At 66.7% G+C, this 86133-nt stretch carries 85 protein-coding genes and 1 pseudogene; 43 read left to right on the top strand and 43 right to left on the bottom strand.

The genetic code is table 11. The features are described 5' to 3' along the window. Both IE266_RS21320 and IE266_RS21315 read left to right on the top strand, forming a co-directional pair. On the top strand, positions 1–383 hold a 383-nt coding region (locus IE266_RS21320; RefSeq protein WP_373310598.1), incomplete at its 5' end, for a tetratricopeptide repeat protein. Positions 384–452: 69 nt separating this feature from the next. Beyond that, on the top strand, positions 453–1421 hold the full coding sequence (locus IE266_RS21315) for a type I glyceraldehyde-3-phosphate dehydrogenase (protein ID WP_189682157.1): 969 nt from the start codon (positions 453–455) through the stop codon (positions 1419–1421). A gap of 47 nt (positions 1422–1468) precedes the next feature. On the opposite strand, the gene IE266_RS21310 is transcribed toward IE266_RS21315, so the two are convergent. From IE266_RS21310 to puuE, 5 genes are all read right to left on the bottom strand, one after another. Next, positions 1469–2827 carry a glutamine synthetase family protein gene (locus IE266_RS21310; RefSeq protein ID WP_189682151.1) on the bottom strand — a complete coding sequence of 453 codons (1359 nt, stop codon included), beginning with the start codon at positions 2825–2827 and terminating at the stop codon, positions 1469–1471. Next, positions 2827–3507 (bottom strand): type 1 glutamine amidotransferase, encoded by a 681-nt coding sequence (locus IE266_RS21305; RefSeq protein ID WP_189682150.1) that lies wholly within the window; start codon positions 3505–3507, stop codon positions 2827–2829. The genes IE266_RS21310 and IE266_RS21305 overlap by 1 nt, the downstream gene beginning before the upstream one ends. Before the next feature lie 271 nt (positions 3508–3778). After that, a complete protein-coding gene (locus IE266_RS21300; RefSeq protein WP_189682149.1) occupies positions 3779–5203 on the bottom strand; it encodes a uracil-xanthine permease family protein in 1425 nt (474 codons plus the stop codon). A 60-nt stretch (positions 5204–5263) separates the two neighbouring features. Then, positions 5264–5752, bottom strand: coding sequence for an ureidoglycolate lyase (locus tag IE266_RS21295; RefSeq protein WP_189682148.1), 489 nt, complete (start codon positions 5750–5752; stop codon positions 5264–5266). Beyond that, the gene (gene puuE, locus IE266_RS21290; RefSeq protein ID WP_189682147.1) at positions 5749–7161 is read right to left on the bottom strand and encodes an allantoinase PuuE; all 1413 of its coding nucleotides are present in this window, start codon (positions 7159–7161) and stop codon (positions 5749–5751) included. The genes IE266_RS21295 and puuE overlap by 4 nt, the downstream gene beginning before the upstream one ends. Positions 7162–7300: 139 nt before the next feature. On the opposite strand from puuE, the gene uraH reads away from it, so the two are divergent. Beyond that, on the top strand, positions 7301–7654 hold the full coding sequence (uraH, locus tag IE266_RS21285) for a hydroxyisourate hydrolase (protein WP_189682146.1): 354 nt from the start codon (positions 7301–7303) through the stop codon (positions 7652–7654). 10 nt (positions 7655–7664) lie between these two features. Continuing rightward, positions 7665–8102, top strand: a complete 438-nt coding sequence (locus tag IE266_RS21280; protein ID WP_189682145.1) for an arsenate reductase/protein-tyrosine-phosphatase family protein — start codon at positions 7665–7667, stop codon at positions 8100–8102. A gap of 10 nt (positions 8103–8112) precedes the next feature. On the opposite strand, the gene IE266_RS21275 is transcribed toward IE266_RS21280, so the two are convergent. Next, a complete protein-coding gene (locus IE266_RS21275) occupies positions 8113–9039 on the bottom strand; it encodes a LysR family transcriptional regulator (RefSeq protein WP_189682144.1) in 927 nt (308 codons plus the stop codon). A 241-nt stretch (positions 9040–9280) separates the two neighbouring features. On the opposite strand from IE266_RS21275, the gene IE266_RS21270 reads away from it, so the two are divergent. From IE266_RS21270 to IE266_RS21260, 3 genes are all read left to right on the top strand, one after another. Next, positions 9281–11062, top strand: coding sequence for an autotransporter assembly complex protein TamA (locus IE266_RS21270; protein ID WP_229864367.1), 1782 nt, complete (start codon positions 9281–9283; stop codon positions 11060–11062). Continuing rightward, positions 11062–15024, top strand: coding sequence for a translocation/assembly module TamB domain-containing protein (locus tag IE266_RS21265; protein ID WP_189682143.1), 3963 nt, complete (start codon positions 11062–11064; stop codon positions 15022–15024). Before IE266_RS21270 ends, IE266_RS21265 begins: the two co-directional genes overlap by 1 nt. A gap of 113 nt (positions 15025–15137) precedes the next feature. After that, entirely contained in the window at positions 15138–16919 is a 1782-nt protein-coding gene (locus IE266_RS21260) for a gamma-glutamyltransferase family protein (protein ID WP_189682142.1), read from the top strand. Positions 16920–16998: 79 nt separating this feature from the next. Here IE266_RS21260 and IE266_RS21255 read toward each other — a convergent pair whose 3' ends face one another. The 4 genes from IE266_RS21255 to xylF all read right to left on the bottom strand — a co-directional run bounded on the left by IE266_RS21255 (position 16999) and on the right by xylF (position 21069). Next, complete coding sequence (locus tag IE266_RS21255) at positions 16999–17919, bottom strand: glucokinase (RefSeq protein WP_189682141.1); 921 nt, start codon at positions 17917–17919, stop codon at positions 16999–17001. Between the two features lie 3 nt (positions 17920–17922). Continuing rightward, positions 17923–18672, bottom strand: coding sequence for an ATP-binding cassette domain-containing protein (locus IE266_RS21250; protein ID WP_189682140.1), 750 nt, complete (start codon positions 18670–18672; stop codon positions 17923–17925). After that, positions 18669–19961 carry a sugar ABC transporter permease gene (locus IE266_RS21245; protein WP_189682139.1) on the bottom strand — a complete coding sequence of 431 codons (1293 nt, stop codon included), beginning with the start codon at positions 19959–19961 and terminating at the stop codon, positions 18669–18671. Before IE266_RS21245 ends, IE266_RS21250 begins: the two co-directional genes overlap by 4 nt. Positions 19962–20040: 79 nt before the next feature. Then, complete coding sequence (gene xylF / locus IE266_RS21240; protein WP_189682138.1) at positions 20041–21069, bottom strand: D-xylose ABC transporter substrate-binding protein; 1029 nt, start codon at positions 21067–21069, stop codon at positions 20041–20043. A gap of 158 nt (positions 21070–21227) precedes the next feature. Here xylF and IE266_RS21235 point away from each other — a divergent pair, with 158 nt between their 5' ends. After that, positions 21228–22433 (top strand): ROK family transcriptional regulator, encoded by a 1206-nt coding sequence (locus IE266_RS21235; protein WP_229864365.1) that lies wholly within the window; start codon positions 21228–21230, stop codon positions 22431–22433. Next, complete coding sequence (locus IE266_RS21230) at positions 22423–23922, top strand: CRTAC1 family protein (protein WP_189682137.1); 1500 nt, start codon at positions 22423–22425, stop codon at positions 23920–23922. The genes IE266_RS21235 and IE266_RS21230 overlap by 11 nt, the downstream gene beginning before the upstream one ends. 139 nt (positions 23923–24061) lie before the next feature. Here IE266_RS21230 and arsC read toward each other — a convergent pair whose 3' ends face one another. The 3 genes from arsC to IE266_RS21215 are packed head-to-tail and all read right to left on the bottom strand — an operon-like array spanning position 24062 to position 25793. Beyond that, positions 24062–24403 (bottom strand): arsenate reductase (glutaredoxin), encoded by a 342-nt coding sequence (arsC, locus tag IE266_RS21225; protein ID WP_189682136.1) that lies wholly within the window; start codon positions 24401–24403, stop codon positions 24062–24064. Continuing rightward, positions 24400–25458, bottom strand: coding sequence for a quinone-dependent dihydroorotate dehydrogenase (locus IE266_RS21220; protein WP_189682135.1), 1059 nt, complete (start codon positions 25456–25458; stop codon positions 24400–24402). The genes arsC and IE266_RS21220 overlap by 4 nt, the downstream gene beginning before the upstream one ends. Next, positions 25455–25793, bottom strand: coding sequence for a DUF952 domain-containing protein (locus tag IE266_RS21215; protein ID WP_189682134.1), 339 nt, complete (start codon positions 25791–25793; stop codon positions 25455–25457). The genes IE266_RS21220 and IE266_RS21215 overlap by 4 nt, the downstream gene beginning before the upstream one ends. Positions 25794–25925: 132 nt before the next feature. On the opposite strand from IE266_RS21215, the gene IE266_RS21210 reads away from it, so the two are divergent. Further along, positions 25926–27485, top strand: coding sequence for a bifunctional metallophosphatase/5'-nucleotidase (locus tag IE266_RS21210; RefSeq protein ID WP_189682133.1), 1560 nt, complete (start codon positions 25926–25928; stop codon positions 27483–27485). A 51-nt stretch (positions 27486–27536) separates the two neighbouring features. Here IE266_RS21210 and IE266_RS21205 read toward each other — a convergent pair whose 3' ends face one another. Beyond that, a complete protein-coding gene (locus IE266_RS21205) occupies positions 27537–27758 on the bottom strand; it encodes a hypothetical protein (RefSeq protein ID WP_189682132.1) in 222 nt (73 codons plus the stop codon). Between the two features lie 313 nt (positions 27759–28071). Here IE266_RS21205 and IE266_RS21200 point away from each other — a divergent pair, with 313 nt between their 5' ends. The 4 genes from IE266_RS21200 to IE266_RS21185 all read left to right on the top strand — a co-directional run bounded on the left by IE266_RS21200 (position 28072) and on the right by IE266_RS21185 (position 30372). Then, on the top strand, positions 28072–28458 hold the full coding sequence (locus IE266_RS21200; RefSeq protein WP_189682131.1) for a hypothetical protein: 387 nt from the start codon (positions 28072–28074) through the stop codon (positions 28456–28458). A gap of 57 nt (positions 28459–28515) precedes the next feature. Then, the gene (locus IE266_RS21195) at positions 28516–28980 is read left to right on the top strand and encodes a GFA family protein (protein ID WP_189682130.1); all 465 of its coding nucleotides are present in this window, start codon (positions 28516–28518) and stop codon (positions 28978–28980) included. A gap of 75 nt (positions 28981–29055) precedes the next feature. After that, a complete protein-coding gene (locus tag IE266_RS21190; protein WP_189682129.1) occupies positions 29056–29664 on the top strand; it encodes a glutathione S-transferase family protein in 609 nt (202 codons plus the stop codon). A 42-nt stretch (positions 29665–29706) separates the two neighbouring features. Then, positions 29707–30372, top strand: coding sequence for an SOS response-associated peptidase (locus IE266_RS21185; protein WP_189682128.1), 666 nt, complete (start codon positions 29707–29709; stop codon positions 30370–30372). Positions 30373–30378: 6 nt separating this feature from the next. On the opposite strand, the gene IE266_RS21180 is transcribed toward IE266_RS21185, so the two are convergent. After that, positions 30379–30840, bottom strand: a complete 462-nt coding sequence (locus IE266_RS21180; protein WP_189682127.1) for a MarR family winged helix-turn-helix transcriptional regulator — start codon at positions 30838–30840, stop codon at positions 30379–30381. A gap of 104 nt (positions 30841–30944) precedes the next feature. Here IE266_RS21180 and mnmH point away from each other — a divergent pair, with 104 nt between their 5' ends. After that, entirely contained in the window at positions 30945–32018 is a 1074-nt protein-coding gene (gene mnmH / locus IE266_RS21175) for a tRNA 2-selenouridine(34) synthase MnmH (protein ID WP_189682126.1), read from the top strand. A 66-nt stretch (positions 32019–32084) separates the two neighbouring features. On the opposite strand, the gene IE266_RS21170 is transcribed toward mnmH, so the two are convergent. The 8 genes from IE266_RS21170 to hmgA all read right to left on the bottom strand — a co-directional run bounded on the left by IE266_RS21170 (position 32085) and on the right by hmgA (position 39800). Continuing rightward, positions 32085–33032: a cyclase family protein gene (locus IE266_RS21170; RefSeq protein ID WP_229864363.1), complete on the bottom strand. Its 948-nt coding sequence runs from the start codon at positions 33030–33032 to the stop codon at positions 32085–32087. Between the two features lie 153 nt (positions 33033–33185). After that, complete coding sequence (maiA, locus tag IE266_RS21165) at positions 33186–33827, bottom strand: maleylacetoacetate isomerase (RefSeq protein ID WP_189682124.1); 642 nt, start codon at positions 33825–33827, stop codon at positions 33186–33188. Next, positions 33820–34017, bottom strand: a complete 198-nt coding sequence (locus IE266_RS21160) for a DUF2783 domain-containing protein (RefSeq protein WP_189682123.1) — start codon at positions 34015–34017, stop codon at positions 33820–33822. Before IE266_RS21160 ends, maiA (IE266_RS21165) begins: the two co-directional genes overlap by 8 nt. Continuing rightward, the gene (locus IE266_RS21155) at positions 34014–35636 is read right to left on the bottom strand and encodes an FAD-dependent oxidoreductase (RefSeq protein ID WP_189682122.1); all 1623 of its coding nucleotides are present in this window, start codon (positions 35634–35636) and stop codon (positions 34014–34016) included. Before IE266_RS21155 ends, IE266_RS21160 begins: the two co-directional genes overlap by 4 nt. Before the next feature lie 3 nt (positions 35637–35639). Next, positions 35640–35903, bottom strand: coding sequence for a hypothetical protein (locus IE266_RS21150; protein WP_189682121.1), 264 nt, complete (start codon positions 35901–35903; stop codon positions 35640–35642). Between the two features lie 5 nt (positions 35904–35908). Continuing rightward, complete coding sequence (locus IE266_RS21145; protein ID WP_189682120.1) at positions 35909–36859, bottom strand: MBL fold metallo-hydrolase; 951 nt, start codon at positions 36857–36859, stop codon at positions 35909–35911. 89 nt (positions 36860–36948) lie between these two features. Continuing rightward, positions 36949–38208: a fumarylacetoacetase gene (fahA, locus tag IE266_RS21140; protein WP_189682119.1), complete on the bottom strand. Its 1260-nt coding sequence runs from the start codon at positions 38206–38208 to the stop codon at positions 36949–36951. Positions 38209–38444: 236 nt separating this feature from the next. Continuing rightward, the gene (gene hmgA, locus IE266_RS21135) at positions 38445–39800 is read right to left on the bottom strand and encodes a homogentisate 1,2-dioxygenase (protein ID WP_189682118.1); all 1356 of its coding nucleotides are present in this window, start codon (positions 39798–39800) and stop codon (positions 38445–38447) included. Between the two features lie 71 nt (positions 39801–39871). Here hmgA and IE266_RS21130 point away from each other — a divergent pair, with 71 nt between their 5' ends. Both IE266_RS21130 and IE266_RS21125 read left to right on the top strand, forming a co-directional pair. Beyond that, positions 39872–40303, top strand: a complete 432-nt coding sequence (locus IE266_RS21130; RefSeq protein ID WP_189682117.1) for a MarR family winged helix-turn-helix transcriptional regulator — start codon at positions 39872–39874, stop codon at positions 40301–40303. 125 nt (positions 40304–40428) lie between these two features. Next, positions 40429–43203 carry a protein kinase domain-containing protein gene (locus IE266_RS21125; protein WP_189682116.1) on the top strand — a complete coding sequence of 925 codons (2775 nt, stop codon included), beginning with the start codon at positions 40429–40431 and terminating at the stop codon, positions 43201–43203. 13 nt (positions 43204–43216) lie between these two features. On the opposite strand, the gene IE266_RS21120 is transcribed toward IE266_RS21125, so the two are convergent. From IE266_RS21120 to rplS, 4 genes are all read right to left on the bottom strand, one after another. Continuing rightward, entirely contained in the window at positions 43217–44026 is an 810-nt protein-coding gene (locus tag IE266_RS21120; RefSeq protein WP_189682115.1) for a division plane positioning ATPase MipZ, read from the bottom strand. A 119-nt stretch (positions 44027–44145) separates the two neighbouring features. Further along, positions 44146–45750: a tetratricopeptide repeat-containing sulfotransferase family protein gene (locus IE266_RS21115; RefSeq protein ID WP_189682114.1), complete on the bottom strand. Its 1605-nt coding sequence runs from the start codon at positions 45748–45750 to the stop codon at positions 44146–44148. 138 nt (positions 45751–45888) lie between these two features. Then, a complete protein-coding gene (rpmE, locus tag IE266_RS21110) occupies positions 45889–46110 on the bottom strand; it encodes a 50S ribosomal protein L31 (RefSeq protein ID WP_189682113.1) in 222 nt (73 codons plus the stop codon). Positions 46111–46121: 11 nt separating this feature from the next. Further along, on the bottom strand, positions 46122–46505 hold the full coding sequence (rplS, locus tag IE266_RS21105; protein ID WP_189682112.1) for a 50S ribosomal protein L19: 384 nt from the start codon (positions 46503–46505) through the stop codon (positions 46122–46124). A 339-nt stretch (positions 46506–46844) separates the two neighbouring features. Here rplS and IE266_RS21100 point away from each other — a divergent pair, with 339 nt between their 5' ends. The 8 genes from IE266_RS21100 (at position 46845) to IE266_RS21065 (ending at position 55413) form a co-directional block, all read left to right on the top strand. After that, complete coding sequence (locus tag IE266_RS21100) at positions 46845–47954, top strand: endonuclease/exonuclease/phosphatase family protein (RefSeq protein ID WP_189682111.1); 1110 nt, start codon at positions 46845–46847, stop codon at positions 47952–47954. 92 nt (positions 47955–48046) lie between these two features. Continuing rightward, on the top strand, positions 48047–49129 hold the full coding sequence (gene hisC / locus IE266_RS21095; protein WP_189682110.1) for a histidinol-phosphate transaminase: 1083 nt from the start codon (positions 48047–48049) through the stop codon (positions 49127–49129). After that, positions 49129–50052: a prephenate/arogenate dehydrogenase family protein gene (locus tag IE266_RS21090; RefSeq protein WP_189682109.1), complete on the top strand. Its 924-nt coding sequence runs from the start codon at positions 49129–49131 to the stop codon at positions 50050–50052. Before hisC ends, IE266_RS21090 begins: the two co-directional genes overlap by 1 nt. Before the next feature lie 107 nt (positions 50053–50159). After that, complete coding sequence (locus IE266_RS21085; RefSeq protein WP_229864361.1) at positions 50160–50942, top strand: extensin-like domain-containing protein; 783 nt, start codon at positions 50160–50162, stop codon at positions 50940–50942. A 38-nt stretch (positions 50943–50980) separates the two neighbouring features. Continuing rightward, entirely contained in the window at positions 50981–51511 is a 531-nt protein-coding gene (locus tag IE266_RS21080) for a gamma-glutamylcyclotransferase (protein WP_189682154.1), read from the top strand. A 69-nt stretch (positions 51512–51580) separates the two neighbouring features. Further along, positions 51581–52771: a biopolymer transporter ExbB gene (locus tag IE266_RS21075; RefSeq protein ID WP_189682107.1), complete on the top strand. Its 1191-nt coding sequence runs from the start codon at positions 51581–51583 to the stop codon at positions 52769–52771. A 3-nt stretch (positions 52772–52774) separates the two neighbouring features. Then, positions 52775–54868 (top strand): peptidoglycan -binding protein, encoded by a 2094-nt coding sequence (locus IE266_RS21070; protein ID WP_189682106.1) that lies wholly within the window; start codon positions 52775–52777, stop codon positions 54866–54868. A 119-nt stretch (positions 54869–54987) separates the two neighbouring features. Beyond that, positions 54988–55413, top strand: a complete 426-nt coding sequence (locus IE266_RS21065; RefSeq protein ID WP_189682105.1) for a DoxX family protein — start codon at positions 54988–54990, stop codon at positions 55411–55413. Here the strand turns inward: IE266_RS21065 and IE266_RS21060 are convergent. The 3 genes from IE266_RS21060 to gloB all read right to left on the bottom strand — a co-directional run bounded on the left by IE266_RS21060 (position 55400) and on the right by gloB (position 59619). Beyond that, complete coding sequence (locus IE266_RS21060; protein ID WP_308434616.1) at positions 55400–56353, bottom strand: M23 family metallopeptidase; 954 nt, start codon at positions 56351–56353, stop codon at positions 55400–55402. The two genes, IE266_RS21065 and IE266_RS21060, sit on opposite strands and share 14 nt — an antisense overlap. Further along, positions 56353–58677 (bottom strand): ATP-dependent Clp protease ATP-binding subunit ClpA, encoded by a 2325-nt coding sequence (gene clpA / locus IE266_RS21055; RefSeq protein WP_189682103.1) that lies wholly within the window; start codon positions 58675–58677, stop codon positions 56353–56355. Before clpA ends, IE266_RS21060 begins: the two co-directional genes overlap by 1 nt. 174 nt (positions 58678–58851) lie before the next feature. Further along, positions 58852–59619, bottom strand: coding sequence for a hydroxyacylglutathione hydrolase (gene gloB / locus IE266_RS21050; protein WP_189682102.1), 768 nt, complete (start codon positions 59617–59619; stop codon positions 58852–58854). 68 nt (positions 59620–59687) lie between these two features. On the opposite strand from gloB, the gene IE266_RS21045 reads away from it, so the two are divergent. The 7 genes from IE266_RS21045 (at position 59688) to IE266_RS21015 (ending at position 66096) form a co-directional block, all read left to right on the top strand. Then, positions 59688–60428 (top strand): class I SAM-dependent methyltransferase, encoded by a 741-nt coding sequence (locus IE266_RS21045; RefSeq protein ID WP_189682101.1) that lies wholly within the window; start codon positions 59688–59690, stop codon positions 60426–60428. Positions 60429–60755: 327 nt separating this feature from the next. Then, entirely contained in the window at positions 60756–61316 is a 561-nt protein-coding gene (locus IE266_RS21040; protein WP_189682100.1) for a F0F1 ATP synthase subunit delta, read from the top strand. Then, positions 61317–62855: a F0F1 ATP synthase subunit alpha gene (atpA, locus tag IE266_RS21035; protein WP_189682099.1), complete on the top strand. Its 1539-nt coding sequence runs from the start codon at positions 61317–61319 to the stop codon at positions 62853–62855. Positions 62856–62870: 15 nt separating this feature from the next. Continuing rightward, positions 62871–63746: a F0F1 ATP synthase subunit gamma gene (locus tag IE266_RS21030; RefSeq protein WP_189682098.1), complete on the top strand. Its 876-nt coding sequence runs from the start codon at positions 62871–62873 to the stop codon at positions 63744–63746. Between the two features lie 21 nt (positions 63747–63767). Next, entirely contained in the window at positions 63768–65189 is a 1422-nt protein-coding gene (gene atpD / locus IE266_RS21025; RefSeq protein WP_189682097.1) for a F0F1 ATP synthase subunit beta, read from the top strand. 11 nt (positions 65190–65200) lie between these two features. Beyond that, entirely contained in the window at positions 65201–65617 is a 417-nt protein-coding gene (locus IE266_RS21020) for a F0F1 ATP synthase subunit epsilon (protein WP_189682096.1), read from the top strand. Between the two features lie 128 nt (positions 65618–65745). Continuing rightward, positions 65746–66096, top strand: coding sequence for an H-type lectin domain-containing protein (locus IE266_RS21015; RefSeq protein ID WP_189682095.1), 351 nt, complete (start codon positions 65746–65748; stop codon positions 66094–66096). A 104-nt stretch (positions 66097–66200) separates the two neighbouring features. On the opposite strand, the gene IE266_RS21010 is transcribed toward IE266_RS21015, so the two are convergent. Next, positions 66201–67220: a ribose-phosphate pyrophosphokinase gene (locus tag IE266_RS21010; RefSeq protein WP_189682094.1), complete on the bottom strand. Its 1020-nt coding sequence runs from the start codon at positions 67218–67220 to the stop codon at positions 66201–66203. 106 nt (positions 67221–67326) lie between these two features. On the opposite strand from IE266_RS21010, the gene IE266_RS21005 reads away from it, so the two are divergent. Together IE266_RS21005 and IE266_RS21000 are read left to right on the top strand one after the other, a co-directional pair. After that, positions 67327–67932, top strand: coding sequence for a 2-hydroxychromene-2-carboxylate isomerase (locus IE266_RS21005; protein WP_189682093.1), 606 nt, complete (start codon positions 67327–67329; stop codon positions 67930–67932). Then, on the top strand, positions 67929–68762 hold the full coding sequence (locus tag IE266_RS21000; protein ID WP_229864359.1) for an alpha/beta fold hydrolase: 834 nt from the start codon (positions 67929–67931) through the stop codon (positions 68760–68762). Before IE266_RS21005 ends, IE266_RS21000 begins: the two co-directional genes overlap by 4 nt. Before the next feature lie 18 nt (positions 68763–68780). On the opposite strand, the gene IE266_RS20995 is transcribed toward IE266_RS21000, so the two are convergent. From IE266_RS20995 to IE266_RS20965, 7 genes are all read right to left on the bottom strand, one after another. Beyond that, positions 68781–69821 carry a threonine aldolase family protein gene (locus IE266_RS20995; RefSeq protein ID WP_189682092.1) on the bottom strand — a complete coding sequence of 347 codons (1041 nt, stop codon included), beginning with the start codon at positions 69819–69821 and terminating at the stop codon, positions 68781–68783. Next, positions 69821–70291 (bottom strand): YcgN family cysteine cluster protein, encoded by a 471-nt coding sequence (locus IE266_RS20990; RefSeq protein ID WP_189682091.1) that lies wholly within the window; start codon positions 70289–70291, stop codon positions 69821–69823. Before IE266_RS20990 ends, IE266_RS20995 begins: the two co-directional genes overlap by 1 nt. Before the next feature lie 39 nt (positions 70292–70330). Then, positions 70331–71263, bottom strand: a complete 933-nt coding sequence (locus tag IE266_RS20985) for a bifunctional riboflavin kinase/FAD synthetase (RefSeq protein WP_189682090.1) — start codon at positions 71261–71263, stop codon at positions 70331–70333. 147 nt (positions 71264–71410) lie between these two features. Beyond that, the gene (locus IE266_RS20980; protein ID WP_189682089.1) at positions 71411–71854 is read right to left on the bottom strand and encodes a MaoC family dehydratase; all 444 of its coding nucleotides are present in this window, start codon (positions 71852–71854) and stop codon (positions 71411–71413) included. Positions 71855–71958: 104 nt separating this feature from the next. Continuing rightward, on the bottom strand, positions 71959–72834 hold the full coding sequence (locus IE266_RS20975) for a TIGR01459 family HAD-type hydrolase (RefSeq protein ID WP_189682088.1): 876 nt from the start codon (positions 72832–72834) through the stop codon (positions 71959–71961). 69 nt (positions 72835–72903) lie between these two features. Then, on the bottom strand, positions 72904–73305 hold the full coding sequence (locus tag IE266_RS20970; RefSeq protein WP_189682087.1) for a DUF1294 domain-containing protein: 402 nt from the start codon (positions 73303–73305) through the stop codon (positions 72904–72906). 63 nt (positions 73306–73368) lie between these two features. After that, positions 73369–74289: a manganese-dependent inorganic pyrophosphatase gene (locus IE266_RS20965; protein ID WP_189682086.1), complete on the bottom strand. Its 921-nt coding sequence runs from the start codon at positions 74287–74289 to the stop codon at positions 73369–73371. A 501-nt stretch (positions 74290–74790) separates the two neighbouring features. Between IE266_RS20965 and IE266_RS20960 the strand changes: the two genes are divergently transcribed. From IE266_RS20960 to IE266_RS20920, 9 genes are all read left to right on the top strand, one after another. Next, entirely contained in the window at positions 74791–74997 is a 207-nt protein-coding gene (locus IE266_RS20960) for a cold-shock protein (protein ID WP_189682085.1), read from the top strand. After that, positions 74994–75230: a hypothetical protein gene (locus tag IE266_RS20955; RefSeq protein WP_189682084.1), complete on the top strand. Its 237-nt coding sequence runs from the start codon at positions 74994–74996 to the stop codon at positions 75228–75230. The genes IE266_RS20960 and IE266_RS20955 overlap by 4 nt, the downstream gene beginning before the upstream one ends. 203 nt (positions 75231–75433) lie before the next feature. Then, the gene (locus IE266_RS20950; RefSeq protein WP_189682083.1) at positions 75434–75598 is read left to right on the top strand and encodes a hypothetical protein; all 165 of its coding nucleotides are present in this window, start codon (positions 75434–75436) and stop codon (positions 75596–75598) included. A 233-nt stretch (positions 75599–75831) separates the two neighbouring features. Next, the gene (locus tag IE266_RS20945) at positions 75832–76083 is read left to right on the top strand and encodes a DUF982 domain-containing protein (protein WP_189682082.1); all 252 of its coding nucleotides are present in this window, start codon (positions 75832–75834) and stop codon (positions 76081–76083) included. Positions 76084–76527: 444 nt separating this feature from the next. Beyond that, the gene (locus IE266_RS20940) at positions 76528–77712 is read left to right on the top strand and encodes a 3-hydroxybenzoate 6-monooxygenase (RefSeq protein WP_189682081.1); all 1185 of its coding nucleotides are present in this window, start codon (positions 76528–76530) and stop codon (positions 77710–77712) included. Between the two features lie 31 nt (positions 77713–77743). After that, a complete protein-coding gene (locus IE266_RS20935; RefSeq protein ID WP_189682080.1) occupies positions 77744–78448 on the top strand; it encodes a fumarylacetoacetate hydrolase family protein in 705 nt (234 codons plus the stop codon). Continuing rightward, positions 78445–79095 (top strand): maleylacetoacetate isomerase, encoded by a 651-nt coding sequence (gene maiA, locus IE266_RS20930; RefSeq protein WP_189682079.1) that lies wholly within the window; start codon positions 78445–78447, stop codon positions 79093–79095. The genes IE266_RS20935 and maiA (IE266_RS20930) overlap by 4 nt, the downstream gene beginning before the upstream one ends. A gap of 24 nt (positions 79096–79119) precedes the next feature. Beyond that, the gene (locus tag IE266_RS20925) at positions 79120–80193 is read left to right on the top strand and encodes a cupin domain-containing protein (protein WP_229864355.1); all 1074 of its coding nucleotides are present in this window, start codon (positions 79120–79122) and stop codon (positions 80191–80193) included. Then, complete coding sequence (locus tag IE266_RS20920; RefSeq protein WP_189682078.1) at positions 80190–80750, top strand: maleylpyruvate isomerase N-terminal domain-containing protein; 561 nt, start codon at positions 80190–80192, stop codon at positions 80748–80750. Before IE266_RS20925 ends, IE266_RS20920 begins: the two co-directional genes overlap by 4 nt. Positions 80751–80837: 87 nt before the next feature. On the opposite strand, the gene IE266_RS20915 is transcribed toward IE266_RS20920, so the two are convergent. The 5 genes and pseudogenes from IE266_RS20915 to IE266_RS20895 form a co-directional block, all read right to left on the bottom strand. After that, positions 80838–82229 carry a TRAP transporter large permease gene (locus IE266_RS20915; RefSeq protein WP_189682077.1) on the bottom strand — a complete coding sequence of 464 codons (1392 nt, stop codon included), beginning with the start codon at positions 82227–82229 and terminating at the stop codon, positions 80838–80840. Continuing rightward, complete coding sequence (locus tag IE266_RS20910) at positions 82229–82807, bottom strand: TRAP transporter small permease subunit (protein ID WP_189682076.1); 579 nt, start codon at positions 82805–82807, stop codon at positions 82229–82231. The genes IE266_RS20915 and IE266_RS20910 overlap by 1 nt, the downstream gene beginning before the upstream one ends. A gap of 152 nt (positions 82808–82959) precedes the next feature. After that, complete coding sequence (locus tag IE266_RS20905; RefSeq protein ID WP_189682075.1) at positions 82960–84054, bottom strand: TRAP transporter substrate-binding protein; 1095 nt, start codon at positions 84052–84054, stop codon at positions 82960–82962. 193 nt (positions 84055–84247) lie between these two features. Beyond that, positions 84248–85426 carry an enoyl-CoA hydratase-related protein gene (locus IE266_RS20900; RefSeq protein ID WP_189682074.1) on the bottom strand — a complete coding sequence of 393 codons (1179 nt, stop codon included), beginning with the start codon at positions 85424–85426 and terminating at the stop codon, positions 84248–84250. 21 nt (positions 85427–85447) lie between these two features. Then, a pseudogene (locus tag IE266_RS20895) lies at positions 85448–86133 on the bottom strand (acetyl-CoA C-acyltransferase); the annotation flags it as partial.

The following is an 86133-nucleotide window of genomic DNA, read 5'->3' as shown; positions in this document are numbered from 1 at the left end:
TCCTCCATCTGGCTCGAAAGCCTACTTCAGGGAGGACCACTTTTCAGGGGGCAGGCCAGCAGGCGGTCTACCGCGAGGCCCTGGCGCATTATCCGACGAATTTCGTCCTGCTGAACAACTATGCGCTGTCGCAGGCGCTGTCGGGCCAGGTCGGTGCCGGCCTTGCGATCATGGAGGAACTGTTGCGCGACCCCGAGCAGGGCGCCACTGTGCGCAGCAATATGGCAATCGCCTATGCCCTGGCGGGCCGGCCGCGCGATGCGCGCACCATGCTCGAAGGCACGATGAGCGGCGCCGAGGTCGAGCAGACGCTGAAGCGATATGCGGCAATGGCCGGGAATTTCCGGGCCGGCAAGCCGATCGGATACTTACTGTTCAACTGAATGCGCGGGCGCAGCGAGGGCCGCGTGCGCCCCATTGAAGGCCGCTGCGCCCGCTGTCATACCTCGGCCATGCGTATTGCGATCAACGGATTCGGCCGTATCGGCCGCACGGTGCTGCGCCAGGTTCTGACCGGGGCGCGCCAGGATATCGACGTGGTGCGGATCAACGATATCGCCCCCCTCGACATGTGTGCCTATCTCTTCGCTTTCGACAGCACCTTCGGGCCGTTCCCCGGCGAGGTGAGCGGGGCCGACGGGCATCTGTCGGTCATGGGGCGGCGCATCCCGATCAGCCATTCGCCCGATCTCTCCTCGGTCGATCTTGCAGGGGTCGACGTGCTGCTCGACTGCACCGGCATTGCCCGCAGCTCGGACGTGGCGCGGCGCGGGCTGGCGGCGGGGGCGGCCAAGGTGCTGATCTCGGGGCCGTCTCCGGCTGCGGAAATGACCGTGGTGCTGGGCGCCAACGAGGACATGCTTGGCGGGGCGCGCGTGGTCTCCAACGCCTCCTGCACAACCAATGCGCTGGCGCCGCTGGCGAAGCTGCTGCACCGGCTCGGCGGGATCGAGCGGGCGCATATGACCACGATCCACTGCTATACCAACAGCCAGCCGATGGTCGACGCACCGCGCGGCGACTATGCGCGCAGCCGCGGGGGAGCGCAGTCGATGGTGCCGACCACGACCAGCGCGGCGCATCTGGTGGACGAGGTGCTGCCCGAACTCGCCGGCCGCATCAGCGGAGCGGCGGTGCGGGTGCCGGTGGCCTCGGTCTCGGCGGTCGACCTGGTGGCGCAACTGGAGCGCCCGGTCAGCACCGAGGCCCTGCGCGCGGCGGTAGCCGACTCGCATGTGCTCGGCTGGACCGGCCTGCCGCTGGTCTCCTCCGACCTGCGCGCCCGCCCGGAATCGCTGGTCATCGCGGGCCCCGAGACAAGGGGCATCGACAACCAGCTGCGGGTCTTCGGCTGGTATGACAACGAATGGGGCTTCTCGGCGCGGATGCTCGACATCGCGGCCCTGATGGCGTGCGGTTGAGGGCAACCAGGGAAGGGGTGGCGGGGTAAACCCCGCCCTACCCAGGATCAGACGTTCAGCAGCAGGTGCTCGCGTTCCCAGGGGCTGATGACCTGCAGGAACTCGTTGTATTCCGCCCGCTTGACGATCGAGTAGACCCGGCAGAATTCCGGCCCCAGCACATTGGCGAGTGCGGTGGATTCCTCGAACAGGTCGAGCGCGTCGCCCATCACCCGCGGCACGTCTTCCTCGCCCTCGTAGGCGTCGCCCTTGAACTGCTTCTCGGGCCGCTTCTCTTCCATCAGGCCGAGATAGCCGCAGGCCAGCGAGGCTGCGATGCCGAGGTAGGGATTGCAGTCCATCCCCGCCAGCCGGTTCTCGACCCGTCGCGCCTCGGGGCCCGAGAGCGGCACGCGGATGCCTGTGGTGCGGTTGTCGCGCCCCCATTCCAGGTTGATCGGCGCGGCGAAGTCCTTGACGTAACGGCGGTAGCTGTTGACGTAGGGCGCCAGCACCGCGATCGCCGCGGGCAGGTGATGCTGCAGCCCGGCGATGAAGTGGAAGAAGGCATCTGTCTCGCCGCCCGCGGGCCCCGAGAAGATGTTCTTGCCGGTCTCCATGTCGATCACCGAATGGTGGATATGCATCGCAGAGCCCGGTTCATCGGCGATCGGCTTGGCCATGAAGGTGGCGAAACAGTCGTGCCGCAGCGCCGCCTCGCGGATCAGCCGCTTGAAGTAGAACACCTCGTCGGCCAGCTTGACCGGGTCGCCGTGGCGCAGGTTGATCTCGAGCTGACCGGCGCCGCCCTCCTGGGTGATGCCGTCGATCTCGAAGCCCTGGTCCTCGGCAAAGTCATAGATGTGGTCGATCACCGGGCCGAACTCGTCCACGGCCGTCATCGAATAGGCCTGCCGCGCCGCCGCGGGCCGCCCCGAGCGGCCCATCATCGGCTCGATCCCCTTGGCCGGGTCGATGTTGCGGGCCACCAGGTAGAACTCCATCTCGGGCGCGACGACGGGCTGCCAGCCCTGGTCCTTGTAGAGCTGCACCACTCGCTTGAGCACGTTCCGGGGCGAGCAGGGCACCGGGTTGCCCTTGCGGTCATAGGCGTCGTGGATCACCTGGATGGTGGTGTCGCCGGTCCAGGGCGCGGCGCTGGCCGTGCTCATGTCGGGCTTCAGGATCATGTCCTTCTCGATGAAGCCCTCGTCGCCTGCCGCCTCGGCCCATTCGCCGGTGATGGTCTGGTAGAAGATGCTGTCGGGTAGGTGGAAATACTGCTGCCGCGCGAACTTGCTCGCCGGCACCGCCTTGCCCCGGGCGATGCCGGGCAGGTCCGAGATGACGCATTCCACCTCGTCCAGCCGCTTGCCGTTGAGAAATTCGCGTGCCGATTCCGGCAGGCTGTCGATCCAGTCGGCCATCAGGCCCTCTCTTTCCTGAAAAAGTCTGCCATCGCCCGACCGAACTCGGCATTGTCCACCGGTTCGTCGAGGTTGGCTGTGGCCTCGGCCAGCTGGGCCTCGGGCACCACGCCCTTGCCGCGGGTGCGGATCAACCCGCCGATGAAGTCGTTGCCGTATTCCGGGTGCGGCTGCACCGTCCAGATCGTATCGCCATAGGCCAGGATCGCATTCTCGCAGAAGGCGTTCGAGGCCAGCACCCGCGCGCCCTCGGGGCGTTCGACCACCTGGTCCTGGTGCCATGCGTTCAGCGTCACGGTGCGCCCGCCCATGTCGTATTCGGTCGGGCCCACGGCCCAGCCGCCCTTGAACTTCTCGACCTTGCCGCCCAGCGCCTGGGCGATGATCTGGTGGCCGAAACACACGCCGATCAGCGGCTGGCCGCGGGCGTGGATGTCGCGGATCAGCGCTTCCAGCGGCGGGATCCAGGGATGGTCCTCGTAGGCGCCGTGGCGCGAGCCGGTGATGAGCCAGCCGTCGCAGTCCGCCGCGCTGGCGGGAAAGACGCCGTCAACCACCGAATAGGTCTCAAAGTCGAAATCCGTCTCGCCCAGCATCTTCTGGAAGAACTGGTCGTAGTCACCGTACTCGCCCATCAGCTCGTCGGGCGCATGTCCGGTCTGCAATATGCCGATTTTCATGAGTCACACAGGAATATGATCATATTACAGCCTATCCGAGCATCACCGACTCGGCAAGGGGGGCACAGTCGCCAAGCTGCGCTCGAACGGCCTGCCATTCCCGCCATGCCGGAACGCATGAACCTGGGAAACGGCCCCAATTTCTCTTCTTGAAAAATATCTCCAGGGGAGTCGACCGCAGGGAGACGGGGGCAGCGCCCCCATGCGCCGGAAGGCCAGGGGCGTTGACCTGCGGCATGGGCGCGGCGGGGAGACGCCGCGCCGCGCGAGGTCAGTCGCCGAGTTCCTGCGGCAGGGCGAGGTTCAGCACGATGGCGATGAAAGCCGCCGGCAGAAGGCCCGAGGTCAGCAGGATCTTCAGCGTCGGCCCGAGATGCTGCAGCGCCTCGGGCACCAGCTGCAGGCCGAAGCTGACCGAGAGCGCGGTGGCGAAGATCACCATGTTGCGGCGGTTCCAGTTGACGTCCGAAAGCATGTTGATACCCGAGGCGCAGACCATGCCGAACATCACGATGACGCCGCCGCCCAGCACATGCTCGGGCATGGTGCGGATCACTGCACCGACCACCGGCATCAGGCCGCAGAGGATCAGGAATACCGCGCCGATGGTGACGACATGGCGGCTCATTACGCCGGTCATCGCCACCAGGCCCACGTTCTGGCTGAACGACGTATTGGGCAGCCCGCCGAAAACGCCCGCCACCGCGGTGCCGAGTCCGTCGGCGAAGGTTGCGCCGGCGATCTCCTTGTCTGTGGCCTCGCGGCCGGCGCCGCCCTTGGTGATGCCGTTGGTGTCGCCCACCGTCTCGATGGCCGAGACGATGGCCATGAAGCACATGCCGACGACGATGGCCCAGTTGATCTCGAAGCCGTATTTGAACGGCATCGGCAGCTCGAAGAGCGCCGCCTTGCCGACATTGGCAAAGCTGACCTGTCCCATCGCCAGCGCCACCAGGTAGCCCGCGACGATGCCGATGAAGACCGCCGCGACCGAAAGGAAGCCGCGGGCGAAGAACTTGATGGCCAGCGTCACCAGCACCACCACCACGGCCGGCCCCCAGTAGGTCCACGAGCCGAAGTCCGCGGCCATGCCGAGGGTGCGCTCTGCCACCTCGGTGCCCAGCTTGCCGGCCGCCGCCACGTCGAGCGCGGCGGTGTGGCGCAGCACGCCCCCGGCGGCATACTGGATGCCGACCTTGATCAGCGCGAGGCCGATCATCAGCACGATCAGGCCGGTGACCAGCGGCGGCAGGGCAAAGCGGATGCGCCCGACGATGAAGCCGAGGCAGAAGTGGAAGCAGCCGCCCAGCATCACGCCCGTCATCAGCCCGCCCAGCCCGCCGGCGCCCAGCCCCGCGACGGCGGGGATCATGATCGGCACGAAGGCGAAGGAGGTGCCCTGCACGATCGGCAGCCGCGCCCCCACCGGGCCGAAGCCGATGGTCTGGAACAGCGTGGCGATGCCGGCGAACAGCATCGACATCTGGATCATGTAGCTCATGTCCGGAAAGCCGAGCGCCCCCTGGTCCGAGCCGAAGCCGATGCCGGCGGCACCCGCCACGATGATCGCGGGCGTGACGTTCGAGACGAACATCGCCAGCACGTGCTGGATGCCAAGCGGAATTGCCTTGGAGAGCGCCGGGGTGAAATCCGGATCGCGCAATTGCTCGGGCGTGCCGAGCGAGGTGTAAGCCATGTCCCTGTTCCCTGTCCGTTGCGGGTTTTCAGTCCGGCCACCTCTGCGGGCGGTTCCGGGTCATTCCATGTCGATGAGCCAGGGCTCTTCGAAGCAGTATTCCTCCAGATTGGTGCCGGGGCCGATGCGGTCGATCACGGCGAAAAGGCCGGGCGCGTGCAGCGGCGTCAGCACGCCGTGCCAGGTGCCCCGGTGAAAGTTGATGGCCTGCCCCGCCTCGGTCAGGAAGGCCAGCGGCCGGCCCGGTGCGCCGCCCTCGTCGGGCGCCACGATGACCAGGAAGGGCTGCAGCGACATCGGCACGAAGCACTGGCTGCCGTCGGGGTGCCGCTCGACCAGGTCGAGCGCATAGGGCAGCGCGCGCGGGATCGCGTTGAACAGGCTCACCCCCGCGCGGCCATCGCCAAAGTCGAGCCGGGCGCGGTCGTGCCAGCGCCCGCACATGCCCTGGTTGATGATCCGGTCCGGCGCGCCGCCGCAGTCCAGCACGTCGCCGAAGGGCGCAAAGGCCGTGGCGGTGAGCGGGGCGAGGGCGATCCGGCGGCTCATGCGGGCAGCACCGCCTTCAGCCGCAGCGCAGCGATCCGTTCCACCTGCTTGCAGGCGGTCGCGAATTCGGTGGCGCGGTCGTTCTCCAGCCGGCTGCGGAAGGCTGCGAGGATCGAGGCCTTGGTGTTGTCGCGCACGGCGATGATGAAGGGAAAGCCGAATTTCTCGACATAGGCCGCGTTCAGCCCGTTGAATTCGGCGCGCTCGTCGTCGGTCAGCGCGTCGAGCCCCGCGCTCGCCTGTTCGGCGGTCGAGTCCGCCGTGAGCCTTCTGGCCGCCGCCAGCTTGCCGGCCAGGTCGGGGTGGGCCTGCAGCACGCCCAGCCGCTCGTCCTCGGAGGCGGTGCGGAAGACGCGCGCCAGCGCATTGTGCAGCCCGCCCGCCGTGTCATGGGCCGGACCCAGTTCGAGCGCATGGGCGCGTTCGGCGATCCAGGGGGAATGTTCGAAGATGCCGCCATAGGCCGCGACAAAGGCGTCCTTTTCCATCAGGTGCGGGCGCGGGCGGTCGACCGGCGGATGGGTCGCGGCCCAGTGCTCGGCGATCTGCAGGCGGGTGGCGAACCAGACTTTTTCGTGCGCGCGGGCGTGGTCGAGGAACTTCTCCAGCGCCCTGATCCGCCCCGGCCGGCCGATCAGGCGGCAGTGCAGGCCAATCGACATCATCTTGGCCTGTCCGGCCGCGCCCTCGGCATAGAGCGCGTCGAAGGTGTCGCGCAGGTAGGCGAAGAACTGGTCGCCCGAGTTGAAGCCCTGCGGCGTGGCAAAGCGCATGTCGTTGCAGTCGAGCGTATAGGGCACGATCAGCTGGTCGCGGTTGCCCACCTTGGTCCAGTAGGGCAGGTCGTCGTCGTAGGTATCGGCGACATAGGCGAACTGCCCGCTCTCCGAGGCGAGCCGCACGGTGTTGATCGAGGTCCGCCCCTCGTACCAGCCCTTCGGCGACTCGCCGGTGACCTCGGTGTGCAGCCGGATCGCCTCGGCGATGGCGGCGCGTTCCTGGTCCTCGGGCATGTCCTTGTGCTCGATCCACTTCAGCCCGTGGCTGGCGATTTCCCAGCCGGCCTCCTGCATCGCTGCGACCTGGTCGGGCGAGCGGGCCAGCGCCGAGGCGACGCCGTAGACCGTTATCGGCAGATCCTTCATCAGCCGGTGCAGCCGCCAGAACCCGGCGCGCGCGCCGTATTCATAGATCGACTCCATGTTCCAGTGCCGCTGGCCGGGCCATTGCGCCGCGCCGACGATCTCGGACAGGAAGGCTTCCGAAGCCGCGTCGCCGTGCAGGATGTTGTTCTCGCCGCCCTCTTCGTAGTTGAGGACGATCTGAACCGCGATACGCGCGCCCCCCGGCCACTGCGGGTCGGGCGGGGTCGCGCCATAGCCGATCATGTCGCGCGGGTATCTGTTCATCCTGGGCACTCCGTTTCGCCCGTTCTACGGCATTGTGCGCGCGGGCATTTTCAAAAAACAGCAAAAGCATTGTCAAACATGGCGGGTTTGCACAATGGTTGCGCCTGCGGCACAGGAAAGGGGCAAAGGAGAGCGAGCGATGACGGGTTATCTGACGACGCATGTTCTGGACACCGCCCTGGGCCGGCCGGGCGAGGGGATCCGCGTGGTGCTGTACCGCGTGACCGGGGAGGGCAGGGAATTCGTGGCCGAGGCCGTGACCAATGCCGACGGGCGCACCGACGCGCCGATCCTGCCGACCGAACGCTTCGTGACCGGTACCTACGAGCTGGTCTTCTTCGCGGGCGACTATCTGCGCCGCACCGGGCAGGCCGGGGCCGACCCGCTGTTCCTCGACCAGGTGCCGATCCGCTTTGGCATGGCCGAGGCGGCGCATTACCATGTGCCACTTCTGCTCTCGCCGTTCAGCTATTCGACCTATCGCGGCAGCTGAGGCGGCGGGCATGGCCGTCGTGCTTTTCCTCTGCACCGGCAATACCTGCCGATCGGCCATGGCCGCCGCCATCGCGCGGCACCGCTTTCCGGGGCTCACCATCCGCTCGGCCGGCATCCGCGCCGAGCCGGGGCGGCCGATGACACCCGAGGCCGCCGTCGCCCTGGCCGGTCTCGGGATCAGCTCCGAACATCGCAGCCAGGGCCTGGGCGACGCGGTGGTGGCGGGCTGCACCCATGTCTTCGGGATGGAGCCGCAGCACCTTGCCGCGCTGGGGCCTTGGCTGGGCGCGATCGACCCTGCGCCGCAGGTCAGCCTGCTGGCCGAGGGGCGCGAGATTGCCGACCCGTTGCACAGGGGTCAGGCGGCCTATCTGGCCTTGGTGGAGGAGTTGGACGGGCTGGTTCGTGACCGGCTTGCGCCGCTCGCGTCGTCTGACGCGACATAGGCGCGGACATTCAACCTGCCACGCTCTCCTCTGCGTCGCGGATCATCCGGGCAATGCGGGCGGCGGTGAAATCCATGAACAGCCGGGCTTTCGGGTCCTGGTGGCGGCGATGCGCGTAGAGGCAGGCCATCTGCACCGGCAGCGGCGGCGTTTGCCGCGCCACGGCGACCAGCGCCCCCGACCGCAGGTGGGCCGCGACCTCGAACACGGGCTTGAGCACGATGCCATGCCCGGCCAGCGCCCAGTCGGTCAGCACGTCGCCGTCGTCGCATTCGATCGGCCCGGCCACCGCGAACCGCTGCGGGCCATTGGGGGTTTGCAGCGTCCACTGGAATTCGGTCGCTCCGGGAAAGCGCAGGTTGAGGCAATCGTGGCGGTCGCGGATCAGATCGGCCCCGCTGGCGGGCATTCCGCGCCGGTCGACATAGGAGGGCGCGGCGCAGAGCAGCCGCGCGCAATCGGCGATCTTGCGGATGCGCAGGGTGCTGTCCGAGGGCTGGCCCAGGAAGAAGGCGAGGTCGAGCCCCTCGGTCGTCAGGTCGACCGTGCGGTCGGACAGCCGCAGGCGGAAGTCGATCTCGGGGTATTGCGCCAGGAACTCGGGCACCTGCGGCGCGACGAGGCGGCGGCCGATCCCCAGCGGGGCCGCGACGTAGAGCGAGCCGCGCGGGCTGTCGGTCAGCTGCATGACCCGCGCCTCGGCCTCTTCCAGCGTTTCCAGCACCGCGCAGGCGCCGTCATAAAAGGCGCGGCCCTGTTCGGTGGGCGACAGGTTGCGGGTGGTGCGCTGGAACAGGCGGACGTTCAGGCGGTCTTCCAGCTGCGAGATCCGCGCCGAGGTCACGGCAGGCGAAATGCGCAGGTCGCGCCCGGCGGCGGACATGCTGCCGAGTTCGTAGACGCGCACGAAGGTGCGGATATTGTCGAGATGGGACATCTTGCGAGAATTTTTGACAGTTTCCCTGACTGTCAATGATTACCGAAAAGCGGCCGCCTTTACCAGAGCGCCCTTGCGCGCCGAAATCCGCCAAGGCGGCGACATTTTCCGCCCTTTCGCGTTTTACTCGGCGGATGGTTGCGTTACCTCTTGGAGAGCGGGCCGTGCGTTGGGTTCGCGTGGTTCGAAGGCGGTGGGGCGAGTGAGGCGAACCTTGGCAGGGCAGGCGAAGAGGCGCGGCTTGGGGCCGCGCGGCTGGCTTGCCGCCGTGGTCCTGCTGATGCTGCCGCTGTCCGCCCAGGCGCTGGAGGCTGCGCTGACGGCCCCCGGCGCGCCCGATGACGTCACCGCGAGGCTGCGCGCGTCCTCGGCCGTGCTGGCCGCGAAGGGCAGCGGGCTGACATCGGGTCAGGAAATCTACGCCGCCGCGCTGTCGGATTACCGCACCCTGGTGCAGGTCATGTATGACGCGGGCTATTTCAGCCCCGTGGTGTCGATCCGGCTGGACGGGCGCGAGGCGGCCGAGATCTCGACGATCAGCCCGCCCACACGGGTTGCGAACATTGCCGTTTCGGTCGAGCCGGGGCGCCCGTTCCGGTTCCGCACCGCGCAGATTGCGCCGCTGGCCCCCGGCACCGAGTTGCCGGCGAGCTTTGCGCCGGGACGGCCGGCCAGCACCGGCATCATACGCGACGCCGGTTTCGCCGCCAAGGACGGCTGGCGCCGCGCCGGCTATGCCAAGGTGACCGTCGGCAGCCAGCGCATCGTTGCGCGCCACCCCACCGCCGAGATCGACGCCGACATCCGCCTGCTGCCGGGCCGCCAGCTGCGGTTCGGCAAGCTCTACGTGACCGGCGAGGACCGGGTGCGCGAGGCCGCGATCCTGCGCATCGCGGGCATCCCGACGGGCGAGGTCTACGACCCCGAGATGGTGCAACGGCTTGGCGCACGGCTGCGGCGCACCGGGGCCTTCAAGTCGGTCAGCATCGTCGAGGCGCCGGTCGCCAATGCCGACGGCACGCTCGATTTTACCGTCGAGGTCGAAGAGCAACTGCCCCGGCGCATCACCTTCGGTGCCGAGGTGCAGTCGCGATCGGGCGTGAACCTCTCCGCTGTCTGGATCCACCGCAACCTCTTCGGCAATGCCGAACGCCTGCGGCTCGAGGCCGATATCCGCAACATCGGAGGCGACCAGCCGATCGACGGGCTGATTGCCGTCCGCCTCGACAACCCGGCGCGGCTGGGGCGCGACAACAATGTCTTCTTCCTCGCCGAACTCGAACGGATCGAGCGGCTGCACTACAACATGGACCGCTTCATGCTGGGCGTCGGTATCCGGCGCACCAAGTCGGCGCAGCTGTTCGGCGAGGCCTCGCTGACGCTGAGCACGGCGCGCGCCAGCGATGCCTTCGGCGACCGCGATTTCAACCTGCTGTCGCTGCCGCTGCACGTCCAGCTCGACAAGCGCGATTCCAGCACCAACGCCACCCGCGGCTATTTCCTGGATGGTACGGTCACGCCCTTTACCGGCTTTGGCCAATCCGCCTCGGGCGTTGCCGCCAAGCTGGACGCGCGCGCCTATCTCAGCCTGTCCGAGAGCGGGTCGATCGTGCTGGCGGGGCGCTTGCAGCTTGGGTCGGTCGCCGGGGCAAGCCTGTCCGAGATCTCGCCCGACCTGCTTTTCTATTCGGGTGGGGCGGGCACCGTGCGGGGGCATCCCTACCAGTCGCTTGGCGTCCCGGTGGGCACCGATACGGCAGGCGGGCGGTCGATGCTGGTCGCCAATGCCGAGATCCGCGCCCGGGTGACCGAGAAGATCGGCCTGGTCGCCTTCTTCGACTATGGGGCGGTCGACAGCTCGGCCTTCGTCTCCTCTGTGACGGCCAGCCATTCGGGTGCCGGGATCGGTCTGCGCTATGACATCGGCGCCTTCGGGCCGATCCGGTTCGACATCGCCGCCCCGGTCAGCGGTTCGACCGATGACGGACTGCAATTCTACCTCGGCATCGGGCAGTCCTTCTGATGCGCCGCCTGCTGTTCTCCTCCACGCTTGCCGCGACCCTGGCCCTGCCGGTGGCCGCGCAGGAGTCGGGCGGGTTCATCGTCGATTTCCTGGAAAGCTCGCTCTCGGGCGACAGCCGCTTTGTCACGGTGACCGGGCTAGAAGGCGCGCTCAGCAGCCGCGCGACGCTGGAAAAGCTGACGGTTGCCGACGACGAGGGGGTCTGGCTGACCATCACCGGGGCGGTGCTGGACTGGAACCGTTCGGACCTGCTGCGCGGCAACCTTGTCATCAACGCGCTGACCGCCGAGAGCATCGAGGTTGCACGCAAGCCGGGCACCACCACCGACGACACGCTGCCCGCGCCCGAGGCGACGCCCTTCGCGCTGCCCGACCTGCCGGTCGGCATCTCGATCGCCAAGCTCGAAGTCGGCCGGCTGGCGCTGGCGCAGCCGGTGACCGGGATCGCGGCCGAACTGACCGCGCAGGGCCGGCTGACGCTGGAGGGCGGCGCGCTGGACACCGATTTGGGGATCGTGCGGCTTGACCGGCCGAGCGACCGGGTCGACCTCAAGGCCGCCTATGCCAACGAAACCCGCCAGATCGGTCTCGACCTTGCGGTGACCGAGGCCGAGGGCGGGCTGGTGTCCGAACTGCTGAACATCCCCGGCCGCCCCTCGGTGGCGCTGAGCGCAAAGGGCGAGGGGCCGGTGGGCGATTTCGCCGCCGATATCGCGCTGGCCACCGACGGTGTCGACCGGGTGACGGGCAAGGTGACGCTTGGCGCCGCGGGCGAGGCCGGCGGCATCGGGTTTGCGGCCGATCTGGGCGGCGACATCACGCCGGTCCTGGCGGAAAGCTATCGCGAGTTCTTCGGCACCGACGCGCGGCTGTCGCTCACGGGGCAGACCGGCGCGGACGGCAGCCTTTCGGTGCCGGAATTCGCCATTTCGGCCAATGCGCTCGACCTGGCCGGGGCCCTCGATATCGACGCCGCCGGCCAGCTGACCCGCGCCGACCTCGGCGGCACCATCGTCCCTCCAGAGGGCCAGAACGTGGTGCTGCCGCTGGGCGAGCCGGCGATCCAGGTCCGCCGCGCCGAGATTGCCGGCGGCTTTGCCCTGTCCGAGGGCAACAGCTGGCGGCTGGACACCCGCGTCGAGGGGCTGCTGCGTGCGGGCTTCGAGGTCGAGACGGCCGAGATCAAGGCCTCGGGCCGCTTCGAGCAGGGCGCGACCCCGCGTCTGGATGGCACCGTGACGGCGTCTCTGGCCGGGCTGGACCTGCACGACGAGGCGCTGCAGCAGGCCGTCGGGTCCGAAGTCACGCTGGACGGGCGCTTCGCCTGGGCGGGGGGCAGCGTGCTGTCGGTCGAGCAGATGGTCCTGACCGGCGAGGACTATTCCGCCCGTGTCACGGCGCGCATCGACGGGCTGGAGACCGGCTTTGCCGTCGATGGCCAGGCCGAGGTCGAGGCACCCGATCTTGGCCGTTTTGCCGGACTGGCGGGCATCGACCTGGGCGGGGCGGCGCGCCTGCGGCTGGTGGGTAAGGGCGTGCCGCTGGGAGGCGCCTTCGATATAAAGCTGGACGCCGAGGCGCAGGACCTTTCAAGCGGGATCGACAGCGTCGACCCGCTGATCGGCGGGCGCACCACGCTTATGCTCGACGCGCGCCGCGACGAGGGCGGAACGACGTTGCGGGCCTTCACGCTGGATGGCCGCGCGATATCGGCCACGGCCCGCGGCACGGTCAGGACGGGCCAGGCCGATGTGACCTTCCGCGCCCGGCTCGACGATCTAGCGCCGCTGGTGCCGGCGCTGCCGGGGCCGGTGACGCTGAGCGGGGACCTGACCCAGCAGGGCAGCGACGTGAGTGGCGAGTTGCGGCTGGCCGGGCCGAACAGCTCTTTCGCGGTAGCCAATGGCACCGCACATCAGGACGGCGCGGTCGAGATGACCTATCGCGCCCGGCTGGGCGGGCTCGACCGGCTGGTGCCGGCGCTTGACGGCATGCTGGTGGCCGAGGGCAGCGCCAGCCGCAACGCCGATGCCGCCTGGGTCGCCAGTGCCGAGGCGAGCGGCACGGCGGGGCTGAGCGGCAAGCTGCGCGCCCGTTTCAGCGAGGCGACCGGCATCGCCGATATCGGTTTCGACGCCGGGCTCGACGGGGTCGAGCGACTGGTGCCGCAGATCAAGGGCCGGCTTGCCGCGCGCGGGATGGCCAGCCGCAGCGAAGGCGCCACCTGGCGCGCCAGCCTGCGCACCGAGGGCACCGCCGGGATCGCCGGCACTTTCGGCGCGACCTACGAGGAACCGACCGGCATTGCCCAGCTGACCTTCGACGGGCTCTTCCAGCGGCTTGAACGGCTGGTACCGCAGCTGCGCGGCGACCTCGCCGCCAAGGGGCTGGCCGACCGTTCGGGCGAGGGGCACTGGCAGGCCGAGGCGGATGTCGAAGGCTCGGCGGGGCTCTCTGGCCGGTTCGACGGCAACTTCGACGAGACCAGTGGAGACGTCGCGCTGGCCTATGACGCGGCGCTGGCACGGCTTGAACGGATCGTGCGCCAGTTCCCCGGCACGCTGAAGGCGCAGGGCCTGGCGTCCCGGCAGGGCACCGACTGGTCCATCGACACCGATGCCACCGGCCCCGGCGGGATCGAGCTGGCGATGGCCGGCGACTATGATCAGGCGGCCAACCGCGCCGACCTGACCGCCAAGGGACAGGCGCAGCTGGGGCTGGTCAACGCCTTCATCAGCCCGAACTCGGCCTCGGGCGTTGCCCGGTTCGACCTGGCCCTGAACGGCACGCCGGGCCTTGGCGCGCTGACGGGCACGGCGACGACCTCGGGCGCCAGCATCGCCATCCCCGCGGTGGCGCAGGCGCTGACCGGGATCGACGCGACGGTGCGCATGTCGGGCGGCACGGCGCAGGTCAACGCCTCGGGCGGAATGCGGGCAGGGGGCACCATTACGGCCAATGGCAGCCTAGGGCTGGAGGCCCCGAATTCCGCCGCCATCGACATCGGCCTGAACGGCGTCGTGCTGACCGACAACATCAGCTACAAGACCACGGCAAACGGCGCGCTGCGCTTTACCGGCCCGGTGGCCGGGGGCGGCAGCCTGTCGGGGCGCGTCGACTTCGGCGAGACCGAGATCAACGTCGCCACCGCTTCGGGGGCCGTGGGCGCCGCGCCGATCCCCGATATCGTGCATGTCGGCGAGGGGCCGGCCTCGCGCCGCACCCGCGCCCGTGCCGGGCTGATCGAGCAGGGCGGCAGCTCCTCGCGCCCCATCGCGCTCGACCTGGTGCTGAGCGCGCCCAACCGCATCTTCGCCCGTGGCCGTGGCCTGGATGCCGAGCTTGGCGGGGTCATCACGGTGGGCGGCACCACCGACCGGGTGGTGCCCTCGGGGCAGATCTCGCTGATCCGCGGCGTCTTTGACATCCTTGGCCGCCGGCTGAAACTGGACGAAGGGCGCATCTCGATGCAGGGCCGGCTGGAGCCCTACCTCCAGTTCCGCGCCAGCACCTCGACCGGCGAAGGCACGGCAACGCTGGCGATTACCGGCCCGGTCGACGCGCCCGTGCTGGAAGTCACATCGGTGCCCGAACGCCCCAGCGAAGAGGCGCTGGCGCTGCTGCTGTTCGGCGACAAGTTCACCGAGCTTTCGCCGCTGAAGATCGCCCAGCTGGGAGCGCAGCTGGCGACGCTGGCGGGGGGCGGCGGAGGGCTGCTCGGCAATATCCGCAGCGGGCTGGGGGTGGATTCGCTGGATGTCGGCACCGATGACGATGGCAACGCCCAGGTCGGCGTCGGCGCCTACGTCAGTGAGAAGGTCTACGCCGACGTCAACGTCAACGCCAAGGGCGAGACCGAGGTCAACCTGAACCTCGACCTTACCGACTCGCTGACGCTCAAGGGCTCGGTCGGCAATACCGGCGATACCGGAGTGGGGCTGTTTTTCGAGCGCGACTACTGAGGTTGACGCCGATTTCCTGCAAGGAAATCGGTCCGAAATCCGTTGCGGATTTCGGTTTGCCTCGGGGCCGGGTGGCGGTGCAGGATGCCGCCCGACCCGCAGAGGAGCCGGCCATGACATTCACCACCCGCCCCGAGATCACCGGCACCTTCGGGGCCGTCGCCTCGACCCATTGGATCGCCTCCGCCGTCGGAATGCGGATGCTTGAACTCGGCGGCACCGCGGCTGATGCGGCGGCGGCCATGGGTTTCGTGCTGAACGTGGTTGAACCGCATCTGAACGGGCCGCTGGGCGACATGCCGGCGATGATCTGGCTGGCCGGGGCCGATGCGCCTCAGGCGATCTGCGGCCAGGGCGTGGCGCCATTGGGGGCGACCGTGGAACATATGCGCTCGGAGGGCCTGACCGCGATCCCCGGCTCGGGCCTGCTGGCCACGGTCGTTCCCGGCGCCTTCGACGGCTGGATGCTGATGCTGCGCGATCACGGGCGACTGCCGCTGCGCACCGTGATGGAGCCGGCCATCCACTATGCCCGCGCAGGTCACCCGATCCTGGCCCGCGCCGCCGGCACCATAGCTGGGCTGGCCCGGTTCTTTGAAGACGAATGGCCGACCAGCCACGCCACCTGGCTGCCGGGCGGCATGGCGCCGAAGGCCGGGGCGCTCTTCGCCAACCTGGTGCTGGCCGAAACATGGGAGCGGTTGCTGACCGAGGCCGAGGCGGTCCAGGGCGGCCGTGAAGCGCAGATCGAAGCCGCGCGACGGGCGTTCTACAAGGGCTTCGTCGCCGAGGAGATCGACCGATGGATGCGCGAGGCCTGCGTGATGGACGCCGCCGGGGCACGCCGCAAGGGTGTGCTCAGCGGCGAGGACATGGCCGCCTGGCAGGCCGGCTACGAACCGGCGCAAAGCGTCGATTATCACGGGTGGGAAGTGATGAAGCCCGGCTTCTGGTCGCAGGGGCCGGTCTTCCTGCAAACGCTGCGCCTGCTCGAAGGGCTGGAGGTCGACCCGTCCCGTCCCGCCGGTTTCATCCATGTCGTGACCGAGGCGATGAAGCTCTCCTTCGCCGACCGCGAGGCCTTCTACGGCGACGCGCCGGGAGACTGGCCGCGGGCGGCGCTGCTGGAGCGGGCCTATGCCGGGTCACGGCGCGGCCTTATCGGTGAGCGCGCCTCTTTGGAGCAACGGCCGGGCCGTCCCTCCGGGTTCGAAGTGCTGGCCGAGGCCGCCATTGCCCGCGCGCAGCGCGAGACCGAGGCGAAAGGCGTCGGCGCGGGCGAGCCGACAATGGCGCATCTCTCCGAGAAGCGCGGCGACACGGTGCATATCGACGCGGTCGACCGCTGGGGCAACATGGTCTCGGCCACGCCCTCGGGCGGCTGGCTGCAATCTTCGCCGGTGGTGCCGGGCCTCGGGATGCCGCTCAACTCGCGCGCGCAGATGTTCTGGCTCGACCCCGGGCTGCCCTCGTCGCTGGTGCCCGGCACCCGGCCGCGCACGACGCTTTCGCCCTCGATGGCGCGCGGGCCGGACGGCACGCGGCTGGCCTTCGGTACGCCTGGCGGCGACCAGCAGGACCAGTGGCAGCTGATCTGGTTCCTCCGCCTGGTGCACCAGCGGCTGAACCTGCAGGAGGCGGTGGACGCGCCATTGTTCCACACGGCGCATTTCCAGGGCTCCTTCTGGCCGCGCGAGGTGCGGCCCGGTCATCTCATGGTCGAACCTGCCGTCGGCGAGGCGGTGATCGCCGACTTGCGGGCGCGCGGGCACGATGTCGAGGTCGCGGCGCCCTGGACCGTGGGGCGGCTGACGGCGGCGTCGCGTGGCGCCGACGGACTGCTGCGGGCGGCGGCGACGCCGCGGCTGATGCAGGCCTATGCGATTGGGCGTTGAGCGGGGCTGCCCCTCACCCTAACCCTCTCCCCCCGAGGGGAGAGGGGACCGGTTGCGCTGGTCGAAGAGGGGAGGTCGCTCACCCCTGCGCCAGTGTCAGCGCCAGCCGGGCAAGACCGGTCAAGGCCGCCGCGTCGTCGGTGATGAGGCCCAGGGGCACACGATCGACAATATGCGAGAAGGCCCCGTCCTCGGTCTCGACCGCCCGCAGAAAGGCTGCCCGCCCGATCGGCCCGAGGATCCCGCGCCCGACGCTGCCGGCAAAGCGGATACCGTCGAGCGGCATGTATTGGAACACCAGCTGCCGTGCCAGCAGCCCGGTCAGATGCGCCGCCAGTTTCACCGTCGCGGGCGCCGAGGCGACGATCTCGTGCGCCGGCCGATCCGCCGCGCCGGTGAGCGCGCGGTGCAGTTCCGAAAGGCCCCGACCGGAGAAGAGATGTTCGACTGTCGGAAAGGCCTCTGCGCCTTTGCCCAAGGCCTCGGCCAGACCCCGGTGGACGCTGACCGGAAGGCTGGAATGGCCGAGCTCAGCCTCTACGACCACTTGCCCCGCTGTCGTCACCTTGGCGAGGCAGACATTGAAGCCGGTGCCCAGCCCCGCCACCAGCGCCTGTCCGTTGCGCGGCCCCGGCGCACCGGGGCGCAGCTCTTCGATCTGGTCGCCGCTCAGCCCCGGCAGTGCGTGCCCCAGTGCGGCAAGGTCGTTGACCAGCCGCACCGGCACCCCGCCCAGCCGCTCGGCGACGGCGGCCCGTTCGATGGTCCAGTCGCGGTTGGTGAGCCGCGCGCGCTCGGGGGTGATCGGTCCGGCGACGGCAACGCAGCAGGCGGCGACCGGGCCGGGATGGGCGGAGAGGAACCGCTCCAGCACCACGTCGAACCCGGCGTGCTCGTCATTGGCAAAGCGCGACGTCCCGTGCAGCCAGCCGCCAGGTCCGGCCAACGACAGGCGGGTATTGGTCCCGCCGATATCGGCGACAAGAACGTCCGGCCCCATGGGTCAGGCGGTCCCTGCCGGCGGTTTGCCCAGGATGATCATGCCAAGCAGGTCGTCGTCGGTCACATCCTCGACGTTCACCGTGCCGACCAGCTTGCCGTTCTTCATCACCGAAGCGCGGTCGCAGAGCTTCATCACGTCATGGATGTCATGGCTGATGAGGAAGATCCCGATGCCCTGCGCCTTGAGCTGCTGGATCAGCTCCGCGACCATCTGCGTCTCGTGCGGGCCAAGTGCGGCGGTCGGCTCGTCCATGATCAGGATCTTCGCATCGAAATAGACCGCCCGTGCGATGGCCACCGACTGCCGCTGCCCGCCCGACAGCGCCGATACCGGCACGTTGAACTTGCGGAAGTTGGGGTTGAGCCGCGCCATGATCTTGCGCGTCTCGGCCTCCATCGCGTCGTCGTCCACCATGCCAAAGGGTGTCACCAGCTCTCGCCCAAGGAAAAGGTTCGAGGCGGCATCCAGGTTGTCGGCCAACGCCAGTGTCTGGTAGATCGTCTCGATCTTGTAGGCGCGGGCATCGCGAGGGTTGGAGATCTCGGCCTTCTCACCGTTGATCCTTATCTCGCCCGAGTCCGCCCGGTAGGCGCCCGAGAGGATCTTGATCAGCGTCGACTTGCCGGCCCCGTTGTGACCCAGCAGCCCGACCACCTCGCCGGGGAAGAGATCGACGCTGACATGGTCGACGGCATGGACGCCGCCGAAGGCGATGGAGATGTCGCGCATCTCGACAAGTGGCGTGGTCATGTCTTCCCCCAGCGCTTGCGATACTGGATGTCGATCCAGACGGCAAAGACCAGCACGGCCCCCACCACGATATTCTGCAACGGCGAGTCGACGCCGACCATCCCCATGCCGCTTGCCAGCGACTGCATGATGAGCGCGCCGAGGATTGCGCCGTAAATTGTGCCACTTCCACCGGCAAGTGCTGTCCCGCCGATCACCGCGGCGGCAATCACGCGGAGTTCGTCGAGCGTGCCTATGTCATTGGCGTGGCTTTGCAGGCGCGCAGAGGCGACCACGGCGGAGAGCCCGCAGAGGAACCCCATCAGCGCAAAGACCTTGACGGTCAGCAGGCGGGTGTTGATGCCCGAAAGCTCGGCCGCATCCGGGTTTCCGCCGGTGGCGAAGATATAGCGCCCCAGCCGGGTGCGCCGCGCGATTACGGTCATGACCACGGCAACCAGGATCAGGATCAGCACCGAGTAGGGCAGGCCGTGCCCGGCGCTATAGCCCTCGGGCAGCTCCATTCCCTGCGCTTCGAACAGCCGCCGCAGCTTGCCCTTGGGGATCGCGTAGGCGTTCAGGATGGCGACAAAGCCGAGGATCGCCGCGACCGCCATGCCCGCCAGGGCCAGCTCGGCGCCCAGCGGCTTGACCGGGAAGTCATGCGCCAGCTTCGAGCGCCGCGCCGACCAGATCGCCCAGAGCGCCACCAGCGACAGCGCCAGCCCGAGGATCCAGGACCAGGTCTCGCCCAGCGTGCCTTCGGCGCCGCCGAACAAGAGGAAGGTCTGGTCGAGCGGGGCGATGGTCTGGCCCGAGGTCAGATACCAGCCGGCAAAGCGCCAGATCAGGAAGCCACCCAGCGTGACGATGAAGGCCGGGATCAGCTGGTAGCCGACCAGCCAGCCGTTCATCGCCCCGATCAGCGTGCCGGTGACCAGGCCGACAACCACCGTCAGCGGCGCGATCAGCGGTGAGCCGAGCTCCAGCCCGAGCATCCCCGGCAGCCAGCGCGCCTGCGTCATCGCCATCATGGCGGAGCAGATCGCCAGAAGGGCCCCGACCGAGAGGTCGATGTTGCGGGTGACGATGACGAAGACCATGCCCGTGGCCATGATGGCGACCGAGACGGTCTGAATCGTCAGGTTGAAGATGTTGCGCGGGCTCAGATAGGCCCCGCCGGTGGCCAGGTTGAAGGCCAGCGAGATCAGCACCAGCGCGCCGATCATGCCGACAAGGCGCATGTCGATATCGAGCGACTCGATCAGGCCGCGCCGTTTCTGCACTGGATTTTGGGAGATTTCGGCCATGTCGCCGCTGCCCCTCCTGTGGATGGGTCAATGCCGGGGCCCGCCGCCCCGCAGTGCGGGACGGCGAGGGATCAGGTCGTCAGTTGCAGGGGGCCGGACCGGCTGTCACGCCTTGGCAGAGCGCCTCCTTGGTGATCCAACCGGCATCGACCACTGCGGTCAGGTTGGCCTTGGTCACCGGCATCGGCGCGAGGAAGACGGCGTTCATCTCGTTCCCGCCGGGGGTCTTGAACTTCACCGCGTTCGGGATGTCCTCCATCTTGGTGCCCTTGGCGAGCGCTACGGCGATCTCGCCGGCCGCCTTGCCAAGCTCGCGCGCGTCCTTCCAGACCGAAACCGTCTGGGTGCCGGCCGCCACGCGGTTCAGCGCGGCATGGTCGCCGTCCTGCCCCGAGACCGGGATGCCCTGCATCCCCTGCGCGGTCAGCGCCGCAACCGCGCCGCCGGCGGTGCCGTCGTTCGAGGCGACCACGGCATCGACCTTGTTGCCCTGCTCGGTCAGGATCTGCTCCATGTTGCGCTGGGCATTGGCCGGCAGCCAGCCGTCGGTATAGGCCTCGCCGACGATCTTGATCTTGCCTGCGTCGATCGCGGCCTGCAGCACCTCCTGCTGGCCTCCGCGCAGGAAGTCGGCGTTGGGATCGGTGGGCGAGCCCTTAATCATCACGTAGTTGCCTTCCGGCGCGGCTTCGAGCACGGCGCGGGCCTGCATCCGCCCGACTTCGACGTTGTCGAAGGTCAGGTAGAAGGCGCGCGGATCCTCGATCAGGCGGTCATAGGCGATCACCGGGATTTCCTCGTCCGCTGCCGCCTGAACCGCCGGGATGACGGCTTGGGTGTCCTGGCCCAGTACGATCAGTGCGTTGACGCCCTGCGAGATCAGGTTTTCGATATCCGTCAACTGCTTGGCCGAAGACGACTGCGCGTCGGCCGAGACATATTTCGCGCCGGCAGCTTCGAGCGCGGCCTTGATCGCCGCCTCGTCGGTCTTCCAGCGCTCTTCCTGGAAGTTCGACCAGCTCACGCCCACGGTCAGGTCCTGGGCCAGCGCGGTCGTGCCGATGAACGCGCCGGCGAGGATCGCCGTCGCGGATGCAAGAATTCTCATGATCTCCCTCCACTGTGTTGCGCCCGGATTGTATTCTCCTCCTCCGGGCGTGCCTCCAAAGCGTGATCCATTTTAATTTGAAAATCAAATTAAATCGTCTAACGTGCCAGTGGGTGGCCATTGCGGGCCGCGCGCGCAGGAAGGGAGGCCGCGCTCAAATGGCTGTTCTGCAAAGGGAATATGGCCGCCGAAGGCTGCTTCAGGACATCCGCCGTGCCGGCCGGATTCCCCGCATCGCGCTGGCCGACCAGACCGGGATCAGCCGCGCGACCGTCACCACGATCACTGCCGAGCTTCTCCAGCACGGTCTCATCGAGGAGATTGCCCCCAGCAGCGACGACCCCGATGCCCGCCGTGGCCGGCCCCGAGTCGACCTCAAGATTCGCGGCGCGGCGCATCTGGTCGCAGGTGGCAAGATATCGAACCGCACGCTCTCGTTGGTGCTGATGGATTTCGAGGGCGCCCAGCTTGCCGAACTGGAAGTGCAACTGGCCTCGCCCCGCTTCGCGCCCGAGGCCATGGCCGAGGTGCTGGCCGGGGCGATCGACGCGCTGGCGGCCGAGGCCGGCGTCACGCGTGGCGACATCTCTGGCGTCGGGTTCGGAATCGCCGGTATCGTCGATGCCACCTCGGGCATGGTCTACTGGTCCCCCTCGCTGGCCGAACGCAACGTCGAATTCGGCACAATCCTCTCCGCCAGGCTCGGCCTGCCGGCCTTCATCGACAACGACGCCAACCTCGTGGCCGTGGCCGAGAAGACCTTCGGGCTCGGGCAGGACCACTCCGATTTCATCGTCGTGACCATCGAGAGCGGAGTCGGCATGGGCCTCGTCATCAACGGCGAGCTCTATCGCGGCACCCGCGGCTGCGGTGCAGAGTTCGGTCATACCAAGGTGCATCTCGACGGCGCGCTCTGCCGCTGCGGCCAGCGCGGTTGTCTCGAAGCCTATGTCGCCGATTACGCCCTGCTGCGCGAAGCGGCGACGATGCCGGGTGCCGACGCCAGCGCCAGTGCCGCTGCCCGAATCGAGGCGCTGCTCGCCGCCGCCCGCGACGGCGACCAGATGGCGCGCCGCATCGTCGAGCGGGCAGGGCGCATCTTCGCCCTCGGTCTCGCCAACCTCGTCAACATCTTCGACCCCGGCCTCATCATCCTGGCCGGTGAGCAGATGCAGTTCGACCATCTCTACGCAGAAGCGGTGATCGCCGAGATGCGCCAGTCGATCGTGCAGGTCGACAAGCCGCCGCCCGAGGTGGTGATCCACAAGTGGGGCAACCTGATGTGGGCGCGCGGCGCGGCGGCCTATGCGCTAGACAAGGTTTCGGACCTGGCGCTGGGGGGACTGGGCGAGAATGCGGCCTGAACTGGTCCTTCTGCTACTGCTTCCGACCGGCGCGCTCGCAGGGCCCCGGTTCGAACCGGTGGCGCTGCCCGAGCATACCTATGCCGGCGGCTGGGAGCATTTCGTCGGTGGCGGCGTGGCGGCCTTCGATTGCTCGGACGACGGCCTGCCCGAACTCTACGCGGCCGGCGGGGCCAATCCGGCCAAGCTGCTGCGCAATCGCGGCGGCATGGTCTTCACGGCCGATACGCCGCCTGCACTGGCGCTCACCGGAGTGACGGGGGCCTATCCGCTCGACATCGACGGCGACGGTTTGCTTGATCTCGCCGTGCTGCGGGTGGGCGAGAACCTGCTGCTCCGGGGCGGCCCCGATTGCAGGTTTACGCCCTTCGACGGGCTCGACTTCACCAGCGACACCCGCTGGACCACCGCCTTCTCGGCTACCTGGGAGGGGAGCAACGGCCTCCCGACCCTGGCCTTCGGCAATTACGTCAATCGCGACGATCCCAACGGCCCGTTCCGCGCCTGCGACGTCAACCTGCTCTACCGTCCCGAGGGCAACCGTTACGGCCCGCCGATCGAGCTGACCCCCGGTTTCTGCCCGCTCTCGATGCTGTTCTCCGACTGGGGCGGCGGCCGCGCCGACCTGCGGGTCAGCAACGACCGGCACTATTACGTCAGTGGCGGCGAGGAACAGCTCTGGGCCATGGAAACCGTTCCGCGCCTCTACGGCCTGCAGGACGGCTGGCAGAGTCACAAGCTCTGGGGCATGGGCATCGCCGCGCGCGATCTCGACGGCGACGGCGCCGGCGAGGTGATGATGACCTCGATGGGCGACCAGCGGCTGCAACGCCGGATGAAAGGCGCGAACGGCCCGGCCTTCGAGGACGTGCCCTACGCGCTCGGCACCACCGCGCATCGGCCCTACACTGGCGGCGACGGGCGGCCCTCGACCGGCTGGCACGTGGCCTTCGGAGACGTGACGAACGACGGGCGCGACGACATCTTCATCGCCAAGGGCAATGTGGAACAAATGCCTGACAGCGCCTGGGAAGACCCCAACAATCTGCTGATCCAGCAGCCCGACGGAAGTTTTGTCGAAGCGGGGATGGACGCGGGCGTCGCCAGCCTCGCACGCGGGCGCGGCGCGGTGCTGGCCGATCTCGATGGCGATGGCCTGCTGGACCTCGCCGTTGTGAACCGCCGTGCCCCGATGGAGCTCTGGCGCAACGTGTCGGAGCCCGAGGGCCACTGGCTCGCGGTACGCCTTGTTGCATCGGGCCCGAACACGCAGGCCGTCGGCGCCTGGATCGAGGTCGATGATGGCAACGGCCCGCTGCGCCGCCGCGAGATCACCGTCGGCGGCGGTCATGCCGGCGGCAGTGCGCTGGCCGAGCATTTCGGTCTTGGTTCTGTGACTTCAGTGCGGTTGCGCGTGATCTGGCCCGATGGCACCGCCTCGGACTGGCAGGAGAGTGCGGTCGACCGGATGGTGATACTGTGGCGCTGACCGCTGTCGGCAGGTCGGGCGGGTAGCCTGGGACGGGAGTATTTGGAAAGAGAAGAAGCAGCAGGAGGCGCCCATGTCTTCTTCTCTTCTCAAATACTCACTGTGGTCCGGGGGCGGAGCCCCGCGGCGGCACAATCCCTCAAAGCAGGTCGAGCAGCCGTTCCGGCGGGCGGCCGATCACCGCGCGGCCGTCGCGGATCGCCAGCGGGCGTTCGATCAGTGCCGGGTTGGCGGCCATTGCGTCGAGCAGGGCGGCATCATCCTTGCCGTCGAGGCCGGCCTCCTTGAAGGCCGCGTCCTTGGTGCGCATCATCTCGGCCACCGGCGGCCTGCCGAGCGCCTCCCAGGCGGCGGTCAGTTCGGCGCGGCTGGGCGGCTCGTCGAGGTAGCGGCGCACGCGCAGCGCGGCGCCCTTCTCCTCGAGCAGGGCAAGGCCCTGGCGTGATTTCGAGCAGCGCGGGTTATGCCAGAATTCGATCATGTCCAGTCCCCCCGCCGGGTGCCGACCGCCTCGGCCACGCTGGCAAAGCCGTCGCGGGCGAGCAGGGTGTCGAGGCCGCGCGCGATGCGGGCGGCCAGCGTCAGCCCCTCGTAGACCAGCGCCGAGTAGAGCTGCACCGCCGAGGCGCCGGCGGTGATCTTGGCATAGGCGTCCTCGGCCGAGGCGATACCGCCGACGCCGATCAGCGGGATCCGCCCCTCGGTGATCGCCGAGAGCTGCGCCAGCACGCGGGTCGAACGCTCGAACAGCGGCGCGCCGGACAGCCCGCCCGCCTCGCCCCGGTGCGCCGAGGTCAGCCCGTCGCGGTTCAGCGTCGTATTGGTGGCGATGATCGCATCGATGCGGGTCTCGGCAGCGGCTTCGGCGATATCGGCCAGTCCGGCGGCGTCGAGATCCGGCGCGATCTTGAGGAATACGGGGATCGGCCGGGACAGCGCGTCGCGCGCGTTCATCACCCCGGTCAGCAGCGCGGTCAGCGCGGCCTTGCCCTGTAGGTCGCGCAGCTTCTCGGTATTGGGCGACGATACGTTGACCGTGGCAAAGTCGAGATGGGTGGCGCAGCACTGCAGCACCTCCACGAAGTCCTGCGCACGGTCGGCGCTGTCCTTGTTGGCGCCGAGGTTCAGGCCGATCACCGCGTCCTTCGGACGCTTGGCCAGCCGCGCCGCGATGGCTTCCATGCCTTCATTGTTGAAGCCGAAGCGGTTGATGACCGCGCGGTCCTCGGTCAGGCGGAACAGGCGCGGGCGCGGGTTGCCCGCCTGCGGGCGCGGCGTCGCGGCGCCGACCTCGACAAAGCCGAAGCCCGAGCGGGCCAGCGGGTGCAGCGCCACCGCGTTCTTGTCGAAACCTGCCGCCAGCCCGACCGGGTTGGCCAGCTCCAGCCCGGCGAGGCGGGTCTTCAGGCGGGGCGAGGTCACCATGCCGGGCAGCGGCGCCAGGCCCAGGCACAGCGCCTTGAGGGCCAGCCCGTGGGCGGTCTCGGGGTCCAGCGCGCGCAGCGCGGCAAGGCCGAGGCGTTCGGTGATGCTCATGCCAGGTCCTCCGGGAAGGCGTGGGTGCCATCGACCAGCGGCAGCGGGCGCGACCAGAGCACGTCTGTCAGCCGCAGGTTGCGGTAGAGATGCGGGAACAGCGCGCCGCCGCGCGAGACCTCCCATTTCAGCGCCGTGCCCAGCGGTTCGGCCTCGAGCGCCAGCAACAGCAGCCCATCCTCGCCGGCGAAGTGTTTCGCCGCTGTCTCGCGCGCCTGTGCGGCGGTCGAGAAATGCACGTAACCATCGGCCACATCGACCGGCGCGCCGGCGGTTTCACCGGCGGCCTGCAGCGCCGCCCATTCGGGCGCGCGGAAAATCTTGTAGATCAACATGAGTGCCTGATGCCCCGAGCGGCGGTCTTTCGCAAGCCCCGGCGCCTGCCGCCGGGGCAGCAGGAGCTATCCTTTGACAAAACGCGAGGGGCCGACGCACCATCGCCGGCAATAACCAACAGGAGAGCTGCCATGCTGACCCGATTCCTCTGTTCCGCCGCCGCGCTGGCCTTTACCGCCGGCACGGCTGCCGCCGATTATTCCCTGACCATCCTTCACACCAACGATTTTCACGCGCGCTTCGAGCCGATCAACAAATATGACAGCGGCTGCGGCGAAAAGGATGCCGCCGAGGGCAAATGCTTCGGCGGTTCGGCCCGGCTGGTGACGGCAATTGCCGAGGCGCGGAAACGCTCGAACAACTCTATCCTGGTGGACGGCGGTGACCAGTTCCAGGGCACGCTTTTCTACACCTATTACAAGGGCAAGCTGGCCGCCGAGATGATGAACAAGATGGGCTATGACGCGATGACCGTGGGCAACCACGAATTCGACGACGGCCCCGAGGTGCTGCGCGGCTTCATGGACGCGGTGAGCTTTCCGGTGCTGATGTCGAACGCCGACCTCAGTGGCGAGGAAATTCTCAAGGGCGTCCTGCAGAAGTCGACCATCATCGAGAAGGGCGGCGAGAAGATCGGGCTGATCGGCTTGACCCCGCAGGATACCGACGAGCTGGCGAGTCCGGGGCCGAACATCATCTTCACCGATCCGGTAGACGCGGTGCAAGCCGAGGTCGACAAGCTGACCGCCGAAGGTGTCAACAAGATCATCGTGCTCAGCCACTCGGGCTATGGCGTCGACCAGCGGGTCGCGGCCAATACCAAGGGCGTCGACGTGATCGTGGGCGGGCATTCCAACACCTACCTGTCGAACACTGCCGAAAAGGCCGATGGCCCCTATCCGACGATGGTGGGCAGCACGGCGATCGTCAGCGCCTATGCCTATGGCAAGTTCCTGGGCGAGCTGAACGTGACCTTCGACGACGCCGGCAACGTGACCGAGGCCAAGGGCGAACCGATCATCATGGATGCCGCCGTGGCGCAGGACGAGGCCACCGTGGCGCGGATCGCCGAGGCGGCGAAGCCGCTCGACGAGATCCGCAACAAGGTGGTGGCCGAGGCGGCCGAGGCCATCGACGGATCGAAGGACAACTGCCGCCAGGTCGAATGCGCGATGGGCAACCTCGTGGCCGACGCCATGCTGGCCCGTGTCAAGGACCAGGGCATCCAGATCGCCATCGCCAATGGCGGCGGGCTGCGCGCCAGCATCGATGCCGGGCCGGTGACGATGGGCGAGGTGCTGACCGTGCTGCCCTTCCAGAACACGCTGTCGACCTTCCAGGTCAAGGGTTCGGTCGTGAAGGAGGCGCTGGAGAATGGGGTGAGCCAGGTCGAGGAAGGCGGCGGACGCTTCGCCCAGGTGGCGGGCATGACCTATACCTTCGATCCGGCGCAACCGGCGGGCAGCCGCGTCAGCGACATCATGGTCGCTGGTGCGCCGCTGGAGATGGACAAGGTCTATGGAGTGGTGTCGAACAACTATGTCCGCACCGGCGGCGACGGCTTCAAGATGTTCGTGAACGCCGAGAACGCTTACGACTTCGGTCCGGACCTGGCCGATGTGACGGCCGAGTATCTGGCGGCGAACGGCCCGTACAAGCCCTATACCGACGGGCGCATCACCCGGAAATAAGCCAAGTCAAGGGGCGTGCGACAACGCGCGCCCCTTTTGATTTCGGGGCGGTCAGTCCTTGTTGTTGAGGATGCCGAAGCTGCCCGAGGCGCTGCCGCCTTCCGCGCGGGTAAAGTAGCCCTCGGCCTCGAGCCCCCGGCGCAGAAGTTCCCGGACCGCTGCCGATCGGCTGGGCATCCTGGCCTCGAACCTCCAGTCGTCCAGCGCCCGGATCTCTTCGGGCGTCAGCATGATCTGAAGTCTGTCCGAACGTTTGGCGTTGTCGTCTTGCATGGCGCGTATCGTGCTGCTCTGCCTAAACTTACTCATAATACGGCGGATACGGTTTCTCTACAAATGGGATTCATCGCCTCTGTGATGGGTCCAAGCGGATATCGGCCCTTGAGGGGTATCCCCGCTATGCGGTAGGTGCACTGGTTAATCAAATTATGTATTTGATTTGTAATGAAAAAATATGAAAAATACTTGCCTTTTGGTTCCATTGCGGTTAAGAAGGATCTCGTGAACAAGGTACTGATCTTGCGCAACTCTGGCTGGCCGCCATGGTGGCCTGCCGTCCCGATCCCGGAATTGGTGGCCAAGAAAGATGACCGTACCCCGTTCGCAGAAACCCTGGATCATTGCTGCTATCCATGACGCGGTGGTCGGGCTCGATATCGAGTCGGCCTTCCTCGACGCAGGGTTCGATTTTCTGCACTATCGCCCAGGTCAGCGCAGCGCGGCCATACTCGACAGCCTGCGCAACTGCCGCCTCGTGCTGATCGATCCCGATGTCGGCTGGCCGCATCTGTTGCCCCTGGCCCGTCGGGCGCGCCAGCACGACGTGCCCGCGATGGTCTTCGTCTATGACGAGAACGATCGCACGTTGCCCGAGGAATTGGCGGACGCGATGCGGCTGGCGAAACCATTCGACACCGAGAAGCTGATCGAGGATCTGTCGGCCGTGTGGGGTGCCGAACGGCTGCAGGCTTGACCGATGGTGGCGATCGGTGCGTGATCTCGGCTGTGTCCTCAGCCCGAAAGTCTTTTCATGCAAGGCCAATGCACCTGCGGCGAGATCCGCTATCGCCTGACCGCCCGCCCACTCTTCGTCCATGCCTGCCATTGCCGCTGGTGCCAGCGCGAGACAGGCTCGGCCTTCGTGATGAACGCGCTTGTCGAGACCGCTTGCGTCGAACGCCTCGCCGGCCAGACCGTCGAAGTGTTGACTCCCAGCGAGAGTGGCAAGGGCCAGCGCATTCATCGCTGCCCGAGCTGCCATGTCGCTCTGTGGAGCCACTATCCCGGCGCCGGACCCAAATTCGCCTTTGTGCGGGTGGGGACGCTGGAGGATCCGGACACCTGCCCGCCCGACGTCCACATCTTCACCGATAGCAAGCAGGCCTGGGTGATCCTGCCGCCGGACGTGCCGAATTTTGCCCAGTTCTACGATATTGAGAAACTCTGGCCGGCCGCGGCATTGGCCCGGCGCGCAAGGGCGCGGGGGCAGGTTTGAGCAGGCGATGGAATCAGGTTGACTATATTTTGCAATGTAGTTAATTATCTATATTGTTAAATAATGGAGGCCACTATGAAATTGCATGTCTTTCCGCCCTCACCGAACTCGCGCAAGGTGATGGTGGTCAACACCCTGCTCGGGCTGAACCTGCCCCTGAACATCGTCGACCTGCGCACGGGCGCGCAGAAAGCGCCGGCGATCATGGCGCTTAACCCGAATGGTAAGATGCCGGTCCTCGAACTCGATGACGGCACCGGCCTCTGGGAATCCAACGTCATCATCGATCGCCTGGCCTCGGAGGTGCAGAGCGACCTCTGGCCAGCGGACGCACGCCGCTACGACATCCTGCGCTGGCAGTTCTGGGAGGCAAGCCACTGGACCCCGGCCTGCAGCAAATACATCGTCCGCTACCTGTTCAACAACGAGAGCGTCGACCTCGCCGCCGCCGCTACCGATTTCCGCCGCTTCGCCGAAGTGCTGAACAAGGCACTGGCCGGGCGCAACTGGCTGGTGGGCGACGCGATGACCACTGCCGATATCTCGGTCGCCGCGCCGCTCTGCCTGCGCGCGCTCTGCCATTACCCTATGGACGGCTATCCCGATATCGACCGCTGGCTGGCCCAGATCGAAGCTCTGGACGCTTGGAAAGCGGTCGACGCGGCGATGCAGGCGGCGGCGTGACGGGTGGATTGCTTTCCCGCGCATGGGGTTTAGGTTTGCCCCATGTGCGGACGTTTTGCAGTGACCCTGCCACCCGACGCGATGGGCCAATTGTTCGCGGCGCAGCCGGCGAACGACCTGCCGGACGTGCCCAATTTCAACGTGTGCCCGACCAATCAGGTCCACGTCGTGCGCAGCAGTGAGACCGGCCGCCGCCTCGTGGGGATGCGCTGGGGCTTCATCCCGCATTGGTACAAGGAAGAGAACGGCGGCCCGCTGCTGATCAATGCGCGGGCCGAGACGCTGGCCGAAAAGCCGGCCTTCAAGGCGGCCTGCCGTGAAAGGCGCTGCCTGATCCTGGCTTCGGGCTTCTACGAATGGACCAAGGACGAAGAGGACAAGCGCCTGCCCTGGTATTTCCGCCGAAGCGACGGCGGACCGATCGCCTTTGCCGGGCTTTGGCAGAGCTGGGGTCGCGAGACGCCGCAGGACACCTGCGCCATCGTGACCACCGGGGCCAATGACGAGGTCTCGGCGCTGCACCATCGGATGCCGCTCATCCTCGAACCCGAGGAGGTTGCGCTCTGGCTTGGTGAGGAGGGCACAGGCGCAGCGCGGCTGATGAAGCCGGGGCGCGAAGGGGTGCTGGAGTGGTTCCGGGTTTCGACCGAGGTCAATTCCAACCGGGCCAGCGGCGCCCAGTTGATCGAACCGCTGACCGAGGGCTGACGCCCGTCAGTCCTCCGGCGGACGAAGGGGCGCGCGACTCATGTCGTTCCCGGCCATTGTAACCTTTTCCAAAAGTTCGATCAGTCGCGCGCGTTCCTCTTCGTTCAGTCCCGTCAGGATCTGCGGCTGAATGGCCTGTACATGCGGCAATGCGGACTGGTAAAGCGCGTGGCCGGCCTCGGTCAGTTCCAGCACCCGTGCGCGACGGTCGGTTGGCGAGACGTCACGGCGCAACGCCCCGCGTTCCTCCAGCCGGTCGACGACCTTGCCCAGCGTCGCCCGGTCATAGGCAACCATCCCGGCAAGCGTCGCCTGGTCGATACCGGGACGGTCCGCCAGCGCATTCAGCGCGGCGAATTGCACCGGTGTCAGCGTCAGGCCCGCAGAGGCCATGCGCTCCATGAAGAGGCCGGTGGATATCTGGTTGAGACGCCGCACCAGGTGGCCGGGCATACGGTGGAACTCCATGTCCACATCCTGCGGTGTCGCGGGAAAAATGGCAAGTATGCTTATGATTTTGCCGTAGCCCTTCCGCTCTTCCGCGTTGAACCTTCGCAGGCTATGACTTGCCCATGGCGATGGAATTCACCTCACTCAAGGCTCTGCTCGACCACGGTTTCGATACCGTGATCGACGTGCGCAGCCCCGCCGAATTCGCCGAGGACCATATACCCGGCGCGATCAACCTGCCGGTACTCGACAACGAGGAACGCGCGCGGGTCGGCACGATCTACAAGCAGCAAAGCCCCTTCTTTGCGCGCAAGATCGGCGCGGCGCTGGTGTTCCGCAACGCGGCCAACCACATCGAGACGGTGCTGAGCTCCAAGGACGGCGGCTGGCGGCCGCTGGTCTATTGCTGGCGCGGTGGGCAGCGTTCAGGCTCCTTCGCCTGGATGCTGGGCCAGATCGGCTGGCGCTCCGAGGCGATATCGGGCGGTTATCGCACCTATCGGCGGCTGGTGGCGGGGATGCTCTACGACACGCCTCTGCCACTTCGTTTCGTGGCGCTCGACGGCTATACCGGGACCGCCAAGACCGAGCTGCTGAAACGGGCCGAGGCGAAAGGGATGCAGGTTCTCGACCTCGAAGGCGCGGCGGCGCACCGCGGCTCGCTGCTGGGCGCGATGGCCGAACCGCAGCCCTCGCAGAAGGCCTTCGACAGCCGGCTCGCCGGGGTGCTCTGCCGGCTTGACCCCAGCCGGCCGGTGCTGGTCGAGGCGGAGTCGAGCAAGATCGGCCGGCTGAACCTGCCGCCCAGCATCTGGGAGGCGCTCAAGGCCGCGCCCCGGATCGAGGTGGAGGCCGATATCGCCGCCCGCACCGGCTATCTGGTCGAGGCCTATGACGACGTGCTGTCGGATGCCGAGGGGCTGAGTCGCAAGCTCTCGTTCCTGCGCCGCTTCCGCGGTCATGCGGTGGTCGACGAATGGGACAAGCTGATCGGCGTTGGCGACAAGGCCGGGATCACCCGCGCGCTGATGGAACAGCATTACGATCCCGCCTATGATACCTCGCGCCGCGCCCATGCCCATACCGTGGCGGCGCAGGTCAAGGTCGACAGTTTCGATGATGCCGGTCTCGACAGCGCCGTCGGCCGGGTAGCCGAGGCAGTCGAGCAGATCCGGGCCAAGGGCCTGCTGGACTGAAGCGGGCGGGGCGTCCGCAGGACGCCCCGCCCGCCGGTCGGATCGCGCAGCGATCCGAAACAAGGCTTAATAGAGCGCCACCGGGTTGATGATCATCTGCACCGCCCCGCGGATCCGCGCCTGGCCGAGGACGAACATGAACTCGTTCACCCCGTCGCGCAGGATCGGCCCGGTGTTCATCGTCTCGAGGATGTAGATCCCGTTCTCCTTGAGCAGGACGACATGGCCGTAGAAGGCTCCGTCGCCCGGCGCCGGCGGGATCGGCTCGATGCCCCAGGTGTCGGCCCCGACCGCGATCGGGTTGAGCGAGGCCATGTAGCGCGCACCGTCGACGTTGATGCCCGGCTCGCCTGAAACCCAGGCCGTCGGGTCGCTGTCGAGCTTGCCCTCGGTCCAGCCGGTGTGGAACAGCACCACGTCGCCCTCGCGGATCTCGACGCCCTGCGCCGTGGCGGCGGCCTTGATCTCGGCCTCGCCGAAATGCTCCCCGGCGTCGAGCACCTCCTTGCCGAAGTGCTTGGCCATGTCGATGATCACGCCGCGAGCGACGATCGGCGGGATGTCATGGGTGCCAAGCTTGGTCAGACCGGTGATGGCGCTTATCTCGGTTTCGCTGAGGCAATTGTAGTAATAACCTTTCTCGCCGAGATGCCCGAGCCCGTCGATCTGGCTGCCGATGCCGATCCAGGTTTGCAGGATGTCGTCGTTGTAGTTGCCCGGATAGCCGAACTGCGTCAGCTTCTGGCCGCCCTGCTGGTTGGGCTGCACGACCTGCAGATTGAGGCTGCGCGGCGGAAAGGCAGGGGTATTGCTGTCGATGACGATGCCCAGCGGCATCGATTTGCCCTGCTTGATAAGGGCGGCAGCCTTCAGTGTGTTCTCGGGGGTGACGCGGTTGGCGGCGCCGATGGTGTCATCCTTGCCCCATTGCGATTCGGCGCAGTCCTGCGCCATTGCGAATTGCGCAGACAGGCCGAGCGCGCAAGCCAATGTGGTAATCGTCTTGAATTTCAATTGTTTTCCCTCCCTGATGTTTTGCCGCATATGCGAAATAATTTTCCGCACATCGGACAAAGCCGATGATCACACGGATTCGTGTTCAGGCAAGGAAAGCCGTGCGACCACTTGCCGCAACGGCAGGTTTTCGCGCATGGGTTGTGGATATCCTCAGCCGGCCGGCTGCCACTTGTCGGGATGCGCGGCGCCAAAGGCCGGATGCTGCGCGCAGGCCGCCGCAACCGCCGTCAGGCGCGGCAGGTCGGCGGTTTCCACGCCCCAGCGGGCGGCGTTGTACATCTGCGGCATCAGGCAGATATCGGCGAGGCCCGGTGCGTCGCCACAGCAATAGGGCGCCTGGGTGAACCCGCCGAGCAGGGCTTCGAAGGCTTCCAGCCCCGGCCGGATGAACCGCTTCATCCATTGCTCCATCGCCGCCTGGTCGCCGCCCGCCATCTCCTTGGCATAGCTTGCCACCTGCAGGTTGCAGACCGGGTGCAGGTCGACCGCGATGGCATAGGCCAGCGCGCGGGCATGGGCGCGGCCGACCGGATCCTTCGGCAGCAGGTTCATCCCGCGCGTCTCGTCGAGATATTCGAGCATCGCCAGCGACTGGGTGAAGCGCTCTCCGTCGATGTCGAGCACGGGCACGAAACCCTGCGGGTTGCGGGCCAGGTGCTCGTGCGTGCGGTGCTGCCGGGTAGGCAGGTCGACGGGAACCGAGGTGTATTCGATCCCGGCCAACTGGAGCGCAATGCGCATCCGGTAGCTGGCCGAAGAGCGCCAATAGTCGAAAAGGACGGTCTCAGCCATGCTCATAGCTCCGTGCGGTCTTGAGGATATCCACCAGCGAGTCGAGGTCGCCGATGCGGTTGGCCATCATCAGCACCAGCCGCGCGTTCAGGGCGTGGCTCTGTGCCTCGGTCAGCCCCTCGTGGGCCTGCATCAGGGCGCTGTAGAATTCGTCCTGGAAGGGGCTGAGACGGTCGGGGGCGATGGTCATCGGCTGGGTTCCAGTTCGGCACCCATCGCGCGGGCGCGGGCGGCAAGGATTGCGTCGGCCTCGGGCGCCGTGAAGCTGGCGCAGACATGGCCGTCGGGGCGGAAGAGATAGGCGCGGCCCTCGCCATAGCGGCGGATGGCCAGCCCCTTGAGCGCCGTGAAGCAGGGATAATCGGCGCTGCGCTGGTTGATGCCGACGCGGGCGATGCCGTCGACCTCGGGCAGCTGCACGTCGCCGAAGCCCACCAGGGTGAAACCGCCGGTCTGGACCTGTTCCAGCAGCCAGCCGTCTCCCTCGGGGCCATTGATCGGCGCATCGACAACGGCCCGGCCCGAGGGCACCGCGCCGGTGCCCGGAGTCTGCAGCGGGAAGCCTTCCAGCGAGCAGGGCACCGAGAGGCGGCCCGAGTTCAGCAGCTTGCGGGCAAAGGGTTGGTCATGGGCCAGCCGCAGCACCTCGGCGCGGAACAGCGCCTCGATCGGGGTCTTGGGCGTCATGAAGTTGGTGGCCCGCGACGAGTTCAGGATATTCTCGGCCGACCCGTGGCTGCGTTCGTCGTGATAGGTCTCGATCAGCCGCTCGTCGGCCTCGCCGGCGAGAACGGCGACCAGTTTCCAGCCCAGGTTGTCGATGTCCTGGATGCCGCCATTGCCGCCGCGCGCGCCGAAGGGGCTGACCACATGGGCGCTGTCACCGACAAATATCACCCGGTTGTGCACGAAACGGTCGAGCTTGATGCAGCGGAACTTGTAGACCGACACCCAGTCGAGCCGGAACGGCTTGTCCCCGACGATGGCCTTGATGCGCGGGATCACCTTTTCGGGCGCGGCCTCGGCCTTGCCGTCCGCATCGACGTCAAGCTGCAGGTCGATGCGATAGATATTGTCGGGCTGGGCGTGCAGCAGCGCCGACTTGCCGGCATGGAAGGGCGGGTCGAACCAGAACCAGCGTTCGGGCACCGGGTCCGGGCCGAAGGGGCTCTCGTCCATCTCGATATCGGCGATCAGGAATTGCTCCTGGAAGGTCTGGCCGGTGAAATCCAGCCCCATCCGTTCGCGCGTGGCCGAGCCCGCGCCATCGCAGGCCAGCAGGTATTCGGTCTGCAGCGAATATGTGCCCTCGGGGGTCTCGACGGTCAGGGCGACATGGTTGCCCCGGTCCTCGTGTGCGACGACCTTGTTCTTGAAGCGCAGGTCGATCAGCTCGGGGAAGTCGCGGGCGCGGTCGACGAGGTATTCCTCGGCGTAATACTGCTGGAGGTTGATAAAAGCGGGATACTTGTGGCCTTCCTCGGGCAGCAGGTCAAAGCTGTAGACCTCTTCGGCCCCGTGGAACTGGCGGCCGATCTTCCAGGTGACGCCCTTGGCCAGCATCCGCTCGCCCACGCCCAGCCGGTCGAAGATCTCGAGCGTGCGCTTGGCCCAGCAGATCGCCCGGCTGCCGACCGAAACCACGTTGTTGTCGTCGAGCACGACCGAGGCCACGCCGCGCTGCGCCAGGTCGATCGCCATGGCCAGGCCAATGGGCCCCGCGCCGACGATCACCACCCGGTGGCGCGCCTCGGGCGCGGTCAGGCCGGGGGGCGAGACATAGGGGAAGGGGGTATAGTCATAGGCCATCGCTCACTCTCCCATCCAGGCCAATCCGACCAGCCAGGCCAGCAGGCCCATCGTCAGCCCGGTCAGGCGCTGGCGCAGCGGTTTGTCTTCGGGGCCGCGAAAGAAGCGGCCCCATTGGCGCAGCGCCTGGCCGGGTCCCGGAAATGGACGCCCACTCTCCGCCTCGGCGCGTTTGCGCAGCAGGAACAACACCCGGAACATGTTGTAAGCCCAGGCCGCGAAGATCACGGCGCCAAGGGCAAGCATCAGGATCCGGGTGGCGCTCATCGGCTTTATCCCTGCAGGGCTTCCCACATCTTCATGTCGCGCTCGGCGGTCCAGATGCGGGGGTTGTCGATACCCTGCGCCTCGTCATAGGCGCGGGCGACGTTGAAGGGCAGGCAGTGCTCGTAGATCGCGTAATCCTTGAACTTCGGGTCGCATTCCGCGCGCACCGCGTCCCAGGCGTCCTTCAGCGTGCCGCCCTTCAGCGCGACACGGCGGGCGGGCGCATAGGTCGAGGTCACGAAATCCGCCGTCGCGTCGAGCGCGGCGTTGACCATGTCCTGTCCCACCAGCGCGTCCCCCCGGCCCGGCGCGATGGCGTCAAGGCCGAAGGCGCGGATGTTGTCCAGGGTGCCGGTCCAGTCGGCGAAGTGACCATCGCCGCAGTAGCAGGCCGAGTGGTATTCGACGATATCGCCGGTGAACATGGTGTTGGCGTCGGGCAGGTGGATCACGATGTCGCCGGCGGTATGGGCGCGACCAAGGTGCATCAGGTCGATCCGCCGCTTGCCCAGGTAGACGGTCATGCGGTCGTTGAAGGTGGTGGTCGGCCAGGTCAGGCCGGGGATGGATTCATGCCCCTGGAACAAGCGCGGGAAACGCTGGAACTCGCTGTCCCAGTCTTCCTGGCCGCGCTCGGCGACCATAGCGCGGGCCTTCTCGCCCATGATGACCTGCTGCGCCCCGAAGGCCGAGGCGCCCAGCACGCGCACGGCGTGATAGTGGGTCAGCACCACGTGGGTGATCGGTTTGTCGGTGACTTCGCGCACCTTCTCGATCACCTTGTTGGCCAGGCGCGGCGTGGCCTGGGCCTCGACGATCATTACCGAGTCGTCACCGATGATGACGCCCGAGTTCGGGTCGCCCTCGGCGGTGAAGGCCCAGAGGCCCTCGCCCACCTCGGTGAAACTGATCTTCTTCTCGTCGAGATCGCCCTGGGACGCGAATGCCTTGGCCATGGTCTGTTTCCTTTCTCGGGGTGCGCAAGGAATGCGCACCCTACAGAGTCGCTTCGTAGGGTGCGCATTCATCGCGCACCCCGGTTTCCTCACCTGGCGTAGGGGTTCTCCAGCGCCGGCAGTACCTGCCCCGCGCAATCCCCGAAGCCGATGGTATAGCCATCGCCATGCGCCGCGCCCTTCAGGGTCAGCGTGTCGCCGTCCTGCAGGAAGCTGCGGGTCTCGCCGGTGTCCAACGTCAGCGGTTCCTTGCCGCCCCAGCTCAGTTCCAGCAGCGAGCCGCGCTCGTCCTTGCCCGCGCCCGAGATGGTGCCCGAGCCGAGCAGGTCACCCACGTTCATCGGGCAGCCCGAGGTGGTGTGATGCGCCAGCTGCTGGGCCGAGGAGTAATACATCTCGCGGTAGTTCGTGCGGGCGATGGTGGTGGCCGGTTTGCCTTCCGGGGCCAGGGTCACCTCGAGGTCGATGTCGTAGAGCATCGGCCCGACGTCCTTGAGATGGTCAAGCAGCTCGAACTCGCGCGCCGGGGTGTCGACACGGAAGGGTTCCAGCGCGGCGCGGGTGACGATCCAGGGGCTGATGGTGGTGGCGGTCGCCTTGGCCTGGAACGGCCCAAGAGGTTGGTATTCCCAGGCCTGGATATCACGCGCCGACCAGTCGTTCAGCAGCACGTAGCCGAAGATATTGGCATCGGCCTCGGCCACGGTGATCGGGCCGTCGCTGTCCACGCCGACGATGGCGCCCATCTCCAGCTCGAGGTCGAAACGGCGGCAGGGCAGGAAGGCGGGCAGGTCGTGTTCGGGGCTCTTGAGTTGGCCCCAGGGGCGGCGCACCGGGGTGCCCGAGACCACCACCGACGATGCGCGCCCGTTGTAGCCGATCGGGATGTGCAGCCAGTTCGGCGGCAGCGCGTTCTCGGCGCCGCGGAACATGGTGCCGACATTGGTGGCGTGGTGACGGCCGGCATAGAAATCGGTGTATTCGCTGACCATGAAGGGCATGTGCATGGTCACTTCGGACAGCGGCACCAGCAACGGCTCGACCTTGTCACGCTCCTTCGCGCCCTCGGCGAGCAGCGCGGTCAGGCGCGCGCGCAGCGCGGCCCAGACCGCCGGGCCTTCTTCCATCAGGGCGTTCCAGAACGGCAGGTCGAACAGCGGCTCGTCGCCGAGGTCGACCAGACCCTCTTCCTCGGCCGCGGCCATGTCGAGCACCATGTCGCCGATCGCCACGCCGCAGCGCGCGTCCTCGTCATCGCCGGTGGAGAACACGCCATAGGGCAGGTTGTTCAGTGGAAAGGGGCAATCGGCACGATTGGCCGAGGCGACCCAGCTTTTCATCAGAGGCATGTTCGTCTTTCCGTTTCTGGCGGTCGTGCCGCCTAGTCCTTGTTCTGCTTGCGCTTCTGAAGCCAGCGCAACACCACGCCGAGGACGATGAAGAGGGCGATCCAGAACAGCAGATCCTTCATTGCGTCACTCACCGGGCATCTCCTTCTCGCTGGCTCCGTCGGGTTTCCCCTTGTCCCGGTCCCGGCGCGCGGGGTCAATCCCCGCCGCCGGTGTCCGCGATGCCGGAGGCCGGCCTACTTCTTGCCCGGCGTGCCGTCGAACTTCTTCTCGAGGTCCGACCAGCAGTCGATGTAGTCGTCCTGCAGCGGCGCTTCCTTGGCCGCGAAGGCGGTCAGGTGCTGCGGGAAGCGGGTCTCGAACATGAACGACATCGTGTTGTCGAGCTTGTGCGGTTCCAGCTTGGCGTTCGAGGCGCCCTCGAAGGCGTTCCGGTCCGGTCCGTGCGGCAGCATCATGTTGTGCAGGCTCATCCCGCCGGGGACGAACCCCTGCGGCTTGGCGTCGTACTGGCCGTAGATGTTGCCCATCAGCTCGGACATGATGTTCTTGTGATACCACGGCGGACGGAAGGTGTCCTCGGCCACCATCCAGCGCTCGCGGAACAGCACGAAGTCGATGTTCGCGGTGCCCGGCACGCCCGAGGGCGCGGTCAGCACGGTGAAGATCGACGGATCGGGGTGGTCGAAGAGGATCGCTCCGACCGGGCAGTAGGTCGAGAGGTCATATTTGTAGGGCGCGTAGTTACCGTGCCAGGCGACGACATCGAGCGGGCTCTGCCCGATTTCGGTCTCGTGGAACTGGCCGCACCACTTGATGGTCAGCGTCGAGGGCACCTCGCGGTCCTCGTAGGCCGCCACCGGCGCCTTGAAGTCGCGGGGGTTGGCCATGCAGTTTGCGCCGATCGGGCCGCGGCCCGGAAGTTCGAACTTCTGGCCGTAGTTCTCGCAGACGAAGCCGCGGCAGGGCCCTTCCAGTACCTCGACGCGATAGACCAGCCCGCGCGGGATGATGGCGATCTCCTGCGGGGCGAGGTCGATGATGCCCAGCTCGGTGCAGAAGCGCAGCCTGCCTTCCTGCGGCACCACAAGCAGCTCGCTGTCGGCCGAGAAGAAATAGGCGTCGACCATGCTTTCGGTGACCAGGTAGATATGGCTGGCCATGCCGACCTGGGTGTTCACGTCGCCGGCCGTGGTCATGGTGCGCATCCCGGTCAGCCAGGTCAGCTTCTGCCCGGCATAGGGCACCGGATCCCAGCGATACTGGCCAAGGCTGATCACGTCGTCGTTCACATGCGGCGCGCTTTTCCAGTAGGGCAGGTCGATCTTCTGGTAGCGCGCGGAATGCTTGACCGAGGGGCGGATGCGATAGCACCAGGTCCGCTCGGGCGGGTTGGCGGTAAAGGCCGTGCCGGAAAGCTGTTCGCCATAGAGCCCGTAGTTGCACTTTTGCGGCGAGTTCATGCCCAGCGGCAGCGCGCCCGGCAGCGCCTCGGTTTCAAAGTCGTTGCCGAAGCCGGGCATGTAGCCCTCGGTGATGCCGGTCTGGCCGGTGGCCTGGACGAACTTGTGCGGATGAGTCGGTCGGTTCATGGGCGTTCCTCCCTTTGCTGGTTGCGGAGGTAATAGTTGATTTTGTAACTAACAACATAAAAGGAGCCGCCATGACCGAAAAAGACGATTTCGACCTGCACCTATTCCTGCCCTACCTGCTGAACCAGGCGGCCGAGGAATCGAGCCTCGCCTTCCAGCGGGTCTACAAGAGCCGCTACGGAATGCTGCGCACCGAGTGGCGGGTCCTCTTCCATCTCGGCATCTACGGGCGGATGACGGCCACCGAAATCGGCCAGCGGGCGCGGACCCACAAGACCAAGATCAGCCGCGCCGTTCAGCGCCTGGCCGAGCGGCGCTTTCTGCAGCGAACCCCAGACGAGAGCGACCGCCGGTCCGAGCACCTGGAACTGACCCACGCCGGGCTGGCGGCCTACCGCGAACTGCGCCAGGTGGCCCGCGAATACGACGCCGCGCTGGTGCGCGACCTGACGGCGGACGAGTCCGCCACGCTGCGCCGGTTGCTGGTCAAGCTCGCCGGTTAAGAGGCGCGCTTGCCGGATCCGCGGTCTTGCCGGCCGCAAATTTCTTTTGGCACAGCGAATTTTGTTGCTAGAACCGTGCCCACACGGACCAGTTTTCTTCGTTTCACGTTTTTCAAGAGGTATCGATGGCAGACCTGACCCCGGCTCAGTTGCAGTTCCTGCAAAAGCATCTCGGATATGACACCAAGAAGTATTTCGCCAAGAAGGCGCTGAAATCGCAGGTCCAGGAGTTCTGGCGCCGGCGCGACAAGGCCGAGGCCGAGATCAAGGCGCTGCCGCCGGAACACCCCCAACTGGCCGCATTGAAGCAGGCAGTGGATGCCGCGACGAAGAAGGCCGAGGGCGGCGATCTCAAGGGGGCCTACCACGATCTGAAATCTGTCAAGGCAAACGCCCGTGCCGCCGCCACCGTGGTCAAGGGCGGCATCAGTCTCGGCGCCATCAACGCCGAGCTCGACGACCTGGAAGCCAGCGTCCGACGTCTGCAGACCGAACAGCGCCGCATCCGCGACCTGCTGGCCCTTGGCGCCACCGACGTGATCGACGAGGCGCGGATCCTGCGCGATCCGACCTCCGAGAATACCCGTGACGGCATTATCTCCCTGGCAGGCGAGAACCTGCGGCGCCAGAAGGAACTGATGATGGAGTGGGACGCGCTTGAGGCCAACGTCAACCAGGGGGTACAGACATACAAGGCGATGATGGCGAATGCGCCGACCATCCCCTCGCTGCTCGCCCTGATCTCGCACAATATCCAGCTGCTGGGCAAGAAAGACCCGGACTCCGTCAAGGGTATGCACAACGCCCGCTATGCCTTCCTCGACCAGCAGGTGCGCTCCAGTTTCCTGGCCGGTAGTGGCTCGGAACTCGCCAGCGAGATGTCCGCCGCGCTGCGCACCCAGCGCAACACGCTGCTCGAGGTGCTGAAGACCAAGACCAGCCCGCCCCCGATGGAGGTGCTGGCCGCGACCGACGATGCCGGCAAACGGCTGGAGGGCCCGGAGGCCAAGGAGGCCGCGCAGAAGCTCGCAGATCAGTTCAAGCATCTCGACAAGCTCGAGGCGGAGCGGCTCGAGAAGGCCAAGAAAGCCTATCTCGAAGCTCTGAAGACCGACAACGCCATGCTCTCGATGACCGAGGACACCTCGCTCATCACCAGCACGCGGATCCGGCCCTTCGACACCGCCGAGATGATGGACGACCTCGGCATCGATGTGACCGACACCCGCAAGCGCCCCGACGAGATCGGCGCGGCGGCGGGCAAGGGGGTCTCCGATGCGATGGACGCGCTGCTCGCCAACGGCACCGTGCCCGACGAGGTCTTCGAGATGTGTACGCGCAGCCAGCGCGACTGGTATGTCGAGGCGGCCAAGGCCTCGGGCATTCAGTTCGACCCCGACAAGCCCGACACAATCGACCCGACCGTCTGGTATAAGATCAAGGCTGCGGGCGACGCCATGCGCGAAGCCGCCCAGCAGAAATACCCCGACAAGGCCAAGGTCGGCGACGACGGCAAGCTGAGTGAGTTTACCATCGGCGGCGTGGTCTACGGGAACATCAAGTTCCTCGGTCAGGGCGGCGGCGGCACGGTCTACCTGGCCAAGGACGCCAATGGCAACGAAGTGGTGCTGAAGACACCCCGCGGCTTCAGCGCGGACAGTGCGATGGAAGAGGATGAGCACCAGACGCTGAAAAGCGAGGTGAGCAATCACCGCGCGGTCAGCGGCGGCGAGGATGGCGACTGTCCCGAGAACGTGCTCGACATGAAAGGCATGGTGCTGGCCCCCAACGGAGCACCGCTGATCGTGATGGACCTCGCCGGCGCGGGTGACGCCGAGAAATACTCCGACTCGATGAGCGCGGCCGAGAAATCGGGCCTTCTCACCGATGGCGCCCGACAGGCGATGATGGCCCAGCAGATGCGCGAGATCATCACCGGCATGAAGGCGATGCAAGCCAGCGGGATGACGCACCACGACCTGAAGGAGGCCAATATCTTCGTCAGCGAGGACGGCACGTTCAAGGTGGCCGACTTCGGGCTCGCGCGGCACGTCGATACCCACGACGAGGCGATCAAGGGCCTGGACGAGTTCACGCCGGGCTACGAGCCGCCGGAACTCTTCGGGGATGGCAAGGCCGTCACGCAGAAGTCCGACAACTTCACCTTGGGCGAGATCCTCGAACGTGTCACCGATCCGCTGCGGGGCGAGGGCACCTTCAAGGAGAAGTTCTCGAGCGCGAATCCGGGACCGTCACAGTCGACCGACGACGAAGGCAAGGTGGCTCAGGTCTCGTCGCTGACGCGGCTGATGAACCGGATGAAGGACCCGGACCCCGACAAGCGGCCCACGCTGGATGCGGTCCTGATGAGCAGCTATTTCGACGAGGTCGACCAGAACTACACCAAGGAAGATCTGACCCGCCTGAAGAAGGCGACCGTGGCCTATTCCAAGACGCTGGGCAAGCAGGCGGCCGAGCTTGGCAACGTTATCAACCGCGCCGAGGGCCAGATCCGGCAGCTGGAGCTCAGCAAGTCCGACGGGCTGCTTCAGGTGAAGATCCGCCAGGCCGAACTGTTGAAAGCCCAGGTGGAATCGCGCGGGCGTCGGCTGTCGCGGCAGCTGGGGCAGGAGTGGGACGCCAAGAAGAAAAAGGACCTCGAGCGCGACATCGACTCCAATGACAAGCGGATCAAGGGGCTCGACGACAAGATCGTGCAGATGACTGGTCAGCTCGGATCGGACAAGAGCCGGGTCGACCTCGAGGACATCGACAAGAAGATCGCCGCCGAGCGCGACAAGATCGCGGCCGCGCGCAAGCAACTGAAGGCGCTCCACGACGATCCGCAATACGCGGCGATCCTGAAGGAACTCGAAGAGGCGAACAAGGCCTTCGCCTGAACCGCTCCGGGCGTCAGAAGGTGATCTTCACGCCCGGCAGGTTCAGCGCCTTCATCATGTCGCGCAGCTCCTGGCGGGCGGCGACGTTCGAGATGTTCAGCTGCTTGACCCCGATATCCTTGAGGTCGAGCAGTGTCAGCCCGCGCGGGAAGAGTTCGCGGAAGATGACCCGTTCGGAAAAGCCCGGCGCGACCCGGAAGCCAAGCCGCTCGGACAGCATCTTGATCGCGCGCTCCATCTTCTCCTTGTTGACCATGCGCTGGGTAGCGACCCGGTTGCGCATGACCACCCAGTCGATCGGCTTGAGCCCGGCCTGCGCGCGCAGCTGCCGCGCGCTCCACACCATCTCGGAATAGACCGAGGGGCGGAGGATCTTCTCGCCGGTGGTGTCGGTCTGGGCCAGCAGGTCGAAGTCGATGAAGCTGTCGTTCAGCGGCGTGATCAGCGTATCGGCCAGCGAGTGGGCGACCTGGCTGAGGCGGGTATGCGAGCCGGGGCAGTCGATCAGGATGAAATCGCTGTCGGGCTCAAGCTGCGACACCGCCGCCGAGAGGCGGTGGTCGTAGATGTTCTCGCCGGGGCGCAGGGCCGCCGGATCGATCTCGGGCAGGTCGTGGCAGCTCGCGCTGGGAAGGTCCAGCCCGGCCTTCTGGAGGAAGGTCAGCCGGTTCTCGGCATAGCGCGCCATGGTCCGCTGGCGCAGGTCGAGGTCGAGCGCGCTGACCTTGTGGCCGAGCCGCGCGAGGGCGGTTGCCACGTGCATCGAGACGGTGGATTTACCCGCGCCGCCCTTTTCGTTCCCCACGACGATGATATGTGCCATGCCCGGACCTCTTCACAGCTGCTTTGCACAGTTCGCTTGTTCCGGCCACTATATTTAGTGTCTAAGCGGATGAAAAGCGCCCATCAGAGGTTGTGCACAGGAGATTTCCTCGCGTGTGCTCAAAGCAACCCGGCCTGCGCCAGCGCCGCCCGCAGCGGCTCCATCTGGGTCTCGTAGCGGAGCCATGCGGCGTTCGAGGTGTCATGGATCGGCTGGCGCACCTGCGCTGCGCTGGCGGTCAGAACCGCGCTGCCCGAACGGTGCGGGCTGAGACAGTCATCGTGCCACTCCAGCCCGCAGGCGGCGACAAGCGCGCGTAGCTCGGGGTCGGGGTCACGCACCATCGCGTCATAGTCGAGCGTCGCGATCTTCCTCGGCAGGCGGCGTTGCCAGTAGGCCATCAGGTCACGGTGCAGCAGCATATAGGCGGTGATCCCGCCGATGCTGTAGGCAAAGCCGTTGCCGCGACCGGCGAAGGCATGACGGAACAGCGACCAGGCCACCGACATCGGGTCGCGCACCACGTGCACGATCCGCGCCTCGGGCAGGGCGGCGGCGATGAAGCCGAGCCAGCGGAAGTTCAGCGGCATCTTGTCGATCATCACCGGCGCGCCGTTGGAATAGCGTGCCAGCCCCTCGGCAATCTCGGTGCGCATCCTGCTCAGATCCTGCGGCTCCAGCGCCGCCCGCTTGTCTTCCTGCAAGCCGCGCAGCAGCCGCGCTGCGGCGCGGGCGATCACCGAAAGCTCGCCGCAGCCCTGGGTGCCCGGCGCCTGCGCCAGCACCTGCTCCACCAGCGTCGTCCCCGAACGCGGCAGCCCCACCACGAAGATCGGGCGCACGGGCAGGGGGCTCTCGGCCACGACCTCCTCCACCGGGGCCGCGAACAGCGATTTGACATGGGCGAAGCGCAGCGCGTCATGGCGCACCTCATAGCCCAGCGCAGCCTGTTTCATCCGGTTGCCCCGGACCAGGTGATGAAACGCCAGGTCGAGCTGGTCGAGATCGTCGAAGGCCTTGAACAGCGCGAAATGCAGCGGCGCCTGGCCCGGATCGTTCGGCGCGACCCGTGACAGCAGCCGCTCCATCTGCGCGATATGCGCGTCGCCCTCGGCATAGCGGTGCACGTGCGAGAGGTTGTGATGCAGGTCCGGCACCTCGGGGCGCAGCGCAATGGCCCGGCGATAGAACTCGGCCGCCGCCGCGCGTTCACCGCGTGCCTGGGCAAGAATGCCAAGGTGGTTGAGCGGGCCGGTATCTTCGATGCCGCCGCGCAGGGCGGCCCGGTGGCAGGCTTCTGCCTCCTCCATCCGCCCCAGGTCGCGCAGCGCGCGGCCGCGCGTATCCAGCGCGCGGGCATCGTCGGGGCAGGCCTCCAGCACCTTGTCGACCGCGTCCAGCGCCGCCGCCGCCTGGCCCATCTCCAGCCGGCAGAGCGCCAGCCCGACCCCCAGCCCCGCGGTCTCGGGCGAGCGGCAGACCGCAAAGCTCCACCGCTTCTCGGCGGCGTAGAGATTGCCCCTGGCCTGCATCTCTCGCGCGCTTTGCGCCATCTCGGTCGCGCTGCCCTGACAGAGCGTGAGCAGCCCCGCCTGCGCCCGCCGGTTGGCCGGAAACCGTTCGAGCACCTTGAGGTAGAGATCTTCGGCGACCTCGACCTCGCCGGTCTTGATTGCCTTGCTTGCGCGGTTCAGGGCCTGGGTGACGGACAGGGCTTGTGGCATGTTGACTCCGGACTGTTGCTTGAGCCCCGGACCATGCCGTCAATTCGTTTCTATTTGGTCACTTCCAGCCCGATACCGACCCCTGAAACGACAAACGCCGCCCTGGGGGCGGCGTCGGCGTAACGCTGCGGCGATGGATCAGAACCCGAGGCCGGCGTATTTGCTCTTGAACTTCGACACGCGGCCGCCGGTGTCCAGCAGGCGGGTGCCGCCGCCGGTCCAGGCCGGGTGCACCGAGGGGTCGATATCCAGCGACATCTGGTCGCCTTCCTTGCCCCAGGTCGATTTCATCTGGACCACGGTGCCATCGACCAGCTTGACGTCGATGACGTGGTATTCGGGGTGAATGCCTTGTTTCATGACTCTGTTCCTTACGCTTCGGCCGACGAAGACAGCTCTTTGTAGTTGGTGTTCTCGGCGATCCGGGCCGATTTGCCCTGACGCGAGCGCAGGTAGTACAGCTTGGCGCGGCGGACGCGGCCACGGCGGACCACTTCGATGCTGTCGATGTTGGTCGAGTAGAGCGGGAACACGCGTTCCACGCCTTCGCCGAAGGAAATCTTGCGAACGGTGAACGAGGCGCCGATGCCGCCGCCCTTGCGCGAGATGCAGACGCCTTCATACATCTGGACGCGGCTGCGGGTGCCTTCGGTCACTTTGTAGCCGACGCGGATGGTGTCGCCGGCGCGGAAGTCGGGGATCGTTTTCCCCAGCGAGGCGATCTGTTCCGCCTCGATCTGTGCGATCAGGTTCATCGCTAAAGTCTCCAATAAGCCTGCGGTTGCCCCGCAGAGTGTGCGCGCCCGAGAGCTCCTGGTCTTCAACCGGGTCCGCCGCAGCGCCCGCCGGAGATCGTTCGTCGGTTCCGTTGTGCCTTCGTCCTGGCCGCGGTCCGGTTCGGCCGAAGAAAGCCGGGCGCCCGCGTGATTGCCAATACGAAGCACCCAGAGCCGCGCGAGCGATTCCGGGATTGCGGTCGTGTAAGGGAAAGTCCCGCGCGGATCAAGCCCGGAATACCCTGCCCGCAGGCGGATCGACAGGGCGCGTCTGGGCTGCCATCCTGTCGTGGCGGGGGCGCAGTGCGAGGACGTCATATGGCCTTCTACCACGGATTGAAATCCTACGAGAACGACCCCGCCTATTCCGGCAAGGCGGCCTGGGTTGCGGCCCGGCTGCTTGCCCTTCGGCGTGACCTGCACGACCAGGTGCTGCGCAACCGGCGGGCCAATTCGCTGATCATCGGCTCGTGGAACATCCGGGCCTTCGACGACGGGCTGCCCCGGCTCGACGAGAGCTACCACTACATCGCCGAGATCGTGAACAGCTTCGACATCTGCGCGGTGCAGGAGATCAAGAGTGACCTTGCCCCGTTGCAGCGGCTGGTGCGCCTGCTGGGGCCGCAATGGGAATACTTCGTCTCGGACGTCTCGACCCACAAGGGTGGCAATTCCGAGCGAATGGCCTTCCTCTACAACACCGACAAGGTGATCTTCCGCAACCTGATCGGCGAGATCGTCCTCCCGAGCGAGGATCTGATCGCGGGCGAACAGATCGCCCGCTCGCCCTTCTTCGCGGCTTTCCAGGCGGGCTGGTTCCGCTTCGCGCTCTGTTCCGCGCATATCATCTTCGGCGGCGAGAGCGCGGCGGAAAAGGAGCTCAGGGCGCAGGAGATCCGCGCGATAACACGTGTGCTGGTCGACCGCGCGAAGGACGAGGACCAGGTCTACGTGCTGCTGGGCGATCTCAACATCGACACCCGCGACGGACCGATCATGGCGGCCCTGACCGCAAGCGAGATGGTGGTGCCCGCCTTTCCCGCGACCAACCTGGGCGGTGACAAGTTCTTCGACCAGATCGCCTTCACCGTGAAGGGCAAGGCCGAGCGCAAGACCCGGTTGCTGCGCCACGGCGTCTTCGACTGGCGCCGATCGGTCTTCGGGCCGTGGCCCGACCGCGACTTTCCGGCGCAGACAGCGGCCGAAGCGGCCATGCCGCAACGCCGCCTGACCGACGCCGAGCAGATCGCCCATTACCTGCCTGTCACCGTGGCCGAGCGCGCCAGGCATGGCCGTCCGCCCTACGCCCATTTCGAGAAGAGCTATCGCAGCTGGACCACCTACGAGATGTCCGACCACCTGCCGATCTGGATCGAGATCGAAATCGACTATTCCGACGACTATCTCGCGCGTTTCCTCGCCCCGTGACCCGGCGGCGAAGCGCTGCGTGGCGTGGCTTTTCCCTCTGGCCATGCCTCGCTGAGAGTCATAGAACCCGCCGGAACCATCTGGGGGACATAATGGCCGGGATCGCACCGCAACCGGGGATCATGGACATCGCGCTGTATGTCAGCGGCGAAAGCGCGATCGCGGGTCGCGCGGATGTGCTGAAACTGTCGTCGAACGAGAACCCCTACGGGTGCTCGGACAAGGCCCGCGCCGCCTACCTGGCCGCCGCCGCCGACCTGCACCGCTATCCCAACACCGATCACGGCGCCCTGCGCCGTGCCATCGGCGAGATCCATGGCCTCGACCCCGACCGCATCGTCTGCGGCGTCGGCTCGGACGAGGTGCTGCAGTTCATCGCCCAGGCCTATGCCGGGACGGGCGACGAGATCATCACCACCGAGCACGGCTTCTCGATGTATCCGATCCTGGCCCATGCGGTTGGGGCGACCCCGGTCACCGTGGGCGAACGGGAACGCTGCATCGACGTCGATGCCATCCTCGCGGCGGTGACCGACAAGACCCGCATCGTCTTCCTGGCCAACCCGGCCAACCCGACCGGGACCATGGTATCGGAAGCGGATCTCGACCGTCTGGCCGCCGGCCTGAAGGGCCGCGCGTTGCTGGTCCACGATGGCGCCTATGCCGAGTTCGTCGACGGGTTCGACGGCGGCGCCGGGCTGGTCGAGGCGCATGACAACGTGATCATGACGCGGACCTTCTCGAAGATCCACGGCCTTGGCGGGCTGCGGATCGGCTGGGGCTATGCCCGGCGCGAGGTGATCGACGTGCTCAACCGCCTGCGCCAGCCGTTCAACCTGAGCCAGGGCCAGATGGCCGCGGCCGAAGCAGCGATCCGCGACGTCGAGTTCACGACCCGTTGCCGCGAGGAGAACGCCCGCTGGCGCAGCTGGCTCACCGATGCGCTGCGCCAGATGGGTGTCGGCTGCGACGAGAGCCACGCGAACTTCGTGCTGGCCCGCTTTGCCGATGCCGAGGAAGCCGGCGCCGCCGATGCCGCGCTCAAAGCCGACGGGATCATCGTGCGCCGGGTCACGGGCTACGGTCTTCCCGAGGGCCTTCGGATTACCGTGGGCGACGAGGCCGCCTGTCGGCGCATCATCGCGGTCCTGGCCGCGTTCAAGGGGGTGCGCTGATGGAGCGGATCTATGACCGCGTCGCCCTGATCGGCCTGGGGCTTATCGCCTCGTCGATGTTCTGGGCAATGAAGCGCGACGGCAATCTCGCCGGCGAGGTGACGGGCTATGCCCGCACCGAGGCCACCCGCGAGACCGCGCGCCGCATCGGCCTCTGCGACCGGGTCTGCGACAGCATGGCCGAGGCGGTGAAGGATGCCGACCTGGTCATCCTCTGCGTGCCGGTCGGTGCGATGGGTCCGGTGATGGAAGAGATCGCGCCGCACCTCAAGCCCGGCTGCACCGTCACCGATGTCGGCTCGGTCAAGGGCGACGTGATCCGCTCGGTTACGCCGCATCTGCCCGAGGGCGTCTTCTTCGTGCCGGGCCACCCGCTGGCCGGGACCGAGCATTCCGGCCCTGAAAGCGGCTTTGCCGAACTCTTCGACAATCGCTGGACGCTGCTGATCCCCGGTTCGGCCCCCGACGAGGTGGTCGGCGACCTGCGCAGCTTCTGGGAGCGGCTGGGCGCCAATGTAGACCTGATGGATGCCGACCACCATGACCTGGTGCTGGCGGTGACCAGCCACACGCCGCACCTGATCGCCTATACGATGGTGGGCGTGGCCGACGACCTGCGCCGCGTCACCGACAGCGAGGTCATCAAGTATTCGGCCGCGGGTTTCCGTGACTTCACCCGGATCGCTGCAAGCGATCCGACGATGTGGCGTGACGTCTTCCTGACCAACAAGGAGGCGACGCTGGAAATCCTCGGACGCTTCACCGAGGAACTCTTCGCGCTGCAACGGGCGATCCGCACCGGCGACGGGCAGCACCTGTTCGATTATTTCACCCGCACGCGGGCGATCCGGCGTGGCATCATCCAGGCCGGCCAGGACACCGCCGCGCCGAACTTCGGGCGCGGGCCCTCGGGCCAGAAATGAGGCGCTGGCTGGCGGCCATATCCCTGGCGCTGGCCACCCTGCCCGCCGCCGCGAAGGCGCCCGACACCTCTCTGCGACCGCCGCAGCTGCCGGGTCAGGCAGCTGCAGTGCCCACTGCCCCGGCCGCCCCGGCAAAGCGTCCGCAAGCCCGCCCCGAAGTGACGGTAACGCCAGCCTCCCCCGAGATTGCGCCGGCCACGGCCGACCCGCAAACTACCCCCGAGGTAGCCTCGTCGACCGCCACGGCGCCGTCCATCCGTCCCCATCCGCGCCCCGAGGGGCTCGGCACGGTGACTGCCTCCGCCTCTGCCTCGCAGGCCCCCGCGCGCGTTCAGGCGACGGCCAAGGCCCCGGCCAGCAAGCGCGAGCTGAGACGCAAGGGCGCGGTCTGTGGCGATGTCGAGATCATCGGCGAACCGGTCGGCAAGGTCTCGTCCCCCAACGGCAGTTGCGGGATCGAGGACGCGGTAAGGATCCGCTCGGTCGCCGGCATCTCGCTGAGCCAGCCCGCGCTGATGAACTGCCCCACTGCCGCCGCACTCAAGACCTGGGTGGTCCGCGGCGTCCAGCCCTCGTTCCGCAAGCGCGATCAGGTCGTGCAATTGCAGGTCGCGGCCCACTATGCCTGCCGCAGTCGCAACAACGTGAAGGGTGCGCGCCTCTCCGAGCACTCCAAGGGCAATGCCGTCGACATCTCCGGCTTCGTGCTGAAGTCGGGCAAGACGCTCTCGGTGCTCAAGGATTACTCCAACAGCGGCCCGCTCGGCGCCGCCCGCCGCGCGGCCTGCGGAATTTTCGGCACAGTGCTGGGGCCGGGGTCGGACCGCTACCATGCCAATCACTTCCATCTTGACACGGCCCGCTACCGGACCGGAGCATATTGCCGGTAAAGCATTGTATCATGAGTGATTGCAGGGAAGATGATGCCGTGACGATGTGGGTCTTTGCCTATGGCTCGCTGTTGTGGAACCCAGGTTTCGAAGTGGCCGACCGCGCGATGGCCACGCTCGACGGCTATCACCGCTCGTTCTGCATGCGCTCGATCCACCATCGCGGCACCGAGGAAGAGCCAGGCCTCGTCCTCGCGCTCGACGCCGTTGAGGGCGCGCAATGCGTGGGCGTGGCGATGGCCGTCCCGCCGGGGCTGGAGGGCGAGACCATCGGCTATCTGCGCGACCGCGAGCTGATCTCTTCGGCCTACCTGGAAAAGAACCTCGACGTGCGGCTCGACGATGGCCGCACCGTGACCGCCGTGACCTATGTGATCGACCCCGCGCATGTGCAGTATTGCGGCGGACTCGACCTCGAAACCCAGGCGCAGATCATCGCGCGCGCGGTTGGCGGGCGGGGGCCCAACCACGAATACCTGTTCAACACCACCGACCATCTCGCCACCCTCGGTCTGCCCGATGAAGACCTCGAATGGCTGGCCGAGCGGGTACGCCGCCTGATGGCATAAAGCCTTGGCGTTCCATCGCTTAACTCTATAGACTCGGGCACGAGCAGAAACGTGCCGGGAGCCCAGCGCATGGCGCCGACAGACAGCAAGACCAGGCCGCAATTCTCGCAGCCTTTCCAGCAGTTGCTGTCCATGATCATCGTCGCCGGCCTTGCCTCTGCCGGGGCGGTTCTGGCGCTGCCATTCGTGCTGCCGGTCTTCCTGTCGAACCTCTGGCTGAACGGTTTCATCGGCATCGTCTTCCTTGTCGGCGTGGTCTCCTGCTTCTGGCAGGTGTTCCAGCTGATGGGTTCGGTGCGCTGGATCGAAGGCTTTGCCAATGACGAGAGCGAGACGGTCAACCGGCCGACCCGCCTGCTCGCACCGCTGGCCTCGCTGCTGCGCTCGCGCGGGGCGCGGATGCAGCTGTCGTCCTCCTCGACCCGCTCGATCCTCGATTCCGTCGCCACCCGGATCGACGAGGCGCGCGAGATCACCCGCTATATCGGCAGCCTGCTGATCTTCCTCGGCCTGCTCGGCACCTTCTACGGCCTCGCCACCACCGTTCCGGCGGTGGTCGACACCATCCGCAGCCTCGCCCCGCAGGAAGGGGAAGAGGGTCTCGCCGTCTTCAACCGCCTGATGAGCGGGCTGGAGGCGCAACTTGGCGGCATGGGCACGGCATTTTCCTCGTCGCTGCTTGGCCTTGCCGGTTCCCTGCTTGTCGGGATGCTCGAACTTTTCGCCGGCCATGGCCAGAACCGCTTCTACCGCGAACTCGAGGAATGGCTGTCCTCGATCACCCGCGTCGGGTTCTCCTCGGGCGAGGAGGGCGGCGTTGACAGCAATGCCATCTCGGGCGTCATGGACAACATGGCCGAGCAGATGGAAGCCCTGCAGCAGATGTTCACCCAGTCCGACGCCGGGCGCGCGGTGGTTGACCGCAAGCTCTCGGACCTGATCGACGTCATCTCGGTGATGAATGACAGGCAGGAGCAGAACGAGACCATTGCCACCGCGCTCGACCGGGTCGCCATCGGGCAGGAGACCCTGATCGAGCTGATGCGCGCCCAGGGCCCGGGCGAGGGGATGGATGCCGAAAGCCGGATGCGGCTGCGCTCGATCGACGTGCAGATGCTGCGTATCCTCGAGGAAATCTCCGCCGGCCGGCAGGAGAGCATGGCCGAGCTGCGCAAGGATATCGACCTGCTGGTCAAGGCGCTGGCCCGGCCGCGCGACGTGGTCCGCCCGGTGCGGGCACGCCCGGAGGAGCAGGAGTAGCGCATGGCCCTCTCGCGTCGCACCGGCAACCGCTTCCAGGGCAATATCTGGCCCGGTTTCGTCGACGCGATGACCGGGCTGCTGCTGGTGCTGATGTTCGTGCTGACGATCTTCATGATCGTCCAGTTCGTCCTGCGCGAGACGATCTCGGGGCAGGAGACCGAGCTGCACCAGCTTTCGGACGAGATCGCCGCCCTGGCCAATGCGCTGGGCCTGGAAGAGCGGAAGTCGAAACAGCTGCAGGCCCGCATGGGCGCACTGAACGCCACGCTGGGCCAGACGCAGAGCGATCTGGACGCGGCCCAGGCGCTGGTCGCCTCGCTCACCGCCCGGACCGAGGCGCAGGATGCCGCGCTGTCGCAGGCCCAGGCTCAGATCACCGCCTTCGAGGCGCAGGTCGCCACGCTGATCGCCAGCCGCGACAAGGCGCTGGAAAACATCGCCGGGCTGGAGCGCGAACGGGGCGACCTGCTGTCAGAACGCGACGCGCTGAACGCCGCGCTGGCGCAAAGCCGCAGCGAGATCGACGCCCAGACCGAGGCCGCCCGCCTCGACGCCGCCAAGCGCGAGGCGCTCGAGGCGCTGGTTGCCGATCTCAGGCGCGACACCGCCGCGCAGGCCGGCCAGCTGAGCGCGCTGGAACAGAAGCTCTCGGCCGAGGAAGCCGCCCGCCTGACCGAGGCCGCCGCTGCCGAGGCCCTGCGCAAGCGGCTTGAAAACGCCGATGCCGAGCTGACCGCCATGACCCTCGCGCTGGAGAAGCAGCGCCAGGAGGCCGAGGACACCCTGACCCTGCTCGCCGCTGCAGAGGCGGTGAAGAAAGAGCTCGACGCCCAGCTGACCGAGGCGCTCGACCGGATCGACGCCGCCAATGCCCAGGCGCAGGACCGCGACGCGCTGGCCGAACGGTTGACCCGTGTGCTGGCGCAGGTCGAGGCGCGCGAGGCGGAACTGGCCGAGGCCCGCGCCCGGTCAGACGCGGCGCAGGCGGCGCTGGACGAGACCAGGGGCGACGCCGCCACGCGGATTGCCACGCTCGAGGCGCAGCTGGCCCAGGCGCAGAAGGAGTTGCAGGCGGCAACCGCGGCGGCGAGTGCCAGTGCCGAGGACCGGGCCACGGTCGAAGCGCGGTTACTGGCGGCACTCGACGCGCTGGAAAAGGCCCAGGCCGCCGCCGGCGACGAGGAGGTGCTGCGCGCCCGGCTGCTGGCCGCGCTGGATGCCCAGAAACAGGCCGAATCCCAGGCGGTCGAGCGCCAGGACGAGGCCCAACGCCGCGCCGCGCTGCTGGAACAGGCGCACAAGACCCTGTCCGAACAAGAGCTGAAATCGGAACAGGCCCGCCGCGAGGCCACCCTGCTGAACCAGCAGGTAGCGGCCCTGCGCACCCAGCTTGGCCAGTTGCAGGCGCTGCTCGACGATTACACGGAACGCGACGCTGCGGCCAAGGTGCAGATCCAGAACCTCGGCACCGATCTCAACGCCGCGCTGGCCCGCGCCGCCTCGGAAGAGCGCCGCCGCCGGATGCTGGAAGAGGCCGAGCGCAAGCGGCTTGAAGAAGAGGCGAAGCAACTGGCGCAAGAGGCAGAGGAGGCCCGACTTGCCGCGCTGACCGCCCAGACCCAGGCCAAGGATCTGGAGAAATACCGCTCCGACTTCTTCGGCCGCTTGCGCGACGTGCTCGGCGGGCAGGAAGGCGTGCGGATCGAGGGTGACCGCTTCGTCTTCTCCTCCGAGGTGCTGTTCCCGCCGGGTTCGGCCAGCCTCTCGCCCGAGGGTGAAACCGAGATCGCCAAGGTCGCGCGGATCCTGCGCGCCGTCGCCACCGAGATCCCGCCCGAGATCAACTGGGTGATCCGGGTCGACGGCCATACCGACAACACGCCGCTGGGCGGGGCCGGCAAGTATTCCGACAACTGGGAACTGAGCCAGGGCCGCGCGCTTTCCGTGGTCAAGTTCATGATCTCCTCGCTTGGCCTGCCGCCCGACCGGCTCGCCGCGAACGGTTTTGGGGAATACCAGCCGATCAACCCGGCCGACACGCCCGAGGCGCGCGCACAGAACCGCCGCATCGAGATCAAGCTGACCGAGAAATAGCCCCGCGTTCTGCGCGAATTCGCACAGATCCCGTTTGGCCATCGGCCTGCCGACCTGGAACGGCTTCTGCTATCTCTCTGCCAGCGCCGATGTCCGGCACCCGCATCCAGGAGTCAAAAATGACCTCTCTCGTCTCGACCATCCAAACCCTCGCCGCGCCGGTGGGGCGCCTGCTGCTCGCGGCGATCTTTCTCATTTCCGGCCTCGGCAAGATCTCGGGCTATACCGGCACCCAGGGCTACATGGAGATGATGGGCGTGCCCGGCGGCCTTCTGCCGCTGGTGATCGCCGTCGAAGTCCTTGGCGCGGTGGCGCTGATCCTCGGCTGGAATGCTCGCTTTGCCGCCTTCCTGCTCGGCGGTTTCTCGGTGGTCTCGGGTATCCTGTTCCACCTGGTCCCGAGCTTCGGCATGGAAGGCATGGAAGCGCAGATGCAGTTCATCTCCTTCCTCAAGAACGTCTCGATCGGTGGTGGCATGGGCATGATCGTCGCGCTCGGCGCCGGGGCCTTCTCGCTCGACAACCGTTCGGTCAGCGCAGGCTGATCTCGCGCCTGATCTCGCCCAGCGTCTCGCCCTCGCGGGTCAGGCGCACGGTTCCTAGATACCGCCCCGTCGGCCAGCCGCCGGCGGGGCTTTTCTTTCCGGCCGCGCGAAAGGCCTGGGCCTGGTCCTTTTCCAGCGTCATCGCCTGCTCGACGACCCGCCCGGCCGGGCCATCGACGTTCAGCTCGATCACATCCCCCAACTTGAACCCATAGCCCAGGGCAAAGAGCACCAGGGGCGACCCCGGCTTGATCTCGGTGGCCGCGACACCCATGCGGATATCACCATAATCCGGGATGGCATCGGCAAAGCCCGCGTCCAGCAGGCCTCCCGGCAGGTAGGGTGGGGTCTGCTCCCACAGGTCCGGCTCGCCGGCGGCGCAACTCTCGGTCATTTCGGCGTCGAAAGGGTCGATCTTCTGCCCGTCACGGCGCACCGAGAGATGGACATGGGGGAATTGCGTCATGCCCGACAGGCCGACCTGGCCCAGCACCGCGCCCCGTTCGACGCGCTGGCCGGTGGTCACCGCGACAGACCCCTGCTTCATGTGGCAATACTGGGTCTCCCAGCCATCGTCGTGGCTGACGACGACCCCGTTGCCGCATTCGCGCCCGGCGGTACCGGCGGCGGTCTCCTCGGAATAGAACCGGTCCGGCTCGCCATCGCGCAGTGCCTTGACCACGCCCGGCGCTGCGGCCAGCGCGTTCACGCCTTCCCGCATCTCGCGCAGCGTAGGCAGGGCGAAATCGGTGCCGTCGTGGCCATCATAGCTCAGCCCGCCGCAGCGGAAATCGCGGATTCCGGGGCCGGGGTCGCGGTCGAAATAATTCTGCACGTGGCAGGTTTCGCCCAGGCTGCAGTCGATCGGCAGCCCCAGAACGAAATCGCCCGCCGCGGCGGGCGCGGCGAGCGATATGGCGGCAATGGCCGCACGCAACATCAGTCTGCGGTCAGCAGCGGCGGCTTGTTGCCCGACAGGCGCGGATGCTCGGGCCCGTCGACCTGCAGGTCGAGCTTGCCGTCCTTCACGCTCACCCGGACGTTGCCGCCCTTCGCGAGCTTGCCGAACAGCAGTTCTTCCGCCAGCGGCTTCTTGATGTTCTCCTGGATGACGCGGGCGAGGGGGCGCGCGCCCATCTTGTCGTCATAGCCCTTGTCGGCCAGCCATTCGGCCGCCGGCCGGGTCAGTTCGATCGAGACATGGCGGTCCATCAGCTGGGCCTCCAGTTGCAGGACGAACTTCTCGACCACCTGCAGGATCACTTCCTTCGGCAGCGGCGCGAAGGTGATGACCGCGTCGAGACGGTTGCGGAATTCCGGCGTGAAGGTCCGCTCGATCGCCGCCGTATCCTCGCCCTCGCGGCGGGTACGGCCGAAACCGATGGCTTCCTTCGCCTGTTCCGCGGCGCCCGCGTTCGAGGTCATGATCAGCACGACGTTGCGGAAATCCACCGTCCGGCCGTTGTGGTCGGTCAGCTTGCCGTGGTCCATCACCTGCAGCAGGATGTTGTAGACATCCGGGTGCGCCTTCTCGATCTCGTCGAGCAGCAGCACGCAATGCGGGTGCTGGTCGACCCGGTCGGTCAGCAGGCCGCCCTGGTCAAACCCGACATAGCCCGGAGGCGCGCCGATCAGGCGGGAGACCGCGTGCTTCTCCATGTATTCCGACATGTCGAAGCGCAGAAGTTCCACGCCCAGCGTATCGGCGAGCTGTTTGGCCACCTCGGTCTTGCCGACGCCGGTGGGGCCGGCGAAGAGATAGTTGCCGATCGGCTTCTCGGGCTCGCGCAGGCCGGCGCGGGCCAGCTTGATCGCGCTTGCCAGCGCCTCGATGGCGTTGTCCTGGCCGAAGACGACGCGCTTGAGCGAGCCTTCCAGGTCCTTGAGCACCTCGGCATCGTCCTTGCTGACGTTCTTGGGCGGGATGCGGGCGATCTTGGCGACCACCGCCTCGATCTCCTTGGTCCCCAGCGTCTTGCGCCGCTTGCTCTCCACCACCAGGTGCTGCGCCGCGCCGGCCTCGTCGATCACGTCGATGGCGCTGTCGGGCAGCTTGCGGTCGTGGATATAGCGCGCGGCCAGTTCCACCGCGGTCTTGATCGCATCCGAGGTATAGCGCACGCCATGGTGTTCCTCGAAATAGGGCTTCAGCCCTTTGAGGATCTTCACCGAGTCATCGATCGAAGGCTCGTTCACGTCGATCTTCTGGAACCGGCGGCTCAGCGCGCGGTCCTTCTCGAAGTGCTGGCGGAATTCCTTGTAGGTGGTCGACCCCATTGTGCGCAGCTTGCCGCCTTGCAGGGCGGGCTTCAGCAGGTTCGACGCATCCATCGCCCCGCCGCTGGTCGCGCCAGCGCCGATCACGGTGTGGATCTCGTCGATGAACAGGATCGCATCGCGGTGCTGCTCCAGCTCGCTGATGACGGCCTTCAGCCGCTCCTCGAAGTCGCCCCGATAGCGGGTGCCGGCCAGCAGTGCGCCCATGTCGAGCGAGTAGATGGTGGTCGAGGCCAGCACGTCCGGCGTCTCGCCCGCGACGATCTTGCGGGCCAGCCCTTCGGCGATGGCGGTCTTGCCGACACCGGGGTCGCCTACCAGCAGCGGGTTGTTCTTACGCCGGCGGCAGAGCACCTGGATGCAGCGCTCCACCTCGGCCTCGCGGCCGATCAGCGGGTCGATATCGCCCTCGCGCGACTTGGCGTTCAGGTCGACGCAGTATTTCGACAGCGCGCTTTCCTTCTGTTCGCCCTCGGTCACGCCCTGGTGGCTTTCCTCCGGCTCCTGCGAGGCGCCACTGATCGGGCGGTTCTCGCCATAGGCCGGGTTCTTCGCCACGCCATGCGCGATGAAGTTGACCGCGTCATAGCGGGTCATGTCCTGCTCCTGCAGGAAGAAGGCGGCGTTGCTCTCGCGCTCGGCGAAGATCGCGACGAGCACGTTGGCGCCTGTCACTTCGGTCCGGCCCGAGGACTGCACGTGGATCGCTGCGCGTTGGATGACGCGCTGGAAGGCAGCGGTCGGTACCGCCTCGGATCCGTCGATGTCGGTGACGAGGTTCGACAGGTCCTCGTCGATGAATTCCACCAGCGTGCCGCGCAACTCGGTCAGGTCGACATTGCACGCCTTCATCACCCGGATGGCGTCGGGTTCGTCCAGCAGCGCCAGCAGCAGATGCTCAAGCGTTGCGAATTCGTGGCGACGATCGTTTGCCAGCGCCAGTGCGGCGTGAATCGCGCTTTCCAGGGTGCTCGAGAATGAAGGCACGATGCGTGCTCCTCTTATAGGGCTGGGGAGGGAACAGCGGACACCGGCTCCCCCGGTCCAACCATGTCTTCATAGTGTTAGAGTTTGGTTGATCATTGCGGCGCTTCAAGGTTTTTCTTGTGGAATCCGTTCACATTTCTCCGGGGCGTTGCCGCGACGCGCGGATTTTCGACATCAGAAGCGGTCCTTCCGGCCACGGATCTCCGCAAAGACACGGGCAGGCTCGGCACCGCTCATCCCAAGGTTGCGCTGCACCTCGGGGAGGTGCGCACGCAGGAAGGGATTGGTGGCCAGTTCCAGCGAGAGTTTCGAGGGGACGGTCGGTTTGTTCGCCGACCGGGCGCGGGTGATTTCATCGACACGTGATATAAGCGCTGGGTTGTCGGGTTCAATGGTCATCGCAAAGCGGGCATTGCTCTGCGTGTATTCATGGCCCGAGCAGACGAGAGTTTCGGGCGGCAGCGCCGCGAGCTTGGAGAGCGAGGCCCACATCTGGTCCGGCGTGCCTTCGAACAGCCGCCCGCACCCCAGCGCCATCAGGCTGTCGGCAGTGAAGACCGCGGCGCTTTCGGGCATGTAGAAGGCGATATGGCCAACGGTGTGGCCCGAGACGTCGAAGACATGCACAGGCGCGCCGCCGACGGTGAAAGTATCGCCCTCGGAGACCGCCAGGTCGAGCGGCGGCAGCCGATGCGCGTCTGCCTTGGCGCCGATCACCTTCGCCTTGTGCTTTTCCAGGATCCCCGGCAGCCCGTCGACGTGGTCCCAGTGATGATGGGTCAGCAGCACATGCGTCAGGTTCCAGCCCTTTTCTTCCAGCGCCGCCAGGATCGGCCCCGGTTCGGACGCGTCGATCAGGGCCGTCTCGCCGCTTGCCGCGTCATGGGCAAGAAAGGCGTAGTTGTCCGACAGGCAGGGGATGGTCAGGATTTCAAGAGGCATGGCCTTTCGCCCTTTCATGGTTAACACTGCGCCGGGGGACAGCTTGGCCCATCGCCCGGGGAGCCGCAATGCATCTTGATGTGCAGGATCTGCGCAACTTCTATTACCGTAGCACGCTGGGCCGCGCCGCCCAGGCCTCGGTGCGCGGCCGGCTGCTGGACATCTGGCCCGAGGCGAAGGGCCAGACCGTCGCAGGCTTCGGTTTCGCCGTGCCGCTCCTGCGCCCCTACCTGGCCGAGGCGCGTCGGGTCATCGCCCTGATGCCGGCGCCGCAGGGCGTGATGGTCTGGCCGGCGGGGATGCCCAATGTCTCGGTGCTTTCGGAAGAAACGCTCTGGCCGCTGGAAACCGGCCGCGTGGACAAGCTTGTCGTGATGCACGGGCTGGAGACCTCCGAACGGCCCTCGGCGCTGCTCGAGGAATGCTTCCGCGTGCTGGGACCGGGCGGCAAGGCGGTGTTCATCGCCCCCAACCGCGCGGGCCTCTGGTCGCGCTCAGACCGCACGCCCTTCGGCTATGGACGGCCCTACACGCTTGGTCAGCTCGAGAGCCAACTCAAGGCGCACAGCTTCCTTCCGGAACGCCACGCCACAGCGCTTTATCAGATGCCGTCGGAACGGCGGTTCTGGCTCAAGACCGGACCACTGATGGAACGGATGGGCCGCCGGCTGCCCTCGGTCTTTCCCTGCGGCGCCTTCCTAGTCGAGGCCAGCAAGCGGGTGCAACCGGCCAGCGGCAACCCCGTGCGCAGCTCCATCCGCAACCCGCTGCCGGTGCTGCAACCCAAACCGGAAACCTCGCCGATCTGAGCCGCGACCGTTCCGCCGGTGATTCACCGAAATGGCCGCGAAGCGGTCCCAAAGCGCCCCTTCGCGCGCAGGAATCGGGCTTCACGGAGGCAAATTATGGATTTTTTGTAATGTTATATGCGGAGCAAACCGTCGCACCCCGATCAACCTATTGAAAACGCGTTAATAACTACTTCCGCCTCGTTCAAGAAGCTGTATTGCGGGCCAAGGACCGCTCTGTTACATCGGCCCTGATTTTGCGACCCCGCCTTTCGGTGGGGTTCTGTCACGCCCCCGGAGATCGCGCGTCGCGCGGCAAACCGGGGCCAAAATGTCGGAAGGGTGGACGTGTCCGAACCAGCTTCGATTTCCGCCGGCATAGCAGGACGCTATGCCACCGCGGTCTTTGAGATCGCGCAAGAAAGCAAAGGCCTCGATCAGCTCGAGTCCGGGGTGAACGCGCTGGCCGATGCGCTGGCCGAAAGCGCCGATCTGCGCAACGTTATCTCCTCGCCGCTGATCTCGCGCGAGGAACAAGGCAAGGCCATCGCCGCCGTTGCCGCCAAGATGGGGCTTGCCCCGGTGCTGACGCAGGTGCTGGGCCTCATGGCCGAAAAACGCCGCCTGTTCGTCGTGCCGCAGATGCTGGCCGCCCTGCGCGCCCTGCTTGCCGATCACCGCAACGAAGTGGTGGCCGAAGTGCAGAGCGCCGTGGCGCTGACCAAGAAGCAGACCGAAGCGCTTGCCGCCACTCTGAGCAAGAATGTCGGAAAGTCGGTGAACATCCGTGCGACCGTCGATGAAAGCCTCATCGGCGGTCTTGTCGTCAAGGTGGGCTCGAAGATGATCGATACCTCGATCCGCTCGAAGCTCGACTCCCTCCAGAATGCCATGAAAGAGGTCGGATAAATGGGTATCCAAGCAGCGGAAATTTCTGCGATCCTTAAGGACCAGATCAAGAACTTCGGCCAGGAAGCCGAAGTGGCCGAAGTCGGCCGCGTGCTGAGCGTCGGCGACGGTATCGCCCGCGTCTACGGCCTCGACAACGTCCAGGCGGGCGAGATGGTCGAATTCCCCGGCGGCATCATGGGGATGGCGCTGAACCTTGAAAGCGACAACGTCGGCGTCGTGATCTTCGGCTCGGACCGGGACATCAAGGAAGGCGACACCGTCAAGCGCACCAAGTCGATCGTGAGCGTTCCGATCGGTGACGAGCTGCTCGGCCGCGTGGTCGACGGCCTCGGCAACCCGGTCGACGGCAAGGGCCCGCTCAACGCCACGAAGACCGGCGTTGCAGACGTCAAGGCACCGGGCATCATTCCGCGTAAGTCGGTGCACGAGCCGATGGCAACTGGCCTCAAGTCGGTCGACGCCATGATCCCGATCGGCCGCGGCCAGCGCGAGCTCATCATCGGCGACCGCCAGACCGGCAAGACCGCCGTGGCGCTCGACACCATCCTGAACCAGAAGTCCTACAACGACGCCGCCGGCGATGACGAGAGCAAGAAGCTCTACTGCATCTACGTCGCCATTGGCCAGAAGCGCTCGACCGTTGCGCAGCTGGTGAAGCGTCTCGAGGAAACCGGTGCGATGGCCTATACCACCATCGTCGCCGCAACCGCGTCCGAGCCCGCTCCGATGCAGTTCCTCGCACCCTACGCCGCGACCGCAATGGCGGAATACTTCCGCGACAACGGCCGCCACGCCCTGATCGTGTACGATGACCTGTCGAAACAGGCCGTCGCCTACCGCCAGATGTCGCTGCTGCTGCGCCGTCCGCCGGGACGTGAAGCCTATCCGGGCGACGTGTTCTACCTGCACAGCCGCCTGCTCGAGCGTTCGGCCAAGCTGAACGAAGACTTCGGCGCCGGCTCGCTGACCGCTCTGCCGGTCATCGAAACCCAGGGCGGCGACGTGTCGGCCTTCATTCCGACCAACGTGATCTCGATCACCGACGGCCAGATCTTCCTGGAAACCGAACTGTTCTACCAGGGCATCCGTCCGGCCGTGAACACCGGTCTGTCGGTTTCGCGCGTGGGCTCCTCGGCCCAGACCAACGCGATGAAGTCGGTCGCCGGCCCGGTGAAGCTGGAACTCGCACAATACCGCGAGATGGCCGCCTTCGCCCAGTTCGGTTCCGACCTCGACGCCGCCACCCAGCGCCTGCTGAACCGTGGTGCCCGTCTGACCGAACTGATGAAGCAGCCGCAGTATTCGCCGCTGACCAACGCCGAGATCGTCTGCGTGATCTACGCCGGCACCCACGGCTACCTCGACAAGCTGCCCGTCTCGGACGTCGGCCGCTTCGAGCGCGGTCTGCTGGCCTTCCTGCGTGGCAAGCGCAAGGACATCCTTGACTGGCTCACCACGGCCGACCCGAAAATCAAGGGCGCGGACGAAGAGAAGCTCAAGGCAGCCTTGGACGAATTCGCCGCCGACTTCGCGTAAGGGAGAGATAGGCTCATGCCAAGTCTCAAGGACCTCAAGAAACGGATCGAGTCGGTCAAGTCGACCCGCAAGATCACCAAGGCCATGCAGATGGTCGCGGCGGCCAAGCTCCGCCGCGCCCAGGACGCGGCCGAAGAGGCTCGGCCCTACGCCGAGCGCTTCAACGCGGTGATGGCGGAACTGGCGGCTTCGGTCGGTTCGGACGGAAGCGCACCCCGGCTGCTCAGCGGCACGGGGAGCGACAAGGTGCATCTGCTCGTCGTGCTGACCGCCGAACGCGGGCTGTGCGGTGGCTTCAACTCGAACATCGCGCGTCTTGCCAAGGCGCAGATCGAGAAGCTGAAGGCGCAGGGCAAGACGGTCAAGATCCTGACCGTCGGCAAGAAGGGTCGCGACGCGCTCAAGCGTGACTACAGCGCGCTCTTCGTCGGCCACGTCGACCTCGGCGAGGTCAAGCGCATCTCCTATGGCGATGCGCAGGGCATTGCCGCCGACGTGCTGCGCCGCTTCGACGCCGGCGAATTCGACGTTGCGACGATCTTCTACTCGAAGTTCGTCAACGTGGTGACGCAGATCCCGACCGCGCAACAGGTCATCCCGGCTGCCTTCGAGCAGGCCGAGAGCACCGGCGCCAGCACCGTGTTCGACTATGAACCGGGCGAAGCCGAGATCCTGGCCGACCTGCTGCCCCGCGGCGTGGCGACCCAGATCTTCAGCGCGCTGCTGGAAAACGGTGCGTCGGAACAGGGTGCCCGGATGAGCGCGATGGACAACGCCACGCGCAACGCGGGCGAGATGATCGACAAGCTGACGATCCAGTTCAACCGCTCGCGTCAGGCCGTCATCACCAACGAGCTGATCGAAATCATTTCCGGCGCCGAGGCGCTGTAAGAGAAAAACCGGAGACGAAACATGGCTGCAAAAGGCAAAGTCACCCAGATCATCGGCGCCGTCGTCGACGTGCAGTTCGATGACGCGCTGCCCGAAATTCTGAACGCACTGGAAACCACCAACAACGGCAAGCGCCTGGTGCTCGAAGTCGCCCAGCACCTGGGCGAGAACACCGTCCGCACCATCGCAATGGACGCGACCGAAGGTCTCGTCCGCGGCGAGGCAGTGGTCGACACCGGCAAGCCGATCTCGGTTCCGGTGGGCAACGCCACCCTGGGCCGCATCATCAACGTCGTCGGCGAGCCGATCGACGAAAAGGGCCCGGTGAACGCCGACGAATTCCGCCCGATCCACGCTCCGGCACCTGACTTCGCCGCCCAGTCGACCGAGTCCGAGATCCTCGTGACCGGCATCAAGGTGGTTGACCTGCTGGCGCCCTACTCGAAAGGCGGCAAGATCGGCCTGTTCGGTGGCGCCGGCGTGGGCAAGACGGTTCTCATCATGGAACTGATCAACAACATCGCCAAGGTGCACTCGGGCTTCTCCGTGTTCGCGGGTGTGGGTGAACGGACCCGTGAAGGGAACGACCTCTATCACGAGATGATCGAATCCAACGTGATCAAGCCGGACAACCTGGCCGACTCGCAGGTGGCCCTGGTGTACGGCCAGATGAACGAGCCTCCGGGGGCCCGTGCCCGCGTTGCTCTTACCGGTCTGACCCTTGCAGAACAGTTCCGCGACCAGTCCGGGACCGACGTTCTGTTCTTCGTCGACAACATCTTCCGCTTCACCCAGGCGGGTTCGGAAGTGTCGGCGCTGCTCGGCCGTATCCCCTCGGCCGTGGGCTACCAGCCGACGCTGGCAACCGACATGGGCGCGCTGCAGGAACGCATCACCTCGACCAAGTCGGGCTCGATTACCTCGGTGCAGGCCATCTACGTTCCCGCGGACGACCTTACCGACCCCGCGCCGGCAACCTCCTTCGCCCACCTCGACGCGACCACGGTTCTCAACCGTGCGATCTCGGAAAAGGGCATCTACCCGGCCGTGGACCCGCTGGACTCCACCTCGCGCCTGCTTGACCCGGCGGTTGTCGGTGAAGAGCACTACAAGGTGGCAACCGACGTTCAGAAGATCCTCCAGCGCTACAAGTCGCTGCAGGACATCATCGCCATCCTTGGGATGGACGAACTGAGCGAAGAGGACAAGCTGACCGTGGCCCGCGCCCGCAAGATCGAGCGCTTCCTCAGCCAGCCCTTCGACGTGGCCCAGGTCTTCACCGGCTCGCCGGGCGTCCAGGTTCCGCTGGAAGAGACCATCTCGTCCTTCAAGGCGGTTGTTGCCGGCGAATACGATCACCTGCCCGAAGCTGCCTTCCTCATGGTCGGCGGCATCAGCGAAGTGATCGCCAAGGCCGAACGTATGGCCGCCGCCGCGGCCTAAGGAGCGCCCTCATGGCAGAGACGATGCAATTCGACCTCGTGAGCCCCGAGCGGAGCCTGGCTTCGCTCAAGGTGCGCGAGGCGCAGATCCCCGGAGCAGACGGGTACATGACGGCGATGCCCGACCATGCGCCGGTCATCACCACCCTGCGCCCCGGCATCCTCAAGGTCGACGGGCCGAGCGGCGCTGCCGAGTATCTGGTCTCGGGCGGTTTCGCCCAGATCAACCCGGATGGCGTCTCGGTCCTGGCCGAGAAGGCACTGCCGCTGGGCGAGGTCACGCGGGCCCATCTCGACGAGATGATCGAGGCCGCCCGCGCCGCGCACGAAAAGGCACGCGAGACCTTCAAGAACGAGCCGGGCCCGGTCGATGACGCAGCCAAGCTGCTTGCCGACATGATCGCCCTCGGCGACCACATCCGGATCTGACCGCTCGGTCACCGGACGGAAACAGAAGAACCGGTCCTGCAACAGGGCCGGTTCTTTTCTTTCACGCTTTCGACGGATTCAGCTGCTAGCCCTTGGGCCAGAGCAGCTGTCCACAACCTGGCAAGGGCATGAAGAAACTTCGCAGCCACCTCATAGGGATCGATCAGGGCGACGTCGTGGTCTTCGCCGAATTCGACACCGGCGGAGACATGTGGACCGGCTCCGGCCCGCGCGAACGCCGCCGCGCCGTCACCTTCTCCGAACCCTTCCGCGCGCCGCCCACGGTGCAGGTGGCCGCCACGCTCTGGGACATGGACACGCAATCCGCCGTCCGCGCCGAGCTGGTGGCCGAGAACGTCACCGAGACCGGCTTCGATGTGGTCTTTCGCACCTGGCTCGACACCCACGTGGCGCGTATGCGCGCAGGCTGGACGGCGATTGGCGAACTCGCGGGCGAGGACGACTGGGATATCGCCTGAGCCCACCACAGGGCAATTCAGGCGCCTCGCAAGAGATAAGCCGCGGACCCGTCCAGGTCCGCGGCGTTTTCATTCCCGGCTGGAAGGCGCTCTGGCCTCCCGACTCATTCTCCGCCGTAAAGCGACTCGTAGATCGGGATCAGCGTCGCGTCCTCGAACAGCGACGAGACCGAGGTGCCGTTCCAGATGTTGACGATCGCCTGGGCAAAGACCGGCGCGGTCGGCACGATACGAATATTCGTGGCGGCCTTGACCGCCTCGGTCGGCTGGATCGTGTCCGAGATCACCAGCGACTTCATCACAGAGTTCTGCACGCGCTCGACCGCCGGACCGCTCATCACGCCGTGCGAGATATAGGAGTGCACTTCCTTGGCGCCCGCCTGCATCAGCACCTCGGCCGCCTTGCAGAGCGTTCCGGCGGTGTCGCAGATGTCGTCGACGATCAGGCAGATCTTGTCCTGCACGTTGCCGATCACGGTCATCTCGGCCACTTCACCCGGCTTCTCGCGGCGCTTGTCGACGATGGCCAGCGGCGCATTCACCCGCTTGGCGAGCTCACGCGCACGCGCCACGCCGCCGACGTCGGGCGAGATCACGGTCAGCTGGTCGAGCTGGCCCTTGAAGTGGGTCCGGATATCCAGCGCGAAGATCGGCGAGGCATAGAGGTTGTCGACCGGGATGTCGAAGAAGCCTTGGATCTGCGCGGCGTGCAGGTCCATCGTCAGGATCCGCTCGATCCCGGCCTCGACCATCATGTTGGCAACCAGCTTGGCGCTGATCGGGGTGCGGGCCTTGGTGCGGCGGTCCTGGCGGGCATAGCCGAAATAGGGGATCACCGCGGTGATGCGCGCCGCCGACGACCGGCGCAGCGCATCCGAGATGATCAGCAGTTCCATCAGGTTGTCATTCGCCGGGTTCGAGGTCGGCTGGATGATGAACATGTCCTCGCCACGGACGTTCTCGAAGACCTCGACGAAGATCTCGCCGTCGTTGAACCGCTCGACCCGCGCCTCTACCAGTCCCGTGTGGGCGCCCCGGTGCATCGTCATGCGGCGGGCGATGGCTTTCGCCAAAGGCAGGTTGGCATTCCCAGCGATGAGCTTGGGTTCGGTCATGGTCGGCATTGGCGGAGTTCCCGGAGCAGCAGGGCGAATGAAGGATTCGGCTTATTGACACCGCTTAACATGGCCTTACCGTCAGGCAAAGGTTGCCTTGGGGAGAAACTTGCGCATGGCCGACATTGACTATTTCTTTGCCACCCTGTCGCCGTGGTCCTATCTCGCCGGCACAAGGCTGGAACAGATCGCGGCGCGGCATGGCGTCACCGTGGCCTACAAGCCGATCGACCTGCTGTCGGTCTTCGCCCGCACCGGCGGAGTGCCGCCCAAGGATCGTCACCCCTCGCGCAACGAATACCGTGCGCAGGAACTGCTGCGGCAGTCGGCCAAGCTGAAGATGCCCTTCAACCTGAAGCCGCAATACTGGCCGCCGAACATCGCGCCCTCGTCCTACGCCATCATCTCGGCGGCGAATTCGGGCACCGGAGATGTCGGTCCTCTGGTCCATGCCTTCCTGCGCGCCTGCTGGGCCGAGGAGAAGGACATCGCCGATCCCGACGTGATCCGTTCGGTGCTCGCCGACTGCGGCTTCGACCCGGATCTCGCCGACAAGGGGATGCTGACCGCCGCCGAAACCTATGCCGCCAATACCGAGGAAGCCGTGTCGCGCGGCGTCTTCGGCGCGCCCTTCTATATCGTCAATGCCGATGACCAGCGTTTCTGGGGCCAGGACCGGCTTGACGATCTCGACGCCTATCTGGGGGCGAAACGCAAGTGAACCGGCCGGAACGGGTCGCGCAGCCCTTGTTCTGCCGCAGCTTCGGAACCGGCCCGCGCGAGGTGATGGCCCTGCATTGCACCATGGCCCATTCCGGCGCCTGGCGCGGCCTGGCCGAGGCAATGGGGGATGTGGTGACCATTCACGCCGTCGACATGCCCAACCACGGCAAGAGCGCGGATTGGGATGGATCGGGCGATTTCCAGCAGCGCGTGGTCGACGGCGCGGCGGCGCATCTGACCCGGCCGATGGACGTGATCGGTCATTCCTTCGGCGCTACGGTGGCGCTGCGGCTGGCGGTCGACTACCCGCAGCTGGTGCGAACCGTGACGCTGATCGAGCCGGTCTACTTCGCCTTCGTGCGCGACAGCCACCCCGAGATCCTCGCCGCTGAACAGGCCGAGGCGGGCGAGTTTCACCAGGCCCTTCGCGAGGGCGACGATCTGCGCGCGGCACGGCTGTTCAACGGCGGCTGGGGCAATGCGGGTGGGCCATCCTTCGACGACCTGCCACCGCAGGCGCAACAGGCCATGGCGCGCGGCGTTCGCATCGTGCCGGCCTGCAGCCCGTCGATCATCGCGGATTGCCATGGGCTGACGGCACCCGGCGCGCTCGACAGTGCGGCAATGCCGGCAATGCTGCTGCGCGGGGCCGGCACCATCGAGATTGTCCGCCTGACCAACGCGGAAATCGCCGCGCGCCTGCCTGACGCGGTCGATCTCGCCGTGGAGGGGGCAGGGCACATGGTGCCGCTGACCCATCCGCAGCAGGTGGCCGACCTGTTGCGCGACTTCTTCGCGCGGGCGCCGCTCGGCGGGGCGGCGGGGTAAACGCCGCCCTACGCTACTTCAGCCGCGCACCAGCTCAAGGAAGCGGTCGATATTCTCTGCGCTGGCCGACCAGTCGCAGACGAGCCGGCAACCGACCACCTCGTCCGGGTCGCCCTCCAGCTCGCCGTCCCAGAGGTAATACTTCGCCCCGGCGTCGTGCAGCCGCTGGTGGGCGTGGCGCGGGAAGGCGGCAAAGATCATGTTGGCCTCGGCCGGGTGCAGGAAACTTGCGCCCGCCGCGCGCAGCCCCTCGGCCAGCCGGCTGCAGGCCGCGTTGGCCTTCGTTGCGGCCTCCAGCCAGAGACCGTCCCTCAGATAGGCTGCCATCTGCGCCGAGAGATAGCGGTGTTTCGAGAACAGATGCGCCCCGCGCTTGCGGCGTAGCTCGAACTCCCAGGCGCGGGACGGGTCGAACAGGATCACCGCCTCGACCCCCATGCAGCCGTTCTTGGTGCCGCCGAAGGAGACCACGTCGACGCCCGCCTTCCAGGTCATCTCGGCCGGCGTGCAACCCAGTGCCGCCAGCGCATTGGCAAAACGCGCGCCATCCAGGTGCACCGGCAGGCCAAACTCCTTCGCCACCTTGGTCAGCGCCGCCAGCTCGTCGAGGGAATAGACCCCGCCGCGCTCGGTCACCTGGGTCATCGATACCGGCCCGCGCTGCGGCCCATGCACCCCGCGCGTTTCTTCCTTGCCGATGGTCGCCCGCAGCGCCTCGGCGGTCATCTTGTCGCCGCCGGGCACCAGCGTCAGCTTGGCCCCGGAACTGTAGAACTCCGGCGCGTTGCACTCGTCCTCGTGGATATGGGCGACCGGAGAGCAGAAGACCGTGCCATAGGGCTGCACCAGCGTCGCCAGCGCCAGCGAATTGGCCGCCGTGCCGGTGGCGACCAGGTAGACCGCGGCCTCGGGCGCCTCGAAGACCTCACGCACCTGTGCGCGGACCTCCTCCATGATCGGATCTGCGCCATAGGGCATGGCATAGCCTTCGTTCGCCTGGGCAAGTGCGGCCATCACCTCGGGCAGAACGGGGCCGGAATTGTCGGAAGCGAAATACATCAGAGCGGTTCCTCGATCAGGTGGTCTTCCCAGTCTTCCTCGGGCACCTCGAACTCGGGAACCGTCATGCCCCGCATCGAGACGCCGGCATGATGCACGCTCTCGGGCCGCCCCGAGATCAGCGGATGCCAGTCGTAAAGGGGCCGCCCCTCGTGGACCAGCCGATAGGCGCAGGTCTGCGGCAGCCAGTAGAGATGTTCCTCGATGGTCGAGGGGCGCAGGACGATGCATTCGGGCACGAACTGGTGCCGGATCGGGTATTGCGCGCAGGCGCAGCTCTCGTCGTCGAACAGGCGGCAGGCGACGCGGGTGAGGACGACGATGCCGGTGTCCTCGTCCTCCAGCTTGTTCATGCAGCACTTGCCGCAGCCGTCGCAGAGCGCCTCCCATTCCCTTTCGGTCATGGCCTCCATCGGGATCTTTTCCCAGAAGCGGGGGCGCAGGCCCTTGCGGTCGAAACGGTCCGTCATGGGGGCGACACTACAGTCCGGGGCAGGAAAGGGAAGAGGTCAGAGCGCGCCCAGGATCACGCGCGAGCGGTCGCAGTCGGCGCCCATCTGGGCGATCAGCGCGTCGAGGCTGTCGAACTTCTCCTCGCCGCGCAGGTAGTCGACCAGCGCCACCGAAAGGGTCGACCCGTAAAGGTCGCCCGAGAAGTCGAAGAGGAAGGTCTCGAGGTTGGGCACCTCGCCGTCGAACATGGGGCGCACGCCCAGGCTCGCCGCGCCCTGGTAGTGGCCCTTGTGCGGCCCGTCGAGCACGTCGACCAGCACCGCGTAGACCCCGAAGGCCGGCAGGTGCAGCCCGCCAAGCGCCATGTTGGCGGTCGGAAAGCCAAGGTCGCGGCCGCGTTGCTCGCCGCCGATCACCGTGCCTTCGATCCGGTGCCAGTGCCCCAGCATCGCCGCCGCATCGCGCGGGCGGCCCTCGGACAGCGCCTTGCGGATCGCGGTCGACGAGACGGTAGTGTCGCTCTCGGCCAAGAGCGGCGCGATGGTCACGCCAAAGCCCATCTCGCGCCCGAAGCGGGCGAGGTCCTCGGCCGTTCCGGCGCGGCCTTTGCCAAAGCAGAAATCGGCGCCCACCACGACATGGCTCAGCCCCAGGCCCTGCACGATCACCTTGCGGGCGAATTCCTCGGGACTCAGCGAACTCATCGCCGCGTTGAAGTTCAGCTCGAAAAGGACATCGACGCCCAGCTTCTCGAGCCGGTGCCGGCGCGCATCCCGGCCCATCAGGCGGAAAGGCGGCGCCTTGGGCGCAAAGAACTCGCGCGGATGCGGCTCGAAGGTCAGCACGCCCAGCGGCGCGTCGGGCGCAGCCTTGCGGGCAATATCGATCACCGACTGGTGCCCCAGGTGCACGCCGTCGAAATTGCCGATGGCGGCGCTGGCGCCGCGATCCTCTGGCTTGACGAACTGATAATCCCGGATGATCCGCATGGCGCTTGCCTAGCCTTACGGGGCGGGGGGTGCAAGGGCCGCCGCGCGCGGTTCAGTCCAGCGATACCGGTATGGTATGCAGCCGCAACACCCCGATTTCCCGCGGTTTTCCCTGCAATCCCGAGCTCTTTGCCGGGCCGGTTGAACCTAGTCGAACTTCCGGCTCGGCGCGAGGACGGTCGCTTCGCCCACAAGCACCCTCTTGCCCTCGACCGAGCAGTGGCAGTCGAGTTGCACCCGCCGTTTGGACATGTCTATGCCGATCACCTTGACCTCGGCATAGACCATGTCGCCGGGTCGAACGGGGGCGAGGAACTTCAGCGTCTGACCCATGTAGACCGTGCCATGCCCCGGCAACTGCTCGCCGATCACCGCCGAGATCAGCCCGGCGGTCAGCATCCCGTGGGCGATGCGCCCCTCGAAGATGGTGTCGCGGGCATAGTCGTCGTCCAGGTGCACCGGGTTCCGGTCGGTCGAAACCTGCGCGAACATCTCGATATCGGCATCGGTCACCACCTTCCGCAGATGTCGGGTCATGCCCATCTCTATATCTTCGATGCAGATCGTTCCGCGCGGCAGGTTGTCCAACATGGCGTCCTCGTCTTGAAATCTGCCAAGCAACAATATTTGCGAGTCGCCGGGCTGTTCGGTAACTTTATTACTTCGCGACTGCAGAAAATCAAGCCCCAATCGGCCTATCGGAGGAAGCCGATCGAGTAGGTTGGATTGACCATTTCCCTTTCTAGATAAGCCGTTAGTTCTGCCGGATCGGGCTGGTGCACGGTTTTCGTCTCGGCGGCGGCAAGTCCACCGGTAATGAACAGGGAATCGATGTCCTCGCCCATTGCCCCGTCGATATCGGTATGCGCGCCATCGCCGATGGCGAGGATCCGCGAGTCGGGGCAGAGTTTGCCGATCTCGCTCAGACGGCGGCGGGCCAGGTCGTAGATCGGCGGATGGGGCTTGCCGAAGTAGAGGCTTTCGCCGCCCATCTCGGTATAAAGCCGCGCCAGCGCACCGGCGCACCATTCCCGCACGCCGCCGCGGTCGACCACGATGTCGGGGTTGGCGCAGAGCAGCTTCAGCCCCTTCTGCTTGGCATAGAGGAAGACCGGGCGGTTCACCTCCGGATCGGCCTGCGGGTCGTCGGGGCCAAGGCAGGCGATGCCCTCGGCCTGCTCCAGCGCGACCTTCTCGATGGCGACCGGATTTTCGACGACATGCGGCGGGGTGAAGAAGCCGTTGTCGGTTGCCTGGTTGCCCATGAACAGCACCTTGCTGCCGATCGCTCCCTGGAACATCGCCACGCGGGCGCTGTCGCCCGAGGTGGCGATGGTGTCCCAGGCGTCTTCCGGCACACCGAAGCCGGCGATCTGGCGTTTCACATCGGCGCGCGGGCGCGGAGCATTGGTCAGCAGCACCACGGTGCCGCCCTTGGCGCGGAAGGCCCGCAGCGCCTCGACCGCCTCGGGATGCGCTTCCACGCCGTCATGGACGCAGCCCCAGAGGTCGACGAAGGCGGCATCGTAGCGGTCGGAGATCTCGGAGAGGGCGGCGATGATCTGGGTCATGTCTGGGCTTTCACGGGTTGTGTCGCTCCGTTGTAGGCCCCTTCGCCGGCAAAGCCCAGAACCGGCAGGTCAGTGTTCGCGCGCTTTCTGGAAGAATCGGTGATTGCCCGGTTGGGGTTTTGTTCCGAAGCCGGAGCGACTTGGCTGCAGGTTGCTTGCCGGTGCGGCCCGGACCGGCGCGGCCCAGGTCTTCTGCGGCAAGCTCGGCATCGCGAGAATGAGCCCGCCCAGTCCGATCCAGAGAAACGGCACCACGTTGAGCGCGGCCGCGAAGGGCTGCTTGCGCGTCTTGTGGCGGAACTGGTGCTGGGCGACCTTGGCGCCGAGCCATCCTCCGGCGAAGGAGAGCGCCAGGAGCTGCGCCTCGGGGATGCGCCACCAGCCTGCCACCGCGCGGCGCTTGTCGGCTCGGAAGGCGAGCCAGGCAAAGGTGTTGATGAAAATCAACCAGTTCAGCAATGCAATCGTCATGCCCGCATCCGGACACGAAAAAGGCGGCGCCAATATGACGCCGCCGTGGGTCTTTCGGTCAGATCAGAGCGCCAGCGCCGGGATGATCTGCTTCTTGCGGCTCATGATGCCAGGCAGGACGACCGAGTCGCCGCTGACCGAAGCGCCGAAGCTCTTTTCGGCGACGGTCTTCACTAGGTCGTTGGGGACCAGCAGGGTGGCTTCCTCGTTCAGGATGTCGACCACGAAGAGCAGCACCTGGTCGGCTCCGTCCTCGGCGGCGACGCCGGGCATGGCGGCCATCAGTGCGGCCTTGCGGTCGAGCACGGTCTTGGGCGAGGTGGTTTCCAGGACCGAGACGCGGAACTGCTTGCCGCCGACTTCGTATTCCTTGGAATCCATCCGCAGCAGCTCGGCCTCGGTGAAGTCGGACACGTCGGACTTGGCGGCGAACATTTCGGCGGCGTAGTCGGCGACGTTCACGCCCAGCTCGGCGGCGAGGGCTTCGGCGACGGCCTTGTCATGGGCGGTGGTGGTGGGCGAGCGATATTCCAGCGTGTCCGACAGGATGCAGGTCAGCATGGCGCCCTTCACGGCCTTCGGCATCTTCGCCATGTCGGCGCCGATCAGGTCGTGCATGATGGTGGCGGTGCAGGCCAGCGGGCGGACGGTGATGTCGATCGGGCCCTTGGTTTCCAGCCCGCCGACCAGCTTGTGGTGGTCGATGATGGCCTGGATGTCGGCGTCGTTGATGTTGGCGGGCAGTTCGGCCGGGTTGTTGGTGTCGACGATCACCACCGGGGCGCCGGCCTCGACGCCGGGGATGATGGCGGGCTTGGGCAGGTCCCAGCGCTTGAGCATGAAGGCGGCTTCGGTGTTGGGCTCGCCCAGCAGCTTCGGCTCGGCGGGGGTGCCTTTCACCTCGGAGAGATACCAGGCCCAAATGATGGGCGAGCCGGTGGAGTCGGTGTCGGGGGATTTGTGGCCGAAGACTTGGATGGTCATGGGATGTGTCCTGTAGAGCGGAAAAGGGATTTGGCGCGCCTTATAGGAGGGGCGCGGGGCCTTGTCACGGGGGCGCGGCAGGGGGTGTCTGCGACCTAAGGTCTGGGCCTGCGAGGGGGCGTTTTCGGGTGTCCCAGCTAGGACGGGGGGTCAAGTATCTGATTCAAAAAGAAATAACGAGAGAGTGTTTCTGGGACATGTTTTTGGAGGTCGTGCGGGCAGCGAAAGGAGGGCCATTTTCGGCCTGGATTATTGGCCGAGTATCGGCGGCAGGTCGCGGGCGGCGCAATGCGGCCGCAGATCGCCTCCGCGCCGGAAGGTTCGGCGAGGCTGCGCGAATATTCCTTGTAATGTCGGGTGAGGACGCCTATCTGTGACAGGCTTACGTTTCTTCTCTTCGATATGCTGCTTCCGCTTACCCGGTTTCGGTTGACCGACTTGGATCGACTTTCGCCGGGCTGCCGCAATCTCGCGGGCAGCATTCTATAGGAGAACACGGTTATGGCCAATGGCACCGTGAAATGGTTCAACACCACCAAGGGCTTCGGCTTCATCCAGCCGGAACAGGGCAGCAAGGACATCTTCCTGCACATTTCCGCTGTCGAGCGCGCCGGCATCAACCGTCTCGATGACGGTCAGAAGGTGACCTTCGACATCGAAACCGGCCGCGACGGCCGCGAGTCCGCCAGCAACCTGGCGCTCGCTTGAAGCTGTCGCTGGAAGACCTGCTTGCGGGTGTTCCGGCCCAGGACGGAAATGGCGGCGAACTTCTGAAGCCGAACCTTTCCGCCAAGAAAAAGGCCAATGAGCCGGTTACCCAGCTCGACAAGACCACCACGAACGCCAAGCGCGTTCTGGAGGATGAGGCCGAGGCGCGCGCCGTGAAGACGGCGCGCCTGAAGTCCGCGCGAGAAGAGCGAGACGCCAGCGAGGCGGATTGACCGCTTTGCGCGACACCGTCGTGGCGGTCGCCCCAGATTGGCGCTGCCCAGGTCCAGATTACCGGAGTTCCTGGCAAGCGTGTCGAACGGAAGGATCCCCCTCGGGGTTCGCCCGGTCGCATTGTGACTTGCCCGGAGGATCTGCGGCAAGGCTCGCCTTGCCGCAGATTCCGGTATGAGCAATTCTCTCAAGGAGATCGATCATGGGTTATTCCGTCCCGAAGAAACAGCTGGACCTCAGGGAATTCCTGAGCAAGCCGGCAACAAAGCGTCCTGGAAGCAATGGCTTCGGATTCCGCAAATTCCCGACGGTGAAAGCGAAGCCGGTCGAGGACACGCGCGAAGAACAGGAAGACAACGAAGGCTGACAGCCTTCCGCAGCCAGACGTCGCAACGCCGCGACGCGACCCACCGGCGATTCCGCCGCGAAAGATGCTGACCGATATCGGGGGCGGGCAGGATGCCAGCCGCCGAAGCCGGAAGCGAACCGGGGCATTGGGCTCCGGACCAATCTTGATACCGACGCCGGCCCTTGAGGGGGCCTGGCGCAGGCCTGCACGACTGTTACGGCCGGTATCCCTGTAATCGAAAGACACCAAGAATGATGGAAATTCAGTGGGGCCAGCCTTTGGTCCTTATCAGCCCGCAGGATGGCGAAGCCGAACGGTTTGGCACGATCGAGAAGGCCAATTACTGGCTGCGCCGGAAATGGCCCATATCCGACAGGGCCCGCGACACCGCGATGGACCGGATCGAGTCGGCGATGGACTGCATGGTCCCGGTCGAAGAGGCGCGCCGCGCCTTCCTGCTCGCGGCCGTTTCGGCCGGTTTCAAACCGGGCGCCGCGATGTAACTGCGCGGACCCGTGGCGCTGCGCGCGTTTCGGCTGCGCGCCCGCCTCTGTCCGGCCCGTTTGCGGGATGGCGGGCATCGGCCTTGCGAGGCCCAGATCCGAGCGCTTGAGGCTGACGGCCCGGTGTTGTCGGCGTGCTTACCGGGCGCGCCGGAAAAGGCATGTCTGGGCGGTTCCAAAAATTTTCGTTTTTTCCATTAAAATCAATATCCTGGTTTAAATGATATGTATGCTTCTCTTTTTTGTTGACGACTCCATGTGGCGTCGCAATAATATGCCTACTTATTAAGTCGCGGGTGCGCCGCGACGTCCTGGGGAGGATCGACAGCGCAAAGGTTCGGACAAGGACGCGCAGCGCGGGCTGCGGACGCTTGCCCCCGGCGTGGTCTGGGCCTCTGCTCTTTGCTTTCCGCCCATCGGCGGCTGATCTGAAAGGAGACCGTCATGTCCGACCTTCCCATCATCATCGCCGGCGGCGGCATCGGTGGTCTGGCCACCGCCTGCGGGCTGGCGCGCAAGGGCGTGCGTTCGATCGTTGTCGAACAGGCGCCGCAACTGGGCGAGATCGGCGCCGGCATCCAGATCGGGCCGAACGCCTTCCACTGCTTCGACTACCTGGGCGTGGGCGACGAGGCGCGGGCGGTGGCGGTCTATATCGACCAGCTGCGCCTGATGGATGCGCAGACCGCCGAGAACATCACCCACATCCCGCTGGATGAGCCTTTCCGCAAGTTCTATGGCAACCCCTATGCGGTGGTGCACCGCGCCGACCTGCACGGGGTGCTGCTGCGCTATTGCGAGGCCAGCCCGCTGGTCGACATCCGCACCAGCCATGTCGTGACCGGCTATGAGCAGGACGGCACCAGCGTGTCGCTGCTGGTCAAGGACCGCGACCCGATCAAGGGGCGGTTGCTGATCGCGGCCGAGGGGCTGCGCTCGCCCATCCGGGCGCAGATGATCGGCGACGGCGAGCCGCGCATCTCGGGGCATACGACCTATCGTTCGGTCATTCCGACCGAGCAGATGCCGGAAGACCTGCGCTGGAACGCGGCGACGCTCTGGGCCGGGCCGAAGTGCCATATCGTGCACTACCCGCTGAAGGGCTGGAAGGTGTTCAACCTTGTCGTGACCTATCACCGTGACGTGCAGGAGGCGATTGCCGGCCGCCCGGTGTCGAAGGAGGAGGTCGCGCAGGGGTTCGAGCATATCCACCCCAAGGCGCGCCAGATCATCGAGCACGGGTCGGACTGGAAGCTCTGGGTGCTGTGCGACCGCGAGCCGATCTCGAACTGGGTCGACGGGCGGGTGGCGCTGCTGGGCGATGCGGCGCATCCGATGCTGCAGTATTTCGCGCAGGGTGCCTGCATGGCGATGGAGGATGCGGTGGCGCTGTCGCATTGCATCGAGAACTTCGGAGCGGATGGTGAGTTGGCGCTGCAACGCTATCAGGACATGCGCCGGGTGCGCACGGCGCGGGTGCAGATGAACTCGCGGCTGATCGGCGAATACATCTACCACCCCGACGACGCCAAGGCGGCGGTGCGCAACCACGTGATGCGCGGGATGTCGGCCGAGGATTGGTACAACCAGCTGAACTGGCTCTACGGGTCGAACGGTCTGGGCGCCTGAGCGGCGCCGCCTCCGGATTACACGAGAAGGAATGACTACCTTGGCACTTGTCTTTGAACCCCAGCCGATTCCCACCCTGGCCGTTGCCGGCTCCGAGGACCGCATCCCGGTGCGGCGCATCTTCTGCATCGGGCGCAACTATGCCGCCCATGCGCGCGAGATGGGCAAGGACCCGGACCGCGATCCGCCGTTCTTCTTCCTGAAGCCCGCGGATGCGGTGGTCGAGGACGGGGCCACGGTGCCCTATCCGCCGCAGACCGGGAACTTCCACTACGAGGCCGAGCTGGTCGCGGTGATCGGCACCGGCGGGCGCGATATACCGGAGGAGCGCGCGCTGGACCACGTCTGGGGCTATGCGGTGGGCAACGACCTGACCCGGCGCGACCTGCAGCTGAAGGCGCGCGAGCAGGGGCGGCCCTGGGATCTGGGCAAGGGCTTCGATCAGTCGGCGCCGATCGCGCCGGTGCATCCGGTGGCGAAGGTCGGGCATCCGTCGAAGGGGTCGATCCGGCTCACCGTCAACGGCGAGGTCAAGCAGGATGCGGACCTGGCGGAGCTGATCTGGTCGGTGCCCGAGATGATCTCGATCCTGTCGCACTCGATGGCGCTGCTGCCGGGCGATGTCATCATGACCGGCACCCCCGCCGGTGTCGGCCCGCTGGTCGAGGGCGATGTCTGTGTCGTGTCGATCGATGGGCTGGGCGATCTGACCACCACCATCGGGCCGCGGCAATGACGCTGAAGCTGCACAACTTCTTCCGCTCGTCGACCTCGACCCGGTTGCGGGCGGCGCTGAACCTCAAGGGGCTGGACTACGAGTATGTCGCCTATGTCCTGCGCGACGGCGAGACCAAGACGCCCGAGTATCTGGCGCGCAACCCGCAGGGGCTGGTGCCGACGCTGGAGCTGGAGGACGGTACCAACCTCGGCCAGTCGCTGGCGATCATCGAATGGCTCGAGGAGACCTATCCCGAGCCGGCGCTGCTGCCGGCCGACCCGCTCGGCCGGGCGCGGGTGCGGGCGTTGGCCTATATGATCGCCTGCGAGATCCATCCGCTGAACAACCTGCGCGTACTGTTCTACGCGCGCGACAAGTTCGGGGCCGATGAAGCGGCGCAGGCGGCGTGGTTCACCCATTGGGTCACGCTGACCTTCGACGCGCTGGAGACCGCGCTGGCGACCAGCCCGGACACCGGCCGCTATTGCCACGGCGATGTGCCGGGGCTGGCCGATGTCTGCCTTTATGCGCAGGTCTGGAACAACAAGCGGTTCGACATTGCGCTTGACCGCTGGCCGACCATTGCCCGTATTTTCGGGGAGCTTGACGCGCTTCCCGCCTTCCGCGACGCCGCGCCGCCGAACCAGCCGGACGCTGCCGCCTGACACCACGCCTGCAAGGAGAGTGCCATGGACAACGCCATGCAACCCGAAGACACGCCGGAACTGCGTGCGCTGTACAAGGGGTTCGAGGACAACCACCTGAACCCGCTGTGGACCCAGACCGGCGACCTGATGCCGCTGCACCCCAAGCCGAAGGCGGTGCCGCATGTGTGGAAGTGGTCGGACCTGCTGCCGCTGGCCGAACGCTCGGGCAAGCTGGTGCCGGTGGGCCGGGGCGGCGAGCGCCGCGCCATCGGCCTGGCCAATCCGGGCCTTGGCGGGCGGGCCTATATCAGCCCGACCCTCTGGTGCGCGATCCAGTATCTCTGCCCCGGCGAGAACGCGCCCGAACACCGCCATTCGCAGAACGCCTTCCGCTTCGTGGTCGAGGGCGAGGGCGTCTGGACCGTGGTCAACGGCGACCCGGTGCGGATGTCGCGGGGCGACCTGCTGCTGACGCCGGGCTGGAATTTCCACGGCCATCACAACGTGGCACAGGAGCCGATGGCCTGGATCGACGGGCTGGACATTCCGTTCAGCCAGCAGATGGACGTGGGCTTCTTCGAGTTCGGCGCCGAGCGGGTCACCGACAACGCCACGCCGAATTACAGCCAGGGCGAGCGTCTCTGGTGCCATCCGGGCCTGCGGCCGCTGTCGCAGCTTCAGGACACGGTGTCCTCGCCCATCGGCGCCTATCGCTGGGAGTTCACCGACCAGGCGCTGACGCAGCAGCTGCTGCTGGAGGACGAGGGCGTGCCCGCGACCGTGGGGCTGGGTCATGCGGCGATCCGCTATGTGAACCCGACCAATGGCGGCGACGTGATGCCGACCATCCGCTGCGAGTTCCACCGCCTGCGGGCCGGCACCTCGACCCCGGCGCGGCAGGAGGTCGGTTCCTCGGTGTTCCAGGTCTTCGAGGGCTCGGGCGCGGTGGTGCTGGGCGGCGAGACCCGCAAGCTGGAGAAGGGCGATATCTTCGTGGTGCCGTCCTGGGTGTCGTGGAGCCTTCAGGCCGAGACGCAGTTCGACCTGTTCCGCTTCTCGGATGCGCCGATCATGGAACGGCTGAGCTTCATGCGCACCATGGTCGAAGGGGCATGACATCGGGCGAGGCCGCCGCGCTCGAGGCGCTGCGTGCGCGGCAGGGGGCGGGGGCGCGGTTCGATGCCGCGACCGCGCCGCATGACGACCTGTTGATGGCGCGGCGCGGCACGGCCTATTTCGCGCGCAAGCTGAACGAACTGGACGATGCGGCGCTGGACGCCGCCTCGCTGCGCGCGGGCTGGAGCCGGCGGGCGCTGATTGCGCATGTCAGCTATCACGCGCGGGGGCTGGCGCGGCTGGTGGAAGGTGCCCGCACGGGCGAGGCGCTGGCGATGTATCCCTCGGCCGAGGCCCGCGACGCCGAGGTCGAGCTGGGCGCGACGCTGCCGGCGCAGGCGCTGCGGCATCTCTTCACCCATACGGCCCGGCATCTGGATATCGAGTGGCGCGACCTTTCGGATGCCGGCTGGGACGTGCCTGTGGCGCTGCTCGACGGCACCATGGTCGCGGTGCGCGAGACCCCGTGCCTGCGCGCGGCCGAGATCTGGCACGCGGCCATCGACCTGGGCAACGGCGGGCGGGTGACGGACATGCCCGAGGCGCTGCGCCGCTGAGCGCTTTCCCTTGCCGGATGGCCCTGAATGCGAAGCGCCCCGGAGGTTTCCCTCCGGGGCGCTTGTGTTTTGGTGCTTGGCCTTGGTTCAGCCCGCGATGGCCCTGGGCAGCCAGGTGACGATCTGCGGGAAGGCGAAGAGCAGCGCGATGGCGATGATCTGGAGCATCACGAAGGGAATGATGCCGCGGTAGATCGTCGAGGTCGGCAGGCTGTCGGGCGCCACGCCGCGCAGGTAGAACAGCGCGAAGCCGAAGGGCGGCGTGAGGAACGAGGTCTGCAGGTTCACGCCGACGATCACGCCCAGCCAGACCGGGTCGACATCGAGCGCCAGCAGCACCGGCGCGGTGATCGGGATCACGATGAAGATGATCTCGAAGGTGTCGAGGATGAAGCCCAGGAAGAACATGATGAGCATGACCACGGCCACCGCGGCGAGGCGTCCGCCGGGCAGGGTGCTCAGGAACTCGTGCACCAGGTTGTCGCCGCCCATCATGCGGAACACCACCGAGAAGACCGATGCGCCAAGCAGGATGACGAAGACCATGCTGGTGATGGTCGCGGTCGAGATGATGGTCGACTTCAGCACGTCGAAGTTCAGCCGCAGCCGCACCGCGGCGAGGATCATCGCGCCGACGGCACCCACCGAGGCGGCTTCGGTCGGGGTGGCGATGCCGCCGAGGATCGAGCCGAGCACGGCCAGGATCAGCAGCAGCGGCGGCAGCAGGGCCACCATCACCTCGCGGCCGAGGGATTTCTTCTCGTCCTGCGGCACCGGCGTTGCCGGGCAGGATGCGGGATCGGTGACCGCCTTGAAGACCATGTAGCCGAGGTAGAGCCCGACCAGCATGAGGCTCGGCAGCATCGCGCCGGCGAAGAGGTCGCCGACCGAGACCGGCACCGGGGCGAAGTTGCCCTTGGCCATCTGCACCTGGCTGTTTATGCCCGAGAGCATGTCGCCCATGAAGATCAGCACGGTCGAGGGGGGCACGATCTGGCCCAGCGTGCCGCTGGCGCATATCACGCCGGTGGCAAGCTTGGGGTCATAGCCCGCGCGCAGCATCGCCGGCAACGAGATCAGGCCCATCGTCACCACGGTGGCGCCGACCACGCCGGTCGAGGCGGCGAGCATGGCACCCACCACGATCACCGAGATGCCGAGGCCGCCGCGCAGGTTGCCGAAGAGCTTGCCCATGGTCATCAGCAGCTGTTCGGCGATCTGGCTGCGTTCCAGCATCACGCCCATGAAGATGAACAGGGGCACCGCGACCAGCACCTCGTTGGTCATGAAGCCGATGTAGCGGTTCGGCAGCGAGCCGAAGTTCGACGGGTCGAAGACGCCGAACCACATGCCGACGCTGCCGAAGAGCAGCGAGACGCCGGCGAGCGTGAAGGCGACCGGGAAGCCGATCAGCAGGAAGGCAATCACGCCGAAGAACATGGTGGCGGCGAGGATTTCGCCGATCAGGACGGGGTCCATCAGACGGCCTCCTCGTGGGTGCCGACGGCCTTCTGGTCGGCGGAATACTGTATTGCAGGGGGCACCAGTTCGGGGCGGCCGGCCAGGACGAGGATCGAGCGGATCAGCAGGGCGATGCCTTGCAGCGCCAGCACCGCCGTGAAGGCGATGATGAAGCTCTTGAGGATGTAGAGGCCGGGCATCCCGCCGACGTTCGCCGAGGCCTCGTGATAGCCCCAGGCGCGGATCACGAAGGGCATCGAATAGGTGTAGACCACCCAGCAGAAGGGCATCAGGAAAACGATGATGCCGATCAGGTCGGCCAGGGCGCGGGTTCGGACCTTGGCGGGGCGGTAGAAGATGTCGACGCGGACGTGATCGTCGCGCAGCAGGGCGAATCCCGCTACCGCGGTGAACATCGCGCCGTTCATCCAGATGTAGAGGTCCTGCATCCAGACGAAGCTGGTCGCGAAGACATAGCGCAGCACCACCACCGCGAAGCAGACCAGGACGATGCCGAGGGCAAGCCAGGAAAACACCTTGCCGATGAATTGGTTAAGGCCGCAGATCAGCGAGGCCAACCAAGCTAGCATGCGCATGACGTGTTTCCTATCCTCCGTGGGTGAGGGGTGCAGTCGTTTCAGGCCGAGAAGGCGCCGGGGCCGCGACGGGCCGTGCGTCAGGACCGGCCCGTATGAACGCCGAATGGCCCGGACTGTCAATCCGGGCCATCCAGTACTGTGTCGCGATGTCAGATCGTGAAGTATTTCTCACGGGCCTGGACAAAGGCGCCATCGGTGTCGCGCGACCGGGTGCGCACGATGTTGAGCGACGAGATGAAGCTCTCGGCGGTCTTCTTGACCAGCGGGTCGCTCGAGTCGCGCAGGCCGATCATGATTTCCTTGGCGGCTTCGGCGCCGGCCTGGAGGATCTCTTCGGGGAACTGCTTGACCTGCACGCCGTGGTCGTTGATCAGCGTCTGCAGCGCGCGCGGGTCGTTGGCGTAGAAGTCGGATGCGACCTGGTCGTATTCGGCCTGGCAGACGTCCTTGACGAGGGCCTGCAGATCAGCCGGCAGAGCCTGGTATTTCTTCTTGTCGACAACCAGCTCGGTGGCGAGGCCGGGTTCCACGAAGGACGGGAAGTAGTAGTTCTTCGCGACCTGGTAGAAGCCGAGGGCGAGGTCGTTGTAGGGTCCGACGAATTCGGCCGCGTCGAGCGTGCCCGATTGCAGCGCCTGGAAGATCTCGCCGGCTGCCATGTTGGTCACGGTTGCGCCCAGCTTCTCCCAAACGCGGCCGCCGAGGCCGGGGGTGCGGAAGCGCAGGCCCTTGACCGAGTCCACGCCGGTCAGCTCGTTGCGGAACCAGCCGCCGGCCTGGGTGCCGGTGTCGCCCGACAGGAAGCCCTGCACGCCGAACTGGTCATAGATCTCGTCCCAGATCTCCTGGCCGCCCATGTAGCGGACCCAGGCGGTCAGCTCGCGCGAGGTCATGCCGAAGGGCACGCCGGTGAAGAACGACAGCGCGGGCGACTTGTTCTGCCAGTAGTAGGCGGCGCCGTGGCTCATCTCGGCGGTGCCGTCGATCACGGCGTCGAGCGATTGCAGCGGCGGAACCAGTTCGCCGGCCGAGAAGACCTGAACCGTCAGGCGGCCGCCCGAAGCGGCGGTGATGCGATCGGCAAGCCGCTGTGCACCGACGCCGAGGCCGGGAAAGTTCTTCGGCCAGGTGGTGACCATGCGCCAGGTGATGTTGCCCTGCGCAATTGCAGGTGCAGCCAGCGCAGTCGCGGCGGCAGCCGCACCAAGCGTCCCCGCCTTGCGGATAAAGGAACGACGATCCATAGTAATCCTCCGGAATTTTGCTTTGTGGAACGACCCGCGCCGGGCCTGAAAGTCCACCACGCGGGAATTAATCGGGCAAAAACGCAAATGTCCATAGTTTGCGTAACGGAATTGCTACAACTGCTCGTGAAGATTTGATCGAGATCGAATTGAACCGTTTCAGCGACAGTTTGTTGCGGGCCATTGCGGGGGCTCAGGTGCCGCGGAAGCCGGGGCTGCGCTTGGCGGCGAAGGCGGCGATGCCCTCGCGCGCATCGGCGGTGCGGCTGACCTCGACGATGGTGTCGACCTCGGCGCGCAGCTGATCTGGCAGGCCGGTCTCGAAGGACTGGCGCAGCAGGCGGCGGATGCCGCCGAAGGCGCGGGTGGGGCCGGCGGCGAGGCGCGAGACCATGGCGGCGGCCTCGGCTTCGAGCGCGGCATCGGGGCAGACACGGGTGACGAGGCCGAAGGCCAGCGCCTCATCGGCGCCGAAACGGGTGTTCAGCAGGAACAGCTCGCGCGCCCGCTGCATCCCCACCAGCCGGGGCAGGAACCAGGTGCTGCCGCCGTCCGAGGTGAGGCCGAGGCGGCCATAGCCCAGCACGAATTGCGCGGTATCCGAGGCGATGGTGATATCGGCGACATAGAGCAGCCCCAGCCCGCCACCGCCCGCGCCGCCCCGGATCGCCGCGACGATGGGCGCGTCGAGCGCCATCAGCCGTTCCATCGCGAGGTGATAGCGGTCGATCATGCGGCGCAGGCGGTTGGGCAGCTCCTCGGCCGAGGTGCCGGCGAAGAAGTCGAGATCGCCGCCCAGTGTGAAATGCGGCCCGTTGCCGGTGATGAGCACGGCGCGCAGGCCCGGCGCCTCGGCCAGGCGGTTGGCGGCGTCGAGCAGGTCGACCGTGACCTGTTCGTTGATCGCATTGCCCTTGGCCGGGCGGTTCAGGCGCAGGACGGCGATGCCTTCGGCGATGTCGAGCGTGACCGTAGGCGCGGGCGCGGCCGCCTGGTGCCAGCGGTGGGTGTCGGTGTGCTGGTCGAGGCTGGCGATCTGCCCGTCGGCGAAGCCGATAACATGGATGAAAGCGGCGTCGAGTTCCGCGCCGCCCTGTCCCTGCCCACGATAGCGGCCGGTGACCAGCAGGCGGCCGTTTTCGAGCTGGATGAAATGCTCGGGCTCGACGCGGGCCTCGAAGTTGCGCGCGATCCGGCCCCAGACGTTGCGCCGCATCGCCTCGGGCCCGTCGTGCGGACCGCCGATGCCGAAGGGCATTCCCTCGGCGGCATGGCCCTGGAAGGCGGGGTGGAGCAGGGCGGCCAGCGCCTCGCGGTCGCCGGCGGCAAGCGCGGCGTAGAGGGCGCGGGCGATATCGGCGTTCTGGGGCATGGGGCGCGCTCCTGTTCGGGGTCAGACCCGTTCGATGATGATGGCCGGGGCCATGCCGCCGGCGGCGCACATGGTGACCAGCCCGCGGTGCAGGTCGCGGCGTTCGAGCTCGTCGAGCAGGGTGCCGATCAGCATGGCGCCGGTGGCCCCGATCGGGTGGCCGAGGGCGATGGCGCCGCCGTTGACGTTCACCCTGTCGCGGTCGAGGTCGAGGTCGCGGATGAATTTCTCGGCCACCACGGCAAAGGCCTCGTTCACCTCGAACAGATCGATGTCGGCGAGGGTCATCCCGGCCTTGTCGAGCACCTTGCGGGCGGCGGGGACGGGGCCGTTCAGCATCAGCTCGGGGCTGTCGCCGACATTGGCCATGGCGACGATGCGGGCGCGGGGTGTCCAGCCGTTGGCCTCGATGGCCTGGTGCGAGGCGATGAGCAGGGCGGCGGCGCCGTCGACCACGCCCGAGGATGTCCCGGCGTGGTGGATGTAGTTGATGTCGAGGCCCGGATAGACGCGGCGGATCAGGTCGAGCTGGGTGGTGCCCTCGTCGTCGACGGGCGATTGCGCCACCGCCTCGAAGACCGGCTTGAGCGTGGCGAGGCTGTCCAGCGTGGTCTGCGGGCGGGGGTATTCCTCGTGGTCGAGCAGGACATTGCCCTCGGCGTCGCGGACGGTGATTGTCGAGCGCGCGAAATGGCCGGCCTTGATGG

The sequence above is a fragment of the Seohaeicola zhoushanensis genome (assembly GCF_014656415.1).
GTDB lineage: Bacteria > Pseudomonadota > Alphaproteobacteria > Rhodobacterales > Rhodobacteraceae > Seohaeicola_A > Seohaeicola_A zhoushanensis.
The sequence above is the reverse complement of the archived record's forward strand: the minus strand, read 5'-3'. Positions and strand labels throughout refer to the sequence as shown.

What these genes read in the sequence shown, in the direction of transcription:
- IE266_RS21245 (WP_189682139.1), bottom strand. Translation starts at nt 19,961, where the DNA reads ATGGCCGAAATCTCCCAAAATCCAGTGCAGAAACGGCGCGGCCTGATC.
- IE266_RS21065 (WP_189682105.1), top strand. Translation starts at nt 54,988, where the DNA reads ATGACCTCTCTCGTCTCGACCATCCAAACCCTCGCCGCGCCGGTGGGG.
- IE266_RS21070 (WP_189682106.1), top strand. Translation starts at nt 52,775, where the DNA reads ATGGCCCTCTCGCGTCGCACCGGCAACCGCTTCCAGGGCAATATCTGG.
- IE266_RS21250 (WP_189682140.1), bottom strand. Translation starts at nt 18,672, where the DNA reads ATGACCACGCCACTTGTCGAGATGCGCGACATCTCCATCGCCTTCGGC.
- IE266_RS21230 (WP_189682137.1), top strand. Translation starts at nt 22,423, where the DNA reads ATGCGGCCTGAACTGGTCCTTCTGCTACTGCTTCCGACCGGCGCGCTC.
- IE266_RS21305 (WP_189682150.1), bottom strand. Translation starts at nt 3,507, where the DNA reads ATGAAAATCGGCATATTGCAGACCGGACATGCGCCCGACGAGCTGATG.
- puuE (WP_189682147.1), bottom strand. Translation starts at nt 7,161, where the DNA reads ATGAACAGATACCCGCGCGACATGATCGGCTATGGCGCGACCCCGCCC.
- IE266_RS21205 (WP_189682132.1), bottom strand. Translation starts at nt 27,758, where the DNA reads ATGCAAGACGACAACGCCAAACGTTCGGACAGACTTCAGATCATGCTG.
- IE266_RS21310 (WP_189682151.1), bottom strand. Translation starts at nt 2,827, where the DNA reads ATGGCCGACTGGATCGACAGCCTGCCGGAATCGGCACGCGAATTTCTC.
- IE266_RS20920 (WP_189682078.1), top strand. Translation starts at nt 80,190, where the DNA reads ATGACATCGGGCGAGGCCGCCGCGCTCGAGGCGCTGCGTGCGCGGCAG.
- IE266_RS21255 (WP_189682141.1), bottom strand. Translation starts at nt 17,919, where the DNA reads ATGGGGCCGGACGTTCTTGTCGCCGATATCGGCGGGACCAATACCCGC.
- IE266_RS21100 (WP_189682111.1), top strand. Translation starts at nt 46,845, where the DNA reads ATGGCCTTCTACCACGGATTGAAATCCTACGAGAACGACCCCGCCTAT.
- IE266_RS21210 (WP_189682133.1), top strand. Translation starts at nt 25,926, where the DNA reads ATGCTGACCCGATTCCTCTGTTCCGCCGCCGCGCTGGCCTTTACCGCC.
- IE266_RS20940 (WP_189682081.1), top strand. Translation starts at nt 76,528, where the DNA reads ATGTCCGACCTTCCCATCATCATCGCCGGCGGCGGCATCGGTGGTCTG.
- IE266_RS20995 (WP_189682092.1), bottom strand. Translation starts at nt 69,821, where the DNA reads ATGTATTTCGCTTCCGACAATTCCGGCCCCGTTCTGCCCGAGGTGATG.
- hisC (WP_189682110.1), top strand. Translation starts at nt 48,047, where the DNA reads ATGGCCGGGATCGCACCGCAACCGGGGATCATGGACATCGCGCTGTAT.
- IE266_RS21075 (WP_189682107.1), top strand. Translation starts at nt 51,581, where the DNA reads ATGGCGCCGACAGACAGCAAGACCAGGCCGCAATTCTCGCAGCCTTTC.
- IE266_RS21130 (WP_189682117.1), top strand. Translation starts at nt 39,872, where the DNA reads ATGACCGAAAAAGACGATTTCGACCTGCACCTATTCCTGCCCTACCTG.
- IE266_RS20915 (WP_189682077.1), bottom strand. Translation starts at nt 82,229, where the DNA reads ATGGACCCCGTCCTGATCGGCGAAATCCTCGCCGCCACCATGTTCTTC.
- IE266_RS21160 (WP_189682123.1), bottom strand. Translation starts at nt 34,017, where the DNA reads ATGACCATCGCCCCCGACCGTCTCAGCCCCTTCCAGGACGAATTCTAC.
- IE266_RS21315 (WP_189682157.1), top strand. Translation starts at nt 453, where the DNA reads ATGCGTATTGCGATCAACGGATTCGGCCGTATCGGCCGCACGGTGCTG.
- IE266_RS21010 (WP_189682094.1), bottom strand. Translation starts at nt 67,220, where the DNA reads ATGCCGACCATGACCGAACCCAAGCTCATCGCTGGGAATGCCAACCTG.
- atpD (WP_189682097.1), top strand. Translation starts at nt 63,768, where the DNA reads ATGGCTGCAAAAGGCAAAGTCACCCAGATCATCGGCGCCGTCGTCGAC.
- IE266_RS20975 (WP_189682088.1), bottom strand. Translation starts at nt 72,834, where the DNA reads ATGACCCAGATCATCGCCGCCCTCTCCGAGATCTCCGACCGCTACGAT.
- IE266_RS21260 (WP_189682142.1), top strand. Translation starts at nt 15,138, where the DNA reads ATGACATTCACCACCCGCCCCGAGATCACCGGCACCTTCGGGGCCGTC.
- IE266_RS21045 (WP_189682101.1), top strand. Translation starts at nt 59,688, where the DNA reads ATGCATCTTGATGTGCAGGATCTGCGCAACTTCTATTACCGTAGCACG.
- IE266_RS20950 (WP_189682083.1), top strand. Translation starts at nt 75,434, where the DNA reads ATGGGTTATTCCGTCCCGAAGAAACAGCTGGACCTCAGGGAATTCCTG.
- IE266_RS20900 (WP_189682074.1), bottom strand. Translation starts at nt 85,426, where the DNA reads ATGCCCCAGAACGCCGATATCGCCCGCGCCCTCTACGCCGCGCTTGCC.
- IE266_RS21185 (WP_189682128.1), top strand. Translation starts at nt 29,707, where the DNA reads ATGTGCGGACGTTTTGCAGTGACCCTGCCACCCGACGCGATGGGCCAA.
- rplS (WP_189682112.1), bottom strand. Translation starts at nt 46,505, where the DNA reads ATGAACCTGATCGCACAGATCGAGGCGGAACAGATCGCCTCGCTGGGG.
- IE266_RS21220 (WP_189682135.1), bottom strand. Translation starts at nt 25,458, where the DNA reads ATGAGCATCACCGAACGCCTCGGCCTTGCCGCGCTGCGCGCGCTGGAC.
- IE266_RS21020 (WP_189682096.1), top strand. Translation starts at nt 65,201, where the DNA reads ATGGCAGAGACGATGCAATTCGACCTCGTGAGCCCCGAGCGGAGCCTG.
- uraH (WP_189682146.1), top strand. Translation starts at nt 7,301, where the DNA reads ATGACGGGTTATCTGACGACGCATGTTCTGGACACCGCCCTGGGCCGG.
- IE266_RS21215 (WP_189682134.1), bottom strand. Translation starts at nt 25,793, where the DNA reads ATGTTGATCTACAAGATTTTCCGCGCGCCCGAATGGGCGGCGCTGCAG.
- arsC (WP_189682136.1), bottom strand. Translation starts at nt 24,403, where the DNA reads ATGATCGAATTCTGGCATAACCCGCGCTGCTCGAAATCACGCCAGGGC.
- IE266_RS21295 (WP_189682148.1), bottom strand. Translation starts at nt 5,752, where the DNA reads ATGAGCCGCCGGATCGCCCTCGCCCCGCTCACCGCCACGGCCTTTGCG.
- IE266_RS20985 (WP_189682090.1), bottom strand. Translation starts at nt 71,263, where the DNA reads ATGCGGATCATCCGGGATTATCAGTTCGTCAAGCCAGAGGATCGCGGC.
- rpmE (WP_189682113.1), bottom strand. Translation starts at nt 46,110, where the DNA reads ATGAAACAAGGCATTCACCCCGAATACCACGTCATCGACGTCAAGCTG.
- IE266_RS21005 (WP_189682093.1), top strand. Translation starts at nt 67,327, where the DNA reads ATGGCCGACATTGACTATTTCTTTGCCACCCTGTCGCCGTGGTCCTAT.
- IE266_RS21155 (WP_189682122.1), bottom strand. Translation starts at nt 35,636, where the DNA reads ATGGCCTATGACTATACCCCCTTCCCCTATGTCTCGCCCCCCGGCCTG.
- IE266_RS21150 (WP_189682121.1), bottom strand. Translation starts at nt 35,903, where the DNA reads ATGAGCGCCACCCGGATCCTGATGCTTGCCCTTGGCGCCGTGATCTTC.
- IE266_RS21125 (WP_189682116.1), top strand. Translation starts at nt 40,429, where the DNA reads ATGGCAGACCTGACCCCGGCTCAGTTGCAGTTCCTGCAAAAGCATCTC.
- fahA (WP_189682119.1), bottom strand. Translation starts at nt 38,208, where the DNA reads ATGCCTCTGATGAAAAGCTGGGTCGCCTCGGCCAATCGTGCCGATTGC.
- IE266_RS21235 (WP_229864365.1), top strand. Translation starts at nt 21,228, where the DNA reads ATGGCTGTTCTGCAAAGGGAATATGGCCGCCGAAGGCTGCTTCAGGAC.
- IE266_RS21200 (WP_189682131.1), top strand. Translation starts at nt 28,072, where the DNA reads ATGACCGTACCCCGTTCGCAGAAACCCTGGATCATTGCTGCTATCCAT.
- IE266_RS20970 (WP_189682087.1), bottom strand. Translation starts at nt 73,305, where the DNA reads ATGACGATTGCATTGCTGAACTGGTTGATTTTCATCAACACCTTTGCC.
- IE266_RS20925 (WP_229864355.1), top strand. Translation starts at nt 79,120, where the DNA reads ATGGACAACGCCATGCAACCCGAAGACACGCCGGAACTGCGTGCGCTG.
- IE266_RS21145 (WP_189682120.1), bottom strand. Translation starts at nt 36,859, where the DNA reads ATGGCCAAGGCATTCGCGTCCCAGGGCGATCTCGACGAGAAGAAGATC.
- IE266_RS21015 (WP_189682095.1), top strand. Translation starts at nt 65,746, where the DNA reads ATGAAGAAACTTCGCAGCCACCTCATAGGGATCGATCAGGGCGACGTC.
- IE266_RS21280 (WP_189682145.1), top strand. Translation starts at nt 7,665, where the DNA reads ATGGCCGTCGTGCTTTTCCTCTGCACCGGCAATACCTGCCGATCGGCC.
- xylF (WP_189682138.1), bottom strand. Translation starts at nt 21,069, where the DNA reads ATGAGAATTCTTGCATCCGCGACGGCGATCCTCGCCGGCGCGTTCATC.
- IE266_RS21195 (WP_189682130.1), top strand. Translation starts at nt 28,516, where the DNA reads ATGCAAGGCCAATGCACCTGCGGCGAGATCCGCTATCGCCTGACCGCC.
- IE266_RS21030 (WP_189682098.1), top strand. Translation starts at nt 62,871, where the DNA reads ATGCCAAGTCTCAAGGACCTCAAGAAACGGATCGAGTCGGTCAAGTCG.
- IE266_RS20935 (WP_189682080.1), top strand. Translation starts at nt 77,744, where the DNA reads ATGACTACCTTGGCACTTGTCTTTGAACCCCAGCCGATTCCCACCCTG.
- IE266_RS21275 (WP_189682144.1), bottom strand. Translation starts at nt 9,039, where the DNA reads ATGTCCCATCTCGACAATATCCGCACCTTCGTGCGCGTCTACGAACTC.
- IE266_RS21300 (WP_189682149.1), bottom strand. Translation starts at nt 5,203, where the DNA reads ATGGCTTACACCTCGCTCGGCACGCCCGAGCAATTGCGCGATCCGGAT.
- atpA (WP_189682099.1), top strand. Translation starts at nt 61,317, where the DNA reads ATGGGTATCCAAGCAGCGGAAATTTCTGCGATCCTTAAGGACCAGATC.
- IE266_RS21190 (WP_189682129.1), top strand. Translation starts at nt 29,056, where the DNA reads ATGAAATTGCATGTCTTTCCGCCCTCACCGAACTCGCGCAAGGTGATG.
- IE266_RS21180 (WP_189682127.1), bottom strand. Translation starts at nt 30,840, where the DNA reads ATGGAGTTCCACCGTATGCCCGGCCACCTGGTGCGGCGTCTCAACCAG.
- IE266_RS21090 (WP_189682109.1), top strand. Translation starts at nt 49,129, where the DNA reads ATGGAGCGGATCTATGACCGCGTCGCCCTGATCGGCCTGGGGCTTATC.
- IE266_RS20945 (WP_189682082.1), top strand. Translation starts at nt 75,832, where the DNA reads ATGATGGAAATTCAGTGGGGCCAGCCTTTGGTCCTTATCAGCCCGCAG.
- maiA (WP_189682124.1), bottom strand. Translation starts at nt 33,827, where the DNA reads ATGGCTGAGACCGTCCTTTTCGACTATTGGCGCTCTTCGGCCAGCTAC.
- IE266_RS20905 (WP_189682075.1), bottom strand. Translation starts at nt 84,054, where the DNA reads ATGGATCGTCGTTCCTTTATCCGCAAGGCGGGGACGCTTGGTGCGGCT.
- maiA (WP_189682079.1), top strand. Translation starts at nt 78,445, where the DNA reads ATGACGCTGAAGCTGCACAACTTCTTCCGCTCGTCGACCTCGACCCGG.
- IE266_RS20980 (WP_189682089.1), bottom strand. Translation starts at nt 71,854, where the DNA reads ATGTTGGACAACCTGCCGCGCGGAACGATCTGCATCGAAGATATAGAG.
- mnmH (WP_189682126.1), top strand. Translation starts at nt 30,945, where the DNA reads ATGGCGATGGAATTCACCTCACTCAAGGCTCTGCTCGACCACGGTTTC.
- hmgA (WP_189682118.1), bottom strand. Translation starts at nt 39,800, where the DNA reads ATGAACCGACCGACTCATCCGCACAAGTTCGTCCAGGCCACCGGCCAG.
- IE266_RS20990 (WP_189682091.1), bottom strand. Translation starts at nt 70,291, where the DNA reads ATGACGGACCGTTTCGACCGCAAGGGCCTGCGCCCCCGCTTCTGGGAA.
- IE266_RS20960 (WP_189682085.1), top strand. Translation starts at nt 74,791, where the DNA reads ATGGCCAATGGCACCGTGAAATGGTTCAACACCACCAAGGGCTTCGGC.
- gloB (WP_189682102.1), bottom strand. Translation starts at nt 59,619, where the DNA reads ATGCCTCTTGAAATCCTGACCATCCCCTGCCTGTCGGACAACTACGCC.
- IE266_RS21265 (WP_189682143.1), top strand. Translation starts at nt 11,062, where the DNA reads ATGCGCCGCCTGCTGTTCTCCTCCACGCTTGCCGCGACCCTGGCCCTG.
- IE266_RS21060 (WP_308434616.1), bottom strand. Translation starts at nt 56,353, where the DNA reads ATGTTGCGTGCGGCCATTGCCGCCATATCGCTCGCCGCGCCCGCCGCG.
- IE266_RS20965 (WP_189682086.1), bottom strand. Translation starts at nt 74,289, where the DNA reads ATGACCATCCAAGTCTTCGGCCACAAATCCCCCGACACCGACTCCACC.
- IE266_RS21120 (WP_189682115.1), bottom strand. Translation starts at nt 44,026, where the DNA reads ATGGCACATATCATCGTCGTGGGGAACGAAAAGGGCGGCGCGGGTAAA.
- IE266_RS20910 (WP_189682076.1), bottom strand. Translation starts at nt 82,807, where the DNA reads ATGCGCATGCTAGCTTGGTTGGCCTCGCTGATCTGCGGCCTTAACCAA.
- IE266_RS21115 (WP_189682114.1), bottom strand. Translation starts at nt 45,750, where the DNA reads ATGCCACAAGCCCTGTCCGTCACCCAGGCCCTGAACCGCGCAAGCAAG.